General features: G+C 61.5%; 99 protein-coding genes, 3 tRNA genes and 2 pseudogenes (1 of these 104 running past the window's edge). 25 read left to right on the forward strand and 79 right to left on the reverse strand.

What is annotated here, in order from left to right; translation table 11 throughout:
* Window positions 1-341 precede the first annotated feature (341 nt).
* The 3 genes from DXD48_RS03865 to DXD48_RS03875 form a co-directional block, all read right to left on the reverse strand.
* Window positions 342-417, reverse strand: a tRNA-Ala gene (locus DXD48_RS03865).
* Window positions 418-487: 70 nt separating this feature from the next.
* Window positions 488-1,120: a thiamine diphosphokinase gene (locus DXD48_RS03870; RefSeq protein WP_117564075.1), complete on the reverse strand. Its 633-nt coding sequence runs from the start codon at window positions 1,118-1,120 to the stop codon at window positions 488-490.
* An 18-nt stretch (window positions 1,121-1,138) separates the two neighbouring features.
* Window positions 1,139-1,828: an HAD family phosphatase gene (locus DXD48_RS03875; RefSeq protein ID WP_117564076.1), complete on the reverse strand. Its 690-nt coding sequence runs from the start codon at window positions 1,826-1,828 to the stop codon at window positions 1,139-1,141.
* A gap of 331 nt (window positions 1,829-2,159) precedes the next feature.
* Here DXD48_RS03875 and glgB point away from each other — a divergent pair, with 331 nt between their 5' ends.
* The 7 genes from glgB to DXD48_RS03910 all read left to right on the forward strand — a co-directional run bounded on the left by glgB (window position 2,160) and on the right by DXD48_RS03910 (window position 15,530).
* Window positions 2,160-4,409: a 1,4-alpha-glucan branching protein GlgB gene (glgB, locus tag DXD48_RS03880; protein ID WP_117564077.1), complete on the forward strand. Its 2,250-nt coding sequence runs from the start codon at window positions 2,160-2,162 to the stop codon at window positions 4,407-4,409.
* Window positions 4,410-4,503: 94 nt separating this feature from the next.
* The gene (locus DXD48_RS03885) at window positions 4,504-6,930 is read left to right on the forward strand and encodes a glycogen/starch/alpha-glucan phosphorylase (protein WP_117564078.1); all 2,427 of its coding nucleotides are present in this window, start codon (window positions 4,504-4,506) and stop codon (window positions 6,928-6,930) included.
* 106 nt (window positions 6,931-7,036) lie between these two features.
* The gene (locus tag DXD48_RS03890) at window positions 7,037-8,185 is read left to right on the forward strand and encodes a glucose-1-phosphate adenylyltransferase (RefSeq protein WP_035138263.1); all 1,149 of its coding nucleotides are present in this window, start codon (window positions 7,037-7,039) and stop codon (window positions 8,183-8,185) included.
* Window positions 8,186-8,189: 4 nt separating this feature from the next.
* Window positions 8,190-9,317 carry a glucose-1-phosphate adenylyltransferase subunit GlgD gene (gene glgD / locus DXD48_RS03895; protein ID WP_117564079.1) on the forward strand — a complete coding sequence of 376 codons (1,128 nt, stop codon included), beginning with the start codon at window positions 8,190-8,192 and terminating at the stop codon, window positions 9,315-9,317.
* A 90-nt stretch (window positions 9,318-9,407) separates the two neighbouring features.
* The gene (gene glgA / locus DXD48_RS03900; protein ID WP_199407891.1) at window positions 9,408-11,693 is read left to right on the forward strand and encodes a glycogen synthase GlgA; all 2,286 of its coding nucleotides are present in this window, start codon (window positions 9,408-9,410) and stop codon (window positions 11,691-11,693) included.
* A 215-nt stretch (window positions 11,694-11,908) separates the two neighbouring features.
* Window positions 11,909-15,205, forward strand: coding sequence for a 4-alpha-glucanotransferase (locus DXD48_RS03905; RefSeq protein ID WP_117564080.1), 3,297 nt, complete (start codon window positions 11,909-11,911; stop codon window positions 15,203-15,205).
* Window positions 15,206-15,293: 88 nt separating this feature from the next.
* Window positions 15,294-15,530, forward strand: coding sequence for an FmdB family zinc ribbon protein (locus tag DXD48_RS03910; protein ID WP_117564081.1), 237 nt, complete (start codon window positions 15,294-15,296; stop codon window positions 15,528-15,530).
* 141 nt (window positions 15,531-15,671) lie between these two features.
* Here the strand turns inward: DXD48_RS03910 and DXD48_RS03915 are convergent, their stop codons facing one another.
* The 5 genes from DXD48_RS03915 to gltX form a co-directional block, all read right to left on the reverse strand.
* On the reverse strand, window positions 15,672-17,072 hold the full coding sequence (locus DXD48_RS03915) for an RsmB/NOP family class I SAM-dependent RNA methyltransferase (protein ID WP_117564082.1): 1,401 nt from the start codon (window positions 17,070-17,072) through the stop codon (window positions 15,672-15,674).
* Complete coding sequence (gene fmt, locus DXD48_RS03920; RefSeq protein WP_117564083.1) at window positions 17,069-17,989, reverse strand: methionyl-tRNA formyltransferase; 921 nt, start codon at window positions 17,987-17,989, stop codon at window positions 17,069-17,071. Before fmt ends, DXD48_RS03915 begins: the two co-directional genes overlap by 4 nt.
* 325 nt (window positions 17,990-18,314) lie before the next feature.
* Window positions 18,315-18,851, reverse strand: a complete 537-nt coding sequence (gene def, locus DXD48_RS03925) for a peptide deformylase (RefSeq protein ID WP_117564084.1) — start codon at window positions 18,849-18,851, stop codon at window positions 18,315-18,317.
* 18 nt (window positions 18,852-18,869) lie between these two features.
* Window positions 18,870-21,323, reverse strand: a complete 2,454-nt coding sequence (gene priA, locus DXD48_RS03930; protein WP_117564085.1) for a primosomal protein N' — start codon at window positions 21,321-21,323, stop codon at window positions 18,870-18,872.
* A 210-nt stretch (window positions 21,324-21,533) separates the two neighbouring features.
* Window positions 21,534-23,009, reverse strand: coding sequence for a glutamate--tRNA ligase (gene gltX / locus DXD48_RS03935; RefSeq protein ID WP_117564086.1), 1,476 nt, complete (start codon window positions 23,007-23,009; stop codon window positions 21,534-21,536).
* A gap of 402 nt (window positions 23,010-23,411) precedes the next feature.
* Between gltX and metK the strand changes: the two genes are divergently transcribed.
* From metK to DXD48_RS03965, 6 genes are all read left to right on the forward strand, one after another.
* Window positions 23,412-24,692, forward strand: coding sequence for a methionine adenosyltransferase (gene metK / locus DXD48_RS03940; protein WP_117564087.1), 1,281 nt, complete (start codon window positions 23,412-23,414; stop codon window positions 24,690-24,692).
* A gap of 311 nt (window positions 24,693-25,003) precedes the next feature.
* Window positions 25,004-26,611: an L-serine ammonia-lyase, iron-sulfur-dependent, subunit alpha gene (gene sdaAA, locus DXD48_RS03945; protein ID WP_117564088.1), complete on the forward strand. Its 1,608-nt coding sequence runs from the start codon at window positions 25,004-25,006 to the stop codon at window positions 26,609-26,611.
* 149 nt (window positions 26,612-26,760) lie between these two features.
* Window positions 26,761-28,485: a L,D-transpeptidase gene (locus DXD48_RS03950; protein WP_158548922.1), complete on the forward strand. Its 1,725-nt coding sequence runs from the start codon at window positions 26,761-26,763 to the stop codon at window positions 28,483-28,485.
* Between the two features lie 132 nt (window positions 28,486-28,617).
* The gene (locus tag DXD48_RS03955; protein WP_117564090.1) at window positions 28,618-30,030 is read left to right on the forward strand and encodes an efflux RND transporter periplasmic adaptor subunit; all 1,413 of its coding nucleotides are present in this window, start codon (window positions 28,618-28,620) and stop codon (window positions 30,028-30,030) included.
* Window positions 30,030-30,803: an ABC transporter ATP-binding protein gene (locus DXD48_RS03960; RefSeq protein WP_117564091.1), complete on the forward strand. Its 774-nt coding sequence runs from the start codon at window positions 30,030-30,032 to the stop codon at window positions 30,801-30,803. The genes DXD48_RS03955 and DXD48_RS03960 overlap by 1 nt, the downstream gene beginning before the upstream one ends.
* Window positions 30,800-32,014, forward strand: a complete 1,215-nt coding sequence (locus tag DXD48_RS03965) for an ABC transporter permease (RefSeq protein ID WP_117564092.1) — start codon at window positions 30,800-30,802, stop codon at window positions 32,012-32,014. Before DXD48_RS03960 ends, DXD48_RS03965 begins: the two co-directional genes overlap by 4 nt.
* Before the next feature lie 192 nt (window positions 32,015-32,206).
* Here the strand turns inward: DXD48_RS03965 and cobK are convergent, their stop codons facing one another.
* The 17 genes from cobK to cobM are packed head-to-tail and all read right to left on the reverse strand — an operon-like array spanning window position 32,207 to window position 48,634.
* Window positions 32,207-32,980: a precorrin-6A reductase gene (cobK, locus tag DXD48_RS03970; protein ID WP_117564093.1), complete on the reverse strand. Its 774-nt coding sequence runs from the start codon at window positions 32,978-32,980 to the stop codon at window positions 32,207-32,209.
* Window positions 32,977-33,618 carry a precorrin-8X methylmutase gene (locus tag DXD48_RS10160; RefSeq protein ID WP_117647861.1) on the reverse strand — a complete coding sequence of 214 codons (642 nt, stop codon included), beginning with the start codon at window positions 33,616-33,618 and terminating at the stop codon, window positions 32,977-32,979. Before DXD48_RS10160 ends, cobK begins: the two co-directional genes overlap by 4 nt.
* The gene (locus DXD48_RS10165) at window positions 33,619-34,134 is read right to left on the reverse strand and encodes a cob(I)yrinic acid a,c-diamide adenosyltransferase (protein ID WP_117647859.1); all 516 of its coding nucleotides are present in this window, start codon (window positions 34,132-34,134) and stop codon (window positions 33,619-33,621) included. It abuts the gene before it with no gap.
* Window positions 34,131-35,630: a cobyric acid synthase gene (locus DXD48_RS03980; protein ID WP_233514962.1), complete on the reverse strand. Its 1,500-nt coding sequence runs from the start codon at window positions 35,628-35,630 to the stop codon at window positions 34,131-34,133. Before DXD48_RS03980 ends, DXD48_RS10165 begins: the two co-directional genes overlap by 4 nt.
* Window positions 35,623-36,846, reverse strand: a complete 1,224-nt coding sequence (locus DXD48_RS03985; RefSeq protein WP_158548923.1) for a histidinol-phosphate transaminase — start codon at window positions 36,844-36,846, stop codon at window positions 35,623-35,625. The genes DXD48_RS03980 and DXD48_RS03985 overlap by 8 nt, the downstream gene beginning before the upstream one ends.
* Window positions 36,843-37,817, reverse strand: a complete 975-nt coding sequence (cbiB, locus tag DXD48_RS03990; protein ID WP_117564096.1) for an adenosylcobinamide-phosphate synthase CbiB — start codon at window positions 37,815-37,817, stop codon at window positions 36,843-36,845. Before cbiB ends, DXD48_RS03985 begins: the two co-directional genes overlap by 4 nt.
* Window positions 37,817-38,818 (reverse strand): histidine phosphatase family protein, encoded by a 1,002-nt coding sequence (locus tag DXD48_RS03995; protein ID WP_117564097.1) that lies wholly within the window; start codon window positions 38,816-38,818, stop codon window positions 37,817-37,819. The genes cbiB and DXD48_RS03995 overlap by 1 nt, the downstream gene beginning before the upstream one ends.
* Complete coding sequence (locus tag DXD48_RS04000) at window positions 38,815-39,582, reverse strand: adenosylcobinamide-GDP ribazoletransferase (RefSeq protein WP_158548924.1); 768 nt, start codon at window positions 39,580-39,582, stop codon at window positions 38,815-38,817. The genes DXD48_RS03995 and DXD48_RS04000 overlap by 4 nt, the downstream gene beginning before the upstream one ends.
* Window positions 39,579-40,121, reverse strand: a complete 543-nt coding sequence (locus tag DXD48_RS04005) for a bifunctional adenosylcobinamide kinase/adenosylcobinamide-phosphate guanylyltransferase (protein WP_199407892.1) — start codon at window positions 40,119-40,121, stop codon at window positions 39,579-39,581. Before DXD48_RS04005 ends, DXD48_RS04000 begins: the two co-directional genes overlap by 4 nt.
* Before the next feature lie 2 nt (window positions 40,122-40,123).
* Complete coding sequence (gene cobT, locus DXD48_RS04010; RefSeq protein WP_117564100.1) at window positions 40,124-41,266, reverse strand: nicotinate-nucleotide--dimethylbenzimidazole phosphoribosyltransferase; 1,143 nt, start codon at window positions 41,264-41,266, stop codon at window positions 40,124-40,126.
* A complete protein-coding gene (locus tag DXD48_RS04015) occupies window positions 41,259-42,641 on the reverse strand; it encodes a cobyrinate a,c-diamide synthase (protein ID WP_233506735.1) in 1,383 nt (460 codons plus the stop codon). The genes cobT and DXD48_RS04015 overlap by 8 nt, the downstream gene beginning before the upstream one ends.
* Window positions 42,638-44,110, reverse strand: coding sequence for a precorrin-6y C5,15-methyltransferase (decarboxylating) subunit CbiE (cbiE, locus tag DXD48_RS04020; RefSeq protein ID WP_117564101.1), 1,473 nt, complete (start codon window positions 44,108-44,110; stop codon window positions 42,638-42,640). Before cbiE ends, DXD48_RS04015 begins: the two co-directional genes overlap by 4 nt.
* Window positions 44,098-44,841 carry a precorrin-3B C(17)-methyltransferase gene (gene cobJ, locus DXD48_RS04025; protein ID WP_117564102.1) on the reverse strand — a complete coding sequence of 248 codons (744 nt, stop codon included), beginning with the start codon at window positions 44,839-44,841 and terminating at the stop codon, window positions 44,098-44,100. Before cobJ ends, cbiE begins: the two co-directional genes overlap by 13 nt.
* Window positions 44,841-45,974, reverse strand: a complete 1,134-nt coding sequence (locus tag DXD48_RS04030; protein ID WP_117564103.1) for a cobalt-precorrin 5A hydrolase — start codon at window positions 45,972-45,974, stop codon at window positions 44,841-44,843. The genes cobJ and DXD48_RS04030 overlap by 1 nt, the downstream gene beginning before the upstream one ends.
* The gene (gene cobI, locus DXD48_RS04035) at window positions 45,975-46,664 is read right to left on the reverse strand and encodes a precorrin-2 C(20)-methyltransferase (RefSeq protein ID WP_089571786.1); all 690 of its coding nucleotides are present in this window, start codon (window positions 46,662-46,664) and stop codon (window positions 45,975-45,977) included.
* Window positions 46,657-47,841, reverse strand: a complete 1,185-nt coding sequence (gene cbiD / locus DXD48_RS04040; protein WP_233514963.1) for a cobalt-precorrin-5B (C(1))-methyltransferase CbiD — start codon at window positions 47,839-47,841, stop codon at window positions 46,657-46,659. The genes cobI and cbiD overlap by 8 nt, the downstream gene beginning before the upstream one ends.
* Window position 47,842: 1 nt before the next feature.
* Window positions 47,843-48,634 (reverse strand): precorrin-4 C(11)-methyltransferase, encoded by a 792-nt coding sequence (cobM, locus tag DXD48_RS04045; RefSeq protein WP_089571784.1) that lies wholly within the window; start codon window positions 48,632-48,634, stop codon window positions 47,843-47,845.
* 511 nt (window positions 48,635-49,145) lie between these two features.
* Between cobM and DXD48_RS04050 the strand changes: the two genes are divergently transcribed.
* From DXD48_RS04050 to DXD48_RS10230, 6 genes and pseudogenes are all read left to right on the forward strand, one after another.
* A complete protein-coding gene (locus DXD48_RS04050) occupies window positions 49,146-50,072 on the forward strand; it encodes a sirohydrochlorin cobaltochelatase (protein WP_089571781.1) in 927 nt (308 codons plus the stop codon).
* A gap of 144 nt (window positions 50,073-50,216) precedes the next feature.
* Window positions 50,217-50,750 (forward strand): hypothetical protein, encoded by a 534-nt coding sequence (locus DXD48_RS04055; RefSeq protein ID WP_117564104.1) that lies wholly within the window; start codon window positions 50,217-50,219, stop codon window positions 50,748-50,750.
* A gap of 4 nt (window positions 50,751-50,754) precedes the next feature.
* Window positions 50,755-52,326: an ABC transporter substrate-binding protein gene (locus tag DXD48_RS04060; protein ID WP_147324141.1), complete on the forward strand. Its 1,572-nt coding sequence runs from the start codon at window positions 50,755-50,757 to the stop codon at window positions 52,324-52,326.
* Window positions 52,327-52,348: 22 nt separating this feature from the next.
* Complete coding sequence (locus tag DXD48_RS04065) at window positions 52,349-53,371, forward strand: iron ABC transporter permease (protein WP_117564106.1); 1,023 nt, start codon at window positions 52,349-52,351, stop codon at window positions 53,369-53,371.
* A complete protein-coding gene (locus DXD48_RS04070) occupies window positions 53,372-54,688 on the forward strand; it encodes an ABC transporter ATP-binding protein (protein ID WP_117564107.1) in 1,317 nt (438 codons plus the stop codon). It begins immediately after the preceding gene.
* Window positions 54,689-54,717: 29 nt separating this feature from the next.
* Window positions 54,718-54,894 (forward strand): annotated as a pseudogene (locus DXD48_RS10230) (IS3 family transposase); the annotation flags it as partial.
* Between the two features lie 51 nt (window positions 54,895-54,945).
* Here the strand turns inward: DXD48_RS10230 and DXD48_RS04080 are convergent.
* From DXD48_RS04080 to DXD48_RS04125, 10 genes are all read right to left on the reverse strand, one after another.
* Window positions 54,946-55,557, reverse strand: coding sequence for a TetR/AcrR family transcriptional regulator (locus tag DXD48_RS04080; protein WP_158548925.1), 612 nt, complete (start codon window positions 55,555-55,557; stop codon window positions 54,946-54,948).
* A gap of 118 nt (window positions 55,558-55,675) precedes the next feature.
* Complete coding sequence (locus tag DXD48_RS04085; protein WP_117564109.1) at window positions 55,676-56,980, reverse strand: lysylphosphatidylglycerol synthase transmembrane domain-containing protein; 1,305 nt, start codon at window positions 56,978-56,980, stop codon at window positions 55,676-55,678.
* A gap of 151 nt (window positions 56,981-57,131) precedes the next feature.
* Window positions 57,132-57,208, reverse strand: a tRNA-Glu gene (locus tag DXD48_RS04090).
* A gap of 22 nt (window positions 57,209-57,230) precedes the next feature.
* Window positions 57,231-57,307 (reverse strand) — tRNA-Glu (locus DXD48_RS04095).
* 128 nt (window positions 57,308-57,435) lie between these two features.
* Complete coding sequence (locus DXD48_RS04100) at window positions 57,436-58,830, reverse strand: CCA tRNA nucleotidyltransferase (RefSeq protein ID WP_117564110.1); 1,395 nt, start codon at window positions 58,828-58,830, stop codon at window positions 57,436-57,438.
* 164 nt (window positions 58,831-58,994) lie between these two features.
* The gene (locus tag DXD48_RS04105) at window positions 58,995-59,927 is read right to left on the reverse strand and encodes a 1-phosphofructokinase family hexose kinase (RefSeq protein ID WP_117564111.1); all 933 of its coding nucleotides are present in this window, start codon (window positions 59,925-59,927) and stop codon (window positions 58,995-58,997) included.
* A gap of 184 nt (window positions 59,928-60,111) precedes the next feature.
* Window positions 60,112-61,044, reverse strand: coding sequence for a 1-phosphofructokinase family hexose kinase (locus DXD48_RS04110; RefSeq protein WP_117564112.1), 933 nt, complete (start codon window positions 61,042-61,044; stop codon window positions 60,112-60,114).
* Between the two features lie 74 nt (window positions 61,045-61,118).
* A complete protein-coding gene (gene ptsP, locus DXD48_RS04115; protein WP_117564113.1) occupies window positions 61,119-62,822 on the reverse strand; it encodes a phosphoenolpyruvate--protein phosphotransferase in 1,704 nt (567 codons plus the stop codon).
* A gap of 133 nt (window positions 62,823-62,955) precedes the next feature.
* Complete coding sequence (locus DXD48_RS04120) at window positions 62,956-63,219, reverse strand: HPr family phosphocarrier protein (protein ID WP_022094575.1); 264 nt, start codon at window positions 63,217-63,219, stop codon at window positions 62,956-62,958.
* A 528-nt stretch (window positions 63,220-63,747) separates the two neighbouring features.
* On the reverse strand, window positions 63,748-65,751 hold the full coding sequence (locus DXD48_RS04125; protein WP_117564114.1) for a fructose-specific PTS transporter subunit EIIC: 2,004 nt from the start codon (window positions 65,749-65,751) through the stop codon (window positions 63,748-63,750).
* 272 nt (window positions 65,752-66,023) lie between these two features.
* Here DXD48_RS04125 and DXD48_RS04130 point away from each other — a divergent pair, with 272 nt between their 5' ends.
* Window positions 66,024-66,881 (forward strand): MurR/RpiR family transcriptional regulator, encoded by an 858-nt coding sequence (locus tag DXD48_RS04130; protein ID WP_117655428.1) that lies wholly within the window; start codon window positions 66,024-66,026, stop codon window positions 66,879-66,881.
* Window positions 66,882-67,142: 261 nt separating this feature from the next.
* Here the strand turns inward: DXD48_RS04130 and DXD48_RS04135 are convergent, their stop codons facing one another.
* The 14 genes from DXD48_RS04135 to alaS form a co-directional block, all read right to left on the reverse strand.
* Window positions 67,143-68,771 (reverse strand): DNA repair protein RecN, encoded by a 1,629-nt coding sequence (locus tag DXD48_RS04135; RefSeq protein WP_117564116.1) that lies wholly within the window; start codon window positions 68,769-68,771, stop codon window positions 67,143-67,145.
* On the reverse strand, window positions 68,761-69,621 hold the full coding sequence (locus DXD48_RS04140) for an NAD(+)/NADH kinase (protein ID WP_117564117.1): 861 nt from the start codon (window positions 69,619-69,621) through the stop codon (window positions 68,761-68,763). Before DXD48_RS04140 ends, DXD48_RS04135 begins: the two co-directional genes overlap by 11 nt.
* Window positions 69,618-70,421, reverse strand: a complete 804-nt coding sequence (locus tag DXD48_RS04145) for a TlyA family RNA methyltransferase (protein ID WP_117564158.1) — start codon at window positions 70,419-70,421, stop codon at window positions 69,618-69,620. Before DXD48_RS04145 ends, DXD48_RS04140 begins: the two co-directional genes overlap by 4 nt.
* Window positions 70,422-70,456: 35 nt before the next feature.
* Complete coding sequence (locus DXD48_RS04150) at window positions 70,457-70,696, reverse strand: exodeoxyribonuclease VII small subunit (RefSeq protein ID WP_006233978.1); 240 nt, start codon at window positions 70,694-70,696, stop codon at window positions 70,457-70,459.
* Window positions 70,697-70,698: 2 nt separating this feature from the next.
* Window positions 70,699-71,283 (reverse strand): transcription antitermination factor NusB, encoded by a 585-nt coding sequence (gene nusB / locus DXD48_RS04155; RefSeq protein ID WP_117564118.1) that lies wholly within the window; start codon window positions 71,281-71,283, stop codon window positions 70,699-70,701.
* Between the two features lie 3 nt (window positions 71,284-71,286).
* A complete protein-coding gene (locus DXD48_RS04160; RefSeq protein WP_006233982.1) occupies window positions 71,287-71,649 on the reverse strand; it encodes an Asp23/Gls24 family envelope stress response protein in 363 nt (120 codons plus the stop codon).
* A 24-nt stretch (window positions 71,650-71,673) separates the two neighbouring features.
* Window positions 71,674-72,237, reverse strand: coding sequence for an elongation factor P (gene efp, locus DXD48_RS04165; protein WP_006233983.1), 564 nt, complete (start codon window positions 72,235-72,237; stop codon window positions 71,674-71,676).
* Window positions 72,238-72,397: 160 nt separating this feature from the next.
* The gene (locus DXD48_RS04170) at window positions 72,398-73,528 is read right to left on the reverse strand and encodes a Xaa-Pro peptidase family protein (RefSeq protein WP_117564119.1); all 1,131 of its coding nucleotides are present in this window, start codon (window positions 73,526-73,528) and stop codon (window positions 72,398-72,400) included.
* A 132-nt stretch (window positions 73,529-73,660) separates the two neighbouring features.
* Window positions 73,661-74,770, reverse strand: a complete 1,110-nt coding sequence (locus tag DXD48_RS04175; protein ID WP_117564120.1) for a hypothetical protein — start codon at window positions 74,768-74,770, stop codon at window positions 73,661-73,663.
* Window positions 74,767-75,300 (reverse strand): shikimate kinase, encoded by a 534-nt coding sequence (locus tag DXD48_RS04180; RefSeq protein ID WP_117564121.1) that lies wholly within the window; start codon window positions 75,298-75,300, stop codon window positions 74,767-74,769. The genes DXD48_RS04175 and DXD48_RS04180 overlap by 4 nt, the downstream gene beginning before the upstream one ends.
* Before the next feature lie 8 nt (window positions 75,301-75,308).
* On the reverse strand, window positions 75,309-75,806 hold the full coding sequence (locus tag DXD48_RS04185) for a YqeG family HAD IIIA-type phosphatase (protein WP_117564122.1): 498 nt from the start codon (window positions 75,804-75,806) through the stop codon (window positions 75,309-75,311).
* A gap of 1 nt (window position 75,807) precedes the next feature.
* Complete coding sequence (gene mltG / locus DXD48_RS04190) at window positions 75,808-77,163, reverse strand: endolytic transglycosylase MltG (RefSeq protein ID WP_233502352.1); 1,356 nt, start codon at window positions 77,161-77,163, stop codon at window positions 75,808-75,810.
* Entirely contained in the window at window positions 77,156-77,584 is a 429-nt protein-coding gene (gene ruvX / locus DXD48_RS04195; RefSeq protein WP_089571740.1) for a Holliday junction resolvase RuvX, read from the reverse strand. Before ruvX ends, mltG begins: the two co-directional genes overlap by 8 nt.
* Window positions 77,585-77,601: 17 nt before the next feature.
* Window positions 77,602-80,259, reverse strand: coding sequence for an alanine--tRNA ligase (alaS, locus tag DXD48_RS04200; RefSeq protein WP_117564124.1), 2,658 nt, complete (start codon window positions 80,257-80,259; stop codon window positions 77,602-77,604).
* A gap of 196 nt (window positions 80,260-80,455) precedes the next feature.
* Here alaS and DXD48_RS04205 point away from each other — a divergent pair, with 196 nt between their 5' ends.
* Window positions 80,456-80,695, forward strand: a complete 240-nt coding sequence (locus DXD48_RS04205) for a hypothetical protein (RefSeq protein ID WP_117564125.1) — start codon at window positions 80,456-80,458, stop codon at window positions 80,693-80,695.
* A gap of 6 nt (window positions 80,696-80,701) precedes the next feature.
* On the opposite strand, the gene DXD48_RS04210 is transcribed toward DXD48_RS04205, so the two are convergent.
* The 11 genes from DXD48_RS04210 to ileS all read right to left on the reverse strand — a co-directional run bounded on the left by DXD48_RS04210 (window position 80,702) and on the right by ileS (window position 93,151).
* Entirely contained in the window at window positions 80,702-82,114 is a 1,413-nt protein-coding gene (locus DXD48_RS04210; RefSeq protein WP_117564126.1) for an AI-2E family transporter, read from the reverse strand.
* Window positions 82,111-82,902: an RNA polymerase sigma factor SigF gene (locus DXD48_RS04215; protein ID WP_117564127.1), complete on the reverse strand. Its 792-nt coding sequence runs from the start codon at window positions 82,900-82,902 to the stop codon at window positions 82,111-82,113. Before DXD48_RS04215 ends, DXD48_RS04210 begins: the two co-directional genes overlap by 4 nt.
* A 1-nt stretch (window position 82,903) precedes the next feature.
* Window positions 82,904-83,281 (reverse strand): ATP-binding protein, encoded by a 378-nt coding sequence (locus DXD48_RS04220; RefSeq protein WP_117564128.1) that lies wholly within the window; start codon window positions 83,279-83,281, stop codon window positions 82,904-82,906.
* The gene (locus DXD48_RS04225; protein ID WP_117564129.1) at window positions 83,274-83,867 is read right to left on the reverse strand and encodes a hypothetical protein; all 594 of its coding nucleotides are present in this window, start codon (window positions 83,865-83,867) and stop codon (window positions 83,274-83,276) included. The genes DXD48_RS04220 and DXD48_RS04225 overlap by 8 nt, the downstream gene beginning before the upstream one ends.
* Window positions 83,868-83,967: 100 nt before the next feature.
* Window positions 83,968-85,317 (reverse strand): replication-associated recombination protein A, encoded by a 1,350-nt coding sequence (locus DXD48_RS04230; protein ID WP_199407893.1) that lies wholly within the window; start codon window positions 85,315-85,317, stop codon window positions 83,968-83,970.
* A 60-nt stretch (window positions 85,318-85,377) separates the two neighbouring features.
* The gene (locus tag DXD48_RS04235) at window positions 85,378-86,625 is read right to left on the reverse strand and encodes a deoxyguanosinetriphosphate triphosphohydrolase family protein (RefSeq protein WP_117564131.1); all 1,248 of its coding nucleotides are present in this window, start codon (window positions 86,623-86,625) and stop codon (window positions 85,378-85,380) included.
* Between the two features lie 31 nt (window positions 86,626-86,656).
* Window positions 86,657-87,079, reverse strand: coding sequence for a prepilin peptidase (locus DXD48_RS04240; RefSeq protein WP_089571722.1), 423 nt, complete (start codon window positions 87,077-87,079; stop codon window positions 86,657-86,659).
* An 81-nt stretch (window positions 87,080-87,160) separates the two neighbouring features.
* The gene (locus DXD48_RS04245; protein WP_117564132.1) at window positions 87,161-88,456 is read right to left on the reverse strand and encodes a glycosyltransferase family 2 protein; all 1,296 of its coding nucleotides are present in this window, start codon (window positions 88,454-88,456) and stop codon (window positions 87,161-87,163) included.
* A gap of 82 nt (window positions 88,457-88,538) precedes the next feature.
* Complete coding sequence (locus DXD48_RS04250) at window positions 88,539-89,552, reverse strand: RluA family pseudouridine synthase (protein WP_117564133.1); 1,014 nt, start codon at window positions 89,550-89,552, stop codon at window positions 88,539-88,541.
* Complete coding sequence (gene lspA, locus DXD48_RS04255; RefSeq protein WP_233502351.1) at window positions 89,552-90,151, reverse strand: signal peptidase II; 600 nt, start codon at window positions 90,149-90,151, stop codon at window positions 89,552-89,554. The genes DXD48_RS04250 and lspA overlap by 1 nt, the downstream gene beginning before the upstream one ends.
* 222 nt (window positions 90,152-90,373) lie before the next feature.
* On the reverse strand, window positions 90,374-93,151 hold the full coding sequence (ileS, locus tag DXD48_RS04260) for an isoleucine--tRNA ligase (RefSeq protein ID WP_369831492.1): 2,778 nt from the start codon (window positions 93,149-93,151) through the stop codon (window positions 90,374-90,376).
* 511 nt (window positions 93,152-93,662) lie between these two features.
* Between ileS and DXD48_RS04265 the strand changes: the two genes are divergently transcribed.
* Window positions 93,663-94,751: an iron-containing alcohol dehydrogenase family protein gene (locus tag DXD48_RS04265; RefSeq protein WP_117564135.1), complete on the forward strand. Its 1,089-nt coding sequence runs from the start codon at window positions 93,663-93,665 to the stop codon at window positions 94,749-94,751.
* A gap of 66 nt (window positions 94,752-94,817) precedes the next feature.
* Here the strand turns inward: DXD48_RS04265 and DXD48_RS04270 are convergent, their stop codons facing one another.
* Both DXD48_RS04270 and DXD48_RS10370 read right to left on the reverse strand, forming a co-directional pair.
* Window positions 94,818-95,669 carry an IS3 family transposase gene (locus DXD48_RS04270; RefSeq protein WP_199407894.1) on the reverse strand — a complete coding sequence of 284 codons (852 nt, stop codon included), beginning with the start codon at window positions 95,667-95,669 and terminating at the stop codon, window positions 94,818-94,820.
* 205 nt (window positions 95,670-95,874) lie between these two features.
* A pseudogene (locus DXD48_RS10370) lies at window positions 95,875-96,186 on the reverse strand (helix-turn-helix domain-containing protein); the annotation flags it as partial.
* Window positions 96,187-96,646: 460 nt separating this feature from the next.
* Between DXD48_RS10370 and DXD48_RS04280 the strand changes: the two are divergent.
* Window positions 96,647-97,249, forward strand: coding sequence for a Type 1 glutamine amidotransferase-like domain-containing protein (locus tag DXD48_RS04280; RefSeq protein WP_117564137.1), 603 nt, complete (start codon window positions 96,647-96,649; stop codon window positions 97,247-97,249).
* 115 nt (window positions 97,250-97,364) lie between these two features.
* Here DXD48_RS04280 and DXD48_RS04285 read toward each other — a convergent pair whose 3' ends face one another.
* The 3 genes from DXD48_RS04285 to ftsH form a co-directional block, all read right to left on the reverse strand.
* Window positions 97,365-97,592 (reverse strand): integrase core domain-containing protein, encoded by a 228-nt coding sequence (locus DXD48_RS04285; RefSeq protein ID WP_255413152.1) that lies wholly within the window; start codon window positions 97,590-97,592, stop codon window positions 97,365-97,367.
* Between the two features lie 207 nt (window positions 97,593-97,799).
* Window positions 97,800-98,261, reverse strand: a complete 462-nt coding sequence (locus DXD48_RS04295; RefSeq protein WP_117564140.1) for a DUF523 domain-containing protein — start codon at window positions 98,259-98,261, stop codon at window positions 97,800-97,802.
* Between the two features lie 76 nt (window positions 98,262-98,337).
* On the reverse strand, window positions 98,338-100,230 hold the full coding sequence (gene ftsH / locus DXD48_RS04300) for an ATP-dependent zinc metalloprotease FtsH (protein ID WP_198019956.1): 1,893 nt from the start codon (window positions 100,228-100,230) through the stop codon (window positions 98,338-98,340).
* 92 nt (window positions 100,231-100,322) lie between these two features.
* Between ftsH and DXD48_RS04305 the strand changes: the two genes are divergently transcribed.
* A complete protein-coding gene (locus DXD48_RS04305; protein WP_117564141.1) occupies window positions 100,323-100,808 on the forward strand; it encodes a cob(I)yrinic acid a,c-diamide adenosyltransferase in 486 nt (161 codons plus the stop codon).
* Between the two features lie 85 nt (window positions 100,809-100,893).
* On the opposite strand, the gene DXD48_RS04310 is transcribed toward DXD48_RS04305, so the two are convergent.
* From DXD48_RS04310 to thyA, 4 genes are all read right to left on the reverse strand, one after another.
* Window positions 100,894-102,243, reverse strand: coding sequence for an MATE family efflux transporter (locus DXD48_RS04310; RefSeq protein ID WP_117564142.1), 1,350 nt, complete (start codon window positions 102,241-102,243; stop codon window positions 100,894-100,896).
* A 125-nt stretch (window positions 102,244-102,368) separates the two neighbouring features.
* On the reverse strand, window positions 102,369-103,283 hold the full coding sequence (locus DXD48_RS04315; protein ID WP_055286414.1) for an RNA methyltransferase: 915 nt from the start codon (window positions 103,281-103,283) through the stop codon (window positions 102,369-102,371).
* 109 nt (window positions 103,284-103,392) lie between these two features.
* On the reverse strand, window positions 103,393-103,911 hold the full coding sequence (locus tag DXD48_RS04320; RefSeq protein WP_117564143.1) for a dihydrofolate reductase: 519 nt from the start codon (window positions 103,909-103,911) through the stop codon (window positions 103,393-103,395).
* 9 nt (window positions 103,912-103,920) lie between these two features.
* Window positions 103,921-104,769: a thymidylate synthase gene (gene thyA, locus DXD48_RS04325; RefSeq protein WP_117564144.1), complete on the reverse strand. Its 849-nt coding sequence runs from the start codon at window positions 104,767-104,769 to the stop codon at window positions 103,921-103,923.
* A 166-nt stretch (window positions 104,770-104,935) separates the two neighbouring features.
* Here thyA and DXD48_RS04330 point away from each other — a divergent pair, with 166 nt between their 5' ends.
* Entirely contained in the window at window positions 104,936-105,700 is a 765-nt protein-coding gene (locus DXD48_RS04330; protein WP_117564145.1) for a DUF134 domain-containing protein, read from the forward strand.
* A gap of 120 nt (window positions 105,701-105,820) precedes the next feature.
* Here DXD48_RS04330 and ffh read toward each other — a convergent pair whose 3' ends face one another.
* From ffh to coaD, 10 genes are all read right to left on the reverse strand, one after another.
* The gene (ffh, locus tag DXD48_RS04335) at window positions 105,821-107,296 is read right to left on the reverse strand and encodes a signal recognition particle protein (protein WP_117564146.1); all 1,476 of its coding nucleotides are present in this window, start codon (window positions 107,294-107,296) and stop codon (window positions 105,821-105,823) included.
* Window positions 107,297-107,306: 10 nt separating this feature from the next.
* Complete coding sequence (gene ftsY / locus DXD48_RS04340; protein ID WP_117564147.1) at window positions 107,307-108,224, reverse strand: signal recognition particle-docking protein FtsY; 918 nt, start codon at window positions 108,222-108,224, stop codon at window positions 107,307-107,309.
* Window positions 108,224-111,760: a chromosome segregation protein SMC gene (gene smc / locus DXD48_RS04345; RefSeq protein WP_117564148.1), complete on the reverse strand. Its 3,537-nt coding sequence runs from the start codon at window positions 111,758-111,760 to the stop codon at window positions 108,224-108,226. The genes ftsY and smc overlap by 1 nt, the downstream gene beginning before the upstream one ends.
* A gap of 10 nt (window positions 111,761-111,770) precedes the next feature.
* Window positions 111,771-112,496 (reverse strand): ribonuclease III, encoded by a 726-nt coding sequence (rnc, locus tag DXD48_RS04350; protein WP_089571704.1) that lies wholly within the window; start codon window positions 112,494-112,496, stop codon window positions 111,771-111,773.
* Window positions 112,497-112,499: 3 nt separating this feature from the next.
* Window positions 112,500-112,742: an acyl carrier protein gene (locus DXD48_RS04355; protein WP_055309519.1), complete on the reverse strand. Its 243-nt coding sequence runs from the start codon at window positions 112,740-112,742 to the stop codon at window positions 112,500-112,502.
* A gap of 124 nt (window positions 112,743-112,866) precedes the next feature.
* The gene (plsX, locus tag DXD48_RS04360; protein ID WP_117564149.1) at window positions 112,867-113,886 is read right to left on the reverse strand and encodes a phosphate acyltransferase PlsX; all 1,020 of its coding nucleotides are present in this window, start codon (window positions 113,884-113,886) and stop codon (window positions 112,867-112,869) included.
* A gap of 87 nt (window positions 113,887-113,973) precedes the next feature.
* The gene (rpmF, locus tag DXD48_RS04365; RefSeq protein ID WP_022094017.1) at window positions 113,974-114,153 is read right to left on the reverse strand and encodes a 50S ribosomal protein L32; all 180 of its coding nucleotides are present in this window, start codon (window positions 114,151-114,153) and stop codon (window positions 113,974-113,976) included.
* A gap of 64 nt (window positions 114,154-114,217) precedes the next feature.
* Complete coding sequence (locus DXD48_RS04370; RefSeq protein ID WP_117564150.1) at window positions 114,218-114,772, reverse strand: DUF177 domain-containing protein; 555 nt, start codon at window positions 114,770-114,772, stop codon at window positions 114,218-114,220.
* Window positions 114,772-115,269 (reverse strand): ATPase, encoded by a 498-nt coding sequence (locus DXD48_RS04375; protein ID WP_040358176.1) that lies wholly within the window; start codon window positions 115,267-115,269, stop codon window positions 114,772-114,774. The genes DXD48_RS04370 and DXD48_RS04375 overlap by 1 nt, the downstream gene beginning before the upstream one ends.
* 68 nt (window positions 115,270-115,337) lie before the next feature.
* Window positions 115,338-115,343 carry the final stretch of a pantetheine-phosphate adenylyltransferase gene (gene coaD / locus DXD48_RS04380; RefSeq protein WP_117564151.1) on the reverse strand. 492 nt of this gene lie beyond the right edge of the window, so 6 of the gene's 498 nt are visible here — the last part of the coding sequence; its start codon lies off the right edge, out of view; the stop codon is at window positions 115,338-115,340.

A 115,343-nucleotide genomic window follows, 5' to 3' on the forward strand; every position in this document is an offset into this window, starting at 1 on the left:
GGCCGAGGCCGCCTCGATCAATTTGCGAAAGAATCTTGACGGTACCGAAACTGATTTGGGCTGCGTTGGACAACATATCGTTCATTTGACGTGCTCAAGGGGTTTGTTTTGGGATGTTGTTCACGTTGACGCAGGTTATTGGGGTGCTGGCAATAATTGGGAGCGTTCCTGAAGCCCAAATGGAGAAGCGAGCTGCACTGGTAATTGCGTTTGGATAACAAACTATGTACAGACATGTGAAATAAATTGTGCAACTTTTTGTTGGCGTCGGAGGGGTTTGTGACCCGAGATATTTCGACAAAAAAAGACCTTCGGTATACCGAAGGCCTTTGCATTCACGATGGTGGAGACGAGGGGGATCGAACCCCTGACCTCTTGACTGCCAGTCAAGCGCTCTCCCAGCTGAGCTACGCCCCCGTGACGAGGAGATACTATAGGGGAAGTTGGCGCGACGTGCAAGGACTTTTTTGGGCCAGACTTTAAATGCCTAATGATATAGGTAAGCGATGGCGGTGCCAGTGTGGACTTGGATCGTGGCTGTTGACCTGACGACGTTGCTGATGCCCGTGTCGGCTAACAAGCCTAGCGGAGCGCGATCTAGTTCCCATTCTAGGCCGTGTTCACTTACCTCGGTGTTGGGGGCAATAGCGATGATGGAGAACGTCTTGCCTTCGGCGCCTTCGATGGTCCACGATTCGCCTGCGCGAAGGATGCGGGCCGTGGTCTCGTCTTCGGCAATCCAGACTGGGCCGTCATCGTAGCCTGCAAGCAGCCCCAGCACGGAAAGCGCCATATCCGGACGGCCGCCGGTGGCGCAGGTCGCAACCACTTCGGCACCCGGCCAACGATGGCGGACGGAATCCAGCGCCAGCGCCAGATCGGTATAGTCTTTGTAGGGGTCATGACGCTCCACCTCAAATGCTTCGGTGGCATCGACCAGCGCGCGACCTGCATCGCTCACCGTGTCGGCATCCCCCACATACACGTCGCAGTCCAGTCCCGCGCCCAACAGCGCATCGAGACCGCGGTCCACGGCGATGACGTCATCGCACTCCCCTGCTAGCCTACGCAACAGATCCGCGCTCACCACCACGGGCGAGCCGCAGACCACTAATACCATGCAAGCCACAGCCCTCGCCTATCCCTCAAACGAAAGCAAACGGGCCAAATCCAGGTCCTCATAGCTGTCGATAAAGATATCGCAGTTGGCGCGTACGTCGTCGCGCTTCATGCGACCGTGCGGGTCATAGATGCCCACGCGCTTAAAGCCTGCGGTGCCAGAGCTCTTTAGGCCAAAAACGGCGTCCTCAAACACCCAGGCGCGTTCAAGTTTGTGCCCATGACGCTCCTCCAGACGGCGCAGCGCCAGCTCGTACACATCGGGGAACTGTTTGGAGCGTCCCGCCTCGCCGGTGGTGGTCACAAACTCTATGTAGGCATCGAGCCCGGCGCCCGCAAGCGCAGACTTAACCAGCTCGGCCGGCGTGGACGTAGCCACACACATGGAAATGCCCGCCGCCTTCGCCTGCTCCAAAAATGCCAAGAGCCCCTCGCGCGGCGGCACCTTGGAGTAGCCATCGATCAGGATGTCGCTCAGCTCGCGATACAGCTCCTCGCCATTAGTGCCAATGCCCCACGTGTCGTGGTATGCCTGGCACTCATCCTCGAGCGACAAATGCTCAAACTGGGCAAAATCGTCGACTGTTACGTCAACTCCGTGGCGGTGCAATAACTCGGGCTGGGCATAGGCCCAAACGGGGGTGCTATTAACCAGCGTGCCGTCGCAATCGAAAATAAAAGCAACACTTGGGGCAGCGATGTGGTTCATAAACGAGCCTTTCGATGTCAAAAGGTAAACAACCTGCTAAAAACGTTTTACCAAACGTCAACCTAACAATCTAGAAACGCTAATTGATAAAACTGTCAAGAGTTTTACCACAGCAATTCTGCAAGTGGTATAAACATGGCGCTTACCGATTAAACGCACCCGCAAATCCTCTTTCGTTCATAAAAGTAACGTACAGGTGTTATCGTAGTTTTTGCCGAAAGTTCCACCGAGCACGCGAGGTGGAACGAATCATAGAACTATCGCCGTCCCTTCGATTCGTGCAGCCTTGGACCTTTCGCATCTAGTCACCAAGGCAACACGCTGCCGCGTCATGATGGGATCAAACGTGAGCGATACAAAGCTAAAGCCGGCAACCAAAAAGTCCACTACCCGTAAAGCCGCTCCGCATGCACCGGAGCTCACCAAAGACGATGTCTACCTGTTTGGCATTGGTACGTGGGAGCGCAGCTGGGAAAAGATGGGCGCGCACCCCGACACGCAGAACCGTACGCGCGGCTGGCGTTTTTGCGTTTGGGCGCCCGACGTAAAGAGCGTCCACGTCATTGGCGAATTTAACGGCTGGGATGAACAAGCCAACCCGCTGGTGCCCATGCATACGAGCGCTATTTGGGAAGGCTTTATTCCTGGCGCCGAGCAGGGCCAGCTCTATAAGTACCTTATCGAGACCAACGAGGGCGAAAAGCTCTACAAGGCCGATCCGTACGCCTTTAAAGCCGAGTGCCCTCCGGGTACCGCCAGCGTGCTGTGGACCCTCGATGGCTACAAGTGGAACGACGCCGCGTGGCTTAAGCGCCGCGCCAGCCATAACCACATGTCGCAACCCCTTAACATCTACGAGGTGCATATTGGCTCGTGGAAGCGCCACGGCGACGCGCCGCAGGGCGAGCCGGACGAGTACGGCAACTACCCCGGCCCCATGGATCCCTTCCCCGCGCAGCGCGGCGAGTTCTACACCTACGACGACCTGTCGGTGGAGCTCGTGGACTACGTGCGCGACATGGGCTACACGCATATCGAGGTCATGCCGCTTATGGAGCATCCCTTCGATGGCTCCTGGGGCTACCAGACGACCGGCTACTACGCCGCCACGTCGCGCTGCGGCAACCCGCAGCAGCTCATGCACTTTATCGATGCATGCCACGAAGCTGGCATCGGCGTGATCATGGACTGGGTGCCCGGCGGTTTTTGCGCCGACGCCCACGGCCTTGCCACCTTTAACGGCCACATGCTGTTTGAGCACGAGATTCACCCCAACTGGGGCACGCACAAGTTTGACTTCGCCCGCGGCGAGGTGCGCTCCTTCCTGGTCTCCAACGTGCTGTACTGGCTCGAAAACTTCCACGTAGATGGCATTCGCATGGACGGCGTGTCAAGCATGCTGTACCTCAACTTTGGCATTGACGATCCCGGCCAAAAGAAGTTCAACAAGTACGGTACCGAAGAGGATCTGGACGCCAGCGCGTTTATCCGTCAGGTCAACTGCGCTGTAGAGGCGCACTACCCCGACGTGATGATGATGGCCGAGGAGTCCACCGCGTGGCCGCTCGTGACCTATCCACCGCAGGACGGCGGTCTGGGCTTCCACTACAAGTGGGACATGGGCTGGATGAACGACACCCTGCACTACATGCAGACCGATTTTCCGTGGCGCCCCGGCAACCACGGCCTGCTCACATTCTCCATCATGTACGCCTTTACCGAGAATTTCATTTGCCCACTGAGCCACGACGAGGTCGTGCACGGCAAGTGCTCGCTCATTGGCCGCATGCCGGGTGACTGGTGGCGCCAGTTTGCCGGCCTGCGCACGCTCGCCTTCTATCAGATAACGCACCCCGGTGCCAAGCTCAACTTTATGGGCAACGAGATCGGCCAGTTTATTGAGTGGCGCTACTACGAGTCCATCCAGTGGTTCCTGACCGAGCAGTACGAGACCCATGCTCACCATCAGGCATTTATCAAGGCGCTCAACCACCTGTACACTGCCGAGCCCGCCCTGTACGAGCGCGGCTACACCGACGACGGCTTTACCTGGATCGATGCGGACAACTCCAAGCAGTCCATCGTGAGCTTTGTGCGTCAGGGCGAGGACATCGACGACGACCTGTTGATCCTGATCAACTTTGACCCGGCGAGCTACGAGAGCTTCCGCGTGGGCGTGCCGCGCGAGGGCGACTGGGAGGTCATCTTTGACTCCGACCGTCCCGAGTTTGGCGGCAGCGGATACGCCGGTGAGGAGCCCTACACCTGCTCGAGCGAGCCCTATCCCTGGAACGGGCAGATGGACTCTATTGAGATTAAGATGCCCGGCCTGGCAGGCGTGGTGCTTAAGCGCCGCGGTCCCAGCAGCTATAAGCCGCCGGTGGTGGAGGCTCCCAAGGCTGCGCCCAAGAAGCGCACGTCCTCGGTGAAGCCCAAGCCTGCGGCTGCCAAGAAGGCTCCGGCCAAGAATAAGGCCGCTGCCAAGCCCGCCGCCAAGACCACGGCCAAGAAGTCAGCCGCCAAAAAGGCTGCCTCCAAGGCTAAAACAGGCACTGTTAAGGCGTCTGGCAAGGATGCGTAACAAAGTCGTTACACGTGTAATTGCCCGCCCCGCCGGGGCGTAGGATATGAGTCATAACCGTTCCGGGAGAAACATCCCCGGGGGAAAGGAACGTATGAATAAGATCTTCGACAACAAGCAGGAGTTTACCGAGCTCTATCGCGAAGCCGTCATGAGCATCAGCGGCAAGAGCGTCGAGGTCGCAAGCGACCTGGACCGCTTTAACGCCCTGGCAAAGCTCGTGGCCGAGAAGGCGCGCACCGTCGCCACCAAGAGCGACGCCCGTGTGGCCGCCGAGGGCAAGAAGCGCGTGTACTACTTCTCGATCGAGTTTTTGATCGGCCGCCTGCTCGACAACTACCTGCTCAACTTTGGCGTTCGCGACATGGTCGCCGAGGCGCTCGACGACATGGGCTTCGACCTGTCCGTCATCGAGAACCAGGAGCCCGATCCGGCTCTGGGCAACGGCGGCCTGGGCCGTCTGGCCGCATGCTTCCTGGATTCCATGGCAGCCGAGGGCATTGCCGGCTACGGCAACGGCATGCGCTACCGCTACGGCCTGTTTAAGCAGGAGATCGTCAACGGCAGCCAGGTCGAGGCCACCGACGAGTGGCTCACCCACGGCTATCCTTGGGAGGTCCGCCGTCAGGACAAGGCCGTGACCATTAAGTTTGGTGGCCATGTTGAGGGCTTTGAGGAGAACGGCCGCACGTTCTACCGCACGGTAGATACGCAGGACATCCTGGCCGTTCCTTATGACATCCCCGTGGTGGGCTATGCCGGCGAGACCGTCAACAAGCTGCGCGTCTGGGCCACCGAGCCGGTCGAGGAGCACTTTGACCTTGAGGCCTTCAACCGCGGCGACTACGCCCTGGCCGATGCCGAGCGTGCCGAAGCCGAGGCCATCAGCGCCATCCTCTACCCCAACGACGCCGGCGAGCACGGCCGTCTGCTGCGCCTGAAGCAGGAGTACCTGTTTGTCTCGGCCGGCATCTACAGCCTGCTCGACACCTTTGAGAAGGAGCACGGCGAGAACTGGGAGCTGCTGCCGCAGTTTGTGGCCATCCACACCAACGACACGCACCCTGCCATGTGCGGCCCCGAGCTCATGCGCATCCTCATCGACGAGAAGAAGCTCGAGTGGGACGACGCCTGGAACATCGTGACGCAGGTCGTGAGCTACACCAACCACACCATCCTGCCCGAGGCCTTGGAGAAGTGGCCTATCGGCACGTTCTCCAAGCTCCTCCCCCGCGTGTACCAGATCATCGACGAGATCAGCCGTCGTTGGCACGAGTCGTTCGACACCACGCAGGAGGGCTGGCAGGAGCGTCTGCGCCAGACCGCCATTCTGTGGGACGGCGAGATTCGCATGGCCAACCTGTCTGTGATCTGCAGCCATAGCGTCAACGGCGTGGCCAAGATCCACTCCGACATCATCAAGAACATCGTGCTCAAGGACTTCTATGCCCTGACGCCCGAGAAGTTCAACAACAAGACCAACGGCATATCGCACCGTCGCTTCTTTGCCGAGGCCAACCCCACCTACGCCAAGCTCGTGACCGAGGCCATTGGCGATGGCTGGCTTAAGGACGCCTTTGAGCTGGAGAAACTCAAGGAGTTTAAGGACGACACCGAGTTCTTGAAGGCCGTGGGTGCCTCTAAGCGGGTCAACAAGGAGCGCCTGGCCGCCTACATTAAGGCCGAGACCGGTCTGGTCATCGACCCCAACACCGTCTTCGATGTCCAGGTGAAGCGCTTCCACGCCTACAAGCGCCAGCTCATGAACATCATGAAGGTGATGGACATCTACAACCGTCGCATCGCCGATCCCAACTTCCACGTGACGCCGACGACCTTCATCTTTAGTGGCAAGGCTGCCTCGAGCTACACCTTCGCCAAGGAGACCATCCGCCTCATTAACTCCGTCGCCGAGGTCATCAACAACGACGCCCGCGTGAACGAGGTTATGAAGGTCTGCTTTATCCCCAACTTCCGTGTGAGCAACGCCCAACTCATCTACCCGGCCGCCGAGATCTCGGAGCAGATCTCCACGGCCGGCAAGGAGGCCTCGGGCACGTCCAACATGAAGCTCATGATGAACGGCGCCATTACGCTGGGCACCCTCGACGGCGCCAACATCGAGATCGCCGACCTGGCCGGTCGCGAGAACGAGGCCATCTTTGGCCTGACCGCCCCCGAGGTCGAGCAGCTCTGGGCATCCAACAGCTACTTTGCTTGGGATACGCTCAACGGCGACCGCGAGCGTCTGGGCCGCGTGATGGACGAGCTCAAGGACAACACGTTTGCGGGTCTTTCGGGCAACTTCGAGAGCATCTACAACGAGCTCATGAACAACAACGACCCCGACCTAGTCATGGCCGACTTCCGCAGCTACGTGGATGCATGGGAAAAGCTCACCGGCAGCTACGGCGACCAGGAAACCTGGAACCGCAAGGCCTTGCTCAACACCGCCTCCTCCGGCTGGTTCTCGAGCGACCGCACCATTCGCGAGTACCGCGACGAGATCTGGCACGCGTAAAGGCGCGCGAGCTCCCTTTGCCGCACGGCATTACTCGACGGGCGTGACAGAGCGCCGCGCCCGTCGCAAATGGGTTTAGGAACATCGATGACAGAAGGAGAAATCGATGAGTAAGAAAGAATGCATCGCGATGCTCCTCGCAGGAGGACAGGGCAGCCGATTGGGGGCACTCACCCAAAAGATCGCCAAGCCGGCGGTTAGCTTTGGTGGCAAGTTCCGCATTATCGACTTTTCGCTGTCCAACTGCTCCAACTCGGGCATCGACACGGTGGGCGTTCTGACGCAGTACCGTCCCTACCTGCTGCATGCCTACGTGGGCTCCGGCGAGGCGTGGGATCTGGACAGCCGCGACGGCGGCGTGTCGATCCTGCCGCCGTACGAGACGCAGACCGGCGGTGCCTGGTATGCGGGCACGGCCGACGCCATTACGCAGAACCTCGACTACATCAAGGCCAACGACCCCAAGTACGTCCTGATTCTTTCGGGCGATCACCTGTATCGCATGGACTACCGCAAGATGCTCAAGACGCACATTGAGAACAACGCCGACCTCACGGTGAGCGTTATGCCCGTGCCGTGGGAGGAGGCCAGCCGCTTTGGCATCCTGACCACCGACCCCGAAGACGGCCGCATCACCAAGTTCACCGAGAAGCCCGAGAAGCCCGATTCGAACCTCGCGTCCATGGGCATCTACATCTTCTCGGCCGACGTGCTGATCGAGGCGCTCGAGGAGGACGCTCTGGACCAGCGCTCGAGCCACGACTTTGGCAAGGACATCATCCCCAAGCTGCTCGGTGAGAACAAGCGCCTGTACAGCTACGAGTTCCACGGCTTCTGGAAGGACGTCGGCACCATCGCCAGCTTCCATGAGACCTCGATGGACCTGCTGGGTAACAACCCCGAGTTCGATCTGTTCGACAAGAACTTCCCCATCATGTCCAACATCACCACGCGTCCGCCGCACTACATTGGCCCGGACGGCCGCCTAGACGACTGCCTGGTCTCCAATGGCTGCAAGATCTACGGCACCGCTCGCCACTCGATCCTTTCGACCGATGTCATCATCGAGGAGCGCGCCGTGGTCGAGGACTCCGTGCTGCTGCCGGGTGCGCACGTTAAGAGCGGCGCGCACATCTGCCGCGCTATTTTGGGCGAGAACTCCACGGTCGAAGAGGGCGTGAAGCTCGGCTCTGTCGATACCACCAAGGATACGGCCGTCGTTGGAAATGACGTCGTTATCGGGAAGGGGGAATGATCCGATGATCAATCGCAAGGCCATCGGTTATATCACCGCTAACTACTCTTCGTCCTACGGCAGTGTCCTGCTCAAGGACCGCCCCATCGCGTCCGTTCCGTTTTTGGGCCGCTACCGCCTGATCGACTTTCCGCTGTCCAACATGATGAATGCCGGCATCAAGACCGTTGGAGTCGTCATGCCGGGCAACTACCGCTCGCTGATCGACCACGTGGGCTCTGGCAAGGACTGGGGCCTGGACCGCAAGAAGGGCGGCCTGTTCATGGTGCCCGGCAACGCGTATGGCACCACCAAGGGCGGTATGCGCTTCCTGCTGCGCGACATCATCTCCAACAAGACGCTGTTCCAGCGCTCGGAGAAGCCCTACGTTGTGATGATGGGCACCAACATCATCTTTAACATGGACCTCAACACCATCATCGAGGCGCACGAGAACTCCGGTGCCCAGATGACCGTGGTGTACTGCAAGGCCACGCGCAACGTCGATGACGAGACCAAGCTCGAGATTAACGAGAACGGCCGCCTGACGGGCGTGAGCGCCGGCGTCGTGTACGGCGACAACGCGTCTATGGACTGCTGCATCGTCAACCGCGAGACGCTGCTCGAGATCATCGACCACTACCAGGCCGCCGACTATCTGGACCTGCTCGAGGCACTCCAGGGCGACTTTGGCAACATCGACGTGTGCAGCTACGAGTACAAGGGCGAGGTCGTGGGCGTGTTTAGCGAAAAGTCGCTGTATCGCCGCAGCATGGACCTGCTCGACCAGACCGTGGCCGACCAGCTCTTTGACCCCGAGCGCCCGATCCTGACCAAGGCTCACGACGTGCCGCCTTCGCGCTATGCAACCGGCAGCCACGCGTGCAACTCGATCATCTCGGCCGGCTGCATCATCAAGGGCACCGTGCGTAACTCGATACTGTCGCGCGGCGTTGTGGTCGAGGAAGGTGCGTCGGTCACCAACTCGATCATCAACCAAAGCTGCATCATCAAGAGCGGCGCCCGCGTCGAGAATGCCATTCTGGACAAGAACAACGTGGTTCCCACCAACACCGAGCTTCGCGGCACGCCCGAGAACATCCTGGTGCTGGGCAAGGCTCCGTTAACTTCCGACACCACCATCGTACGTTAACGTTGGCACCGCAACATCGCTCGTAACATGTAGAATAGCCGTCCGGTTAGCGCCAGGCGGCTATTCTCGAATTGCAACATGGGAGACAATATGGCTGATTCCAGCAAAAAGATGCAGATCGTGTTTGCCTCGGCCGAGTGCGCACCGTTTGTGAAGACCGGTGGCCTGGGCGACGTAGCGGGCTCGCTGCCTGCGGCGCTCGTGCGCGCCGGCGCCGAAGTTATCGTTATGGTGCCCAAGTACGCCACCATCAAGGACGAGTACAAGGCGCAGATGGAGCACTTCTCCGATTTTTACGTGAGCCTGGGCTGGCGCAACGAGTACTGCGGTCTCGAGAAGCTCGAGCACGACGGCGTCACCTATATGTTCATCGACAACGAGCGCTACTTTGCGCGCGACTATCCGTACGGCTTCTTTGATGACGGCGAGCGCTTTGCGTTCTTCTCCAAGGCCATCACCGAGAGCCTGCAGCACCTGCCGGCCGGCTTTGAGTGCGACATCCTGCACTGCAACGACTGGCAGACGGCACTGGCGCCCGTGTTCTTGCGCGAGTTCTACCAGGGCCTGCCGATGTACGACCGCGTCAAGACCGTGTTCTCGATCCACAATGTGGCATTCCAGGGCCAGTTTAGCGACACCGTGATGGAGGATATCCTGGGCGTGGCGCATATTCCCGCTGCCGCCTCGCAGCTGCGTTGCGATGCCTGCAGCGTCAACTACATGCTGGGCGCGCTGCGCTATGCCGACGCCATCACCACGGTGAGCCCCACCTATGCCAACGAAATCCAGACGCCAGAGTTTGGCGAGGGCCTGGACGGCGTGCTGCGCGAGCGCTCGTACGCGCTGCAAGGCATCCTTAATGGCATTGATGTGGCGGGCTTTGACCCGGCGACCGACAAGCGCATTGCCGCCAACTACACCGTGGAGGACCGTTCCGGCAAGGCCGTGTGCAAGGCCAAGCTGCAGGAAGAGCTGGGGCTCGAGGTTCGCGACGACCGCCCGCTCATGGTGATGGTCACGCGCCTGACGCGCCAAAAGGGCATGGACCTGGTCATGTACGCGCTCGACCGCATTTTGGCCGGCGGCGTTCAGGTGGCCGTGCTGGGCACCGGCGACCGCGACTACGAGGACGGCCTGCGCTACTTCCAGGACAAGTACCCCGGCACCATGGCCGCACGCATCGAGTTCGATCCTGCGCTGTCGCAGCGCATGTATGCCGCCGCCGACATGTTCCTAATGCCTTCGAAGTTTGAGCCCTGCGGCCTGTCGCAGATCATCGCCATGCGCTACGGCACCCTGCCGATTGTTCGCGAGACTGGCGGTCTGAAGGACACGGTGATTCCGTATAACGAGTTTACCGGCGAAGGCACGGGCTTCTCGTTTACCAACTTTAACGGCGACGAGATGGGCGACGCCGTGTTCCGCGCGGCGCGTCTGTTCTGGGATAACCGCGACGCCTGGAACCAGCTGGTAACGCAGGCCATGAGCCAGGACTTTAGCTGGACGCGCTCGGCCGATAAGTATCTGGACCTGTACTTCTTTATGCACCCGGAGATCGAGCGCCCGGTGGCTGTTGTCGACGAGCCTGAGGCTGTTGCTGAGCCGGTGGCCGCTGAGGAGCCCAAGGCCGAGGAGAAGTCTGTTGAGGCTGAGCCCGCAAAGGCCGAGCCTGAGGTGAAGGCTGAGGTTGCTCCCAAGGCAGAGGTCGAGGTCAAGCCTGCTGTAAAGCCCGCAGCTAAGAAGACCGCGACTCGTAAGACGACGGCGAAGAAGGCCACGACCACGAAAGCCGCTGCGAGCAAGACCGCGACCGCGAGCAAGACCACCGCTGCCAAGACAACGACCGCGCGCAAGCGCACCACCGCCGCTGCCAAGAAAGCCGCCGAGGCCGAGGCTGCTCCCGAGGTAAAGGCCGAGGTCGCAGAGGCCAAGCCGGCCGCCAAGGCTCCGGCAAAGACCGCTGCCAAGAAGACGACCACGACCGCCAAGAAGGCAACGACCGCCAAGAAGACCACGGCAACGAAGTCGACGGCCGTCAAGGCTACTGCGACCAAGGCCGCTCCGAAGGCCGCCGCAAATGCTACTGCGACCAAGGCCGAGGAGGCAGCCGCCGAGCCCAAGGCCGAGGCAGCTGTCGAGGCCAAGCCGACCGCCAAGACCACCACGCGCAAGCGCACTGCAACGACGGCCAAAAAGACCACGACCAAGGCTGCTGCTCCTAAGGCGGAAGCTAAGGCCGAGGCCAAACCCGCAGTAAAGGCCAAGCCCGAGCCCACAATGGAGACCCCGGTCTCCCCCGCCGCCGCAACCGAGAAAAAGGCGCCGTCGAAGAAGACTTCCGTCCGCAAGGCAACGGCCACCCGCAAGCGCCGCTAATCCAGACGATCCAAAACCTCATCAAACCCTAAGCAAGGGGCGCTCCAACCGGGCGCCCCTTCTCTGTAGGTAGTGGTAAAACGATTTTCTAGGACAACCGTTCGCCGATGGTAAACGGATGTTGTTTATACACCCTGTGTACTACAGATATACTTACATCTTAGGCGTAAAACCCATGGCCCGCAGGCCATGATTCTATTGAACTGGACCGTACTATGAGATTGATACACAACAGCCGTCTACCGCAGTTTCGCACTCCGTTTGGCGCTGTGACCACTGGAACTTCCGTTGCACTCTCGGTGATTTTGGAGGATGCCGATCCCAACCAGGCAACGCTTACGCTGCGCACCTGGGTCGATGAAGTCGGCGAGACCCTGATCCCAATGGAGCACGAAGGCGATGGCATTTTTACCGGCGAGCTCAAATGCACTGAACCGTGTCTTGTGTGGTACAGCTTTATATGCAATATCGAGGGCCAGCCCGAGGTCCGCTTGGGCGCACCGCAGGGTCGCACCGGCGGAGAGGGCGTAACTTACGACTACGCCGAGGTTCCGTCCTTCCAGATTACCGTCTATAAGCACCGCGAAGTGCGTCCCGAGTGGTACGAGCGTGGCATGGTCTACCAGATCTTCCCCGATCGCTACGCCCGAGATGAAAACTGGCGCGAGCGCACGCTGGCCGAGGTCGAAAAACCACGCAACGGAATCCAGCGCCGCATGGTCGAGGACTGGAACGAGCCGCCCGTGTACGAGCGCGCCGAAGACGGCTCCATCAAAACCTGGGACTTCTACGGCGGGTCGCTCAAGGGCATCCAGGAAGACCTGCCTCGCATCGCCGAGCTGGGCTTTACGGCCATCTACCTCAACCCCATTTTTGAAGCCGCGAGCAACCACCGCTACGACACGGCCGACTACACCAAGATCGACCCGATCCTGGGCACCGAGCAGGACTTTACCGAGCTGTGCCAGGCGGCCGAGAAGCTGGGCATCTCCATCATTCTGGACGGCGTCTTCAACCACACAGGCGATGACTCGATCTATTTCAACCGCTACGGCAACTACCCCGGCGTGGGCGCGTGGCAGAGCGAGGATTCGCCATGGCGCGATGCGTTTTATTTCCACGAGGACGGCTCATACGACTGCTGGTGGGGCGTGGGCAATATGCCCGCCATCAATGAGAGCTCCGAGCTGGTACGCGAGCGGCTTCTGGGCAAGGACGGCGTGATCCGTAAATGGCTACGTGCCGGCGCTCATGGCTGGCGCCTGGACGTGGCCGACGAGCTTTCGGACGATTTCCTGACCGAGATCAAGAAGGCAGTACTTGCCGAAAAGCCTGATGCACTGTTGCTCGGCGAAGTCTGGGAAGACGCCTCCAACAAGATCAGCTACGGCCATCTGCGTCGCTATCTGCAAGGCTCAGAGCTCGACTCGGCTATGGATTATCCCTTCCGCGACATGGTCATCGGCTTTTTGATGGGCTACAAGAACGCCTACCAGGCAGCCGAGGATATCGAAACCCTGCGCGAGAACTATCCCCGTGAGGCCCTGTCCTGCTCACTTAATCTGCTTTCGAGCCACGACCGTCCGCGCATTATCTCGGTGCTCGGCGGCGGCCCCGACGAGTCGCAGCTGCCCGAGTGCGAGCGCAGCAAATGGCGTCTGGACGAGAACTCGATGGGCCTGGCCAAGAGCCGTTTTTGGCTCGCAACGCTCATGCAGATGACGTTCCCGGGCGTGCCTTCGATTTACTATGGCGATGAGTACGGCCTGGAGGGTCTAACCGATCCGGGCAACCGCCGCACCCTGCCGACCAAGGACCAACTGCACGACTTCGACACGCTGGCTATTGTCAAAAACGCCTCCGCCGTACGCCGCGCACTACCGTTTATGATCGACGGCGAGATCAAGGCCTTCGCGCTCAACGACGAGGTGCTGGCATACAACCGCACGGGCAAGGATGGCGAGTCCGCGACGGTTATCATTAATCGTAGTCTGCGCAATTCGCACCGCGTGACGATTCCGGCGCTCGACGAGTGCGCGAGTGATGTGATCAGCGGTCACGAGTGCGAGATCCACAACGGCACGGTCACGCTCGATTTGTATCCGCTGGGCTCGTCGATCATCTATCACCATGCCGAGCAGCGCTTGCAGGAGCCGCTCGATCACGGCGCGGGCGTTGTGTGCCATATCACCTCGGTACCGACCGATGACGGCAAGCCCGGCACGATCGGCGCACCCACGCGTCGCTTTATCGACCATCTGTTCGCTATGGGCATGCGCTACTGGCAGGTCCTGCCTGTCAACCCAACGGACTTCTTCCGCTCCCCTTACGCCGGGCCTTCGGCCTTTGCGGGCAATATTGACCTGCTGCCCGAGAGCCAAGAGGAGCTGGCGGCCGACTTTGAGACTTGGAAGGCCCGTGGCGGCGAAGATGCCGATCCGCTCTACACCGCGTTTAAACATCGCAACGCCGATTGGCTCGAGAAATACTGCGTCTACATGGCCGTTAAGAAGTACTTTAAGGGCGAGTCGCGCCACGATTGGCCGACGGATGTCGCGCGCTACAACGAGCACCTGATTGACGACAAGCGTTTCCACGACGAGGCAGAGCTGCAGGCGTACATGCAGTACCGCTTTGACCTAGCCTGGTGCGAGCTCATGAACTACGCGCACAAGAAGGGCATCGAGGTCATCGGCGATATCCCGATGTATGTCTCGGACGATTCGGCCGATGCATGGAGCGAGCCCGAGAACTTCTGGTTGTCCGATACCGGCAAAGCGATTGAGATTTCCGGTGCGCCGCCCGACAACTTTGCGCCCGAGGGCCAGGTGTGGGGCAACCCGACGTTCCGCTGGGACCACATGAAGCAGAACGGCTACCGCTGGTGGATGGACCGCCTGCGTCGCGCGTTCTCGCTCTACGACCGTGTGCGCCTGGACCACTTCCTGGGCTTCCATAGCTACTTTAGTATCCCCGCGGGCAAGGCTTGCGCCGACGGTCGCTGGCTAGCGGGCCCGGGCAAGGACCTGTTTCAGACCGCCTACGACGAGCTAGGTCCGCTCAACTTTATCGCCGAGGACCTGGGCTATTTGACGCCCGGTGTTCGCGCCATGGCTTCGACCTGCGGTTTCCCCGGCATGGACGTGCTGGAGTTTAGCGACTACGACGTTCGTTGCGGTGTGCATCCCACGCCCGGCAAGATTCTGTACACCTCGACGCACGATACGTCGACGCTGGCCGGTTGGTGCACGCGTTCCTTTGCGGGTGGCGACGTGCCGAGCGGTGTTGAGGTGGCGTCCAAGCTGATGAGCGACGCGCTGGCAAGCGACGCTCCCCTGGTGATGATGCCGCTGCAAGATGTCTTGGGACTGGGCGACGACGCGCGCATGAACGTTCCGGGCGTGGCCACGGGCAACTGGACCTGGCAGGCTGACGAAACCGATGTTGCGGCCGCCGAGGGCAAAACTTCGCAGCTCCTGCGCAACACCCATAGATTCTGGGGCGAAGCGTGATAAAACCCCCGATATAGGGTACAGTTACAGCTGTTTGAATTTTTGCGGGCAGAGCGATCTGCCCGCTTTGTGCTGAAAAGGAAGTATTATGGCGCGCTACGATTACAAGTGCTCGAGCTGCGGCAACGTGTTCGAGGTTGAGCATCCCATGTCCGAGACCCCCGAGGTCGTGTGCCCCAACTGCGGCGCTCCGGCCGCCAAGACGTTCTCGGCCAGCGGCATCAAGTTTGAGGGCAGCGGCTTCTACAACACCGACCAGCGCAGCGGTGGCTCAAGCACCAGCGCCACCAGCGGCTGCTGCGCCAACTGCCCGCATAACCACTAGAAACCAATCAGCCCCGCGACCGACACCAATCGCGGGGCTGTTTCTTTAGCTGCCCAGGCTTCCTTATGAGTTGCGGTGAAATAAGGACTGTTTGGCGGGCAGAAGCCGCTATTCAATCCCTATTTCACCGCAACTTAGTCGTTACTTGTGGACCAGGCGGGCGCAGAAGTGGCCGTCGTAGGAGTCGGCATTTACCGGCACGCTTTGGAAGAGGCCTCGATCATTCTGGCGTACGGATACGAGCTTCTTGGCCCTATCGAACTCGGGGAGTTGCAGAATCTGCGCCTCGGAGAGCGGCTCCAGGCTAAAACCGGTGCCCTCGGGAGAGTTCAGGAAAGCGTCCACCACCTGCATGTTCTCCTCGTCGAAGACCGAGCACGTCGCATAGATGAGCTCGCCGCCGGCAGCCACGCGGACAGCAGCCTCTTTGAGCATCGTCAGCTGCAGCTTGGGCAGCTCAACCGTCACATCCTTTTCGGTCAGGCGCCACGGGATCTCGGGATGACGACGCATGGTTCCGGTGCCAGAGCACGGCGCATCGATAAAGACCGTATCGAACTTAACCGGCTCGCCAAGCATGGCATCAAACGACGTCAGTACTTCATCAAGCTCGCAAGCATCACCCGAAACCGTACGAACGCCCTGAATACCTGCCTTATGCAGGCGAGCGAGATTCTGGTCGCACTTGCGATCATGCAAATCGAGCGCCGTATGCTGACGCTCATAGCCCGCACGCTTGGCCTGGCACATCATCACATAGGTCTTGGTGCCACGGCCGGCACCAATCTCAAGGCAGCAACCAGGGCGCGTGGCAGCTGTGGCGATAAGTTGCGCGTTGAGATCAGAGGCCACCGCGGCAGCACGCTCAAACACACCCGAAGCAACGGTAACCTGGGCATCAACCGGGGCATGGCAGCCCGGGAAGACAGGCGCGACGAGCTGCGAGATATACGGATCGGGCTTGGAAGCAAAAGCGTTCTCATGCAGGGCCAGCGGCGCGGGGGCCAGATTGCCGGCAAAGTTAAGCGCACCCTCTGGCGTGTCAAACGATGCCATAATGCGAGCGCACAGCCATCGCGGCAAGCCCATCAGGCGAGACAGGCGAACCAAGCGTCGCTCAGACTCATCGGCATCCACCGCGGCGGCAAAATCATCGACGTTGTCCGCAACCTTATGCAGAACGGCGTTCGCCAGACCGGCGGCGGACTTAGCACCGCAGCGAACCAGCTCAACTCCCTGACTTACGGCAACGCGGCCAGGCGTATGCAGGTAGAGCATCTCGAAGGCAGAAATACGAAGCGCCATGCGAACGCGCGGCGCAACCTTTTTGGGCTTATCGAGAAACTGATCGAGCAGCTCGTCCAAAATACCCTGCGTGGCGGCAACACCCAGCGCCAAGCGGGCGGCAAAAGCGGAATCGCGCTGGTCAATAGCCTTGGCCGATGCGCGAGAGGACAGCACGTCGCGTGCATACATGCCGCGGCGATCGGCCTCCATCAGCACATAGAGCGCAAGCTTGCGCGCGGGAGACAGCCTGCTCATGACAAAACACCCCAGATAAGATCGGCACCCTGCAGGCCAGCAGACCAAGCAGAAGCAGTCATAGCACGCTTGCCATCGGGCTTAACCTCGAGCAGTTCAACCGAGCCATCAGAAAGGCCCAGGTAAACACGCTTGGCCTTAACGAGAACCTGACCCTCGCCGAGCGACACATCAGCCGCCGCAGCATCGAGCACACGCACGGTCTTGCCGGCAATCACGCAACGAGCAGGCGCGGTATCGGACGAAGCGAGCACATGACGCACGCAATCGAGCGCCGCCATTTGCGGATCCAAGCGCATCTCCTGCTTAGAAATCTTGGCAGCATGGGTAACGAGCGCCTCATCCTGTTCAGTCCACACGGCAGTGCCATCGGCAAGAGAGGGAAGCGTATCGGTAAGCAGTTTGCCGCCGAGCTCAGCGAGCTCCATGGTCAGCGCCTCAGCATGCTTACCGGCAACCGAGGTCGAGGCCTGCGCACAATAGGCGCCGGTATCCACGCCATGCCCAATGCGCATAATAGAAACGCCAGCAATCTCATCACCAGCAAGAATGGCACGCTGAATAGGAGCAGCCCCACGCCAACGAGGCAGCAAGGACGCATGAACATTCACAATACCAAGCGGCGCCATATGCAGCACCTCATCAGGCAAAATACAGCCATAAGCAGCCACACAGAAAATATCAGCCTGGGCAGCCTGGAGCACCTCAACAACCTCAGGCGTCATACGATTAGCCTCAACAACCGGCAACCCCAGCTCAAGCGCCTTAGCCTTAACAGGAGACGGCTCTAGCTTCTTACCTCGCCCACGAACAGCATCGGGACGAGTAATAACGAGCGCAACCTCATTACCAGCCGCAACAAGCGAAGTCAGCGAAGGCACAGCAAAATCAGGCGTACCCATAAACACAATACGCATAAAAGTTAGTCTCCTCTCAACCAAAGCCGAGACGGCTACAAAGAACAGCGGAAAGCCAAGTCACCAGCCCATCCGCAATAACATTTCAACAAGAACAAATATACCCAAAACCAAAGAAAGAGCCGCAATAAAAGCAGCTCTTTCAGCAAAGCACCTATCAGCGAAGACGCCCATCCCTGGCCCGACGGCACCTGGGCGAGACAAGCAGCGTCAACGTAGTCCCCGGGGCGCCTGCCTATATCGTCCCGCGCGCAGTTTCGCAGCGCAGCGAGAATGTTTGAGCACGGGATGATATGTGGGCGCTCAGCACCGGGGACGGACAAACCTACTCCGTCTCGCCCGGTCGAGCGCCGCGGGCCAGGGCGTCCTGGTACTCCTTGACTGCCTTGATCCTCTGCATCGGCTTCAGTCGCTCGAACATGGTGTTGCCGTGCAGGTGATCGATCTCATGCTGCAGGCACACGCAGAACAGATCGCCCGAGGCCTCATAGCGAATCAGGTTGGCGTCCAGGTCATACGCCTCGACGACGACATGGTCGGGACGCTCGATCTCACAGCTAATGCCAGGAATGGATAGGCAGCCCTCGCTATACGGAACGAGATGGTCGCTTTGCTCGACAATCACGGGATTGATGAGCACGTACGGGTCGTAGTCGTTCTTGTCGCTGTAGTCGCAGTCGATGGTAACGAGCTGAATGAGCTCGCCGATCTGCGGAGCAGCCAGGCCGCAACCGCCGTTATCGAACATCATTTTCTTCATCTTCTCGGCAAGCGCCTCGATCGCCGGGGTGATCTCCTCGATGGCGGCGCACTCCTGGCGCAGACGAGGGTCGGGCGACAGTACGATTCCGTTGGCTTCCATGGCCATCCTTTCGGTTTGTTACATCAAATCATAGGCGTCGACGTCAACGCTCACGCTCACGCCGCGCACAGAGCCCACCTCTTTGAGGCAGGCGTCGATATCATCAGAGACATGGTACCCCACGGGCGACTTCACAAGCAGATGGAAGCGGTAACGGTCCTTGGCTCTCTCGATTACACACGAAGCCGGGCCTAGCACCTGCGGCACGGCACTCCCCGCCCGCAAAAAATCGGGCGCGGCGGCATGCCAGCGGCGCTTAAGAAGCTTTGCGATGCGCCCAATGTAGTCCTGCGCGTCGTCTCGGTTTGCCGACCACACCAAGATGTTGACCAGGCGAACAAACGGCGGGTACAGCGCGTCGCGGCGCTGGTCCAAATCGTAGTCGGTAAAGATCGAACGGTCGTGCTCAGCGACGGCACGAATGACCGGATCCTCGGGCAGGTAGGTCTGGACGATCACCTCGCCGGGACGATCACCACGACCGGCACGGCCGGCGACCTGCTCCAGTAAATCGTAGGCGCGCTCCCCTGCGCGAAAATCGGGCAGCTTAAGGGCGAAGTCGGCATTGACCACGCCCACGAGCGTGACCTCGGGAAAATCGAGACCCTTTGCGATCATTTGGGTGCCCAGCAACACGGCGCAATCGGCCGCATCGAACTGCTCGAGCAGCTTTTTGTGCGAATCCTTGCCGCGCGTGGAATCGGCATCCATGCGGATGATGGCGACGTCCTCGGGCAGCATCTGGTGCAGTGCGTCCTCGATCTGCTGCGTGCCCAGCCCCATTTTTGCCAGGTAGCGGCTGCCGCACTTGGGGCAACGACTCGTGGGCGCGGGATACGGCTGCACGCGCCAGGAGGATCCGCATGTGTGACATTGCAGCGTGTGCGTGCGCTCGTGATACGTAAGCGCTGTGGAGCAGTGGTTGCAGGTGGGAACGCAGCCGCACTCGCGACACATCAGGAACGGCGCAAAGCCACGGCGGTTATGCAGCAGCACGGCCTTCTCGCGACGCTCGACCACACGCTCCAAGCCCTCCATCAAGGGTTTTGAGAACATGGAGCGGCTGCCGTGTGAAAACTCACGGCGCAGGTCGGCAATGCGGACCGTAGGCAGCACGGCGAGTCCCGGGCGCTCGGGCATCTCGACACGCGTCCAGGTAGCACCGTTGTATGTACCGCGGCGGCAGCGGTCGAGGGCCTCGGCAGAAGGCGTGGCCGAGCCCAGCACAAGTGGGCAGCGATAGCGGCGCGCCATCTCGGCCGCAACCTCGCGCGCATGGTAGCGCGGGCTGGAGCCCTGCTTGTAACTGGTCTCGTGTTCCTCGTCGATGATGATGAGACCCAGGTCGCTGAGCGGGCAAAAGAGCGCCGAACGCGCGCCGACGACAACGCGGGCAGTACCGCTGGCAACCATGTCCCACTGGTCCAGGCGCTCGCCGGCCGAAAGCCGCGAATGGAACACGGCGACCGTCTCGCCAAAGCGCGAACGAAAGCGGCCGACGGTCTGGGCCGTCAGCGAGATCTCGGGCACCAGCACGCAGGCCGAGCGACCTGCTGCGAGCACGCGCTCGATGGCGGAGAGGTAAACCTCGGTTTTGCCGGAGCCGGTGACGCCGTCGACCAGCACCACGTCGCCATGAGCGTCCAGACGGGCGCGCTCAATCTGCGCGAGTGCCTGTTGCTGGCCGTTGGTAAGGGAGACCGGCGCCTTGCCGCTTGCCGAGGACAGCGTGGTCTGCTCGCTGCAGCCACGCCATGCACGGCGCTCCTCAACCACCACGACGCCGCGCTTTTCGAGCGCCTTGATGGTCGCCGACATACTGTTATAGAGAAGGTTGAGGTCGCGCGTCGTGACAGGACCACACTGGAGCGCCTCGATGAGTTGGCGCTGGCGGACCGCGGTCTTGGGCGGCGTGTAGTCAAAGCCTTCGGGCGTAAGCATCACCCAGCGGTTTTGGATGGGTTTGACGGCTGGACGTTCAACCGTCCACACACCGTCGTCGCCCTTGACCACACGCGGGCTGCCACCCGGAGGCAAGAACAGGCGCAGACACTCGGAAAGCGTCGCGACATACTCGCGGCTCATCCAACGTGCGATGCGGGCGGCTTCGGCGGTAAAGAGCGGTTTGCTGAGGATGGCCTCGATGGGCTTGATGCGCACCGGGTCGAGGGAGTTGTTGCCCGGCAGATCGCCCAGATCAGGCGCAATGTCGACGACATAGCCCGCGGCGGCACGGTTACCAAAGTGGACCAGGACCGTGGATCCGATCTGGACCTCGTTGGCAAGGGACTCGGGGATGCCGTAAGCAAACGGTTCCGACAGCGCACGGGTGGGGATGTCGAGGACCACGCTCGCGTAGGCGGCAGGGGGCTCGGGCGAAGGCTTAGACTGAGCCGAGGCAGCGGCAGGCTTGGGCTTCACCGGAGCTTCCTCCGGTTCCGGCAAACCAAACAGCGACAGTTGTTGAGCCATACACCACCTCTAACGAACGGACCTGAAAGGGGTGGGACAAAACAATCAGTAGAGTTTGTCCCATGGCCGATACGAGTGTCGAGCTCGTTGCGACACTCGAACATGGGACAAACACTACTGATTATTTTGTCCCAGCAACCCACTCATCGGTACAGAAACAAGAGCCCCGCTCGGGTGAACGGGGCTCGGATACATGCATTTGCGCGTCTACTACAGCGCCATCGTGCGAGCGCGGTCGATACGCGCCAGGCAGTCGTCGCGGCCGACGAGCGCCATGGTCTCGCCCAGCGGAGGGCTCACCATGTTGCCGCAGACGGCGACGCGCACGGCCTGGAACACCACGCGCTTCTTGAGGTCCATCTGCTCGGGCAGCGGCTCAAGCGCGGCGTCGATGGCCTCGGCAGTCCACTTGTCCACGCCCTCGAGCGCGGCCTTGGCGGCATCCAGAATGGCGCCCATGCCTTCCTTAGCCAGGCCCTTGTTAACGGATTTCTCGTCATACTCGAGCGTCTCGGCCGTAGCAAAGATGGGAGCGGCGACGGTCACGGCGTCGGCCGGCATCTTGGTGCGCGGCTTGACGATGGCGGCAAGCGCATCAATCCAGTCCTCGCCGTACTCGACGTTGCCCTCGATGAGACCTGCCTCGTGCAGTTCGGGGACCATGATTTCATCGGCAAACTGCGCGTCGGACATGCCGTTGATGTACTCGGCATTGACCCAATCGAGCTTCTTGGGATCGAAGGTCGCCGGGTTCTTGGAGATGCGGTCGAGCGAGAACTTGCTGGCTAGGACATCGCGCGGGATGATCGTGGTCTCGCCGTCGAGCGACCAGCCGAGCAGCGCCAGGTAGTTGACGAAGGCGTCGGAAAGGTAACCGGCGTCGCGGTACTCCTCCACCGAAGTTGCGCCGTGGCGCTTGGAGAGTTTCTTACCGTCGGCGCCCAGGATCATGGAGATGTGGGCGAACGTGGGCACGGGCGCGCCGAGGGCCTCGTAGACCATGACCTGGCGCGGGGTGTTGGACAGGTGGTCGTCGCCGCGGATGACATGGGTGATCTTCATCATAGCGTCGTCGACGACGGTCGCGAAGTTGTACGTGGGCGTGCCATCGGAGCGGAAGATGACAAAGTCGTCGAGCTCCTTGGCGTCGAAGGTCACCTCACCGTGAACGGCGTCGTGGATGACGACGTCGCCGCGGTCCTCGGGCACCTTGATGCGCAGGACGTAGGACTCGCCGGCCTCGATGCGGCGGCGGGCCTCCTCGGGATCAAGATCGCGGCAACGACGCTGATAGCCCTGGAAGGGGTCCTTGCGCTCCTGCGCGGCCTTGCGGTCGGCGTCGAGCTGCTCCTTGGTGCAGAAGCAGGGATAGGCCTTGCCCTCGTCCCAAAGCTTCTGGGCGGCCTGCTTGTACAGGTCCAGGCGCTCGGTCTGGGCATAGGGGCCATAGTCGCCGCCCACCTCGGGACCCTCGTCCCAATCCAGGCCCAGCCAACGCATGGCGCGCAGGATGATCTGCGTGTTCTCGTCGGTGGAGCGGGTGGGGTCGGTGTCGTCGATGCGCAGGATGAACGTGCCGCCGTTTGCGCGGGCGAAAGCCCAGTTATAGATAGCGGTGCGGGCGCCGCCGATGTGCAGCTTGCCCGTCGGTGAGGGTGCAAAGCGGACGCGAACGTCTGATGCCATGGAAATCTCCTCGATTGCAGGATGGATGTCTAACCGCATCAGTATAAAGCATCAAAGCAACCTCCGCACAAAGGGCACCGACACACTCATTGGGGACAGACTTAAATGACCATTCGTTGGGGACATTCTTCGAAGCTAACTGAACAGGAGTGTCCCAAACTGCCGTCACTTGGGGACGTTCCTAGACTGCCGGCAGAAAAGGACCGTCCCCAAGTGACGGCACATAAGGAACGTCCCCAGGTGCCGTAAGAGTGTTCCTATTGGCTGGTCATTTAAGTCTGTCCCCAATGAGTAGGTGCGGAAAGGGTGTGAATGTTTGATTTACGCGCTATGATGTGCCCTTGCATAGAGAGCCCGGCGGAATGGTAACGGTCGCTGGGACACGTTTTTGAAAGGACAATCATGTCAGAAGAACTTCGTTCCATCCCACCCCAACACGGGTCCTTTGTTTTTACGTCGGAGTCGGTGACCGAAGGTCATCCCGATAAGATCGCTGATCAGATCAGTGACGCCGTCCTCGACGCAATCCTCGCCAAAGAAATAGAGCTGCAGGAGCAGGGCTATATTGCGCCCAACGGTGTGCCCGCCAACGTGGAGAACGTCCGCTGCGCCTGCGAGACCCTCGTGACCACCGGCACGGTCATCGTCGCCGGCGAGATTCGCACCCAGGCCTACGTCGACGTACAGGAAATCGCCCGCGGCGTCATCCGCCGCATTGGCTACAACCGCGCCAAGTTCGGTTTTGACTGCGACACCTGCGGCGTTATGAGCCTCATCCACGAGCAGTCGCCCGATATCGCCCAGGGCGTTGACGAGTCCTTCGAGACCCAGACCGGCGCTACCACCGACCCGATCGACCTGATCGGCGCCGGCGACCAGGGCATGATGTTCGGTTATGCCTCCAACGAGACCAAGACCCTCATGCCCATGCCGCACTACCTGGCAAGCCGCCTGGCCGAGCGCCTGGCTGCCGTGCGCCATGACGGAACCCTGCCCTACCTGCGCCCCGACGGCAAGACCCAGGTCACGGTGCGCTACGAGGAAGGCAAGCCCGTGGAGGTCACGACCATCGTCATCTCCACGCAGCACGCCGCCGAGATTGAGGGCATGGGCAAGATCAAGGCCGACCTCATCGAACACGTCATCACCCCGGTCATGGCCGCCGAGAACATGCCGTGGGACAACGCGGACATCTACGTGAACCCCACCGGTCGCTTTGTCGTGGGCGGCCCCATGGGCGACACGGGCCTCACCGGCCGCAAGATCATCGTCGACACCTACGGCGGCTACGGCCGTCACGGCGGCGGCGCCTTTAGCGGCAAGGACTGCACCAAGGTTGACCGCTCCGCCGCGTATGCCGCGCGCTGGGTCGCCAAGAACGTGGTCGCCGCCGGCCTGGCCGACCGCTGCGAAGTCGAGCTTGCCTACGCCATCGGCGTTTCCAAGCCCCTCTCAATCATGGTCGATACCTTCGGTACCGCGCATGTTGCCGAGGACAAGATCGTCGAGGCCGTAGAGAAGACCTTCGACCTGCGCCCGGGCGCAATCATCCGCGACCTAGACCTGCGTCGCCCCATCTACGAAAAGACGGCAGCCTACGGTCACTTCGGCCGAGAAGACGCCGACTTCACCTGGGAGAATACCGACCGAGTCGAAGAACTCAAAGCAGCCTGCGGCCTGTAAGCTAGCGGCAAAAGCTACAGCCAAATCGAAACGCACCAAAAGAGGTACCGGACCAACCGGTACCTCTTTTTTATTAACCGGTGGTGAAGATGAGCCGACCTGGGACGCAGAATAGGTCACCAGCTCATGAATTTTGCAGCACGAGCGCCTCTACCATGTATCCTTAGTCCCGAGGGGCGGGGCATAAGGTCGATCGCGAGTTCCGCACGAGCCGGAGAGCACTTAATGTGCTCTCCGTGCGAGTCAGGACTGTCCGAGCAGGCGACCTTATGCCCCGCCCCTCGGGACGACGGGATAGAACAGGAGCGCATATGGCAGGCAAGCCACAAACACTAGCTACGACCTCGGCATTCGAGATCTTGGGCCCCGTCATGGTCGGCCCCAGCTCATCGCACACCGCCGGCGCCCTGCGCTGCGCCCAAGTTGCCGCCAGCCTGCTGGAAGGCCGCATCACCAAAGTCACCTTTGGCCTGTGGAATTCCTTCGCCCACACCTACCGCGGCCACGGCACCGACCGCGCTCTCGTCGCGGGCATTCTGGGCCTCGACACCGATGACGAGAACATCAAGCAGGCCTTTGACCTCGCACGTGGGCAGGGCCTCGAATATCACTTTGACATCAAGGGCGACGACGCCTCCATCCACCCCAACACCGTCGACATCGATATGGTCGACGCCACGGGCGCCACGGCGCAGGTCCGCGGCGAGAGCTTAGGCGGCGGCAAGATGCGCATCAGCCGCATTAACGGCGTCGGCGTCGACATCTCGGGCATGTATTCCACGCTCTTCGTGGCGCACCAGGACGTCCCCGGCGTGCTCGCAGCGCTCACCAACCTGCTCGCCTACGCCCATGTGAACATCGCCTTCTGCCGCACCTACCGCACCGAAGTGGGCGGCCAGGCCTACTCCGTCTTTGAGACCGACGGCGCCCCCGACGACACCGTCGTCCCCATGCTCCGCAAGCTCGACAATGTCGATTACGCGACCTTTATCGAACTCCCCGGTTCTGCCTCGTCGCTCTCCCCCGGCGTCTCGGCAAAGGAAATCTTCGACGACGGCGAGCAGCTGCTCGATGCGTGCGAGGAACTGGGGCTCAACATCGGCGCCGTCATGGCCGTGCGCGAGGCACGTCTGACCGGCGAGGCACACGCTATCGCCGCCATGCGCCGCGTACTCGACGTCATGCGCGAAGAGACCACAGCCCCCATTTCCAATCCACAGCGCTCGCTCGGCGGCCTCATCGGCGGCGAGGCAAAGCTTGTCGATGCCACCAGCCGAAACGATCTGAGCATAAGCCTGATGGGCGCCGTCCAGACCGACGCCGTGGCCCGCGCCATGGCCGTGCTCGAGCGCTCCGCCACCATGGGCGTGATCGTCGCAGCTCCGACGGCAGGATCCGCGGGTGTTGTGCCCGGCTGCGTGCTGGCGCTCGCAGACCATTTGCAGCTGGACGACGAGCAGGTCATGGATGCCCTTTATTGCGCCGCCGCCATCGGCCTCAACCTCACCACGAGCGCCTGCGTTGCCGGCGCCGAGGGCGGCTGTCAGGCCGAGGTCGGAAGTGCGGCCGCCATGGCCGCCGCCGCGCTGGTGCAGATGCTCGGCGGCACACCCGAGCAGGCGCTCGACGCCAGTTCCATCGCGCTGAGTAATCTGCTGGGCCTCGTTTGTGACCCCGTCGGTGGCCTCGTGGAGGTGCCCTGCCAAAACCGCAACGCCATCGGCGTGGCAGCCGCCTTTAGCTCCGCACAACTCGCCCTCGCCGGCATTAAGAGCCTGGTGCCGTTTGACCAGATGGCACACGTCATGCTCTCGGTGGGCCACGCGTTGCCGGCCACGCTGCGCGAGACGGCAAAGGGCGGCATCGCGCAGGCTCCGGCCGCACTTTCGGCCTGTGCAAAATGCGGTGTGTGCGGATAGCGACAAAGAACGACTCGAAGGTGGGACAAATGTCCCACCTCTTTTGAATGCCACCGTTTCCATACCACAATCAACTAGGTAATCGCTATAATGCAAGCCCAGTAAAAACACGATGAGCCGCAAGGCGAAATTCGAAGGATATGCACACGATGTCGCAAAACGATCGAACTCAACTGATTCCCGATCCGCAGCAGCCGAGCAGGCACACCGGTGGCGTTCAGTCGCCGCGTCCTATCGCGCCGAGCCACGGTCAGGAGCGTGGTGCGGCAAACGCTTCCCAACGCCCGAACCAGCAGCGTCAGCCACGTCAGCAGCGCCAGGCAAACAGCAATACGCCCAAGCAGCCCCCCAAGCACGGTCGAGGCGATCGCGACCCCGCGCGCAAACCCGCCGAGAACAATAAGTCGGGCAAAAAGACGACGCTCTTTGTCGTCCTGGGTCTTATCGTCATTGTCTATATCGTAGGCGTCGTAGCGTTTTCCCAGCTAGCCTACCCCAACACCACCATCGCCGGCGTCGACGTCTCGTTCTCCAACGCTTCGTCTGCCGCCACCAAGGTCAACTCGGCATGGAAGCACTATAAGCTCACCGTGACAGGCGATGACTTTAGCTGGACGTATCAGCCCGAGTCCGATGAGCCCATCGTCGACGGCGAAGCTGCCGCAAAAGAGATCATCAGCCACAACGAAGCCTTTGTATGGCCGGTCCGCCTTGTGGAATCCTTAAGCGGAAAGACCAAAACAACCGCTACCTCCAACGAAGTCGATCTTGATCAAGACGTCGACCTGTCCATGCTCTCCGACACTTTTGACCAAAAGAAGTTTGAGAAGGATCTGGGCGCCGCCATCGACGAGTTTAACGAGGGGCGCTCGGGCACGTTCGAGGCCAATAGCTCCTATGACGAGCAGGCCGGCAAGTTTACCGTCGAGAAGGCGCGCTCCAACGAAAAACTCAACCGCGAGCATGTCATTAAGTATGCCGAGCTCGAGCTTGCCTCGCTGGCCGAGACCGTAGATCTTTCCAAGCTCGGCAACGATGCCTATGAGCCGCTCAATGGAACGCTGACCGATGATCAGATTCAGGCCGCATGCGATGCCGCCAACAACTTCTTGGGCGTCAACGTGACCCTCAAGCTCAACGGCGAGGATGCCGGAAAGGTTGATGGCAGCTCCGTGTTGCAGTGGATCAGCTTTGCCGATCCTGCCAACCCCACGCTCGATACGTCGCAAATCAGCAGCTGGGCAGCCGAGCTCGCGAACGGCTTTAATACCGTGGGCTCCACTCGCTGGTGGACACGCGCCGATGGCAAGCAGTGTGCCGTTGAAGGCGGTGACTTTGGTTGGTCCATCGACAGCAGCTCGCTCGCCAAGCAGGTCGAGGACGCCATTAACAACAAGCAGACCGGCGAAATCGAGATCAAGTACTCCCAGAAGGCCGACACCTTTACCGCAAAGGGAGAGCCCGACTGGAAGGCGTATATCGACGTCGATCTGTCCGAGCAGCACGCGCGCTACTATGACGAGAACGGTAATATCGTTTGGGAGGCCAACTTTATTTCTGGCAAGCCGGGAGAGGACGCCACCCCCGAGGGCGTATGGCAGATCAACAGCAACAATGGCGCCAGCAAGCTTATCGGTGCCAAGGACCCCGAGACCGGCAAGCCCAAATACGAGAGCCCGGTCAGCTATTGGATGCCGTTCGAGGGCAATATGGTCGGATTCCACGACGCCACCTGGCAAAACGACAAGAGCTTCGATAATGCCGAGTCGTACAAGTGGTGCGGCAGCCACGGTTGCATCAACCTGCGCCTGGCCGATGCAAAGGCACTTCACGACTGCATCAAAGTCGGCCTGTGCGTGGTTGTCCACTCGTAGTGCAACGCGCGCATTCCCACAACGTGGAGCCGCTGCGACCAATCTAACAGTTCCGAAAGAATCCGCCATATGCGCCCGCCTTACGCGACGGGCGCATATACTTATTGAGGAACTTTCTATAAAGGAGACGCTATGCCGAATGTCCCCACCATCACCCCAGGCCCGGATGATGCCGAGTACACGCCCGAAGGTGCCACCGAAACGATTCCTTTGATTACAAACGTACATGCCGAAAAGCAGAGCGGACGCACGAACGATACCGCCGAGATTTCCGATGAAGAAGCCTATGCAAAGCTCAAGGCAAAGCGTGCCGAGCGTCGGCGCAAAAAGCTCATCCGACGCGGTATCGCCGTCGGTGTCGTTGTTGCCATCGCGCTCATTGCCATCATCGCAACGCTGGTCATCAACGCGCAACCCGCAGGCACCAACGGACCGGTGACCGACATGGTCACCGAAGGCACGTTTACCACCACAGTCGAAGCCAAGGGACAGCTCAAGCCTATTTCAACCTCGGTCGTCTCCCCTTCCGTCGATGGTACGGTGGCGCAGATCAACGTGCAGGCCGGACAGAGCGTCAACGAGGGCGACGTGCTCATGACCATTAAGAACGACGCGCTCGATAGCGCTGTTTCCGAGGCGCAGCGCGCGGTCGCGGCCGCCCAGGAAGACCTGAACAATGCAAAGGCGACGCTCGCGGCCGCACAGGCCGCACCGACAACGGACAGTGACGGATCGACCGGCCCATCGGACGCAAACGCCAACGCAAATGCCGTCTCGACCGCCCAGCGCAACCTCGCCTCGGCCCAGGCAACGCTGGAGCAGGCAACTGCAAAGGCGGCCGAGCGCACCGTAAAGGCCCCCAGCTCGGGCAACATCGTCGAGCTCAACGCCAAAGTCGGTGCCACGGTGACCGGAGGCACGATCATGGGCGAAGGCGACACGAGCGGCGGCAAGCAGTGCATGCAAATCGCCGACCTGTCCAAGATGAAGGTGACGGTTCAGGTGGGCGAAAAGGATATCGCCAAAATTGCCGTGGGCCAAAGCGCCAACGTGACCTATCCCGCGTTTCCCGATATCGTGAGTCAGGGCACCGTCACGGCTATCGCCTCGGTGGCAAACTCTGACTCCGGCTCCGGTAGCGGCGGCAGCGTGACCTTTAACGTCGACATCCTCATCGAAGCACCCGACAGTCGCCTTAAGCCGGGTATGACTGCCGAGGTCTCGGTAGTGACCGAGAAGCTCGACGACGTGGTTATGGTGCCGACCATGGCGCTGATGACCGAAGATGGCGAGCACTATTACGTCAATCTGGCCACCGATTCGGAAGGCAAGAAGACGCGCCGCGTGAAGGTGACCGTCGTGACGCAAAACGACAACGAGGCTGTAGTCGGTAAGACGCAGGTCAAGCGCGACGACCAGGGCAACGAGATCAACCCAGACGTCCCGGTTACCAAGTTACGCGACGGCGACACCATCGTGACGGATACCGGCACAGGCATGACGGCAGACGGCGGCGACAACATGCCTGCCGACGAGGGCAAGTAATGCGTCCCGTCATCGACATCCGCAACGTGCACCGCATCTTTGAGAGCGAGGCCGGTTGCGCCCACATCCTGCACAACGTGAGCCTGGCGGTGAACCCCGGTGAGTTCGTCGCCATCACCGGCCCCTCGGGCTCGGGCAAGTCGACACTCATGAACATCCTGGGCTGCCTGGACAAGCCGACGGCGGGTGATTATTTCCTGCAAGGGCTCAACGTCGCCGAGCTCGACGATGATGAGCTCACCGAGGTGCGCGCGCTGAGCATCGGCTTTGTCTTTCAGAGTTTTAACTTGCTGCCGCGTCTGACGGTGATCGAAAACGTCATGCTGCCGCTGTCCTACACCAATGTGCCGCGTAGCCAGCGCGAGATGCGCGCCGTGCACGCGCTGCAAGCCGTCACACTGCCGGTCGACCATTGGGACCACCGAATATCGGAACTCTCGGGCGGACAGATGCAGCGCGTCGCCATCGCGCGCGCCCTCGTCAACGACCCGCCCATCATTTTGGCCGACGAGCCAACGGGAAATCTAGACTCGACAACCGGGGCGCTCGTCATGGAAACCTTCCACAAGCTCCAGAAACGCGGCAAGACCATCGTGCTTATCACACACGACCCCGGCATCGCCGCCGAGGCCGACCGTGCCGTGACCATCCGCGACGGTCGCATTCACGACGGCGCGTATATTCCGCATGCACCGCGGACCCTACGCAGCGCCGTAGATAGCCTGCCCATGATTTCCGCCTCCGCCAACCCGCCGAAAGGAGTGATGGCATGAGCGCCCGCGATCTTATCCAGGAAGCCCTTCACTCGCTCGAGGCCAACAAGGGGCGCAGCCTGCTCACCATCCTTGGCATCGTCATTGGCATCGCCTCGGTCATTGCCATGACTTCGCTCATCGGCGGCATCCAAAACAGCTTGGTCAACAGCCTGGGCCTCAACGCAGCTCGCATGGTTCAGATCTATTCGTCCCAAGAACTCTCTGATTCTGACGTCCAGAAGCTTAAAAAACTGGTGCCGCAGATAGAACAGATCGGAATTGTCAAAAGCGCGTATACCGAGTACAAGACCGGCGATAAAAGCTATACCGTCATGGCACAGGGTGTCGATAGCGACATGCTCGACGCCGTGGGTGCCAGTAAGCTCGTTGCGGGGCGCACCTACACCGATGTCGAGTCAAAGGCAGGCTCGCGCGTGGCGCTCATCAGCCGCGGCGGCGCCGATCAGCTTTACGGCAACGAACAGGATGCGCTGGGAAAAACCATCAAAGTGTCCAACGGCGAGGTGCAGATTGTAGGCGTGATTGATGGCGGCAGCGACTCCATGGGCTCGCTCACTTTGTATATGCCACGCGAAACCATCTCCGGCCTATTTGGCGACGAGAATCCTTCATTCCCCAGCGTGACGGCACTTGCCGCCGAGGGCACGGACATGGATGAGCTCTGCAAGACCATCGAGTCCAAGGTGCGCGCGATGAAGGGTATCGCGGAGGATGATGAGTACGACAGTGTATCGGCGACCTCCATGAAAAGCGCTATCGACTCCCTCAATTCCTTTATGGGCGCCTTCTCGCTCATCATGGGTGCTGTCGCCAGTATCTCGCTGCTTGTCGGCGGTATCGGCATTATGAACATGATGCTCACCAACGTGACTGAGCGCATCCGCGAGATCGGCATCCGTCGCGCTCTGGGCGCCAGTCGTCGCGATATCACCGCGCAGTTTTTGGCCGAGTCCTCGGCGCTGTGCGTCACCGGTGGCCTGCTGGGTGTCCTGATAGGCTATCTGCTGGCCTGGGGCCTCGCGATGTTTGCCTCCGGACCCGGGATTCTTGGCGAGCTCGGTGCCAGCGGGCAAATCACACCGAGTTTTTCAATCGCCACGGTGCTGCTGGCCTTCGCCGTCTCCGTCGGCATCGGCGTAATCTTTGGCTTCTACCCCGCTCGACGCGCGGCAAAGCTCGACCCGGTGGAGTGCCTACGCTACCAGTAAGCCACCACCGACAAGTTACGGTGATTTAGGGACTGAGTATGCTATCTAGCAGCAAAAACAGACACTATTTCACCGCAACTTATTGAAGGGCTGTTTGCGCCAGTTCCGGGCGTCCTCGAGCTATTGGTGGATGACGGGCTTGTACGGGTCGAGCTTGCTCGAGGCGATCCTCCTCGCAGGCGCGGCGAGCGCCTAGCGCGCGAACTCCCGAAAGAGCGCATCTTCCACTTCCCGAAGCGAAAGGGCCCCGCCTCCCTCGGCGGGACGGGTGACCACGATACAGCGCGCTCCCACGGCGCGCGCTGCGGCGAGCTTCTCGGCCGTGCCGCCTACGGTTCCCGAGTCCTTGGTCACAAGCCACTGGGCGCCCACCTGCCGAAGCATCGCCTCGTTGAGCTCGCGGGTGAAGGGCCCCTGCATGCCGATGACGTGCGACGGCGAAAACCCCGCGTCGATGCACTTCGTTATAGCACCGGGCAGCGGGAGCACGCGCACGAAGAAGCGCTCCGCGAAATCGGCGACGCGCGTGTAGGGAGCAAGCTCCTTGCTCCCCGTCGTGAGAAGAGCGCGACCCGGGTTCTCGGAGAGAAAGCGCGCCGCGCAGGCGATCGACGCGACCGACACGACGCCTTTGGGCAGCGCCTCGACCGGGCGCGCAAGGCGCAGGCATCGTGCACCCACGGCGAGCGAAGCGGCCCGGATGTTGCCGCTTGCGAGCGTAGCGAAGGGGTGCGTGGCGTCGACGACGATGCGCGCGCCGGAAAGCTCGCGCTCCATGTCGGCCTCGTCGAGCCTGCCCGCATGCACCTCGATGCCCGGAAGCTCGCCCAAAAGTTCGCCTCCGTACTCTGTTGCCGCGTAGGCACGGGCGGGGATGCCCGCCCCGCTCGCCCATTCGCACAGAAGGCGGCCCTCGGTGGTGCCGGCGAAGATGCGCAGCGCCGGCGCGGATGCGGGAGCCGTCACTTCGGGCCGCCTGTGCGCGTGATCTGGTAGAGCAGCGCGTTCATAATGGCAGCCGCCACGGTCGAGCCGCCCTTGCGACCCCTCGCGACGATGGCCGGCACGCGTCGTGCGAGTAGCTCCTCTTTCGCCTCGACCACGTTCACAAACCCGACCGGCACCCCAACGACGAGCGCGGGCGCGATCTTCCCCGCGTCCATGAGCTCGGCGAGGCGCAGAAGTGCTGTGGGAGCGTTGCCGACGGCCACGATGAGCGGACCCTCGATGCCGCAAGCTTTGTCCATGCTCGCAACGGCGCGAGTCGTGCCCGCGGCGCGCGCAGCCGCGGCGACATCGGGGTCGGCCATGAAGCACACGGCCTTGCAGCCGAGCTTCGCGAGCGCGGGCTTGCTTATGCCTGCGAGCGCCATGTTCGTGTCGGTGAGCACCGTGGCCCCTGCGCGCAGTGCGTCGAGCGCACAGTGCGCGGCGTCATGGGTGAACACGAGGGAATCGGCGTACGAGAAGTCGGCAGTGGTGTGGATGACGCGCTTCACGACGGGCTCTTCGAGCGGCGGGAACGTGCGGCCGCCGAGCTCTTCGGTGATGATCTCGAAGCTGCGCCGCTCGATGTCGCCGGGCGCCATCTCCTTGGAATCCATCTAGTACTCCACTCCTTCCCTTGCACATATCCCCTGCTCGTAGGGGTGTTTCTTGCACCGCATCTCGGTTATGTAGTCGGCCTTCTCCACGATCTTGCGGGAAGGCGCGCGCCCGGTGAGCACTACTTCGACGCCGAGCGCGGACATATCGAGTGCGCGGTCCACGAGTGCCTCGTCGACAAGCCCCTTCGAAAGCGCGTCGAGCGCCTCGTCGAGCACGAGCAGTCCCTCTTGCGCGCCCTCGAGCTCGGCGAGCGCGGAAGCGAGGTTCCCATCGTGCAGCTCGCACGTCGCGGCAAGTTCTTCCGACGTCATCGACCAGGTAAACTTGTCCGACGCCTTCCCCGCGAACACGGGCACGCCAAAATGCTCGGCGAGCAGGCGCACCTCCCCGCTTTCGCCGTCTTTCAGGAACTGGACGACGACGACGCGGCGGCCTGCGGCGAGCATGCGAAGGGCGAGGCCCATCGCCGCCGTGGTCTTGCCTTTGCCGTCGCCATGATACACGTGGATCATACGCCCTCCTCGATAATGCGGTAGACATACTCCATGTCAAGCGCCCCGCGCACGACGTCGGCCAGGCGGTCGAACTCGCGCGCACGGTGATCGGCTGCGGACGCTGCGCCCGCAGCACCCACGACGCTCTCGGGCAGGCCGCGCATGCGCGCGAGCGAGCGCGCGAGGGCGAGCGCCACCCCCGGTTCGTCGAACAGGCCGTGGAGATAGGTTCCGAACACGTTTCCGCAGGCCGCGCCTTCTGGTTTGCCGCCAATCGTGCCCGCAGGGGCGCAGGAGACGGTCGTTTCGCCGTCGTGAATCTCGTACCCGCGCGCCGTCATGCCGTTCCACACCGAGAACGCGCCTTGGGCGCCCGTGATGCGCAGCTCCGACTGGGCGAGGCGCTTTTCCTCCTTGAACACCGTACTTGCAGGGATGAGCCCGAGCCCGCGCGCGGTGCCAGCGCCTTCCCTGCCGTGCGGGTCGGAAAGCTCGTCTCCCAAAAGCTGGTAGCCTCCGCATATGCCGAGCACCGGTGTGCCCGCGCCCGAAAGCGCGCGTACACAGGCTCCGATGCCGCTAGCCGCAAGCCAGCGCGCGTCGTCGAGCGTGGTCTTCGAGCCGGGAAGAACCACCAGGTCGGGTCGGCCCAGATCGCTCGTCGAGGAAACGTAGCGCACGCCCACGCCGGGCACGCGCGAAAGCGGGTCGAAGTCGGTGAAGTTCGACAGATGCGGAAGACGCACGACGGCGACGTCGATGACGCCGCGCGCCTCGCGGGCAGATAGGCGCGGCGCGAGCGAGTCCTCGTCGTCCAGGTCAAGCGTAAGATACGGCACGACCCCCACGACGGGAACCCCGCACATCTTCTCGAGCGGGGCCAAACCCGGGCGCAGGATTTCCACATCGCCGCGGAACTTGTTCACCACAAGCCCCCGCAAAAGCGCGCGGTCCTCGGGCGCAAGGAGCGCGACCGTGCCGTAGAGCTGGGCAAATACCCCGCCCGGGTCGATGTCGCCCGCAAGCAGCACGGGGGAGGACACGGCGCGCGCGAGCCCCATGTTGACGATGTCGTTTTCGGCAAGGTTGATTTCGGCGGGGCTGCCGGCGCCCTCGATGACGATGACGTCGTTATCCTCCGCGAGCGAATCGAACGCCTCCAAAATCTGCGGCATGAGCGCCTTCTTTCGCGCGAAGTAGTCCCTCGCAGCGAAGGCTCCCTGCGCCTTGCCGGCCACGATGAGCTGGCTTCGGTGGCCGCTTTCGGGCTTGAGCAGGATGGGGTTCATGCGCACGTCGGGCGCGATGCCGCACGCCTCGGCCTGCATGATCTGGGCGCGCCCCATCTCGAGCCCGTCGGCCGTGACGCCGCTGTTGAGTGCCATGTTCTGGCTCTTGAAGGGAGTCACGCGCAGGCCGTCCTGCGAAAGCACGCGGCACAGCCCCGCCGCGAGCAGGCTCTTCCCCGCGTTCGACATGGTGCCCTGGATCATGATGGGCTTGGCCCTACCCACGGGTATCGACCTCCTTCGCCAAGCCTCGGCCATCCGCGCCCGCCATAGCGCCGCTGAAAGAAGCGCCGCCCCGTTCGTCGGGTTCGCCTTCGCCCGATGCGTCTTCCGCCCGAAGCGCACGGCCGAACGCCATCGCAAGCCGGGCGTTCTCCTTGCGCGTGCGCACCGCGACGCGGCACCAGAAACGGGACAGTGCCGAAAACGAGTCGCACGTGCGGACCAAAACCCCCTGATCATACAGGCGCTCGGGGATGTCTTTCGCCGGCGTGCGGACTAAAAGGAAGTTCGCATCCGACGGCACGACGGAAAGCCCGAGCGAGGAGAGCTCGTGGGAAAGCCACGCTCGCTCGCCCTCCAATACATCGCGCGTGCGCGAGACGTATTCGACGTCTTCCAGGGCGGCGATACCCGCGGCCTCGGCGACCGAAGAGACGGGCCACGCCTGCCCCGCCCGGCGAATCCCCTCGATGAGTTGGGCGTTTCCGCTGATCAGATATCCCAACCGCAACCCCGCCATTCCGTAGAGCTTGGTGAACGCGGAGAGCACGGCCACATGGCGCGAACACGCGGCGCGTGCGGCCACGCTCCTTTCGCGGGCGTCGGGCGCAAATCCGAGGAAGCACTCGTCCACGACGAGCAGCGCGCCCACCTGCTCGCAGCGGCAAGCCGCGGCATCGATCACACGGGGGTCGACGAGGCGCCCCGTCGGGTTGTTCGGATTGCAGAGGTACGCCACGTCTCCCGGCCCCTCGATCGCGCGGGCGAAGGAGGCGGGCACGTCGAAGTCGTCCGCTTCGGAGAGCGGGAACTCCTGCACGCATGCGCCGTAGTACGATGCCGCCTCCGCATATTCAGAGAACGTCGGCGCGCACACGACGATGCGTTTCGGGCGCACCGCCGCGGCGAGCCGCCAGATGATGTCGGACGCGCCCGCGCCGCAGACGATAGTATCTTCGGGAATGCCCTGGTCGCGCGCTAGGGCGCGAACGAGGGCGAGGCTTTCCCTATCGGGGTAGGCGTCGATTCGAGAAAGCGCCTTGCAAGCTGCGGCGACGGCGCGCGGCGAGGGGCCTGCCGGATTCACGTTCACCGAGAAGTCAATGAGGTCGGAGGCACCCCCTTCGCAAGCGATGCCGAGCGATTGCGCGCTGCCCCCATGCGTGCGGGCGCGCAGGATTCCCCCGGCAGCCCGGGGCGCGGCGTGGTCTTTCCTCATGCCATCGCCCCCACGGCGAGCACGACCGCCGCGCGCGCGGCGCCGAAGACGACGAGCGCGCATACGGACGCGGCGAGCATGAGCCTTGTCGCCCGGGCGATGTCGCCCCACTCGATTTCGCGGGACGCGTCGCCTATCGTCGGTTTCTCAACAAGCTTGCCGAAATACACCGCGGGTCCTGCCAGGCGCAGCCCGAGCGCGCCCGCGCACGCTGACTCGGTCTGCGCCGCGTTCGGGCTCGCATGGCGACGCCTGTCGCGGCGCCAGATGCGCGCCGCCCCGCGCGCGTCGAGCCCGACGATCGGGCACACGGCGATCATGAGCAGGGCCGATAAGCGCGAGGGGATCCAATTCACCGCATCGTCGAGGCGCGCCGAGGCGCAGCCGAAGTCGATGTAGCGCTCGTTTTTGTAGCCCACCATGCTGTCGAGCGTGTTCACCGCCTTGTACGCCATGCCCAAGGGCGCACCCCCGATCATAAGGTAGAAAAGCGGCGCAATGACACCGTCGCTCGCGTTCTCCGCCACCGTTTCCACGGCGGCGCGCGCGACGCCCTGCTCGTCGAGAACAGACGCGTCACGTCCCACGATGAGCCCGACGGCTTCGCGCGCCGCGACAAGGCCGCCCTTCGAGAACGCGCGGGCAACGGCCAGGCTCTGGCGGCGCAGCTCGCATGCCGCGAGAATCTGATAGCTCGCCCATGCCTCGGCCACGAAGCGCAAGCCGGAGTGAACCATGCCGCAAAGATGCAGGATTCCCCAGGTCAAAAGCCCACACGCAAGCGGAAGCGCCACGGCGAGCACAAGCCCTGCGGCGCGCGTGCCCGCGGACGTTTGCGGGAATGCGCCCCGCAGGCGGCCTTCGGCCCACGTGATCGCGCGCCCCATGGCGACGACGGGATGGGGAAGCCAGCGCGGGTCGCCGAAGGCAAGGTCGGCCGCGAACCCGGCGGCGACGGCAAGAATCGTCATCACCGGGCATCGCCCCCCCAAGCGGGGCGAACGTCGCGAAGGCAGCGCCCATCCCAAGTGGCGGCCCATGCGCCGCCCGGCTCGGTATGCACGTCGAAGTATCCCATTTTCGGGACAGCTAGCTCGGAGAGCAGCGCTTTCACGGTACCCGCGTGAACGACGAAGACGGCGCGCCCACTCCCCTGGGAGCGCTCCGATTTGCACGCCTCCCGAAACGCCGCGATGACGCGGCGGGTGAAATCGCTCTTGCCCTCGCCATGCGGGCAGCGCGTCTCGCACCAGGAGTCTACCCAGGCGCGATAGCGCGCATCCTCTTTAAGCTCGGCGGCGCTTCGCCCCTCGAAGTCGCCGAAATCCATCTCGCGCAGACCGGGGCACGCCATAAGCTCCGCGTTCGGGAAGAGGATGCGCGCCGTCTGGTCGGTGCGGGCCATGCCGCTCGTGATAACACGGAACACGTCACGATCGCACGCGAGGTCGCGCAAAGCGCGCTCGCCCGCACTCGACAGGGGCTCGTCGGTGCCCGCCCCGCTGTAGCGATGGTCTTCCGTGCCCGCCGTGGCACCATGGCGCACGAAGACGACTTCCAAAAGCGCACCCGCGCCCTGCGTCCCTCGAGGTGCATCGGCAAGGTTTCCTTTGATGACCTGGGGAATCCCGCACGTCATGCGCACGACGACGTCGGCGCGCGCAGCGAGCGCGCATCCCAGGCGCCCCGCGCGCTCGCGCCATTGGGCGTCTTCCGCACTCATGGGGACGACCCCCGAGCCGACCAAGGGCAGAATCACTGCGTCGAAGCCGATCAGCCGCTCGAGCGCCCGGTCAGCGTCGAGCGCGCGTACGAGTTCCTCAGCACGGTATGCGACGCGGCCGGCAAAAGCCGCGGGCACGCCGCCCTCCGCAAGCTGCGCCGCGTCGACGAAATCGTCCGCCGCGAACCCGAGTTTTTCGCGTACGAAGGTCCTCTTCCCCGAATGCGCGCCACCTACCACGAGCATCATAGGAGCATGCCCCCCACCACCAGCATGGCAAGCATCGCGAGCTCGGCCCATTGCAGAAACCATCCGGCCAAATCCCCCGTCACCCCGCCGAAGCGGGACAGGGCAACATGGCGGTACCACGCGAGCACCAAAAGCCCCGCCACCGCCATAAAGGCGCCGACGGCCTGAGCGCACGCGACCATCCCTGCAGCCGAAGCCGCAGCGAAAGCGCAAAGCGGCACGACGATCGCCGCGCGCTTCTTCGCAGGCGAGAGCCCCGCGGCCATGCCGTCCGCCCGCGCGGCAGGCCAGCATTCAACGGCGAGTCCCGAAAGCGCGCGGGAGAACACGAGCGAGCACAGAAGCGCGAGGAACGCCCCCGCCGTAAGCGGCAGCACGGTGAACAGGGAAAACTGCAGAATAAGGTACACAACAACACCGATGACCCCGAAGGCGCCCGCCCGCGGATCGTGCATGATCTCGAGCTTTCGCTCGCGCGGGGCCCAACTTGCAAGCGCATCGGAGGTGTCGCAGAGCCCGTCTAGGTGGATGCCTCCCGTCACCGCCACAGGCAGCGCCGCGAGCACGGCCGCGACGATGGTCGCGGGCACGCCGAGCAGGTTCGCCACGTGCCCCCACGCCGTCATGAGGAAGCCTTCCGCAAGGCCCACCAGGGGAAACGCGGCAAGTGCATGGGTTGACCCGAAATCGGTCCAGGCCGATTTCGGGACGGGGATGCGCGAGAACGTTCCGAACGCCGCGCCGATTGCCTCTGCTATCTTCACCTTGTAGGTCCTTCGCCTTTCATCCACACGGGAATCCCGCATACCACTTCGACTGCATGGTCGGCCAGCGCCGCGACGCCCGCGTTCACGCGCGCGAGCGCGCGCCTCCATGCCTCGGTCCCTTCATCGTAGCGCATCCCATCGGCGAACACGTCGACGGTGACCACCACCGTATACGCAGCGGCCTGAGCGAGCCGTTCGATGCCTCCGAGTACCTCGCGCGCCGCAGCGTCGGGGTCACGCGGGGACAAGCCGCCTTCCGCGAAGAGCTCGTTCGCAACCAGGTTGCCCACGTCCTCCAAAAGAAGTGTGCAGCCGCGCGGAAGCCCGGGCGCTGCGGCGCCCACGTCACGCGAGCACTCGAGGGTGGAAAACCCTTTGCCTTCGCGCAGCGCCCGATGGCGCGCGATGCGGCGGGCGCCATCTTCCCCGAAGGGCTCCATCGTTGCCAGGTACACGCGAGGGCCGTCGTGCCCGAGGCACAGGGACTCGGCGTAGGCGCTCTTGCCGCTCGCGGCGGCGCCGATGACGAGCGTCACTGTCATTTCCCGGCCTCGAAATGCTCGTAAGCAGCCATGCCAGTCGCCGTGAACGTCTTCCCATCCCGGTACACGCGCAGCGCCGAATCCAGAAGGGGGAGATACGCCATGGCGCCCGCGCCCTCGCCCAAGTGCATGCCTGCGTCGAGGGGCGCCTTTATGCCGAGCTCGCGAAGGAGCTCCCGGCTTGCGGGTTCGCTTGATGCGTGGGTGCCCACGAGGTAGCCCAAGGCGTTGGGGCACAGGCGCGCCGCGCACAGGGCCGCCGTGCAGGATATGACCCCGTCGAGGAGCGCCGGCGCCTTCGAGACCGCGGCCCCCAGGTAGAAGCCGCACATCGCAGCGATGTCGAAGCCGCCCACCTTCGAGAGCACGTCGATCGGGTCGGCGGGATCGGGCGAGTTCGCGTCGATAGCGCGCTCGACCACGTCGCGCTTGCGCGCGAGCGAGGCGTCCGAGAGCCCCGCGCCGCGCCCGACAAGGCTCCGCGCGTCCGCCCGGATGAGCACTGCGGCCACCGCCGCCGAGGTGGTCGTGTTGCCGATGCCCATCTCGCCCGCGGCGAGAAGGCGCACGCCGGCGCGGGCAAGCCCGCACGCGACGGCGATTCCGACCTCGATCGCGCGCACGGCCCCATCGCGAGACATAGCGGAGCCGTGAGCGATGTTGCCGCTCCCCCGCCGCACGTTCGCGCGCACCATGCGCGCGTCTTCTATGCCCCGGGCCATACCCACGTCGACGGGCACGACCTCGGCACCCGCGAACGCCGCCATGCGGCAGGCGCTCGCGGCCCCCTCGCACATGTTGCGCGCGACGGCTCGCGTCACATCTTGCCCGCTTTGCGACACGCCTTCGGCAACGACCCCGTTGTCGGAGAAGAATACCGCGAGCGCACGGGGAAACTCGGCCACCTCGGCGCTCCCCTGAGCTGCGGCGATACACGCGACGGCGTCTTCAAAGTCGCCCAATCCCCCCAAGGGGTGCGCGATGGAGTCCCACGCGGCGTACGCGGCGGCACGGGCGCACTCGTCTGCGGGCGCGATCCGGGAAAGCGCGGCTTCGAGCACGGCGCCCGGCGCCGACGAGAACGCGCGCTCGACTTCCTCGCGGATGCAGGCAAGCGCGGTTTCGGTTGCTTCAGCCATGCCGTCTCCTCTCTGCGAACGACGCTGCGGCAGACGCGAACGCGCGCGCAACGTCGGGGTTCGCAGGATAGTACACATGCGGGAAGCCCGCCACCAGGGACGGGGTGGTCGTCATGCACGGCCAGCCCTTGTCGCGCCGGGGCTTCTGCGCCCAGAAGTCGCCGCCCGGGCAGGTGGACTGCCAGTAGTGGAACTCGTGCGCGCGGATGCGTGTGCCGCGTGGCCCGTAGAGCCCGTCGCGTTGGGAAGTGAGCTCCACGTACCCGAAATGGGACAGCCTTCCCCCGTTCTCGCTTGCGCCCTCAAGGGCGCCCGCAACAGGCCAGCGCCGCCCCTCGCTATCGGCGATTTCGCGCTGCAGGTACAGAAACCCACCGCATTCGGCGACCGTCGGCATGCCGGATTCCACCGCGCGCCGCACCGCCTCGCGCATCGACACGTTCTCGGAGAGCTGCCGCGCATGGAGCTCCGGGTAGCCGCCCCCCAGATAGAGGGCGCTTGTCCCCCGGGGCAACTCGCTATCACACAGGGGGCTGAAAAAGGCCAGCTCGCAACCCAGGTCCTCGAGCGCGCGCAGATTCTCCTCGTAATAGAACGAGAACGCCTCGTCACGCGCGACGGCGACGATGGGCCGCGCTCCCGCGATCGGCTCCAACCGGTAAGGTTCCTCGCGGATATCGGGTGCCGTCGCCGCTATTTCGAGCAAGCGGTCGACGTCGATGCTCTTTTCCACCAGCTCGGCCATCTTGCCGATGCGCGCGGAGAGCTGCTCGACCTCGTCGGCGGTCACAAGCCCCAGATGCCGGCTTTCGAGCGAGAACGCCTCGTCGGCGGGGATATTCCCCAAAACCGCGACGCCCGTGTGCTTCTCGATCGCAGGCGCCGCGTAGGCGCAGGCAGCGGCGCTCGTCTTGTTCAGCACGACGCCGCGCACGTTCGCACAAGGCAGGAACTCGGCGATGCCGCGGATTACGGCGGCGAGCGATAAAGACGCCCCGCGCCCGTTCACCACTAAAACGACCGGCGTTTCCGTGTCGCGCGCAACCTGATAGCTGCTCGCGTCGGCCACGCCGGGCGCCATGCCGTCGTAGAAGCCCATGACCCCCTCGAGCACCGCGACATCCGCGCCCGCGGCGCCGCGTGCGAGCAGGGCGCGCAGCGTCGGGGCGTCAGTGAAGAAGCCGTCTAAGTTGCCCGAGCACGCACCCACGACGCGGCGATGAAAGAGCGGGTCAATGTAGTCGGGGCCGCATTTGAAGGCTGCGCATGCAAGGCCGCGGCGCGCGAGCGCGCGCAGGAGCGCGCACGTGACGACCGTCTTGCCGCTCCCGCTCGAGGGCGCAGCGACCATGAAGCGCGGGATGGACGTGCTCACCGGGCACCGCCTTCCCCACCTGCGGCGTTGCAGTTAGCAAGCGAGACCACCTCAACGGATGGGTTCCCCTCGACAGAGGGGTCCTCCCCGAAAGGCGACTCAGCAAGCGCGCCGACTTCGGCAAGCTCCTCGGCATCCGCGCTCGCACCGCGCGCACTGACGAGGAACACGGGGTTTTGCGCCTTCATAAGATGGTGCGAGCCTACAGCCTCAGCGCGGGCGGCCGACACCTGGCACGCCTCGAACCCCTTAAAGCGCGAACCCGAGAGGAGCGCGCACGCCTCGGTGAGCGTCTCAACGGTGACGCATGGCACGCACAGGCGAACCTGCGAGTTCTTCTCGAGCGCCGCCTCCACGATGGAGGGAAGCTCGCCCGCGCTCCCGCCGACGAACACGGCGTCGGGGACAGGCAGTTTCGCGAGCGCTTCGGGGGCGACACCGGGGACCGCATGCACGTTGCCGCACCCGAATGCATCCGCGTTCTCTCGGATGAGCCGCACGCCGGCCGCGTTGCGCTCGACCGCCCATACCGACCCCGCTCGCGCGACGAGCGCCGCCTCGATCGACACGCTCCCCGTGCCGGCGCCGACATCCCACACGGTGTCGGTCGCGGTAAGGCGCAGCTTCGCGAGCGCGACGGCGCGCACCTCCTGCTTGGTCATGGGAACGTCGCCGCGGATGAAGAGCTCGTCGGGAATGCCCGAGGAAGCGTACGGCCAGCGGGAGCTCGCGGCGCGGGATGCGCCCGCAGAGTCCGCCGCGAAAGAAGCAGCCGCGGGCGCAGACGCGCCGGCCGGCGCCTCGGAGGCTGCGCTAGAGCCCGCAGGCGACCCGGCGCAGCCTGCGAACTCGATAAGCATCACGTTCAAGTCGTCGAACGTCTGACCTGCGATTTCACTTGCGGTCGCGCAGGTGATGCGCTCGTCGGGGTACGACAGGCGCTCGGCCACCGTCACGCGCGCGTCCCCGAAGCCCGCCTGCACAAGCTCGCCCGAAAGCCGCGAGGGGTCTTCCCCGCCCGACGTGGCGAGGAAGAGCTCACCTGCGCGCTCGGCCTCGGCCACGATGTCGCACGCCACGCCGTGAGCGCTCGCGAAGCGCCAATCCTGCCATGGACGCGCGAGGCGCGCGGCGAGATACGACGCTGAGCTTATGCCGGGAATGACGCGCACGTCCACCCGCGCGTCGCCGGAGAGCGCCTCCACCAGGCGGCGCGCGCCGCTGAACAGCCCCACATCGCCCGTCATCACGACCACGGCGCGCTGCCACGACGCCGCATCGGTGAGAGCGGCGACGATATCCGCCGTCTTCACGAGCTCGCATCTCACCACGTCGGGCGGCACGTCGATGCTGACAAGCGCGCGATGAGCGCCGATGACCACGTCGGCGATGTCGATCGCGTCGAGCGCCGCGCGCGAGAGCAAGTCGGGGTTTCCGGGCCCCGCCCCGATGATCGTTACCTTTCGCATGGAATCTCCCGATACCCGCGCGGCGTGACCATACGGCCGCCTACGCGCTTCGTGTCCGCGTTGCCGACGAACACGGTGGTGAACATGTCGGCGTCGAACTCCCCCAGCTCGGAGAGCTTGCACATGCCCGACTGCTGCCCCTCGCGCCCGATGTTGCGTACCCAGCCGCAGAGCGTGTCGGGGGCCTTCCATTCGAGCATAATCTTCGCCGCGCGCGAGAGCCTGTCGGCGCGCTTTCTGCTGCGCGGGTTGTACAAACAGATGCAGAAGTCGGCGCTCGCCACGGCGGCGAGCCTGCGCTCGATGACCTCCCACGGCGTAAGCAGGTCGGAGAGCGACACGACCGCGAAGTCGTGGGCAAGCGGGGCGCCGAGCACCGCCGACCCGCTCTGAGCCGCGGTGGCCCCGGCGATAACTTCCACGTCTACATCGGGGTAGTCCTCCGCAAGCTCCAGCACGGGGCTCGCCATGCCGTACACGCCCGCGTCACCGCTGCACACGAGCGCCACGGCTTCTCCGCTCTGCGCGCGCGAAAGCGCCAGGCGGCACCGTTCGACCTCGTGCATCATCGGCGTCGCGAGATGCGCCGCGTCGGGCACGGCGGCGAGCGCGAGCTCCACGTATTTCGTGTACCCCACAACGATGTCGGCCGCCTCGAGCGCGCGCCGAGCCGCAATCGTCATGCCGTCGGGGCCGCCCGGACCGATCCCCACCACGAAGAGCTTTCCCATCACCGCTCCTTAAACGAAAGTTCGATAGTTACCTTGGAAAACGCGACGGTCACGCCGCCGTGAGCGAGCTTCGGGAAGATAAGTTTGCCCCCGTCCGCGAGCGCCGCGCGCTCGCACACGTTGTCGACCCCCACCGTCGCGCGCACGAAATCAGATGGCGAAACGCTGCCTTCGACCTGCGACAACTCCTCTGCGGAATACGTCACAAGCGGGATATTGCGCGCGCGACAGAAGGCGAGCAGACCCTCCTCGTGCGCCTTCACGTCGATCGTCGCCGCTTCGCGCACGGCCGAAGGCGAGATACCCGCCTGCCCGCACGCGAGAAGAAACGTCTCCCCGATCGCTTCGGCGCACGCACCGCGACGGCACCCTATGCCCGCAACGATGCAGGGCACGACAAGGCGAAGCGGCTCGGGCGCAGACGTCTGCGCCCGCACGCCCGCCGGCTTCCCCGTCTCACCGGCGGGCACGACCTCGCCCGTTGTCTCCGCCGCGCGAACGGACGCACCTGCATTCGCGCCAGCGAACGGCGACACGACAATATCGGCCCGAGCGCGGTCGGACGCAATGTCAACCCCCTCAGGCAGCTGTCCCGAAATCGGCATGTCGGAATAGAGCGCCACGCGCCCGCCCGAAAGCAGCCGCGCCGACACTCGCTTGATGGCTTCGGGATTCGAAACGGCGAGCCCCGCACAGCGAGCCCACGTATCCACCGCCCACACGCCGCGGACGTCGGTCGCCGTGGTGATGACGGGGATGGCCCCTGCCGCGCGTGCCACAGTTTGCGCAAGCTCGTTCGCACCGCCCAAATGCCCCGACAAAAGCGGGACGGCAAAGCGCCCCGCCTCGTCGATCGCCACAACCGCGGAATCGCTTGCCTTCGAGGCGACATGCGGCGCGATCGCCCGCACGGCGATGCCCGCCGCGCCCACGAACAGAAGCGCGTCCGACGCTTCCCACGCGAGCGCCGTCCATGCGCGCAGGTCGGCCTTCCACTCGCCGAACCCGCGCGAAACGGAAACGTCCCAGCCAGGGTCATCTTCACCTGTCTGCGCGCAATCGGAAAGCGCGTGTGCGATGCGCTCCGCCAACGCATACCCCCTCTCAGTGAACGCTATGCAGGAAACCCTCATCTAGCGCACCACCATCGTCGAGAAGTAGCTGCCCCGATCGGGCACATCGTCGAGCGAGCGGTACACGCGCTCGCCCGGAAGCCCACAGTCCTCTACGAGCTCGGCACCGTCGAAGGCGCCCTCCTCGCGAAGGATGCGCTTCGTGTCCGCAAGCGAGCGGCGCGCCTTCATGACCACCTTCGTCCCCGGCCAGCCGATTGCGCGGCGCACGTCGTCGTAGCCGCCGGGCACGATGTGCAGAGGCGACGACATCTCGGGCGTGAGGTCGCGCTCGAGCGCTGCGGCGACCGCGCAGAAGCTCGGCACGCCGGGAATGGCGCGCGCCTCGAACCCGCAGGCGCGAACGTCGGGCGCTATGCGCTGGAAGGTGGCGTAGATGCTCGGGTCCCCCAGGTTCAGCAGCGCGACGTCGCGGACCGCATCCAGGTGCGCGACAAGCTCGCGAACAAGCGAGGCATGCTCGGCCGTGCGGCGCTCGGCGTCGCGCGTCATCGAGAATCGCACGGGGATCACCGTCTTGCCTGTAAGGTCGACGGCGCCGCGCACGATGTCGAGCGCGACCATGGCCCCGTCCGCCGTCTGCGGTGCGGCGATGACCGGACACGATTCGATTGTGCGGACGGCCTTGATCGTGAGCAGCTCGGGGTCGCCAGGCCCCGTGCCCACCCCGTACAGCACGCCTTTACTCATACGTAGCCCCCAATTCCCCGATAACTGCATCGGCGCCCGACGTGCGGAAAAGCTCTCGGCGCTCGGCGTCGAACACGACCGCGGCGATGTCGCATGCGCCCGCCGCGCGGCGGCGCAACCTGTCATCGATTGCCGCAGCGAGCGAGGCGCGCGCAGCGTCCCCCACGCCGGCGGCCTCGATTACCTCGAGCGCCGCCGTGGTCGTGACCGACGACATGATCTCGCGCACGGTCTTCGTGCCCGCGCCGGCCAAGGCCGCGTGGGCGGCCAGAATCTCCGCGCGGCAGTCGGCGGTACGCGAATGGGTGTCCATGATGCCACCCGCGACCTTCACCAGCTTGCCGATGTGTCCCACAAGAAGGACATTGGTAAATCCCTCGCGAACGCAGCAATCAATCGCATCGCCCACGAAGTTGGAGATGAAGACCACCGGCGCACCGTTTAGGTGGAAATGCCCCGAGATGAACTGTGCGCCGTAGTTGCCGGGCGTGAGCACGACTCCGCGCCGCCCCATAGCCGCATGCTGCCGGATCTCGAGCTCGATGCTGTCGCGCAAGGCAGCGAGGCTGCGCGGCTCGACGATGCCCGTCGTGCCCAGGATGGAGATGCCGTCCTCTATCCCCAGGTGCGGGTTGAAGGTCTTTTCGGCAAGGGCAACACCCTCGGGTACCGAAATCGTCACAGCGATATTTCCAGAAAAGCCGTGCGCGGCGCACACCTCGCGCACCGCCGAAGTGATCATCGCGCGCGGCGTCGCGTTGATGGCGGCCGCCCCCACCGGCTGCTCGAGCCCGGGCAACGTCACGCGCCCCACGCCCACGCCGCCATCGACGGAAACTTCCGATTCGCGCGCGGGCACGCCCTTGCTGCCCGCAGCACCCGTGCCCGACCCCGCATGTTCCACGCGCGCGTACACGAGCACGCCGTCGGTCACATCGGCATCGTCGCCTGCGTCCTTTCGCACGGCGCACTGGGCGCACCCCTCGCCGATACATGCGTCGACCACGTTCGCCTCGACGGGCAGCCCGCCGGGGGCGACGATCGACACGCGGCCGACGGGCTTTCGTGACAAGAGCATCTCGCAGGCCGCCTTCGCCGCGAGCGCGGCGCAGCTCCCCGTGGTGTAGCCGCAGCGCAGGCGGGTCGTCCCGGTATATATGTAGTGCTCGAAGGCCACGCTAGCTGCTCGCCTTCCGATACCCTGTGGCAAACGAAGGGTCGTAAAGCTTGCTGCGCTCGTACGACTCCGCTTGCGCGCCGTTGTGCGCAAGCCCGCCGCGAGCTCCGAGCACGCGGCCCACCACCACGAGCGCCGTGCGGTCGATGCCCTCTCGCGCGCCCGCATCGGCGAGCGTGCCCACTGTGCATCGCACCACGCGCTCCTCAGGCCAGGTCGCCTTGTACACGAGCGCCGCCGGCTCGTCGGAGCTGCGGCCCGCGGCCAAAAGCTCGGCGGAAAGCTCGGCGAGCATACCCGAGCTCAGGAAGATGACCATAGTCGAGCCGCTTTCCGCCATGGTGCGCATGCCCTCGCCCGCGGGCATGGGGGTGCGCCCGGAAAGCCGCGTGATCACGACCGACTGGCTGATTCCCGGCAGCGTGTATTCCTGGCGAAGCGCCGCCGCGGCACCGCAAAAGCTCGACACGCCGGGCACCACCTCGTAGTCCACGCCGCGCGCGTCGAGCGCGTCCATCTGCTCCTGGATGGCGCCGTACAGGCACGGGTCGCCCGTGTGCAGGCGCACCACTTCCTCGCCCCGCGCATCCGCCGCGCACATCACGTCGAGCACTTCCTCCAAGGTCATGTGCGCGCTGTCGTAGACGACGCAGGATTCCTTGCACTCGGCGAGCAGCTCGGGGTTCACAAGGCTCCCCGCCCAAACGACCACGTCGGCCGCGCGCAGAAGACGCGCCCCGCGCAGCGTGATAAGGTCGGCGGCGCCCGAACCTGCGCCAACAATATGAATCATCCGAGCCTTCCCTTCCCGTTTCTCATCGCAACCGTTTACGCCGCCCTTCGCGCAGCAGGCAAGACACGGCGCCCGCAGCGGCAATCGGCGCAAATACGTAGGCAGGAGGCGCAATGCCGCCCGCCCTGGCTTTGACACGCCCACAAACGCCCACTATCATAGTGGTAGTTTCGGCAACGAGCATATGACAATCGAATAAAAGGAAATGACCGGCGCGGCGCCCACACAGCCCGCGCTGGCTTGCGGAGGGAACCAGGTGGGAATCCTGGGCAAGGGACATTGCTGTGTAGGACGCGCGGGCGAACCGCCTCGCGCCCCAAGCCAGACTGCTTCGCCTTTTCCTCACGGCATCGCCGTGGCGTTATCTCCTTGTGAACCCCGAGGAGTGCGCTTCCCTTTCGAATGCAAGAAACAGGCGCGCTATCCCTTTGCGGACGAGCGCGCTTTTCTTTCGCTTGTGCCGATAAGCAACTGTCGCCGGGGGACCGGCAAACCGAGGAAAGGGAAAACCATGTCCGACCAGATGTCACGCCGCGGCTTCATGGGCGCCGCAGCAACCGGAGCCGTCGCGCTCGCCGGATTCGCGCTCGCGGGCTGCTCCAGCACCTCCGCGAGTCCCGAGAAATCGAGCGAAAAGGAGAAGGCCGTGAAGCCGGTCATTCTCGTCACGAGCTTCGGCACGAGCTACAACGACTCGCGCCACATCACCATCGGCGCCATCGAAGACGCTATCCGCGAGAAGTACTGGCAGGACTACGACATCCGCCGCGCCTTCACCGCGCAGATCATCATCGACAAACTGAAGAAGCGCGACGGCATCACGATCGACAACATGACCGAGGCGCTCGACCGCTGCGTGGAAGACGGCGTGAAGGAAATCGTCGTGCAGCCGACGCATCTCATGGCTGGCCTGGAATACGCCGACGTGAAAGACGAGCTCGACAAGTACGCCGACAAGTTCGACAAGATCTCGCTCGGCGACCCGCTGCTCACCTCCGACGACGACTACAAGAAGGTGGCCGCAGCCATTAAGGAGAACATGGCGTCCTTCGACGACGGCAAGACGGCGCTGTGCCTCATGGGCCACGGCACCGAAGCCGATTCCAACGCCGACTATGCCAAGATGCAGGAAGTGTTCAAGAACGAGGGCTTGACGCAGTTCTTCGTCGGCACCGTCGAGGCTGAACCGACCTGCGAGGATGTTATCGCCGCTGCGAGCGCCGCAGGGTACAAGAAGGCCGTGCTCGCGCCGTTCATGGTGGTCGCGGGCGACCACGCGAACAACGACATGGCAGACGAGACCGACCCCGACAGCTGGGCTGCGAAGTTCGTGGCCGCCGGCTTCGAAGTGACGTGCCTGCTCCAGGGTCTGGGACAGAACGCCGCGGTCGACGACATCTACGTCTCGCACGTGGACGACGCCATCGCCAAGCTGTAAACTCGCCGCGCACGGGGGCGCCGGTCGCGTCCCCGTGCAACGGGCATGCGCCTTCCCCGACCGACGGCGCATGCCCGTTGCATTCGCATCCCGCCCGCCCACCGCACGGCGCGGGCGGTAGAAGCGATTGAAAGGAACCCCTCCATGTTGAAGAAAACCCTCGTCTTCGCCCTGTCGGCGGCGCTTCTCGCGTTCTCGATCGCCGGCTGCGCCGGAAATTCAAGCGACAGCGCAAAGGCAAGCAATACCGATTCCCAGGAAAAGACCGAGCAGGCGGCCGATGCGACCGAGGGCGCAAGCGCTGCCCCCATCACCGCCGACAAGGTAGCCGACGGCACCTATCCGATCACCGTAGATTCCAGCTCGAACATGTTCAGGATTGTGGACGCCCAGCTCATCGTGGAAAACGGCTCCATGCACTGCGTGATGACGCTTTCCGGCACGGGCTACGGCAAGCTCTTCATGGGCACGGGCGACGAGGCTGCCGCCGCGAGCGAGGCAGACTTCATCCCCTATGTGGAAAACGGGGAAGGCAAGTACACCTACGACGTGCCCGTTGATGCGCTCGACGAGGACACCGCCTGTGCCGCGTGGAGTATTAGAAAAGAGCAGTGGTACGACCGCACGCTCGTGTTCGAATCCGCCGGCGTCGATCTGCGCGCCGACGCACTGAAGTAACGCCATGCGGTCGATTCTTCCCAAGGGGGAAAACAGGAAGCGCCGCAGCATCGCGGCGCGCGCGATCGCCTGCGTTCTCGTCGCCCTGCTCGCGCTTCCCTTCGCGGGGTGCAGTGCGAGCCCGAACGCGACCGGTGGCACGGCGGGCTCTCAGGAATACACTGTGAATGTCTCGCTTTCCGGCGGGTCAGGGCGCGCAAGCATCGCCTCACCCACCACAATTGTGAAAGATGGCGACACCTACACCGCGACCATCACCTGGTCGAGTTCGAACTACGACAAGATGACCGTCGACGGCGTGGACTACGCGCCCGTAAACGACGGCGGCAACTCCACGTTCGAGATACCCGTCACGCTCGACGAGGACATCGCCGTGTCGGCCGAGACCGTCGCCATGTCGACGCCGCACACCATCGACTACACGATCCACTTCGACTCATCCACCATGAAGGAGAAATCGGGCGACGATGCAAGCGGCGGCTCCCCTGCAGGAACGGCTTCAAGCGCCGCGGCCGACTTCCACAACGCCGATTTGGGCTGCGGCTGGGAGCCGACGGGGGCGCTTCAGCTTGAATACGCCGAGCACTTCACTGTCGACGAGTTCGAAGGCGGTCTGCGGCTTATCTGCGTTTCGAATGGAGAACGTTTCCTCGTGGTGCCGCAAGATGCGAAGGTACCTGATGGGTTGAGCTCCGACATCGCGGTCATAAGGCGCCCCGCCGACAAGGTGTACCTCGTGTCGTCGGCGACGATGTGCCTAGTCGACGCGCTCGATGCGAACGACAATATCATCATGTCGGGCACGAAGGCCGACGACTGCTCGGTCGTGGGCTTCAAAAGCGCACTCGAAAGTGGGGCGATCGCCTACGGCGGCAAGTACAGCGCGCCCGACTACGAGCGAATATCGGCCTCGGGCTGCACGCTCGCCATCGAGAACACCATGATCAACCACACGCCCGATGTGAAGGAAAAGCTGCAGAAGCTCGGGCTCGTCGTGCTCACCGAACAGTCGTCGAGCGAGCCCGAAGCACTCGGGCGCGTTGAGTGGATTAAGCTTTTCGGCGTCCTATTCGACAAGGAAGACGAGGCCGCGCACCTGTTCAACGAGCAGAAGGCCCGCGTCGAGCAAACGTCGGGGCTCGCGTCGTCAGGTAAAACCGTGGCGTATTTCTACATTAACTCGAACGGGGCCGCCGTCACGCGGCGGGCGGGCGACTACGTGGCGCAGATGATCGAGCTTGCAGGCGGCAGCTATGCGCTCGATGACGCGCAGGCGTCGTCGACGTCAGGTTCGTCAGTAACGCTCGAAATGGAGCGCTTCTACGCGACGGCGAAGGATGCCGACATCATCGTCTACAACGGCACCATCGACGAGTCAGTTACCACCTTGAACGACTTCGTAGGCAAAAACGCGCTATTGTCGCAGTTCAAAGCCGTGAAGAACGGCAACGTCTGGGTCACAAGCGCCGACATGTACCAGCAGATGACTTCTACCGCCGACATTATCGACGAGCTGCACGGGGCGTTCACCGGCGATAACGCGAGCGACTTCCATTATCTGAGGAAGCTCGGTTAGCGCCATGAGAAGCCGGCTTTCCATGGCATACGACGAATCGGGGCGCGCCGCGCGGTGTCGCGTCGTGACGGCGCTGCTCGCTGTTGCCCTCATCGTGCTCGTCGGGGCCAACCTGTGCATCGGGAGCGTGCTCGTGCCCGCAGACCACATCCCCGGCATCCTTTCGGGCGGCGCGGCCAATTCCATGGAAAGCCAGGTCATCCGGGAGATTCGCCTGCCGCGCGTGCTTTCAGCCGTGCTTCTCGGCGGGGCACTTTCGCTTTCCGGGTTCCTGCTGCAGACGTTTTTCAACAACCCCATCGCCGACCCGTTCATCTTGGGCGTCTCCTCGGGCGCAAAGTTCGTCGTCGCGCTTACGATGATCGTACTTCTAGGCGCGAACATGGCCATGTCTTCGCCGGCCATGGTGGCCGCAGCGTTTCTGGGCTCGCTTATCACCATCGGCTTCGTGCTCCTCATCGCACGGCGCATAAGTTCCATGGCCATGCTCATCGTGGCGGGCGTCATGGTGGGATACATCTGCTCGGCGGCGACGAACTTCCTCATCGCCTTCGCCGACGACCAGTCCATCGTGAACCTGCACAACTGGTCTTTGGGTAGCTTCTCGGGTTCGAGCTGGGACGACATCGCGGTCATCGCGGTCGTGGTGATCACCGTGAGCGCATGCGTATTCGCGATATCGAAGCCCCTTTCCGCCTTCCAGCTGGGAGAAGCCTACGCGAAAAGCGTCGGCGTGAACGTCGAACGCTTCCGCGTGGTGCTCGTCCTTCTAGCGAGCATGCTCTCCGCCTGCGTGACCGCGTTCGCTGGTCCGGTGTCGTTCGTAGGCATCGCGGTTCCGCATCTCGTGAAGTCGGCGCTAAAGTCGTCGAAGCCCATCCGCGTGATTCCTGCGTGCTTCTTGGGAGGCGCCATCTTCTGCGCGGGCTGCGATTTGATCGCGCGCACGCTGTTCTCTCCCGTCGAGCTTTCCATCAGCGCCGTCACCGCCATCTTCGGCGCTCCGGTGGTTATCGCGCTCATGTTGAAGAAGCGGGTGAGGTAGATGGGGGAATTCGTGCCGCGGCCCAAAACGCTCGGAGGGGACATTCCATGCTTAGACAGTCCTGAGCTCGCACGAAAGCGCCAGAAGGCACTTTCGGCTCGTGCGGAACTGCGCGCGGAACGCCTCCTCCGAGCGGAGCCGAACCTCGAAACTACGGTCGAAACGCAGGCTGACGGAGCGCCGCTTTTCCACATAAGCGACCTGTCGGCGGGCTACGACAAGAAGGTCGTAGTCGAAGGCGTCGATCTGGAGGTTCGCGCGGGCGACGTCGTGGCGCTCATCGGGCCGAACGGCTCGGGCAAGTCGACCATCTTGAAAACCATCACACGCCATCTGGCACCGCTTGCCGGCGCAGTCGAGCTCGACGGGCGGGAGATTTCCCGATGGAAGACGGCGGAGTTTGCAAGGAACCTTGCCGTTATGCTGACAGATCGCCCCCGGACCGAGCTCCTCACCTGCCGCGATGTCGTAGAGGCGGGAAGGCACCCCTACACCGGGCGAATGGGCACACTCTCGCCCGACGACCATAGTCGGGTCGACGAGGCCATGAAAACCGCACATGTGGAAGAGCTCGCCGAGCGCGACTTCATGCAGATAAGCGACGGGCAACGCCAGCGCGTCATGCTCGCACGCGCCATCGCGCAGGATCCGCGCGTGCTCGTGCTCGACGAGCCCACGTCATATCTCGATATCCGCTACCAGATCGACCTGCTGCGAATACTTCGCCACCTTGCGAAATCGCGGAATGTGGCTGTCATCATGTCCATCCACGAACTCGAGCTCGCGCAGAAAAGCGCCGACAAGGTGATTTGCGTGAAGGACGGCCGGGTCTTCCGCGCCGGCGCACCCGAGGACATATTCACGCGCGAGACGATTGGCGAGCTCTACGGCCTTCAACATGGCACCTTCAACGAGCGCTTCGGCAGCGTGGAAATTGGACGCCCGCACGGCGATGCGCACACGTTCGTCATCGCCGGCGCAGGTACGGGGTCGGCTGTGTTTCGCCAGCTCATCCGGCAGGGCAAGGCGTTCTACACGGGCGTTCTGCACGAAGGGGACATCGACTGCGAGCTCGCGCGCGACCTGGCGGCGGAATGCGTGGCCGAGCGCGCCTTCGAGCCGATCGGGGATAGAACCATAGCCCGCGCCAAAGAGCTCCTCGTCCACTGCGCGCGCCTTATCGTGTGTCCCGCCGCCTTCGGCACCATAAACGCCCGCAACGCAGAGCTCGTCGAGTTCGCACGCTCGCACGGTATCGAGGTCATGCGAGCGTGCGAAGGCGCATCGGAGGATTCCCAATTGGGGTGGAAAGGATAAACTGGACTTTCTTTTAAGGATCCTCAGGCTACAGCTCCTACGCCGGCGAGGTCTACAAGGCGCCGGAGAACCTCGTAAACAGGAATTTCCACGCCGACGAGCCCAACCTGCTGTGGCTCACCGACATCACCGAGTTCAGGCTCCCGGGCGGCGAGAAGGTCTACCTGAGCCCGGTCATCGACTGCTTCGGCGGGATGCTCGTCGCCTGATCGATCGGGCTGCACCCCGACAAGCGCCTCACGAACTCGAGCCTGCGCCTAATCCAAGCGAGATTCCAGACTCGACAGGCCATTGAGAGTCAGGTCGTTGGCGACCTCCGAGACGCGCTCGATAGGAACCGAGCCGTCAGACAGCGCCCATGTGCGATAGATTCCGATAATACCCGACAGCAAAAACGCCAGATAGTAGTCGAACATCTCGTCCTTGAGACCTTGGGGCAGCAGATCGCGCTCGGCAATCTCATGCTCGAGCGGCACGCGCAAACGCGTCATAAAATCGTCGAGCGGGATGTTTTCAATCAGCTGGCGATTGAGCACGAGGTTATTGCAAAGTGCCTCGTTGATGGTCTTAAAGAAGGTAGCCGCCGCTCCAAGGGCGCGCTCGTTGGGGTCACTGCCCATAGTGGAAAGCGTCTTTTCGACCGAGTCGACGATCATCTCGACCACATCGGCGGCGATGGCATCGAGCAGGCCGTCGACCGTGCCAAAGTGCACGTAGAAGGTCTTGCGATCGACATTTGCCTCACGCGCGATGGCACTCACGGTAATATCGGCAAGCGGTTTATCCATCAGCAGGCGCTCAAACGCAGAAAGGATGGCATTGCGGCTGCGAACGATGCGGCGGTCGAGGCGCGGTTTGCTGGTGTCCATGGACGTGTCCCTTCGGAATGTGAGCATTCATCAACAGATGAGAGTTAATCTACGTAAGAGGATTATCCCCCATCCGGCACAAAAAAGCCCGGCAACATGAAGAACGCACGACCAACTGTTACGCCTTAGGGAGCTTCTTTTTGTTCAAAGCAGCCGGGGACACACGAATGCCGTCACCTGTCTGGCGCACATAGGCCTTATGCGAGGGTTTGGCGGCCCCAGAAGCCTTCTGAGCATGCTGATTGGGATCCACGGTAACCGCATTCACAGGATGGGGCTTTGCAGGCTTAGAGGACGTCTGAGGCGATCGTCCGAGCTTGCGCATCGCGCGATCCCAGCGTGAGTGGATACTCTCGTTGTGAGCGCTCTTAAGACCCAGCAGGGGCGCGGCCAAAATCGTCGGCGCGATAAACGTAATGAGGCGCCACAGCAGATAACCGGCGGTCGACGCCGACCCAAAGAAATGACCCAGGAACAGCGCGAAGCCACCCTCGGCACCGCCGGTGCCACCGGGCAGGGGAACAGCAGAGCTCAGGAGCTGAACAAAGGCGCTCGCGGCCATGACCGAGAAAAAGTCGACTTCGTGGTGGCCAAAGGCAAGCATCAGGAAATACGGCACGAGGTAGAAAAACGCGAGCTGCAACATGGTGATGACCACCGTGAGCAGCATGGACGAAAAGTGGCCGGCTGAAAGCTTGAACTTCTCGGAGAAAGAGTAGATTTCGCCGTCGACAAACGTACGCCAGCCCTCAATCTTGGTGGCCGAGACGCCCATTCGCTCGAGCCAATTGATGATGCAGTGCGCGACGCGCGTGACGGTCTTGGGCATGAGCGCGACGGCAAAGATGCCAAGCAGAATGCAACAGTGACCGCCAAAGCTAAAGACGCACAGCAGCGTCATGTCGCCATAGCGCTCGGCGAAAAACGGCATTCGGGCAAGCAGCAGAATGGCGCCCCAGGCAACGAGGCCAAACTGATACACGATAAAGCGCGTGAACTGCGTGGCACCGGCCTCGCCGACATTTTGGCCTGCCTTGGTCAGGCGGTAGATCTGGGCGGGCGTAGAGCCCATCATCATGGGCGTCAGGTTGCCAAAGAAGATACCGCTCGCCTCGACCGAGATCAGGTCGCGAATGCCGACGGGCGAATTGGGATCGAGCCAGACGGCGATCGCATAGGCGACGATGCCAAAGAACAGGTACAGGAACATGCAAAAGCATGCAGCAACGAGCCACGGCGCCTGAACGCTCGACATAGCGGCCCAGAACTGTCCCATCTGACCGGTCACAATCAGATAAACGATATAGCCAACCAGCACGACGCCGATAAAAATGGCACCGCGGCGTGCACCCTTGTTGTCATCGCCGCCCGAGGCCTCAACCTCGACCTGGGGCTTAGATGTATGCTGAGAGGACTCCGTCATGAGGCTCCTTCTGACCGTCCAAATATCTTGCATATTGTACCCGCAAGGGCCACAAGCAGAACGTAAAGCTATGGGCCAAATGGGAATTGCAGATGGTTTGCTCGGAAATAAAAAACCCGGGCTTCCGTGGGAAGTCCGGGTCTCAGATTCATGGTAGCCCGTACCAGATTCGAACTGGTGATCTCCGCCTTGAGAGGGCGGCGTCCTAAACCGCTAGACGAACGGGCCATAAGCCTCAGCAGAAAAGAAGTGGTAGCCCGTACCAGATTCGAACTGGTGATCTCCGCCTTGAGAGGGCGGCGTCCTAAACCGCTAGACGAACGGGCCACATGACATCTGCACTGCCGTGCTGCGAGGAAATATATTACGGGACAAAAAACATCAGCGCAAGAAGAAATTCCAAATTGCCGAAAAAATTGTCGGCAGGTTATGGAACGCGCAGGTCAACTGGTTAGCTAGTTCAAGTTGAGATGAGCCAGGAGGGCTTCGCGGTTGTTGGGGATGTTGTCCTCGATCACGGCGTCGAGGGCAGCGTTGAGAAGCTGCCCCAGCTCCGGCCCCGGCTTGACGCCGGCGCGGATCAGATCGCCACCATTGATGGCAAGCATCTTGAGCGTATAGGGCTCCCCCGCCTGCAGCAGATCGTGGGCGAGCGTACGCATCTCCTCGATCGTCTCGACGTAATAGAAGCACGAGGGCGCCTTGCCGAGCGTGTCGGCACGCTTAAGGTCCATGAGCTCGTCCATCAGACGCGGCGTATCGACACCCTCGCCCGAAAGCGCGCGCATCATATTGAGCAGGCAGGAGCGCTCGGGGCGCAGCGGCTTGTCATGGTATTTGATCAGCAGGCACACATCGCGCACCAAATCGTGCGAGAGCGCTAGGCGATCCATGATGACACGCGCCTTCTTGGCGCCGAGCTCGGGATGACCATAGAAGTGTCCGCTGCCGTCGTGATCGACCGTAAAGCACTCGGGTTTGGAAACGTCGTGCAAAAACGCCGCCCACATAAGGCTCGACGAGGGCGCGACGCCGTCGCACAGCGCCAGCTCCCCTGCCACCGTCAGCACGCGGGCGATATGCTCGTAGACGTTAAACGCATGATAGACACTGCGCTGATCAAACCCGCGAGCGGACGCGAGCTCGGGCACGGCGGCGCAAACAAGCTCGGGGTAGCGCAGCATCGCGTCTCCCCCGTGGCCCGTCGAAAGGATGCCCTCGAGCTCAATGCCCACGCGCTCGCGCGCCACAGCATCGAGCAGCGGCGCGCACTCGGCAAGTGCCTGTTTGGTCCTAGGCTCGATCATAAAATCCAGACGGCAGGCAAAACGCACCGCGCGCAGCATGCGAAGCGCGTCCTCGTTAAAACGACGCTTGGGATCTCCAACAGCGCGGATGAGCTTACGCTTCAGGTCGCCCTGGCCATCGTAGCGGTCGACAAGACCGCGCTCGGGATGCCAGGCCATAGCGTTAACGGTAAAGTCACGACGCGCCAGATCGTCCTCAAGCGACGCCGCACGCTCCACGCTCTGGGGATGACGACCGTCGGTATAAAAACCATCCAGGCGGTACGTGGTGACCTCAATACGCTCGCCATCGCAAATAGCCGTGATGCCGCCAAATTTGATGCCCGACTCAACCACGGCAATATCAGCCGCCTCGAGCGCCGCTTTGGACTCCTGCCACAGGCCGCTGCAGCACATGTCAACATCGTGGCTGGGGCGCCCCATCAGGGCATCACGGACCCAACCGCCCACGTACCAAGCCTCAAGACCGGCTGCCTCAAGCGCACGCAGGACACGGATGGAGGCATCGGTCGGCTTCGTACCGTTAAGCGAAACATTGCACATGCCTATGACCTCCTGCGACTATCAATTTGGTTATCGATTGCATCTGCAAGAAGTCTAGCAAGAAACGGCCTCTACTGCACAAGCAAGTCCGATAAACAAAAATGCATCCGTCCTGGTCTAAGACGGATGCGAATTAATCGAATTATTCAGGCAAGGTGCCGGAACTAGCAGACCTGACGAATGGCGATACCCTTCTGATACTCATCGACCTTGGCAAAGTCGCCCAGACCAGGGCACTCGACCACGTTGGCGCCGGTGGCCATCGAGAGGCGCAGGGCGTCCTCGACGCGCTCGGGGGCGTCGTGCCACACGGACAGGAAGGCGGCCAGCGAAGAGTCACCGGCGCAGACGGTCGACAGCAGCTTGACCTCAAAGGTACGGTTGGCAAACCAGATGTGCTCGCCGTTAGAGAAGTACGCTCCAGCGCCACCCAGGGTCAGCAGCACGTTCTTGGCGCCCTTGGCATGAAGCTCGGCCATAGCGCCCTTGACGGACTCGTCGTCGCCACCGCTCACCTTAATGCCAAAGATGTCGAGCAGCTCGTCGTCGTTGGGCTTAATGAGCAACGGCTCCATAGCAATGAGGTCGGCCAGCTGATGGCTCGAGATATCGAGCACGAACTCGGCGCCTTTCGCCTTCACTCGACGCAGGACCTCGGCAAGGAAGCCCTCGGAGGTGTTGGGGGGCAGCGAGCCGCTAATGACCAGGCAGGTCATGTCGTCAAGCGAATCGATGAGCTCAAACATCTCTTGCTCGTTGGCTTCGTTAATGGCGGCACCGGCATTAACCATGTTGTACTCGGTGTCGGGACCGGCGTTGAGGAACACGTTGACACGCGTGATACCGTCAGTCCACACGGGCTTGACGGGCACGCCCAGGGCCTCGGCGCCCTTAACGATGAACTCGCCCGAGAAGCCGGCGAAGAAGCCCAGGATCGTGGTGTCGACGCCGTAGTGGTCGAGCGTAAACGAGACGTTGAGACCCTTGCCGTTGGGGGTGTAGACCGCGTTACGGGTGCGCGTAACGGTATTGGCGGACAGGCCATCGCAGGAGATGTTGTAGTCAATGGCGGGATTTGCAGTGAGCGTGTAAATCATGAATGTTCCTTTCACGAAGCAACGTGTTAATGAAAGTATATTCCACGCTTCGGCAAAAGGCTACAACAACTCGGCGAACGGTGTGGAAGCGGTGAAGGGCGGTTTCATCTCACTTTTCCAACGAAAAAACGGCGCCCCGATCAAAACCGGGACGCCGCATGCGCACGAATATGTCGCGTTTCGCTTACTTGCGATCGAGCTTACGGACGGCAACGCGCTTGCTGTACTCGTCAACGTGACCGAAGTCGCCGATGCCGACGGACTCAGCGACGTTGGCGCCGGTGGCCATAGCGAGCTTCATGGCCTCCTCGACGTTGTCGCGATCCCTGTACCACTTGTGCAGGAACGCAGCGAGGGTGCAGTCGCCGGCGCAGACGGAAGAAACCAGCTTGATGTTGAACTCACGCTTGGCGTACCAGATGTCCTCGCCGTTGGAGAAGTAAGCGTCGCCACGGCTACCACGGGTGAGCAGCACGTTCTGGACGCCGGCCTCGTGAGCCAGCTTCATGGCAACTCGGACCTCGTCGTCGGTGTCGACCGGCACGCCGAAGATGGCCTTCATCTCATGATGGTTCGGCTTGATGAGCAGCGGCTTCTTGTGAGCGAGCTCCTTGAGCTTGTCGGAAGAAAGGTCCAGGACGACGTCGGCGCCACGGGCCTGAGCGTGCTCCATGACCTGAGCCAGGAAGTCGGGCGTAGCTTTGGGAGGCACGGAGCCAGAGACGATCAGGCACTCAAGATCGCCCGCGGTGTCCAGGATGTTGTAGAGCTCCTCCTGGTGCTGCGGCGTAATAGGAGCACCGGGGTTGAGGATGCCGTACTCGTGATGGCCATCGTTGACGTAGGTGTTGATACGCGTGATGCCGTCGGTCCAGACCGGGCGGCACAGGCAACCCAGGTTCATGACTTCCTCGACGATGAACTTGCCCGTGAAGCCGGCGAAGAAGCCGAGCGCGACAGTGTCGACGCCCATCTTCTTAAAGGCGAAGGACACGTCGAGGCCCTTGCCGTTGGCGGTGTAGCTGGCCGAGCCGGTGCGGACGTTCTCGTCGGGCTCGAGCGGAGAGCTCGAAACCGTCATGTCGACAGCCGGGTTAGCGGTTAGCGTGTAGAACATTTACAGTACCCCCTGTATATGTGAGGGCCGCGTGGCCGGCCCATTCCAACCACGCGGTTACCTCTGATACCAAATTAGCGAGCTGCGGACTCGAGCAGTGCCTTGACCTCGGCGGCGGTGTTGCAGGCGAGCGCCTTCTCGGCGAGCTCGTCGCACTCGGCCTTGGTCCACTGGCTGATGGTCTTGCGGGCGCGCAGGATGGACGGAGCGCTCATCGAGAACTCCTCCAGGCCCCAGCTGATCAGCAGCGGCTCAAGCAGCGGATCGGCAGCGGCCTCGCCGCACATACCGACCATGATGCCGGCCTTCACGCCGCTCTCGATGATGTTCTTGAGCGAGCGGAGCACGGCGGGATAGTACACCTGGTACAGGTTGGAAATGGTGTCGTTGCCACGGTCGGCGCACATGGTGTAGCCGATCAGGTCGTTGGTGCCGATGGAGAAGAAGTCGGCCACCTCGGCCAGGCGGTCAGCGAGCAGCGAAGCGGCAGGCGTCTCGACCATGATGCCGACCTCGATGTTCTCGTTGAACTTGCGGCCCTCTTCGGTCAGCTCAGCCTTGCACTGCTCGACGAGCTCCTTGACGGCCACGACCTCCTCGACGCAGGTGACGAGCGGGATCATGATCTTGACGTCACCAAAGGCGCTGGCGCGCAGAAGGGCGCGGAGCTGGACCTTGTACTGATCGGGGTTGGCCAGGCAGTAACGCACGGCGCGGAAGCCCATGAAGGGGTTGTCTTCCTTGACCATGTGCAGGTACGGAATCTCCTTGTCGCCGCCCACGTCGAGCGTACGGATGATGACCGGAGCGCCCTTGAGCGCGCTGGCGACCTTGCGGTAGGCGTTGAACTGCTCCTCCTCGGAAGGAAGCTCAGCGGAGTCCATGAACAGGAACTCGGAGCGGAACAGACCGATGGCCTCGGCATCGTGATCGAGCGCGTTGGGCACGTCATCGGGGTTACCGATGTTGCAGGCGATGATCTTCTTGATGCCGTCGGCAGTCACAGAAGGCTTGCCGCGGAAGGCCTCGAGGGCTGCCTTCTCGGCAGCGAAGGCCTCGGCCTTGGCGGTGTAGGCAGCGAGCGTCTCCTCGTCGGGATCGGCCTCGACAACACCCTTGCCACCGTCGACAACGACGGTCATGCCGTTGCGAAGGGCGGTGCAGCTGTTAGAGACCGAAAGGACGGCCGGAATCTCGAGGGCGCGCGCGATGATCGCGGAGTGCGACGTGCGGCCACCGGTCTCGGTGACGATACCGGCAACGTGGGCCTTATCGATCGTGGCGGTCATGGACGGCGTAAGGTCGTGCACGACAACGACGGTGTTCTCGGGCAGGACGGAGAGGTCGACGACCTCCTTGCCCAGCAGCTCGGCCAGAATACCGGTGCGGATGTCGGCGATGTCGGCCGCGCGCAGACGGAACATCTCGTCGTCCATGGACAGGAACATGTTCTCGAACATGGTCGAGGTGTCCATGAGCGCCTGCTCGGCGCAGGTGCCGCCGTCGATGGCGGCGTTGATGGCGTCGGTCATGCCCGGGTCCTGAGCCAGGACAATGTGTCCGCTCATGATCTCGGCCTCGGCCTCGCCCACCGTCTCCTTCATGTGGTCGGCCTGAGCCTGGGTCTTCTCGCAGAAGACCGAAAGAGCGGTCTGATAGCGCTCCTTCTCTGCTGCCGAATCAGCGACCTCGTGCGGTTCAAACGTCAAGTCGGGATCGACGGCGACCATGACGGTGCCGATTCCGATGCCCTCGGATGCGTTGACTCCCTGATACATTCCCATTCCTCTCTCCGTGCCATGTGATAAAGCGTTTTGCCATATCCATGACAAAAGAGCGCAGCTACCTTGATGCAGGTCACTGCGCCCCCAAGTATGAACTTAATTGTTCAACATGCGACCCGTTTGAGTTCTACTCGCCAAGACCGCTCTTGATGAGCTCGATGGCAGCAGCCAGAGCCTCGGCCTCGTCGGCGCCGTCGCACTTGACCTCGACCTCGGTACCGCAGGGGATACCAGCAGCCATGAGGGCCATCGGGGACTTGCCGTTGACCTCCTTCTCGGGGGTGACGACCGTCACGTCGCAGGCGTACTTGCCCATGGTGGAGGCGAAGAGGCCAGCCGGACGCATGTGAAGACCCTGCGGATTGACGAGGGTAGCCTTCTCAGAAACCATAATTGACTCCTTTTTGTGTTTAACCCCTGTCGTGTATGCGGCAGGAGTCAGATTCACGACGTTGTTTATATTAACTCACATCAAACGGTTTTTCATTGTGTTTCGCACGAATTGTTGGACAGATGTGTTTGTCGTCCGCTTGCTCGCCCACAGGGGGCCGGGCGCGGGCTGTGAGATTTCCTGCTCTACAGTCCTGCTCGCACGAAGAGCACATTAAGTGCTCTTCGGCTCGTGCGGAACTCGCGATAAATCTCACAGCCCGCGCCCGGCCCCCTGTGGGCGAGCAAGCTGCGGAAACTCGGTCGGTCCAGAGCAATATCGTGCGAACGGAATTCTGGCTAATTTTTTGTTCGCCTGGTTGATCTAGTTGATGGAGCCTATCTATACCCTCTTGTGGACTGAGGAGTGTCCCAAACTGCCGGCAGAAAAGGAACGTCCCTAAGTGCCAAGTTGAGATGAAAAAGGCGGAGGCCCTGGTGAGGGTCTCCGCCTTTTTACAGGGGGCGATATTAATCGCTGACTGCTGGATTAGACCAGGCGGGCGTTGATCGTCTTGGCGATCTCGGCGGCGTCGGTGGAACCCTTGACAGTGGCACGGAAGTCCTCGTCCATGAGTGCCTCGGCGACCTTGGACAGGATCTTGAGGTGTGTGGTGCCAGCCTGAGCACCCGGGATGAGCAGGGCGATGGCCACGTTGACGGGAGCGCCGTCCATGGTGTCCCAACCGGTCACGCCGGACTCGTCCTTGACGACGATGACGGCAGCCTCGGTAATAGCGTCGGACTTGGCATGCGGGATGGCGAAGCCCTCCATCATGCCCGTGGTGCCCTCGGCCTCGCGGGCCAGGAAGGCGTTCATCACGGCGTCGGCGTCGCCGGCGATACCGGCCTTGACAGCCTGGTTGGAGACAAAGCTCAGGGCCTCGTCACGAGAAGCGAAGTCCTCGGCGACAAAGACGTTCTCGACCTTCACGAAGTCGGCAGCCTCGGCCTTGGGAGCCTCGACAGCAGCGGCCTTGGGGGCCTCAACCGGCTTGGCTGCAGGGGCAGCCTTCTGGTTCTTCTCGAAGTCGAACTTCTTGAAGGCCACGAACAAGATTCCACCGACCACAGCACCGATGAGGATCGCGAGGACCCACAGCGGACCGTTCTCGACAACGGGCAGGACCAGGAAGCCGCCGTGAGGCGCCGGATCATGAACGTTGAACATAATGGTCAGGATCGAGGCGATGGAAGAACCGAGCATCATGATGGGCATGACGGGCCAGATGTTCTTGGTCATGAACGGAATGGCGCCCTCGGTGATGTGGGTGCAACCAAGGATGAGGTTGACGACACCGGCGTCGTGATCCTCCTGGCTGAAGTACTTCTTGCCGACGACGACGGCGAAGGTGGTGATCAGCGGCGGAACGATGCAGGCGGCGGAAACGGCAGCCATGAAGTTGGTGCCGAAGTTGTAGGTCTCGGTGCCAACACCGGCGGCCAGGGCCTCGGTGAGCATAGCCGTACCGGTGACGTAAGCAGCCTTGTTAACCGGGCCACCCATGTCAAAGGCGCACATGCAGCCGATAGCAAGACCCAGGACAACGGCGCCAGAGGCAGACAGACCCTTGAGGAAGTCCATCATGGCGGTGTTGATGGCAGCCATGGGGCCGGAGATGCCGAGCATGACCAGACCGACGATGGCAGTCGAGAACAGCGGGTACAGGAAGATAGCCTTGAGGCCGTCCAGGTTCTTGGGCAGACCGGCAAAGACCTTCTCGAGCAGCAGGATGACATAGCCAGCGAGGAAGCCGCCGACGATGCCGCCCAGGAAGCCGAAGCCCACACCGGCGCCACCGGCGTCGATCATGCCGGTATCGGCGTTAACGGGCAGACCCTGGATGGCGATCATGCCGGCAACAAAGCCGGGGACGAGCGCCGGGCGCTTGCCGATGGACTCGGCGATGTAGGCGGAAAGCACCGGAACCATGAGGTTCATGGCGATACCGCCGATAATCTTGAGCATAGCGGCGAAGCTGTTGTAGTCGGCAGCCGTCGAATCGAAGGACGTGATGCCCCACAGGAACGAAACGGCGGTCAGAACACCACCGGCGACGACGAAGACCAGCATGTGGCTGACGCCATTCATGAGGTGCTTGTAGATGACATGGCCGATGGACTCCTTCTCCTCGACCTCGTCCTCGACATCGGCGGCAGCGGCAACCGTATCGTCGCCCTTGGCGGCGAGCGCGCGGTCAATCAGCTTTCCGGCGGCCTCGACGGACAGGGCCTTGGAAACACCGACGGAAACCATGGGCTTACCGGCGAAACGCTCAGCCTGGACATCCTTATCGGCTGCGACGACAACGGCCTTGGCACCAGCGATCTCGCTCTTGGTGAGCTCGTTCTCGACACCGACCTGGCCATGGGTCTCGACCTTAATGGTCAGACCGCGCTCGGCAGCTGCCTTCTCCAGCGCCTCCTTCGCCATGAAGGTGTGCGCGATACCGGTCGGGCAACCGGTGGCGGCGATGATGTCAAACTTAGCCATGTGTCCCTCCTTCTTGAGTACTGCGCCCGCAGGCGCTCCCCTACACGCGCGTCCTTGCGCGCTTTTCCACAACTGAAAGATACCAACCCAGCGCTTTCGCGGAAAGGAAAATGTCCCAATTCTCCGGTGAAAGGTTCTTTCATAACCGTAAACGGTAGGTGAAAGTTTACCATCAACACTTGAAACGGCAAGGTGTATCTTGTAATTGAAAATGCCCGTATACTATGGCATTGAAAAACGAGTCCAATTTTCATGCCAACCAGGAGCCATCCATGACCGATAGCAGCAAGAGCGCGCTCTCCCTTATTAGCACTCATCAGGGATATAGTGGATCCGAGCAGCGCATTGTCGACTATATATTGGAGCACCAGTCCGAGGCGCCGCGCCTGACGGCCGCACAGCTCTCACGAGCCGCCGCCACGTCCGAGGCGACGGTTTCGCGCTTTTGCCGCAAGCTGGGCTTTGGCAGCTTCCGCAGCTTTCAGTTTTCGCTGGCACGCGACTTGGAGAGTCAGCGCAACGAGGGCCTGACCGACGAGGTCTCGCTCGACAACATGGAGCAGAGCCTTAAAAATATCTTGGCTGCCAAGGTCAGCGAGCTTAACGCGACCATCGACGGGATTGACCACGATACGCTAACGGCCGTTGTACACGCGTTAAAGAATGCGGGCGTTATTGAGTTTGCGGCCGTAGGCAACACCAACGCCGTTGCGCTCGACGCGACGTTTAAGTTTTCGCAGCTGGGCCTTCGCTGCATGGCAAGCACCATCAGCGAGACCTCGATTGGTTTCGCGCTCACGTTGCGCCCCGGCGACGTTATCGTGCTGATCTCGAACTCCGGCAAGTCGCGCCGTCTGAATCGCATGGCAAAAGCGGCTCGCGACTGCGGTGCCACCGTGGTCGTCATCAGCAGTGACAGCAAGTCTCCACTTGCGCGCCTAGCCGACTACACCTTTAATACCGTCAATCACGAGGCGCTGCTGACAACGGGCGACTTCGCGTTCTCCAAGATGAGCGCCACGATGATCATCGAGGTCATCTACAACTTCCTGCTGCCCGAAATCGAGGACGCCCGAGAGCACATCAGCTACTACGAGGAGCTCATTCAACCGGATAAGGTCGTAGAGTAGGTTTTAGCGGGGGACGTTATGTGCCGTTCCCACAAAACTATGCCGGTTTACTACGATGAAATCGGAACATGCAATCACATCGCATTGTTAAAGAAAACCGCAGGCTTTCTACCTGCGGTTTTCTTTTTGCAATTTTAGCCGTGCTCGAGCTATGCCGATTCATCGTAGTAAACCGACATAGTTTTTTGACGGTCGGGCCAGACGGACAAGTAGCGAGGCAAGAATTACTGATATTTTGCCCCCCAACACCACCGGGTCGTTCTAACCTCGAGCATCTTCCAGCATCTGTCTGGCGTGCGCCAGGCTTGCCTCCGATTGATCGCCGCTCAGCATTCGAGCGATCTCTGCGGTACGGGCGTCCCCAGTCACCTCGTCCAGATGCGTCTGAGGAACGTCGCCTGGCTCCTTGCTGACCACGTAATGCTTGTCGGCCATGACCGCAACCTGCGCCAGGTGGGTTACGACGATGACCTGATGCGTGGCGGCAAGATCGGCCAGCACGCCAGCAAGAGCACGAGCCGTGGAACCACCGACACCGGCATCGACCTCGTCAAATACCAGCGTGTCGACGCCGTCCGCATTACCGAGGACAACCTTGCTCGCCAACATAACGCGGCTCAGTTCGCCGCCCGACGCAATGCGGCGCAAGGGACGCGGCGTCAATCCGGCGCCGCTGCGATACAAAAGCTCGTAGCTCGAAGGCCCCGCCGGCGTCCACTCGGCACGCGGAAGATCACGCGACTCCCAAACCAGCTCAGCGCCGCCCATCTCGAGGCGTGCCATCTGACGACCCACCTCGTGGCAAAAACGCGGGGCTGCCGTATTGCGCGCGCGCTTAAGCGCCTTGGCGGCGGCGAACAGTTCGTGCTCCGCCGCGCCGAGTGCCTCGCGTGCCTTCCTAATCTGCTCGTCACCATCGTCCACCAGCGATAACAACTCCCGCGAGCGGTCACGCATGGCAAATACATCGTCCATGGTGGGACCCCACTGACGCAGCAGGCCCTTGAGGTCGGAATACCGCTCGCGCATGCGAGCGAGCTCGCGAGGATCGAACGCAACGCCATCGCGATAAGCACGCAGCTCGTTGGCCCAATCCTCGAGTGAGATGCAGGCATCCGAAAGTGCGTCGGCGATGACACCCAGTTTGCGATCGACGGTAGCCATGCGCGACAGTTCTGCCACGGCGCCGTTCACGGCATCGAGCGCTCCCCCTTCGGCAGCAAGCGATGCATGGGCATCGTTAGCTGTGGCAACCAGTACCTCGGCATGTTCGGAGCGCGGCAGCAGCTCCTCGAGCTCCTCATACTCACCCGGCTTGGGGTCGACCTCGGCGATACGCTCCAGGGCGAAGCGCGCCTCCTCGACGCGACTCCCCTGCGCACGCGACGCCTCCTCTACGCGACGGACCTCCTTGACAGCCGCACGCGACGCCTTAAGGCAGGCACGGTACTTTTCCAGCGCCTCGAGCGCAGAGCGACCAGCGCAGGCATCGACCATAGCAACATGATGCGCCGGATCGAGCAAGCGCTGATGCTCGTGCTGGCCGCAAAGATCCATCATCACGCCGACGCGCTCGGAAAGCTCGCGCACGCTGGCGATGCGGCCGTCAATCTTGACGCGGCTGCGGCCCTCGGCAGAAAGGCTGCGCTGCACGGTGAAGCCCTCCGCGTCGTGCGGGCCATCGAACAGGCGAGCCTCGACGCTCGCAAGCGCCTCGCCCTCGCGCACGGTCGACGAATCGGCACGCTCGCCCAAAATAAGCTTAAGCGCCGAGAGCAGCGCGGTCTTGCCGGCGCCAGTCTCGCCAGTCAAAACCGTTAGGCCTGTGCTGGGCACCAGCGTCGCCTCGCGAATGAGTGCAATGTTTGAAACCTGCAGCTCATCGATCATGACGAACTCCGTAGAATACGCGACTCACCGAGTTATAGAAGCTTTCGGGGCCATAGTCGAGCAACAGCACATCGCCGGGACCGCGACGCACGGCCACGCTCTCGACCGTGCCGTCGCAGGTAATAAACTGTCCGTCGATAGCGATGGCAGGCACACTCGGCCGGTCGTCAGACATAAAGATCTCGACGACATCGCTTGGCGAGGTCAAAAAGGCGCGAGCTTGAATGGTGTGCGGCGCGATGGGCACGCAAACCATACCCGTGTAATCGGGGCTTACGATGGGACCACCGGCTGAAAGCGCATAGCCGGTGGAGCCGGTCGCCGTCGATACGACCACACCGTCGCCACGCAAGCGGTCGATATGGTGGCCCGACACGGTGATGTCGAACTCGACCATATCGGACAGGGGCCCACGCGTGAGCGCCATGTCGTTAAGGGCGAACGAACGCACGACGTCCTTCGTGCCGTCCTCGCGCACGGAAACGATATCTGCGGCGATGGTGGCGCGACGGCTCACGTGGAGCTCACCGGACAGGGCATCGCTCACAACCTGCAAAACGTCGCGTTCCTCGGGACTGGCCGCCGTCAAAAAGCCCAGGTGACCATAGGAAAGACCCAAAATGGGAATCTCACGGTAGTTGAGAATGCGGGCGGCGCGCAGCAGCGTGCCGTCGCCGCCGAGCGTAATGACCAGGTCGGCATCGTCAACATCGGGCGTGCTCTGAATCTTGGAGCGCTGGTCGGCCGCCCATGCGACCTCGTAGCCCTGGCGCGTCAGCCAGAGCTCGAGCATCAGGCCGCTCTCGACCGCCTCTTGCTTGTAGTAATTGGGAACCAGAAAGACCTTCATAGCGTTGCCGCTTTCTCGCTCAAAGCCGATACCTGGGCTTGCAGCTCGTCATTCGAGCGCTCGCCGGGGGCAAACCTCGTGCCGTACAGGAAAAACTCAACGTTGCCCTTGGCGCCATGGATGGGCGACACGCACACATCGACCGGGAACAATCCCTTCGCGGCAAACAGCTCGATGACCGCAACGAGCGTGTCGACACGCACGGCGGGGTCGGTCACGATACCGCCCTCGCCCACCAGCGCCGCCGGAGCCTCAAACTGCGGCTTTACCAGCGTACAAAACGAACCCATAGGCGTCAGGCAAGCCAGCACCGCATCGATGATGTTCGCGATGCTGGTAAACGACACGTCGCACACAGCCAAGTCGATAGCGCTCTCATAGCCGAGCTCGGGCAGCTGCGTCACGTTGGTGCGCTCATGGAGCGTCACGCGATCGTCTTGGCGCAGCGACCAATCAAACTGGGCACGGCCCACGTCGACCGAAACGACCGTGGCGGCACCGCGCTTGAGCAGGCAATCGGTAAAGCCGCCAGTAGAGCAGCCTACGTCCAGGCAGGTAAGGCCCGTGGGATCGATACAAAACGCATCGAGCGCACCCTCAAGCTTAAGGCCGCCGCGCCCAACGTACGGAATGCGCCCCTTAACGTGCAGCGGCAGGCCCGGCGTCACCTTGAGCCCCGGAGAGGTCAAACGCTCACCGCCGCTCGAAACCAACCCGGCCATAAGAGTGCGAAGGGCATCCGCGCGATCGGCGCAGATGCCCTGTGAAATCAGTTCGTCATCGAGACGCACGCGTTTCATGAATGCCATCAACCATTCGTATCCGGAGATGCGGCCTAGCTATCCTGGGATTCGTTTGCCGCATCCTCATCGTATTCCTGCTCGAGCTTGTCGGCCTCACGCGGCGTCAGCTCAAACTTGTCGACCATATCGACCGCGCGGGAACCCAGTTCAATCGCTTCGTCAAACAGATCGAGCGAACGCTCCAGGGACGTATCCTTGGAGCGAACGGTAGCGATGATCTGATCCAGACGGTCCGAGATCTCGTCAAAGTTGCGGACAGAACCCTCTGGCATGACTACTCCTCGAAGGAGTCGACGACAGCCTCGGCGGCGTCCGCATCCTCGGCCAGCACGCCAGCCTCAGCCTGAGCAACCGCAACCTTAGCGGCAGCCTCGGCAGCCTGGGCCTCCTCGCGAGCGCGATCCTCGGCCAGCAGTTCCTGGTACAGGTCCTCGCCCGGCAACTCCTCGCTGCGCGCGATCTTGCCCAGCACGCCGTTGACGAACGACGCGGACTGGTCGGTGCCATAGGCCTTGGCAAGTTCGACGGCCTCGTTGATCACGATAGCGTCCGAGACCTCTTCGTCGGTAAGGAAGCGCATCTCGTAGACGGCGATACGCAGCAAATTGCGGTCGGCGCCGGGCATGCGCATAAGATCCCAGTTCTTGGCGACGGCGCGCAGGGCACAGTCGATGCGATCGATATGCTCGTAGGCACCGCGGCACAGCTCCAGCGCATAGGGGTCGAGGGGGCCCTTCGAGATCAGGAAATCGCCCTCGAGGACGCGCTCGAGCGGGCTGTCCGTGGCCTCGGCCTGAAACAGCAGCTGCAGCGCCTGGCTGCGGGCAAGCGTACGCCCGCGATAAACCTTAAGGCTCAAAGGTTACTCCTTGGGGAAAACGAGGCCGTCGATGCAAACGTCAACGCGCTCGACCTCAACGCCCACCTGGGCATCGATGGCAGCGACCACGGCAGCGCGAACGGCCTCGGCGAGTTTCTTGAACGGATAGCCAAAGAACACCACGACGCGCACGGTGAGCGCGAGCTTGTCGCCGACGACCTCGGCCTCGACCGCCGGCTCGGAAGCCGGGGCCTTGGACGAGAGCATCATGGAGACAAGGTTGGTGGCAAGGTCCTTGACGCCAACGGAGGCGATGCCCTCGACATCGGACACGGCGCGCGAGACGATGGCGGTCAGAACATCGGGCGAAATGCCGATGCCGTCAATCTTGATTTCCTGGGGCATGAGTCCTCCTAGAAGAGTTGGTTGCTAGACGCGGGAGACGAACTTGCCGTCGCGGGTGTCAACCTTAATGACCTCGCCCTCGTTGAGGTACATGGGGACCTGGATGACAGCGCCGGTGTCGATCGTGGCCGGCTTGGTGGAACCCTGGACGGTGTCGCCCTTAAAGCCCGGGTCGGTCTGGACGATGGTGGTCTCGATGAACATCGGCGGAGTCACGCCCATGAGCTCATCGTCGGCGAAGAGCAGCTGGCAGATGTCGTTCTCGCGCAGCCACTTGGAGTTCTCGCCCACCATGTCCTCGGGAACGGGAACCTGCTCATAGGATTCGTTGTCCATGAAGATGTAGTCGGTGCCATCGTTGTAGAGGTACTGGAACTCACGGGTGGTGAGCATGACGCTCTCGAACTTGGTGCCGGCGTTGCAGGTGTTCTCGACGACGCGGCCGCTCTTGATGTCGCGGGTCTTGTAGCGCACAAACGCGCCGCCCTTGCCCGGCTTGACATGCTGGAACTCGACGATGGTGTAGACCTTGTCCTTAATGCGGAGACCGAGGCCGTTCTTGAAGTCGGCGGTAGAAATGGTAGGCATAGCGACCTTTCTTGTTATGGGCAGAACGCACAAGCGTCCAAATTACATACGAGCGAAATTATACACTTGCAGACGGCGCCTGCAGCGAGCGCATAAAAAGAGAACGCGGGGCGTCCGAATTGCTCCGGAGGCCCCGCCCCAAACTATCTACCGAAGTAGACTAGCAATCGATGACGTGAAGGTCATGCGGCGTCTTGGTGAAGGGCTCGTAGCCGTTCTCGGTGACCACGCCGTAGTCCTCCAGGCGCACGCCGCCCACGCCGGGCAGGTAGACGCCGGGCTCCATGGTGATAACCGAGCCGACCTCGATGATATTCTTGCTGCGGTTGAAGTTGGGCAGCTCGTGGATGTCAATGCCCACGCCGTGGCCCAGACCATGGTTGTAGTAATCGCCATAGCCGGCATCGCCAATGATCTTCTTGGAAAGCTTGAAAATGTCGTTGCCCTCGACGCCCGGATGGATGGCGGCGACGCACTCCTCGTGCGCACGGCGCACGAGCGCGTACAAGTCGAGCTGCTCCTGCGTGGGCTCGCCCATCACGACGGTACGAGTCATGTCGGAGCGGTAGTCGCAATAACCCGCGCCATAATCCATGAGAACGAAGTCGCCCTTCTCGATCACGCGGTCGCTCGGGACGGCATGCGGGTTGGCGGTGTTGGGGCCGCTCGCCACGATGGAGCCGAAGGCCAGGCTGTCGGCGCCGTTGGCGAACATAAAGTTCTCGAGCTCGTTGCGAACCTGCTTCTCGGTCATACCGGGCTTAATATAGCCGAGCATGTGCTGGAAGGCGGTGTCGGTGATCGACTGCGCATGGCGCATGAGCTCGATCTCCTCGGCGTCCTTGATGGCGCGCATCTTGCGAATGTCGTCATGCATCAGCGGCAACATGCAGGCGACGGAACGATCCTCCAAGCCACGCTGGATACCCTGGTAGAAGTTGATCTGCATGTCGTCCTCGACAGCGCAGACGCGGCACTTGTTGGCCGCGATCTTGCCGGCGACCCAACCGGAGATGGTGCCCTCGTCCATGTCGTAAACCCAGGGGCTGCCGGCGGGCGTGTTCTCCTCAAAGCTGTTGAGATAGCGCGAGTCGGTATGGAACAGGCACTGGTCGGCCGTAATAAACGCAGCATGCGGGAACTCGAAGGTGTAATCGAAGACGCCCTTGACGCCCGTAAGCCAACGAAGGTTGGCCTCGTCGCGCACCACGATAGCGTCGTAGCCACGCTCAACCATCAGGGCACGGACACGCTCGATACGACCGGCGGGACCGGCAGCAAACTCTGACATGCAGATTCCTTTCTTGTTGTCTCTATAAAGACGGAACGGGTCTCAACCGAACGACGGAATCGCGCGCGATTCGCAACCGATTGGAAACCCGCCCCTCAACATGATACGAAAGACGATGTATGTCAATAAATCCTAGAGAAGTTCTTTGCGAGAAGCCAAGTATGCGCGAGCATGGCGGTCGAGAACCTCGTCCTCAACGCTCGTTAGACGAATGGCGCCGAGCGCCGCGGGCAGCGGCAACATGCTGCGGTTCGAGCGGACAAACTGCTGCCTGCGGAACTCCTCGATATATGAGGCAGGCTCCAGATCGAAGGCAAGCTCCTCGATACCAAAGTCCTCCAGGCAGTCATCGACCTCAAAGACGTAATCGATATCGAAGTCACAGGCATCATGTGCTAGGCGCGCCTCAAAGCGCATACCCTCGGACAGCAGCTGGTAGACAGGGACCTGCGACGCGGCATCGACCAAGCAGGCGCGCAGGGTACGCTCCCCCGTCTTGCCAAAATCGAGCGCATGACGGGCGCTCGGGTTCGTGGCCATCAGTACGTCCTTACGTGCAGTCTGAGACCACTGAACGGCATTGACGAGCGCGACCTCCTCGCCCGCGAGAATCTCGGGGACGGTCTCGGTAAACTGATTCCAGCGGGACTTGCTGCTCGAAAGCATGGTGCCAACAAGTACCGCATAACCGAGCTTAAGGTCCTCGGGGTCCGCCGCGCGAACAAGGTCGAGGTCACACACGACCAAGCCCGGCTCGGGACGAAACGCGATAGCGGGAAGCGCATTCTCCGACGAGGCGACGAGCGGCTTCATGGTCGTCGCGACCGTGAGCATGGCGTCGAACGTCGTCGGCAGCAAGGCGCACTCGGTGCGACCGCACCACTGATTGGCACACCAGCAAACGACTGAGCAGGTCGCCGTGTCGCCGACAGCGACAACGAGATCGTCACAGGTAATGCCATTAGCCGACAGGGCGCCAAAGACGGTATCGGCATCGACCAGCGTAGCACCGGCAGGCGAAACCTCGAGGACGAGCAGCGACACGGCAAAGCCGGCGTCGACCAGCGCATGCTCGACGACCTCGCCAAAACGCTCGGATGTGGCGTCGTTCCAAACCACCATCGCGCGCTTAGGCTTGCCCACAACCGAGGCAAACATGCGCGGCAGCTCATCGAACGCGCCCAATCCGACACGGACATCGACGCTGCGGTTTTGGAAATTGATCAGTTGACGGCGAATCATAGCAGTCCACGCTCCAAAAGCATCTCGGCACAAAGGTAGGAAACGTCCTCGAAGGACTTGTTGCGAATATCAAGGGTAATATCGGCGGCCTGGCGATACAGCGGACGGCGATGCCCAAACAGGCGCGCAGCATGCTCGGGCGAGCGGAAATCGGGCCGGGTATCAGAACGGCGAATCTGGCGCAACGAGTCCTCAAAGTCGCCTTCGAGGTACACGCATGTACCCATCTCGTGCATCAGTTCAATGTTCACCGGCGTCTCGACGATGCCACCCCCGCACGACACCAGCAGGCTGCGCTCGCTTTGAAGCGAACGGAGTGCCGAGGTCTCAAGCTCGCGAAAACGATCCTCGCCCTCGGTCTCAAATATCTCGGTCACCGACTTGCCACATCGACGCACAACCAAACGATCGGTATCGATAAAACGCCGCTTGAACATAGTGCCGACGTTGCGCGCGAGCGTCGATTTGCCCGCGCCCAAAAAGCCGATAAAGAAAATATGGTCGCAGCCGTGTTTGATGTGCTGAGACATGGCGAAACCTATTCCTCGCAGGGAAGGTCGCGCAGGGCCCGGCGCTCAAAGATACGGAAGATCTGCGTGTACCACAGGTCCTGGGTTGCCTGCGGCTTGACCAGAATAGTGTCAACGCAGGCAAAATTACCGCTCCACACGTCCGTGTACAGCTGATCGCCGATCAGCACCGCCTCGTCTGCCGTGGCGCCGAGGCGCTTAAGACCCGCCTTCAAGGCAAACGGCGCCGGCTTCATGGCGTGGCTGATGGCCTCGAGTCCCAGCTCGCGTGCAGAGCTCATGACCTGATCGCGATGCCAGTTGTTGGACACCATGCACAGCTTAAAGCCTTTGGCGCGGGCGGCGTCGAGCCAAGCGGAAACCGCAGCGGGAACCTGCTCGGTGTCGCGCGGCACCAGAGTGTTATCGCGATCGAGCAGAATGGCGCGTTTGCCGTCGGCCCACAGGGTATCAAGGTCGATGCGATCGACCGAGGCAACGTATCGTTTGGGGCTAAAAATCCTCATGCTAATTCCAAGACTGTTGATGCTCTTCGTAGGTTTGCGAGAAGTACTCCTCGTCCTGCGTAATGTAGAAATACAGGTCATCGGAGTCGGTCGGCTCAAGGGTGGCCTTGAGCGCCTCGAGCGACGGAGAGCAGATGGGCGTGGGCGGCAGGCCCTCGTGCTTATAGGTGTTATACGGACTATCGCTCTGCAGGTCGTCGGCGGTAACCTCTCCGCCGGTGACATACATCATGGTCGCATCGCTATTGAGGTAACGCAGGCCATCGAGCTTGCCCGCCAGACGGTTATAGAAAACCGATGCCACATGCGCGCGCTGATCGGCGTTGAGGCCCTCGCGCTCGACGATCGAGGCAAGGTTAACGATGTCGTAATCGGACATCTCCACGCCATAGCGCTCCTTGATCATGGCCTCACAGCTCGCAAAGTCAAGCGACTTGTACTCGGTGTTGAACTGGTCAAGCATGGCGCGAATCACATCATCGGCAGAAGGGTCCTTACCCAACGAATAGGTCTTGGGGAATAGGAAGCCCTCGAGTGAATCGTTTGCAGCGTCTTTAAGGAAAGCGTAATCATTCACATAATTGCTCGCCTTGGCCTGGTTAAGGAAATCTTCCTTAGAAATGCTGTCGTATGCCGCGGCCACACGATCGGCGACCTGGTCGACCGTCAGGCCCTCAGGGATAGTCAGTGCATCGGAGCCCGCATTGGGGCCTTCCATGAGCTGCTGAACAACCTTGGTCGCGTCCATGAGCGTGGTAAACGAGTAGGTGCCAGGCTTAAGCGACATATCGGCATTGAGCTTTTTGACCGCCGCGTAATAATCCTTGGGGTCTTCGACGATATGGTTCTCGGAGAGAATCGAAGCGATGGCATCACCCGAGGCGCCATCGGGAATCGTAATAGTAACTTGCTGGCCAGCAGCGACTTTCGCATCCTCGCCGGCAAAGAAGCCCTTGACGGCCGGCACAACAAAGAAAACGATCGCGACAAGCGCAAGCACGGCGATGACGCCACCGATAATCATAGGCACCGGAGAGCTTTTCTTTTGGACGCCACGGCGGGCATGCGTGTTATAGCTCGAGCGCGTGGCCGGAGCAACGCCGTGCGAGCCATGAGCATGATGTGCGTGGGGGCGTGATTGCCGGGCCTGCCCCTGCGTGCGCTGGGCAGGAGCCTGCTGCTTAAAACGAGCGCCGCCAGCGGGCTGCGCGGGACGAGCTGCGGGCTGTTGAGCGGCACGCTGAGCAGGTTGAGCCGAACGCTGCGTCGGCTGCGCCGGGCGCTGGCCAGGCTGAGCAGGGCGCGGCGCAGGCTGCCGTGTACGATTCTGCTGGCGCGGATCGGAAGCGCTAGGCATGCGAAACCTCCTCGTTTTTACGATCGAGCCATGTCTGCAAGAACAGGCTGGCGGCGATCATGTCAATCTTGCCCCTCATCTGCTTTTCGTTGAGTCCCTGCTCTCGCAGGATTCGCTTGGCCTCCTGCGAGGACAGACGCTCGTCCTCAAACTCCAGCGGAAGTTCGAGCTCGTCGGCAATCTTTTGGGCCACTGCGGCGACGCGCTCGGCCTGGGGGCCGGGCTCACCTGCCATGGTCAAGGGACGTCCACTTACCAGGATATCGGGCTCATAGTCCTCGACCAGGTAGCGAAACGTCTTTGCCATACCAGTGACCTCGGCAGCCGGAAGCACCTTGACAGGCATCGCCATCTTGCCATCACGGCTCGAGACGGCAATGCCAATCCTGGTCTCCCCTATGTCCAGTGCGAGCGCGACCACAGCGACTACTTAGGTTCTTAGGCGCCGAGCGCGGTCTTGGCGGCCGCGAGGGCATCGGCGATACCGGCAGCATTCTTGCCACCGGCCTGGGCCATGTTGGGACGACCGCCACCGCGACCATCGACCAGGCCCGCGATCTGCTTGATCACGTTGCCGGCGTGGAAACCGGCCTTCACGGCGTCATCGGAGCCGGCGGCGAGCAGGGCCGGGGTGCCCTTCTCGGTAACGCTGGCAACGACGCAGGCGACGGGGCCGGCAACCTTCTGGTGCACGGTATCCCACACATTGCGCAGGTCAGCAGCCTCAAGACCCTGAAGCTCAGCGACGACGAGCTTGTAGCCGTCGAGCTCGACAGCGCCCTCGATGGCGCCAGAGATAGCGTCGGAGGAGCCACCGGTGAGTGCCTTCTTGAGCTTGTTGGACGTCTCGCGCAGCTCGGCCTGCAGGTTCTCCACGCGGGCGGGAACCTCGTCAACACGGCACTTGAGCGCAGCGGCAGCGGCGTCAACGAGCGCCAGGCGGTCGGCCATGTAGTCGAGAGCGCCCTTGGAGGTCACGGCCTCGATACGGCGGACGTTGGAGCCCGTAGAGGACTCGGAAATGATCTTGAACAGGCCGATCTCGGCAGTATTGGCGGCATGCGTACCGCCGCAGAGCTCACGGGAGAACGGCTGATCCTCGGCGCCCACGGAGACGACGCGGACGACGTCGCCGTACTTCTCGCCAAAGAGGGCGACAGCACCGGCGGCCTTGGCCTCGTCGATGCCCATGACGCGGGTCACGACCGGTTTGGAAGCGAAGATCTGCTGGTTGACCAGGTCCTCGACAGCCTTGAGCTGCTCGGAGGACAGGGCCTCGAAGTGCGTGAAGTCAAAGCGCAGGTGCTCGGGCGTCACCAACGAGCCAGCCTGGGAGACATGCTCGCCCAGGACCTGCTTAAGCGCGGCGTCGAGCAGGTGCGTGGCAGTGTGGTTGCGGCGCAGGAAGCCACGGCGCTCGGCGTCGAGCGCGGCTGTCACGGTAGCACCGACGGTCAGTGTGCCCTCGGCAACGTGCGCGACGTGAGCATACAGGCCATTGTGGTTCTTGGTGTCGGCAACAGTCAGCGCAACGCCCTCGGCGGAAAGCTCACCGGCATCGCCCTGCTGGCCACCCATCTCGGCGTAGAACGGGGTGCGGTCGAGCACGACCTCGACGTCCTCACCGACGGAAGCAGACTCGACGGACTCGCCGTTGCGAACGATGGCGACAACCTTGGCACCCTCGATCACATCGTTGTCATAGCCGTCGAACTCGGTCGCGGCAACCTTGTCGGAAAGCTCGACCCACACGTCGTTGAAGCTGCCCCAAGCATCGCCCTTGACGTTGGCGCGAGCGCGGGCCTTCTGGTCCTCCATGCAAGCGGTGAAGCCGTCCATATCGACGTCGTGGCCAGCGACGCCGGCAATCTCGACGGTCAGGTCAATGGGGAAACCAAAGGTGTCATGCAGCTTAAAGGCGACGTCGCCCGGAAGGACAGCACCCTCGGCAAGCGCGGCCAGAGCCTCATCCAGGTAGACGCGGCCGTTGTCGAGCGTCGTGGAGAAACGCTCCTCCTCGGAAGCGACGATACCCTTAACGAGCGCGACGTTCTTGAGCAGCTCGGGATAGGCCTCGCCCATCTGGGCGTTGACCTCGTCAATGAACTTGGTCAGGAAGGCGCCCTCGATGCCCAGCAGGCGACCGTGGAACACGGCGCGGCGGAGCAGGCGGCGAAGGACGTACTCGCGACCCTCGTTACCGGGGAGAATGCCGTCCGAGATCATAAAGTCGACGGCACGAGAGTGATCTGCGATGATGCGCAGGGAGCGGCTAGCACCGGAGTAATCGTCGGCGTCATAGGTCTTGCCGCTGATCTTCTCGCCCAGCTTGATGAGGTGCTGCATCAGATCGCCGTCGTAGTTAGCGGTCTTGTGCTGCATGATGGCGGCCATGCGCTCCAGACCCATGCCCGTATCGAGGTTGCGGTGCGGCAGCTCCGGCATGGAGCCATCCTCCTGGCGGTCGTACTGGGTAAAGACGAGATTCCAGAACTCCAGGAAGCGGTCGCAGTCGCAGCCGGGCTTGCAGTCGGGGCTGCCGCAGCCGACCTCCTCGCCCATGTCAAAGTAGATCTCGGAGCACGGACCGCAGGGGCCGGTGGGGCCAGCGGCCCAGAAGTTGTCGTCCTCGCCCAGGCGGGAGATGTGATCCTCGGCAACGCCCAGGGAGCGCCACACGTCATGGGTCTCGTCGTCCTCGGTAAAGACGGTGAAGTACAGGCGATCGAGCGGCAGCTTGAACTCCTTGGTAATGAGCTCAAAGGCCCAAGCGCAGGCCTGCTGCTTGGAGACGCCGCCAAAGGAGAAGTCGCCGAGCATCTCGAAGAAGGACAGGTGACGGCCGTCCTCACCGATGCAGTCGATGTCGTTGGTGCGGACACACTTCTGGCAGGAGATCGCGCCGATCTCTTTCATGGTCTTCTTGCCCTGGTAGTACTCCTTAAACTGGTTCATGCCGGCGTTGGCAAGCAGCAGCGAAGGATCGTCGGGGACGAGGGACGAAGAAGGATAGAGCTTAAGACCGCGCTCCTCAAAGAAGTTGAGGAACTTGGAGCGAATCTCGGCCGTAGTCATTGACGGGTAGTCAGCACTCATAGAGGGAATCTCCTCGGTTTCACATCGAAACAGTTCAAACGTAACGATATTACCATCCCACCGCGCCTGTGCAAAAAAGAGGGCCGCCAAACAGCGACCCTTCAGCGAAAGTGCACGTTATTATGGTCTGTCAAATACTTTGAAAAAAATGATTTTGGTAAAATTTCATATAGGAATCGTCCGGAAGGAGCGATCAATGAATAGCAAACGGTTTGTCGTGAATGCACTAACCTCAGTAGCCCTTTTAGCAATCTTCGCTTACTCGAGCTGGTATGTGAACCAGCCGAGATTTGGCTACGCATTGTACGCAGTAACATCTGGCGATAAAGCGTATTACACCCTAAGCGCAATTGACACCATCTTTTTCTATGTGGCTGGCCCCTTATCAATCGCTTTGATCGCGTTTATTGTTATTTACAACATCAAGAAACGCTAACAGGGCCTATTTGGAATCCGAATCGTCCATGGAGCCGTCGATGCCGGTTTTGGTGTCGTCGTCAGAGCTTGTGTCGTCGTCCTTGGCAAAGGGGTTCTTAAAGAAACCCGTCGCGTCGGGCTGTAGGCCTGAGAGCTTAATCCAGGGATTATCGAGCTCGGGCTTGGGCATTGCCTGGGCCTCGGGAGCGGTCTCGTTGCCGATGAGTTCGGACTCGTAGATGAACGTATCGTCGCCAAGCGCGTCGTAGGCGGCAACTGGGTTACCCTCGGTATCGCGATACGGAGTGCCCTTAAACACGGCGCCGTCGTATGCCACGAGCTGACGGCCGGTCTCGTTCTCAAAGTAGTAGACGAAGATGCCCTTGAGGGCCGCGCACAGCGGAATGGCGATAACCATGCCGATGGGACCCATGAGTGCCGAACCGATAACGAGAGCCGTCAGGCTCATAACGGGATGCACCTGCACCGAGCTCTGCATGACCTTAGGCGAAATGACATTATCGGTGACGTTTTGAGCCACCATGGTCACGACAAGCGTCCACAACGCCAGCATGGGGCTGAACATAAAGCCGAGCACCGTGGCGATCGCCGCACTCACCCAGGGACCGACAACCGGAACCAGGTGCATAATGCCGGTAAAGATAGCCATGAGTGCTGCATACGGATGGCCGATGATCGTAAAACCAATAAAGGCAAGAAAACCGCCACAGATCGATGTGATGACCATGCCACGCATGTAGCCGCCGACCGAACGCGAAAGGATGGCCACCATAAAGCGGTACGAGGTCTCCTTTTCCTGCCCGATGATGGTGCAGACCTCGTGGTGCATGCGGGGATAATCGCAGGCAAGCCAGTAGGCAAGCACCAGACCCAGGAAGATGACGAACAGCTGCGAGGCCGTGTTGGTAATGAGCGGAAACACACCGCGGCCGAGCTCAGCAGCGATTTGCGAGACGTACTTGGACGCTACGGTAACCAACGAAGAAAGATTGTCGTCCAGATACTCCTTGAGCGGCGTGTTGTTGAGCGTCTTAGCGTGCGAGAGCATCTCGTTGAGATCGCCACCCGCAACACGAAGCTGCTCGGGCAGGCGGCTCAGGACTTCCATGATTTGACCGAGCAAAATAGGCGATAGGATGCAGACGACGCCGACGAGCACGGCAACAACCACAATGAGTGCGATGAGCGAACCGAGGCCACGTCCGACGCCGTGATGCTCGAGCCAGTTGGTGATCGGAGACATCACAAAAGCGATGATGGAACCGACAGCGAGAAACTCGATGACCGGTGCCAGGATGCCCATAAGGTTGAAGATAACGGCAGCGATGACAATGCAGCCGACGACGCCCCAAATGCGCAGCGTCAGAATGCGGGTATCGCGAAGCGTGCGGTCGATTTGTTGGGGGTGCTCACTCATGAACGAACCATCACTCCGTCGGGGTCGATCTTATCCTGAATCTTCTTGAGGGTGCGGCGCAGCAGGCGCGAGACCTGCACCTGCGAGATGCCCAGCTTCTTGGCGATCTCGATCTGGGTCATGCCCTTCACAAAGCGCAGCTCGATAACCTCACGCTCGCGCGGCGAGAAATCGCGGATGGCTTCCTCGATCACCAGGCGGTCATCGGTAAAGTCGAGCTCGTTGTCGTCGTCGGCGTAACGGTCAAGAATCGAGGGCGCATCGTCGGAATCGGACGCTCCGGGAGCCTCGATGGGCACCGACGTATAGGCCGACGACGATTCCATGGCCTCCAGGACCTCGTCGACGGTCACGTCCAGGTACTCAGCGATTTCTTCGACCTTGGGCGAGCGCTGCAACTCGTTGGTAAGCTTGTCGGTAGCCTGGTTAACCTTGGCAGAAAGCTCCTGCAGGCGACGAGGCACGCGCACGCTCCAGCCCTTGTCACGGAAGTGACGCTTGATCTCGCCCAAGATGGTGGGCGTGGCAAACGTGGTGAACTCGAGTCCGCGCTCAGGGTCAAAGCGGTCGATTGCCTTGAGCAGGCCCAAATAGCCAACCTGCATCAGGTCGTCGAGCGGCTCGCCGCGATTCTTAAATTTGTTGGCAAGGAACCTTACCAGGTTCATATGGGACATGACGAGCTGCTCGCGGGCGTCCGGATCACCGGTCTCCTTGTAGCGACGAAACAGCTCGCGGGTTTTCTCCTTGTCCCAAGCGGTCTTGCCGCTCCGGGAACGTTCGGTCATATTAGATATCCGCCTTGAGATCGAGGGAAAGCGTCAGGGGCGCCGCAGTCTTTTCGTAGGAATCGCACACGCTCGCGAGGATGAGCTCGGCATACACCGCAGCCTGGTCGTCTTCATCAACCGTAGCCTGGTCTCCAAAGGTAATAGTCATGCCAACGTGAGTCTCATCGACATCGAATTTGATGGTGATGTCGTCGCAGTCGACCGCGGTGCACCCAAAGATGAAAGCCTCCTCGGCAGCCATGCGGATGTCCTCGATGCGATCGACAGACATGGAGCACAGGGCACCAACGTTGGCTGCCGTCATGCGCACAAGGCGAGCGAGACGCGGGTCGCCGGCAACGGTCAGCGTGATGGGGAAGGTTGCTTCGCTACTCATCGCAGGACTCCTCAGAGGACTCGGCGGGCGTATAGGTGTAATACTGAGCCGGCTTGGCTGCGGGCTTCTGAGCCGCATCCGCACCATCGGCGGCCTCGTCCTCAGCCTCACCGATCAGAACGCGCTCGGTAGGCTGCTCGGCCTCGGCGGCGGCAGCGGCTAGCTTACGATCGGCGTCGGCTGCAGGAGCCTTCACCTTATTGAAGAGCTTCTGCACGGCGCCGGCCGCAGAATCTGTCACGCTCGATACGGCATTGCTGGCCTCGGCCATACTGCCCGTGACCTCGGAGATGTCGCGAACTACCGCCTCAACCTCAACGAGGTTGGACGTCAGGGCGTCAATGGCAGTCTTGCTCGACTTGAGGAGCGGCTCCATCTGGGCAAGTGCCGGCGTAAGCTCGTCAACGGCACCATCAAGCTTTGCCACCACGGGCTGCGCCTCGGCAATCGTATTATTGAGGTCGGTTACCGTCTTGTCGAGCGAGTCGACAACGGTGCGGGTTTTACGCAGGGTGAGCGCAAGCTCAACGATAGCCCACACGCCGGCAACGGCGAGCAGCAGCAAGGCGATTTGAATGGGACTCATACAAGCCTCCCAAAGGAATCGAAATACAAACGCTTTCCATGGTACCCCAAAGGGGACCGAACATGCCAAGAGCAGCAACGTGGGACAAAATTATCAGCAGCTACTTCGGTGCATTCCCGCTGCGGTCGCGTTCGCTTTGCTCTACGCGCCATTCTTCCCAACCGCGGCCGGCAGGCTGCCAAAATGCACCGCGTTCTAAGCCTTCGGGCAAATAGCGCTGGTCGACCCAGCCTTCGGGATAATCGTGCGGATACTTATACACACCGTATTCATCGCTGCCCGGGCGATGGCGATCGCGTAGATAACTCGGCACCTCGCGAAGCCCACTAGAATGGATATCGGCCAGCGCCGCATCGATTGAAGCCTCACACGCGTTGGATTTAGGCGCCAAGCACACATAGAGTGCAGCCTGAGCCAGGTTAATGCGACACTCGGGATAGCCAATGACCTCGGCAGACTTAAACGCGGCATGCGCCACCAAAAGCGCCTGCGGATCGGCGTTGCCAACATCCTCAGAAGCCTGAATCATAATACGGCGTGCAATAAACTTAGGATCCTCCCCTGCATCGATCATGCGCGCGAGCCAATAAATGGTGGCATCGGGGTCGCTGCCGCGCATGGACTTAATGAACGCACTGATAATGTCGTAGTGCATGTCACCGTTTTTGTCATACGAAAACCCACGGCGCGGATTGGCGATCTTCACATCGTCGACCGTGATGGGATACCGCTCCCCCGCCGCCGGAGCCGGCGTCCCCTCGGTATCGGGACGCGTGACGGCAATCTCGCTCGCCAACTCAAGCGTCGTCAGGGCCGAGCGTGCATCACCCGCTGCCAGCGTGCAAATGGTCTTGACCGTATCATCATCGGCCGAGAATTTGCCGTTCAGGCCCTGAGGTGCCTCGAGCGCACGCTCGATAAGCATGGCGATATCCTCATCCTTTAAATGCTCAAACTCCACGACTCGACCACGTGAGAGCAGCGCCGAGTTGACCTCGAAGTACGGATTCTCCGTCGTAGCGCCAATCATAATGACGGTACGGTTCTCAACTGCATGCAGCAGGGCATCCTGCTGCGACTTAGAGAAGCGGTGAATCTCATCGATGAATAGAATGGTGCGGCGGTCGTACGTATTCAGGCGCGTCTTGGCCTCGTCAATCACGCGGCGCAAGTCCTTTACGGTGCCCGTCACGGCGCTGACCTCGACAAACTCGCTCTTGGTATGGTTGGCGATAATGTGGGCCAGCGTCGTCTTACCCGTACCGGCCGGCCCGTACAGAATCACGCTCGAAAGCACGTCGTGCTCGATCGCGGCACGCAACCATGAGCCCTTACCGACGGCCTTTTGCTGGCCCACATACTCGTCGAGCGAATTGGGGCGCATGCGCACCGCAAGCGGCGCATTCTGAAAGGAACGCTCGCGCGTCGAAGCAGAAAAAAGGTCGTCCATAGCCATCCCGTGCATCAATCAAAAACGTTTTCCACAAACAGTATACCGAATAAATACGAACTACCGTTCGTTAATATAGGTACGATGCGGAAACTTTAGACCCGGGAACAGCTTGCTCGTCAGCTCGCAGAAATAACCGTCCGTCATGCTCGCGATGTAATCCACCACGGCTTGATCCTTGTCGTCCTGCCAGGCATAGGTACGATCGTAGTAGGAAAGCTGCTGCTCAATGCGCGAAATATGGTGCTTAAAGATATAAGAGGACTCGTCGCCACTGTTTAGATCCCGCAGGCAACGGTCGTAGAGCTTTTCGAACGCCTCACGCAGCTCCTCCTCGGAATCGCCTTCGATACCGCCCTTGCTATAGATCTTCTCGTAGTTCTCGCGCTTGGCTCGGCGAATTTCCTCAAACAGGTCCTCGCTCATCTCGATGCGCGGCTTACCATAGCTATGCTCAACGATATCGATGGAAGCGTGCGTGAGGATCCAGCTGTTATAGGCGCCGCCCCGACCATCGTCAAAAGCGTCGGGCGAAAGCAGACCCGCCGCGATCGCATCCTGACGGTCACGACCGACGTAGGCAAGAATATCCGAGATGCGAACGACGCAGCCCTCGAGCGTCATGGGACGCAGGTGCCCAATGGCGCCATAGCCCGTGGCGATGCAGTCCTCGACCGCCTGATCGAACTGGTCAAAGGAGCCCATATCCGACAATTCAAACACGCGCTGCTCGTACTCGCCGTTATGGCATAGCACGCCGTCGAGCGTCTGGAGTGACACGTTACGGCCGTACAGCGCGTCGAGCACGCGGACCGACTGCACGTTATGGAAAAAATAACGCCCCGTACGCTCGTGGTAGATATCGTTGAGGAATCGCTCACCGGCATGGCCGAAAGGCGTGTGTCCCAAGTCGTGGCCCAGGCCAATCGCCTCGATCAGATCGCAATTGAGCCCCAGGGCGCGACCGATATCGCGCGCAATGCGGGAGACAAGCTGCACGTGCAAACCGCGGCGTGACAGATCGTCATTGCTACGGAAGCTAAAGACCTGCGTTTTGCCTGCATAACGGGTGTACGCCGGAAGATGAAGTATCTTTTCGGTATCGCGCATAAACGCCGGACGCATAAGCGTGCCTTTGTCGGCGGCGCGATCAATACGACGAATGACCTGATCGTCGTTGCAACGATACGGGTTAACATAGCCCGAAGCACGATCGGTGGCAATGCGCTCGAAAAGTTCGGGCGACAACGCCGAGGGAATACGGTCCATGCGCGCCTTAATGACGGCCGTTTCTTGATTAGTTGCCATGGCATGCTCCTTAAAAAGGATGCGCAATCGGTTACAATGTCCAGCCCACGACCTCGATTATGGCAAATATCGGCACCAAAAACGGGAGCAATGGCAGGGAGCGCGATTTTGTGAAGAGGCAGGAGAGGGCCAGGACCAGGAGCGCAACGGCAAATGCCACGATGCCGCCCAGAGGGTCGAGCGTGCAAAGCGCGAAAAGCGCCTTGGCATCCCCCATGCCGATGCCGGGAGCCTGGCGGAAACGCCGCCAAAGCGACTCGGTCAGCACAAGGGAAAGGTACACGATAACGGCAGGACCGGCGTGGTCAAGCGCCGTGTTCAAGCCCCTGTCCAGCCAAACGCCTGCAAACGCCGCCACGGCGCATGCGGCGGCAAGCGCGTTGGGAAACCGCCGTTCACGGACATCAATCACCGCACCGGCAAAGGCGCAGATCCAAAAGGGAATATAGACCATTGAACACCTCCCGGGGCAATCACTCAAAAGCAGAAACCACCACAAAGGTGCCTGTCCCCTTCGTGGTGGTTCTGGTCGTGGTTACTTGGCGCCCTGCATGACCTCGTCGAGGGTAACGTTAACGGCGTGCTGCGTGGGCACCCAGTCGACCTTCAGGAACAGCGCGGCAACCGTGATGGGGATATAGCTGAACATAAAGATCGGGAAGGTAAACAGGTTGGTCACCAGGCGCCACTTTTGCGCGCAATGGATGTGCTTGTACTCGAAGATAGTCGTGAGCAGCGCCAGGATAAAGAAGGTCTGATACATCATGACGAAGGTCATGATGAGCGAAGCGGCACACGCCTGCATCTCGACCTCGGTAGCCAAAAAGCCATGCGAAAGACCACCGACGATTAGGAACGTGGCGTTGGCGAGCATCGAAATCAGCGATAACAGCATACCAGGGGCAATCGTCATAAACATGTCGTAGGCGGCAAAACGATGATAGCGGAAGGTCGACTTGACCAGATGCTTACCGTAGGTAAAGAACACCTGGTAGAAACCCTTAGTCCAACGCATACGTTGCTTCCAGGACGCCTTAAACGTCACGGGCTGCTCGTCAAAGAACTCCGCCGGCGCATAGCCAATACGAATGCCGTGAATAGCGCAGAACGTGGTGAACTGAATATCCTCGGTCAGCGTATGGAACTGCCAGCCGTGCATGCCCTCAATAACGCTAGCCGAGATAAGGTAGCCCGAACCCGATACGGCGCAGGACGTCTTGCAGATGTTGCGCGCGTTGTTGAGAAAACGCGCCTCGCGCAGATACCAAGTGGCATTCGCTGCCGAGATCCACGAGCTTCCGAAGTTCTTGGAGTTACGATAGCTCGTGACCACATGGAAGCCCTGGTCAAAGGCATCATTCATCTTGGACACGTAATCGCGGGCGATAACATTATCGGCATCGAAGATAAAGTAACCTTCAAAGGTGTCGGGATACTCGTTAAGGATACGGTCGAAACCAAAGTCCATGACCCAGCTCTTGCCTTTACGGGCCAGGTCGTTTCGCTCGTACACGACAGCGCCCGCCTCGCGCGCGAGCTGCGCGGTGTTATCGGTGCAGGCATCGGCGACGACAAAGACCTCGATGAGCTCGGACGGATAATCCTGGTCCTTGATGGAGCGAACGAGGTTGGCGATAACGGCCTCCTCGTTGTGTGCTGCAATAAAGAAGGCATACCGGTGGAGCTTTTTGGCCTTGGGAGGCGCGACCTCGCCGCGGAGAGCACCGATGACAAAGAAGACCACCTGGTACAAGAAGCAGACCGTGAGCAGCGTGACGACAATCTGGTTGAAGATCACGATGGGTGTGTTGGTTTGTAAAAAGGCGAGCATGCAGGCTCCCAGGAACGCATTACGTAAACAACCGTATATCTTACCGCAGGCTAGGGGCGTTCAAGAAACCACCTAATACCGACTAGGCTTCGAGAAGACCGAGCTGAGGAACGATCTCGTCGCCGGCAGCGGTGCGACCAAGCGAGCGCGGGGCCAGGTCGTCAAGAACCGCAGCGAGATCCCACGGCAGCTCGTCGCGGCACTCAATGCGCTCCCCCGTCACGGGATGGTCGAATGCGACGCGCCAGGAATGAAGGAATTGCCTGGTCAGCCCCTGATCGGCGCGTGCATCGCACTTGCCGTAGAGTGGATCGCCCACGCAGGCGTGGTTGATATGGCGCATATGCACGCGTATCTGATGCGTGCGGCCCGTAAACAGGTGGCACTCGACGAGCGTATAGCCGTCGTCAAAACGCGTGGAATCGAAGCGCTCGAGGACCTTAAAGGTCGTAATGGCCTGGCGCGCGAAAGGATCGTCCGAAACCGCCATCTTGACACGGTCACGCGTAGAACGGGCAATGCCGGTGTTAATGGTGCCCTCATCCATAGCGATATGTCCGTGAACGAGCGTAATATAGCGGCGGTCGAGCGTGCGCGTACGGATAAGATTTTGGAGCGCGCGCTGGGTGTCGTCGTCCTTCGCCGCAAGCATAAGGCCCGAAGTGTCGCGATCCAGACGATGCACGATGCCGGGGCGATCCTCGCCCTGCACGGTGCCCAGATGGTCAATACCGCAGTGATAGACCAGGGCATTCGCGAGCGTACCGCTCTCATGACCATGCGCAGGATGGCACACCAGGCCGCGCTGCTTGGAGAGCACGATAAGGTAGTCGTCCTCGTAGCGAATATCGAGGGGAATGGCCTCGGGAATCACGTCGGTCGGGTCGTGCGGCTCGGGCAAATCGACCGAAATACGGTCGCCGGCTCGCACGGCGTACTTTTTGGACAGGCAGGTCTCGCCGTTGACGGCAACGGCGCCGCCCTCAATCAGATGCGCGCAGGCAGAGCGTGTGGGACAGCCGTCGTTGGCACCTAGATAGGCGTCAAGACGCTGAGCAGCGGCATCATCGGCAACAAGGATATGGATGTCGGCCATTAGCGCTCATTCCTTTCGCGAATCTTGCGGGCACGCTCCCCACGCTGCTTGGCTTTGCGCTTGGCGCGGGCCTCGTCACGGGCGTTAAGCTCGGCGGTCGCATCGACCTCACGGGCCGCGGGGCTCAAGAACATGTAGCCAAAGAGGGCGAGCACGACGCCCACGGTAATGCCGATATCGGCAACATTGAAGACGGGGAAGTCGATGAAGGTGGTGGCAATAAAATCGGTCACAAAGCCAAAAGCCAGACGGTCGATCGCATTGCCAATGGCGCCGCCCACGACCATAGCCATGCCCACAACCTCAAAGCGAGCAAGCTGGGGCGCGCGAAGCAAGTACACCGCGATCGCAACGATAACGACAAACGCCAGCACGGCAAACGCGAGGCCATGTCCCTCGCCCATGCTAAAGGCAGCACCGATGTTACGCACGAAAAGGAAGTCGATCACACCGGGGATAATAGTCACATGCAGAGCATCGCCGACGGCACGAACCGCAAGCTTGGTCAGCTGGTCAACAAGCAGCACGGCCAACGCCACGCTACCAGCAACACCCAACCGCCAACGCAAAGGCGGCGTCATATCCGCAGAACGACCCAAATCAATCCCCTACCCTCAAAAACATCGAATTACGTTTAACGCAATTAACCATCTTATATTGCCACACGCAGAACGCACGACATATCCACCAACGCAAGCGAAATAACCAGCTAAAAACGAAAGCGGCATTCCGAAAAACGGAATGCCGCTTTTATTCAGCGGAGCAAATGGGCCGAAGGCGCCCAAATTCTCCCTATAACTAAAATGCCGAGTTACCGTGCCTTAAAGGGCATTCGCACACCTCTCGCAGATGTGAGCGTGGCCGTTGTACTCGCCGACGGTGGTGCGGTAGTTCCAGCAACGGTCGCAGCACTCGCCCTCGGCAGCCTCGATAGCAACGGAGAGCTCCTCGCCCTGGGTCAGCTCAACATCGGAGACGATGTAGAACTCGGCCAGGTCGACGGCCTTGTCGCCGGTCAGCAGCGCATACATCTCGGCGGGAACGACCGCCTCGACGCGGACCTGCTGGCTCTTGGTGAAGGTGCCGGCAGAACGGGCATCCTCAAGGGCCTTGGTCACGGCGCTACGGAGCTCGAGAGAAGCCTCGAGCACGCCCTCAAACTCGTTGGCCTCATCAACCGTGATGGGCGACTTGTACCAATCGAGCAGCGCGGCGTACTTCTGGTGGTCGACGCAGCCGGCGGGCGCATATGCCATGGCCTCGTCGACGGTGTAGGACAGGATCGGCTGCAGGTCGCGCATGAGCATCGAGAAGAGCTCGGCCAGCACGGTCTGAGCGCTGCGGCGCTCGAGCGAGCCGGGCTTGTCGCAGTACAGACGGTCCTTCAGAGCGTCGAGGTACACGTTGGAGAGCTCGGTAACCACGAAGTCGTAGAGCGCACGGTAGGCGCGCGGGAACTCGTAGCTCGCGTAGGCGTCGTCGACCTCGGCCTGGACCTGGGTCAGGCGGGCAACCATGAGCTTGTCGAGCGGCAGCAGGTCGGCAAAGGCGACGCCGTCGGTCTCGGGCTCAAACTGACCCTCGAGCTCGGAGAGCAGGAAGCGCAGCGTGTTGCGGAAACGACGGTAGGCGTCGGACGTACGAGCGAGAATCTCGTGGTCGATGGAAACGTCGGAGCTGGTGTCGACGGAGGCAACCCACAGGCGGATGATGTCGGCGCCCATCTCGTCGCAGACCTTGTTGGGGTCGATGACGTTGCCGAGCGACTTGGACATCTTGCGGCCCTGACCATCGAGGGTGAAGCCCTGCGAGACGACCGCCTTGTAGGGAGCGTGGCCGTTGGCGCCCACCGAGGTGAGCAGCGAGCTCTGGAACCAACCACGGTGCTGGTCGGAGCCCTCGAGATACACGTCCGCCGGGTACTCCAGCTCGGGACGGTACTCGCAGACGGCCTTCCAGGACACGCCGGAGTCCCACCACACGTCGAGGATGTCCTTATCGGACTTGAGGTGATGACCGCCGCACTTGGGGCAGACACAGGCCTCGCCCAGGTAGCTCTCGGGAGCGTCGGTGAACCAGGCATCGGAGCCCTTCTCGTGGAAGAGCTTGATGACGGCGTCGAGCGTGGCGTCGTTCATGACCTTCTCGCCGCAGTCGGCGCAGGTGTAGCTGGGGATAGGCACGCCCCAGTTGCGCTGACGGCTGATGCACCAGTCGGGACGCTGCTCGACCATGGCACCGATGCGGTTGGCCGCGTGGGCCGGATACCACTTGACGTTCTCGCGGACCTCCTTGCCAGCCTGCTCGCGCAAACCGGTCTTGTCCATCGAGACAAACCACTGGTCGGTAGCACGGAAGAGCACCGGGTGCTTGCAGCGCCAGCAGTGCGGATAGCTGTGCGTGATCTTCTTCTCGAGGACCAGGGTGCCACGCTCGCGCAGGAACTCAATGATGTGCGGGTTGGCCTCATCGGTATCCATACCGCTGAAGGGGCCACCGGTGCCAAACTCCTCACCGGTGTAGAACTTGCCGTCGTCATCGACCGGCATGCAGATGTCGGTGATGCCCTCCTTGAGGCAGGCGAAGTAGTCGTCGACGCCGTGGCCGGGCGAGTTGTGGACGATACCGGTACCGTCATCCACACCGACGTAATCGGCCAGCAGTGCCACGCCCTCGACACCGTCAAAGATCGGCTGCTTGTAGTGAATGTGGTGGAAGGTCTCGGCGGGAACCACGTAGGGCTTGCCGTCGACCATAACCGGGGTGTACTCCCAGCCAAACTCCTCGCAGCACTTGGGAGCCAGGTCCTTGAGCATGACCTCGGCACGACCTTCGTGCTCAACGGCGACATAGGCGGCGCCGGGCTTGAGGGAAACTGCCTGGTCGGAGGGGATGGTCCACGGCGTGGTCGTCCAGATGATGAAGTCGACCGGGCCGTCGAAGTTCTCGAGGCCGGCGGGCTTAGAGGTCATCTCAAAGCGAACGAAGATGGAGGGGCTCGTCTCGTCAGAGTACTCGATCTCGGCCTCGGCCAGCGCGGTGTGGCAGTGCTTGCACCAGTGAACCGGCTTGTGGCCACGATAGATCATGCCCTTATCGAACATGGCCTTGAAGACCTCGATGTCGGCGGCGTCATGCTGGTGATAGAGCGTCAGGTAGGGGTTGTCCCAGTCGCCGAGCACGCCCAGACGACGGAAACCGGCCTTCTGCAGCTCGATGTTCTCGACGGCGAACTCGTTGCAGAGCTCACGGATCTTAGCCGTAGAGGTCTGGTTGAACTTCTCGGTGCCGAGCTTCTCCTCGACCTTGTGCTCGATCGGCTGGCCGTGGCAGTCCCAACCAGGGACATAGGGGACCTCATAGCCCTGCATCATCCAGTAGCGGTTGATCATGTCCTTGGAAATCTTGTTCATGGCGTGGCCGATGTGGATCGGACCGTTGGCGTACGGAGGGCCGTCGTGCAGCACGAACTTCTTGTGACCCTCGTTCTTCTTCAGAACTTGCTCGTAGACCTTGTTGTCCTGCCAGTCCTTGAGTCGCTTGGGCTCGGACTTGGAAAGACCGGCACGCATGGGAAAACCGGTTTTGGGCAGATTCATCGTCTGCTTGTACTCGTTTGCCACGGTACCCCTTTCATGTCGTGGGCGCGCACGCCCGTTGGGCACCAAAAAAAGCGCCCGTCCCTGCAAGCTGGGACGAAGCGCCACAAAACGGGCCGTCTGCCCGCAAAAGCTCTTCGCTTAACCACCCAGCTTAGATGCCCTCACCCGCATTACAGCGCGCTCGCATCCGTTACTCGGCTGGCCTGTATCGACGACCATCTCGGCGATGTCTACTAAGACGTGCCTGTACGGCGCGTCCGTTGGGACCGCAGCTCCGGGGTGATTTTCATCGGTCGCATGCACGGGTTCTCAGCGCTCCCCGTTCTCTGTAGCACACGGACGGCCGACTACTCGTCCCCATCAACGCTTATGCGCTGTATGGTAGCACGGTCAACGCCGGCGAAAAACCCTCAACATCGGTTTCATACTTTAGTAATTTCTCGCGGTCGCAAGCACTCACTTGGAGCAAAATACCTGAAAGCACTTTATCTAACGAAAGAAGGCTGCTATGCGCACGATTGGAATGAGCGACTACACCGTCGGCGAGGACTGCTTTGACGAGCTGCCCGGCGCGCTGGACGAGTACGGAGCGGCCAAGGTCGCGATTATCGGTGGTAAACGAGCACTGGCCGCGGCGCTTCCCAGTATCGAAGCGGCACTGGAGGGCACCGACATCGAGATTCTGGAGACACGCGTCTACGGCACCAACAGCACGCGTGCCAATATCGCCAAGCTTGTTAACTCCCCCGCCTGCCGAGAGGCCGATGTGCTCATCGCATGCGGTGGCGGCAAAGCGCTCGACACCGTCAAGACGGCGGCCATCGAGCTCAAGAAGATCGTCTTTACGGTACCGACGATCTGCTCCAACTGCTCGGCCGCGACCGCCATTGCCGTTGTCTACAACGACGACGGCTCGCTCGAGGGCTATTCGTACCCCAACCGCCCCGCGCACATCTTCATCAACCCCAAGATCATCGCCGAGGCTCCGGCGGAGTACTTCTGGGCGGGCGTGGGCGATGCCCTGTCCAAGCAGCCCGAGGTCGAGTACGCCACGAGCGCCGGCAACCTGGAGCACACCGCAGGTCTTGGCCTGGCGCTCGCACACACCTGCTCCGAGCCGCTGTTTACCTATGGCGTGCAGGGTCTTGAGGACGTTCGCCAGAACCTGTCGACCGAAGCCGTCAAGCAGATCGCGCTCGATATCGTGGTCAACACGGGCTACGTCTCCAACCTGACCAACCAAAACGATTACTACTACAACTCGAGCGTGGCGCATGCGTTCTACAACGCCACCTGCAGCATTCCGCGCGAGGGCACCTACCTGCATGGCGAGGTCGTGAGCCTGGGCGTGCTGGTGCTGTTTGCCTACACGGGCGATACCGAGAACCTTGAGCGCTACTCAGCCTTTAACAAGCAGATGGGACTGCCCGTGACGCTTGAGCAGGTCGGGCTTTCCGAGTCCGATATCCCCGCCCTGTGCGAGTACGCGCACACCACCAACGAGTGGAAGCAGGGAAACCCCGGGCCCTTCACCGACGAAAAGTTCGCCGCCGCCATCAAGGCTGCCAACACCTACGGCCACACGCTCCTCGCCTAACCTACCAAAACCACCACAAAGGGGACAGTGAACTGCGCCCCGAAACTTGGACTGAATAAATAGCGACTACGCCGCAAGGGCCCGGTTCCGGAACTCCTCCGGCGTCAGGCCCTTCAATCTTACCTGCCTGCGCCGCGTGTTCCAATGGGCTATGTACCCCTCTAGGTCGCGCTTGAAGTCCCCGAAGCTGCCCCACTCCCTGCCGCGGTAGAACTCGTCCTTCACGTGGCCGAAGAGCTGCTCGGTGGTGGCGTTGTCGATGCAGTTCCCCTTGCTCGACATGCTCTGGGTGATGCCCGCCCCCTCCAGCCTGGAGGTGTAGGACTCGTGCTGGTACTGCCAGCCCATGTCCGAATGCATGGTCGGCGCCGCCCCGTCGGGCAGGGCCTCGAGGAGCCGGTCGAGCATCCTGTGCTGCTGGGCGAGGTCCGGCGAGGTCGATATGTCGCTCGCCACGATCTCCTTCGTGCAGAAGTCGAGCACCGGGGCCCAGTAGGCCTTGGCGCCGGCCACCTTGAACTCGGTGACGTCGGTGCCGAGCTTCTGCCACGGCCCCTCGGCGCCGAAGTCCCTCGCGATGACGTTCTCGAACGTGCTCCCCACGAGCCCCCTGTAGGAGCTGTACCGGCGGCGGGAGCCCCGGCGGCGTATCCCGCACCGGATGCCCATCTCGCGCATCATCTTGAGCACGGTCTTGTCGGCCACGACCGCGCCCAGCTCGGCGCGCAGGCACATGGCTATCTGCCGGTGCCCGCAGCCGTTGGCGGTGCGCGAGAATATCTCGGCCGCGGCGTCGCGCAGCTCGGGCCGGGTCGGCCTCCGCGGGTGCGCCAGCGCGTAGTAGTAGGTCGACCTCCTGAGCCCCGAGCACTCCAGCAGGTGGCGCAGGGAGTGCCCCTCCGCGCGCAGCGCCCTCACCGCCTCGGCCGCCGCCCTGGTCAGAGCCCGTCCCGCTCGACCAGGGCGCGCAATTTTTTAGGTAGGCGACCTCGGCCTCGAGCCTGCGGCAGCGCTCCTCGAGCTCCTGCTCGCGGGTGCGGGCCCGGGGTTTCGACCTCGACCCCCTCGGTCTGCCCTTCGGGCGGGGCCGCAGCGCCTCGGCGCCGCCCTCGCGGTAGAGCCTGCACCAGCGCTCCAGCGGGGATTTCGACCTGATCCCGAACTCGGCCATGGCGTCGGCCTTCGCCATCCCGTCGTCGACCACGGCCGACGCCGCGGCGACCCTCTGCTCGAATGTGTAACTGGATTGCTTCCCGTCCATGGACAGCAGCGCCTCGCTTCCGAACGCCCGGTATACCCACTGCCATTCTCTCACGGTCTCGCGGGGGACGGACAGGGCCTCGGCCGCCGGCTTGCAGCCGACGCCGGCGTCGAAGAGCTCGACGGCCCGCCTCCTGGACTCCAGGTCGTGCTTCGACCTGAGATCTATACTCATGGAAAACCTCCCATTTCCCGATGTCCAAGAAATGGGAGGCAGTTCACAGGCACCTTTGTGGTGGTTTTATATTGCTCCAGCATTCAGTTCGTACTCGGAACGGTAAACAGAAACGAACAGAGGCAGGGTATCATCGTGGTGATGGTATCCTGCCTTTTGTTTTGCGGGATCAAGGTCGCTTTATGCGAACTTGATCGCCACTTATATGGCGCATTGATGGCAATTGCTTCGTACGTGCATACCGGGAGCCTGTACACCTCTGGCAAGGCGTAACACACTAGACTTTGTTCCAAAGTCCGTGTGCTAAGGGGGCAGGCCCCTTAGAATTCCTGTGGAGTGTGTACGCACGTACGCAGGAAAACGGCAAAATTTCGCTATATCAGGGCGTTCTTTCATTGGAGAGTATGGTATACACGGCTTAGTTCAACAAATAAGAATTTATATATAAAGGAGAATATTGATGAAACTGTTTTTATGTTCTCACTTTTCAAGTGTAGGAAGTCTGATAAAGGAAGAAATTGAAAATAAAAAAGTCGCATTTATTCCAACAGCTTCGCTGCGTGAAGGCTACACCGGTTATGTCGGCTCGGCTCGAAAATTATTCAAAAAGTTGGGAGCAATCGTAACTGAAATTGATATTTCAACGGAGGCTTATTCAACGATACAGTCTCTTTTTGAAGATGCGGATGTGATCTATTTTACCGGCGGAAATTCTTTTTTCCTTATAGACCAGCTCCGTAAAACGGGAACGGATGAGCTGTTGAAGAAAGAATTGGCAAAGGGAAAACTGATGATTGGTGAATCGGCAGGTGCGATTGTATGCGCTCCAAGCATCCAATATATCGAGCAAATGGATGAAAAGCCGGAGGACTACTCACAAGAAGATGATGCAGGGCTTAATTTGATTGATTTCTATGTTCTTCCGCATTATCTTACAGCACCATTTAAGAAAGTTACCGAGAAGATAATGACTGAGTTTTCGGATTTGAATCTATGCCCAATTAACAACCGTCAGGGAATTGTAATTGATGGTGAATGTTCAAAGGTAATTTGCAAAGACTAATTTGAATATTTCAGTTTGCTGTACTCATTCCTAGCAGGGTTTGGGGCGGGCACGCCCCAACAAGAAGCTGTCCCAAAGGGGCAAGAATGGGGACTGCGGACGATTTCTTGGACCGCTACGCGGCCCTTCCCAGCGCGGCGCGGAACTCGGCCGGCGTGCGGCCGCCGAGCGCATCGCTGCGCCTCTCCGTATTGTAGCGGCCGATCCAGGCCCCGAGCTCCTCGATGAAGCGGGCGGGGGCCCAGCCCGACCAGTCCCTGCCGTGCCAGAACTCCCTCTTGAGCAGGCCGAAGAAGCCCTCCATCGCGGCGTTGTCCGGGCTGCAGCCCTTGGCGGACTGGATTGGCTACACTGATGTGGACAGTTCCGGGAGGGGCGCAAGAGACGGGAAGGCCGTGTGCGCGTTCCTGCGTGAGGGCCGCGGGGAGGGGCTGCCTGGGTACGGCGCCTGTCAACTCGGTCTACGTCTTTGATGACCGGGTCGTACTCAATATCAACTTCACGGATGATGCCAAAACGGTCACCCGTGAGGAAGTGTTGGGTTCGAGTGCTATGGACAATGTTCCAGCATGCTGGGATCGAATTCGCTTGCCGGGATCACGCGGTAGCCGTGGCGCAGGAGCAGGTCAACGAAGACACCGTTACCCGTTGTGAGCGTGCCGCTGAAGGAACCGTCGTAGATATGGCCCACGCCGCACGACGGACTGCGATCCTGCAAAATGCACGCAACAATCTCGGACGGGCCGCCCGCCTGCTCGCACATATCGAGCGCACGTTGAGCACCCTGGCGAAACTCGCGATCAACCGACACGCCCTCGCAGGTACGAACCTCTCCGTTCACAATCTCGGACGGCTTGCGCGGTGTAGGCAAGCCACCAAAAACCTCAGGGCATACCAACAGGACCTCGGTCCCCGTACGCTCGCAAGCCTCGACCAGCTCGCGATGGTAGTTGTCGAGCCCGTTATACTTGCAGCTCTCGCCCATCAAACAGGCACTTACCACGATCTTCATATACAACTCTCCCCACGCAAAACGCCCCATTTGAGATGGACACTCAAATGGGGCGATTGACACTGTGCAACTAGTATTACTGCTGCTTTGGCATCAGCGGGTTCTCGCGCGTGAGGAGATTCATAAACTCCTCACCCGTGATCGTCTCCTTCTTGTACAGATAACGAGCCAGCTCGTGGAGCTTAAACTTGTTCTCCTTGAGAATCTGCAGGGCGCGGTCATGCGCATCCTCGATCAGCTTGGCGACAATCGCGTCCACGCGCTCGGCCGTACCGGGGGCGCAGGTGAGAGACGTGTCCTGGTTGAGGTACGCATTCTGAACGGTACCGAGTGCCATCATGCCAAACTCATCGGACATACCAAAGCGCGTCACCATGTTACGGGCGAGCTTGGTGGCCTGCTCGATATCGTTGGCTGCGCCGGTCGTCATCTCACCAAAGATGAGCTCCTCGGCTGCACGGCCACCGCAATAGACGGCGAGCTTGTCCAGGACCTCCTGGCGTGTGGTCAGGAAGCGCTCATCCTCCTCGACCTGCATGGTGTAGCCCAGAGCACCGCTCGTGCGCGGTACGATGGTAATCTTCGTGACCGGCGCAGAGCCCTTCTGGCGAGCGGCAACGATGGCATGGCCGATTTCGTGGTAAGAAACGACCTGCTTCTCGTGATCGGACAGCACCGTGGACTTGCGCTGCTGACCGGCGATGACGACCTCCACCGACTCCTCGAAGTCGTCCTGGGTTGCACGCTTGCGACCCTCGCGAACGGCGCGCAGGGCGCCCTCGTTGATGATATTGGCCAGGTCGGCACCCGAGGCGCCGGGCGTGGCACGGGCGATCGCAGTCAGGTCGATCGGGGGCTGCGTCTTCACGCTCTTGGCATGGAGCTCAAGGATGTTCTTGCGGCCGGTCAGGTCGGGCAGCTCAACGGGGATGCGACGATCAAAACGGCCGGGGCGCAACAGGGCCGGGTCAAGGCTGTCGGGTCGGTTGGTAGCAGCGAGAACGACAATACCCTTGTGGTTATCGAAGCCGTCCATCTCGGTCAGCAGCTGGTTGAGCGTCTGCTCGCGCTCGTCGTTGCCGCTAAAGCCGCCGCCGTCACGCTTTTTGCCGATGGTATCGATCTCATCGATAAAAACGATGCACGGGGCCTTTTCCTTGGCCTGCTTAAACAGGTCACGCACCTTAGCAGCGCCGCGACCGACAAACATCTCAACAAACTCCGAGCCCGAAATGCTAAAGAACGGAACACCGGCCTCGCCGGCCACAGCCTTGGCAAGCAGGGTCTTACCGGTACCCGGAGGGCCGACAAGAAGAGCACCGCGCGGCAGCTTGGCGCCGATCTCCTCGTAGCGCTGCGGCTTCTCCAGAAAGTCGACGACCTCCTTAAGGGATTCCTTGGCCTCTTCCTGGCCAGCAACGTCCTTAAAGGTCACGCCCACATCCTTGGAAGCGATAACGCGAGCACCGGACTTGCCCAGTCCGCCGCCGCCAAAACCACCGCCGCCAAAGTTCATCGACGGGCCGTCATCGCCCATGGCCTTCTTCATGCGACGATTGAGCCACCAACCGATGAGGAAGAAGATAGCCATGGGAAGAATGAGCGTAAGCAGGTAGTAAGTCATCAGACCCGAGTTCTTATCGGGGACAACAGATTCCAGCGAGGCGCCGGATTCAAGCACGCGATCGGTAAAGCCCGCATCGTTTGGCACACCGGTCGTCTTGTAGGCGATGTTCTCGTCCTCGCCCTTCTTGGTGTAATAAATCGTGTAATCGTCCGTATTGTATTCGACCTTGTCGACACTCTTCTTATCGAGCGCTTTGACAAAGGTCGAGTAATCGGTCTTCGTAATCTGCTGCGTGTGACCGATGTTGGGGAACAGAACGGTCGAGAGCACGAGGTAGACGACGAAGGCGATGAGCACGTAGAGGATCATATTCCGTCTACGTTTGTTGTCATCCATCTCCATCTGCTTGAACTCCATCTACTGGGGTTGATAATGCTTTCTAGAATACCCAACCCGAGCGACGATAAACCGACGCCGGGCACGAAAGGACAGAGATGGCATCACTGGAAGTCGGCAAGGTTCAGATCTACACGGGCGACGGCAAGGGCAAGACGACGGCTGCGCTGGGGCTTGCACTGCGCGCCACGGGCTATGGACTTAACGTGCTTATGCTGCAGTTTGCCAAGAAGCTGCACTGCGCCGAGCATGATGCGGCGCCCCGTTTAGGTCTGCGCATCGTACAAGCCGACCGCGACACGCCCGAAGCCTGTGCCGCACAGATCATGGAGCTGGCGCGCGAGCAGATTAGCCAAGTCGACGTTCTGATTCTAGACGAACTTGGCGAGGCCATGCGCCGTGGATTTGTGACGCGCGTGGATGTCGAAGCGCTGATCGCGACAAAGCCCGCCACCACGGAGCTCGTGCTCACCGGCCGCGGTCTGCTGCCCCTCGCCGATCTGGCAGACCTGGTCACCGAAATGCGCCCCGTCAAACATTACTTCGACGAAGGCCTCCTAGCCCGCCAAGGCATCGAATACTAAATGATCCGAAGGGGACGGAGGAAAACGGATCATTTTGCCTTATTGCCAGGTCAATGATCCGTTTTCCTCCGTCCCCTACGGATCATTAGGCGGTGGCGCGGCCGAGCCAGTTGCCGCTGTGGTGGTAGATGGTAAACATCGTGGCCGTGATGAGCCAGGTTACGGGGTAAACCAGCAGCAGGTGCTCAAGCGACGGATCGAACGGCATAATCGCAAACACCCAGATCACCCTGAGCACGACGGTGCCAAAAATCGTGAGCATCATAGGCTGGAAGCTCACGCCAGCGCCGCGGATGGAGCCGGACGCGTTTTCGATAATCGAGAAGATCGCGTAGAACGGCGCGATGAAATGAAGAATCGTCGTGGTGTAGGCCGAAATCGAAGCATCGTCGACAAACAGACGCGACAACGGACCCGAGAACACCAGTAGCACGGCAGACAGGCCACCAATGAGCATAAACGACAGCACAAGCGACGTATGGTAGCCCTTGCGCATGCGCTCGTAGTTGCGCGCGCCAAAGTTCTGTGCCGAGAACGTGGTGATCGAAACGCCAAGCGCCTCGGTAACCATCCAGACAATGCCATCCAAACGGCCCGAAAGACCCCACGCCGTGGTGACATCGGCACCAAACGAGTTGACCGACACCTGAATCAAAACGTTGGAAATCGAATACGCAGCAGACTGAAAGCCAAGCGGCAGACCACACGAGATCATGCTCTTACAAATGCCAGGATCAATGCAGAGTTTGGACAGTGAAAGCCGCCACGCACCCGGAGCGTGCATCATACGAATCACGATCATCGTGGCGTTGGAGCAAATGGTCAGCGCCACCGCGATGCCGCAGCCCAGAGCCTCCATATGAAGCACGGCAACGAAGATGACATCCAGCACCGCATTAACAAGGCAGCCGGAAGCAATGATCACAGCAGGACCGCGTGTGTCGCCCACGGCGCGCAGCAGCGCCGTTCCCATATTGAGCAGCAGCGCCGCAACCATGGCGGCAAAATAGCAACGAGCATAGGCCACGCCCTCGGCCAATAGTTCATGCGGCGTGTTCATAAGTACCAGCATGGGCTCAACGAACACTATGCCAAGAATCGAGAAAACGATACCGCCCACCAGCGCGAGCGTCATGGCCGTATGGACCGAACGACTCAATCGCTCATCATCGTGCTGACCAAAATACTGACCGGTAATGACCGCGCAGCCAGCGCCAACGCCAACGCAAAAGCCGATGCAGAGCTCGGTGAGCACCATCGTGGCCTGAATGCCACCCAGCGCGAGCTTGCCGCCAAACTGACCGACGATATAGGTACCGATAAGCGTGTAAGCCTGCTGAAAAAACGAGCTAAAGAAGATAGGGACGCACAGCGAAAGCAGTTGCTGCCAAATGACACCCTGCGTCACATCGATAGCCGTAGATTTCTTAGCCACACGCCCTCCCCAACAGCGTACATCAAACAACAAAACGGCAATTTAAGACCAAAGCCAATACCAGCTTAGCACCGACCGGTATCGGCCGAAACGCCCCGAACCAGAGCCCAGTGCGAAATAATTGCCTAGTGATACAGCCCCGGCTGGTAGTGGTACTCGTTGCTCACATGCGGGCACAGCTGCCAAAAGGCGACAGCACTTGCCGCGGCCACGTTAAGCGAATCGACCCCGTGCGCCATCGGAATACGCACGGCGCGGTCGCAGCCCGCAATGGTCTTGGCGCCCAAGCCAGCACCCTCGGTGCCCATAAAGATTGCCAGGCGGTCAATCTCCTGCAGCGCGGGATCGTCCAGCGACACCGAATCATCCGTCAACGCCATAGCGGCACACGAAAAGCCGGCATCGTGTAGCGCCGCCAGCCCATCATGCGGCCATACGCGCGCTTCGCTGCCAATGCGTGTCCAGGGCACCTGGAACACCGTGCCCATGCTCACGCGGGCAGAACGACGATACAGCGGATCACAACACGTAGGACTGACCAAAATGCCGTCGACGTTGAGCGCGGCCGCCGAGCGGAATATTGCGCCCACATTGGTATGGTCGACAATGCCCTCGAGCACGCACACGCGCACCGGGCGCTCCCCCGCCGCCTCGACGACGCCGCCCAAGAACTCATCAACCGGAATCTGTCGCGGGCGACGAAATGCCGCGAGCGCACCGCGCGTCACGTTAAAACCCGTCAGCCGCTCCATAAGCTCCATCGAGGCAACGAACACGGGAACCGGACCCGCGCCCTCGCGTACCGCCAGGCGCTCAAACAGCGGCATCATCTGGTCGAGCCAGCGCTCGCCCAAAAGAAAGCTCACCGGCTCGTATCCGGCGCGAACCGCACGTTCGATGACCTTGGCACTCTCGGCGATAAAAATGCCCTTCTGCGGCTCCAGCACGCAGCGCAGCTCACGCTCGGTCAGTCGCACGTAGGCATCAAGCCGCTCGTCCTCGAGCGAATCGATTCGCAGCACCTCAACGGCATCAGTCATAGCAGCCAGCCCGCACCTTTCTTTACAGCGCATCTATACCAAACGAGGCGACGCTAAGCGCCGCCCCATGCATTCAAACAATCCGATGATACCGTTCACGCCGGACGATTTACGCCTCAACGCGACGATACGTTACGAACTCATAATCGACACCCTCGTCGCCCTCGCCCGAGGCAATCGTGGCAACACCGCCACGCCGCGCAATCTCCCACGCGGGATCGGCATCCAGATCGGGAAAATACGTATCCACGTCATGCACGCAATGGTTATGCGTAACCTCGGCCTCGGCGCAATACGGCAAAAACTGCCGATACACCTCGCCGCCACCGATCACCCACGCAACGGGCTCATCGGCTACCGCGGCGAGCGCTTCGTCGATGCTATGCACCACGTCGACGCCCATGGGAGCAAAGTCCCCATCGCGCGTGAGCACGATATTGCGTCGATTCTTAAGCGGGCGCCCGCCGGGAAAACTCAGCAGCGTCTTGCGTCCCATAATGACCGGACAGCCTTTGGTGCACGCCACAAAATGGCGCATATCGGAGCGATTGGACACCACCATGTCGCCCTCGCAACCAATGCCCCAGTCGTCACACACGGCGACAATGGCAGAAAGCTTACACGTCATGCGCGTCACCTACACCGCAATGGGGATGTTCTTGACCTGAGGGCCGTGCTCATAGCCCTCGACAATCAGATCATCGGTCGTAAACGCATAGAAATCATGCACATCGGGGTTGAGCGTTACCTTGGGAGCCGCAAACTGCGGACGCTCGATAAGCTCGCGGACGATATCGACATGACGGTCGTAAATGTGGGCATCGGCGATCACATGCAGCAGCTCGCCAGCGATCATATCGACCGACTGCGCGACCATCATCAGCAAAATGGCGTACTGGCACACATTCCAGTTGTTCGCAGCCAAAATATCCTGGCTGCGCTGGTTGAGAATCATGTTGAGCGTCGGTTTATCATCCTGCGGACGCTGCGTCACGTTATACGTCACGCTGTAGGCACACGGATACAGGTGCATCTCGGACAGGTCGCTAAACACATAGGTGTTCGTCATAATGCGGCGGCTGTACGGCGTGTTCTTAAGGTCGTACAGCACGCGATCCATCTGGTCAAAGTCGCCCTCGGCATAATGGCTCTTCTGCCCAATCTGATACCCGTAGGCCTTGCCGATGGAGCCAGTCTCGTCGGCCCACTCGTCCCAAATATGGCTGTTGAGGTCATGCACGTTATTGGACTTCTTTTGATAGATCCATAGGATCTCATCCATGGCAGATTTGAGGGCCGTACGACGCAAGGTAAGCGCCGGAAACTCCTCACGCAGGTCATAGCGTGCCGTGACACCAAAGTTTTTAATGGTATAGGCAGGGGTGCCATCCTCCCACACCGGGCGGACCTTTTGGCCCTCGGTGGTGGTGCCATGGTCCAGAATATCGCGGCACATGGTTACAAACTGTTGATCAGCCTTGCTCATTGACCCTCCTGTCAGTCGCCTAAAAGCGAGATTCATTGTATCCCAGGCACATGCGGCCCCACAGCCCAAACATATGCCTTCATTTTCTGGCATATGCCAGAAATTCCTTGCGTTAATCTGCGCGTTCGCTATTCTATTGTTGACATATGTCAGATAAGGAGCACGTATGGCAGGAAGACGCGAGAAACTGCGCCGCGTCGGGATCATCCCCGAATACCGCGGCTTTACCCCTGACGGCCTAGCCAGCGGAGACGCCATCGACATGACGGTCGACGAACTCGAGGCGCTGCGCCTGTGCGACCTGGAAGGCCTTAACCAAGAGGCAGTCGCAAAGCAGATGGGTATCGCGCGCGCCACGGTGGCGGCTATTTGCAGCCGCGCACATCGCAAGGTGGCAAACGCGCTGGTCAACGGGCGGGCGCTCGTCATCGAGGGCGGCAATATCGCGTACTCCCCCATCACCGCAACGACGGCCGCATGGCCAGCAAAGGAGGTCGACACCATGAGGGTGGCAACCACGTACGACAACGGCAACATCTTTATGCACTTTGGCCGCAGCGAGCAGTTCAAGATCTACGACATTCAGGATGGCAAGGTACTCAACGAGCAGGTCGTGGGCACCGACGGCACCGGCCACGGTGCCCTTGCGGGCCTGCTCGCCAACGGTGGCGTGGACACGCTCATCTGCGGCGGCATCGGCGGTGGCGCCATCAACGCGCTTGCCCAAGCCGGCATCACGGTGTACGCAGGAGCTCAGGGCAGCTGCGACGCTTGTGTCGAGGCCCTTATCGCCGGAACGCTCGCACAGAACGGCGAGGCCACGTGCGGCTGCCACGGCCATGACCACGACCACGCCCACGAACATGGCGAGTCCTGCAGCTGCCACGGCCATCACGAGCACGAGGGCCACGAGGACTGCGGCTGCCACTAACGGCACGGCACCGCGAGCTCGGGGCGCGACGCTGAACGCAGCCCAACTATCAAAGCCAACAACAAAGGCCACCCGGTAGCTTCCGAGTGGCCTTTGCCATATCAAGCTGGAATTACAGCCCTATTTCTTATTGCGCATCTGTGCTTCCATCTGGCGCAGCAGCTCCATATCGGACTTGGGACCGCCCGTACCCAGGCCGCCCATGCCGCCCAGACCCATAGCGTCCAGCCCAGGGATATTGGGCATGCGCATCTTCTTGCCCTTCTTGCCCTTTTTGCCCTTCTTGCCGCCGGCCTGTGCCTGATTGGCCATCGTGCGCATGCGGCCCATCATCTTGTTCATCTCGCCCCACTGCTTCATAAGGCTGTTGACCTCGGTGGGGGTCACACCGGCGCCCTTGGCGATACGCGCGCGACGCTGGCCGTTGATGATGGAGGGACGCAGACGCTCCTCCTTGGTCATCGACATGATGATGGCCTCGTTCTTGTCGAAGATGCCCTCGTCCAGGTTACCGCCCATCTGGTTGAGCGCGCGCTGGCCACCGGGGAGCATGCCCAGGATACCCTTCATGCCGCCCATCTTTTTGACGGCTTTCATCTGGTCGAGCATGTCGTTCATGGTGAAGCCCTCGCGCAGCATACGCTCGGCAGCCTCAAGCTGCTCTGCATCGGCTGCCTCCTGGGCCTTCTCGATAATACCTACGACATCACCCATGCCCAAGATGCGCTTGGCCATGCGGTCCGGGTAAAACGGCTCCAGCGAGTCGGGCTTCTCGCCCATGCTCACGAACTTGATGGGCTTGCCGGTCACCTGACGCACCGAAAGTGCGCCACCGCCACGGGCGTCACCGTCGAGCTTGGAGATGATAACACCGTCAAAGTCAGTGCGCTCGGCGAAGGTCGAGACGACGTTGACGATATCCTGGCCGGTCATGGCATCGACGACCATCAGCACCTGATCGGGCTTGACGGCCTTCTTGATGTCCACGGCCTCCTGCATCATTTGCTCGTCGATCTGCAGACGACCGGCGGTATCGACGATGACCACGTCACGCAGATGGTCGACGGCCTCCTGGATGGCGCCCTTGGCGATATCGACCGGGTGCTCGCCGTCACCGCGGAAGACCGGCACGCCGATCTCGCCACCGAGCGTGGAAAGCTGGTCGGCAGCAGCGGGACGGTAGACGTCGCACGCGGCGAGCAGCGGCGAGCGGCCCTGCTTCTTGAGCAGGTAGGCAAGCTTTACGGCAGCCGTGGTCTTACCGGAGCCCTGCAGGCCCACGAGCATGATGACATTAGGAATGCGGTTACTAAAAACGAGCTTGCTCTCGGTGGAGCCGAGCATCTCGGTGAGCTCGTCGAGCACGATCTTGACGACGTTTTGCGCCGGCGACAGCGACTCCATGACCTCGGCGGTCATGCAGCGCTCCTTGGTCTTAGCAACGAACTCCTTGACGACCTTAAAGTTAACGTCGGCCTCGAGCAGCGCCATGCGAATGTCGCGCATGGCCGAGGTGATATCGGCCTCGGTCAGCTTACCCTTGCCGCGCAGGCGGTCAAATGTGTCGTTGAGGCGATCGCTCAGGGAATCAAACACTGGTTACTCCTTAGTTGGACTCGCCCACCAGGGCGCGGCAGAAATCTTTGGCGTTAAACTCCTGCAGGTCATCGACCTGCTCGCCCACGCCGATGCGCAGGATCGGGAGCTTGAGCTTCTCGGCCACGGCCATGGCGATACCGCCCTTAGCAGTGCCGTCGAGCTTAGTCATGATAATACCGTCCAGGCCCAGCGCCTCGTTAAACTCGAGCGCCTGGTTCAGACCGTTTTGGCCCGTCGCGGCATCGATTACGAGGACGACCGAGACAGGCATGGGGCCGGCAGCCATATTGGCGGCGCGCTTACGCGTCACGTTGACCACTTTGGCAAGCTCGCGCATGAGCTCGGGGCTTGTGTGCAGACGGCCGGCGGTATCGATGAGCACCAGGTCGCTGCCGCGCTTATCGGCCTCGTCGAGCACGTCATAGCACACGCTCGCCGGATCGGAGCCGCGGTCACGCTTAATAACCGGTACGCCGGCACGCTGGCCCCACACATCGAGCTGCTCGATGGCGGCGGCGCGGAAGGTGTCGGCCGAACCGATCACCACGTTCTTGCCGCGGGCAGCCATGGCGCTCGCAATCTTGCCGACCGTTGTGGTCTTGCCGGCGCCGTTGATGCCCACAAACAGCACGCAGCTCGGCGTATCGGAAAACGGATCACGCTCAACAGGCACAAAATGGCCCTCGAGCTGCTCGGCCAGAGCGCGGCGAAGCTGCGGGGCGGTCTTAAGGTTCTTCTTGGCAGCAGCATCGCGCAGGTCATCGGAGACCTGAATAGCGACCTCGGCACCCATGTCACCCATGACGAGGGTGTCCTCAAGGTCCTCCCAAAAGTCCTCGTCGACCTCGCCACCAAAGTAGAAGACCTCGTTGAGGGCCTCGCGGCTGCGCTCAAGTCCGCGCGAGAGAGCGTCAAAGAATCCCATTATGCATTCACGACCTTTCCGGTTTCGCGATCGAGTTTTTGCGAGACGACGCGGCTGACGCCGTCGGCTTGCATCGAGACGCCATAGAGAACGTCAGCGTCCTCCATAGTACGGCGCTGATGCGAAATGACCAAGAGCTGTGTATCGGAACGCAGCACATCGAGGGCTCCGATGAGCTTGGACAGGTTGGCGTCATCAAGCGCCGCCTCGACCTCGTCAAGCACATAGAACGGCACCGTGCGCGTGCGGTACACGGCAAAGAGCAGGGCGAGCGCCGTCAGACTCTTCTCGCCACCCGACATGAGCATCATCTTAGTAATGCGCTTGCCGCGCGGCTGCGCCACAACCTCAATGCCCGTCTCGGCAGGATGCTCGGGATCGGTCATCTCAAGATGAGCCTGGCCACCCGGGAACAGCATGGCGAAGATCTCGCGGAAGTTCGCGTCGACCTTCTCAAACGTCACCAGAAACGCCTTGCGCATCTTGCGATCAATGGCCACTGTGATCTTGGTGAGCGCCTTGCGCGCGCTCTCCAGATCGGCCAGCTGGTCCTCGATGTAGTCGGCGCGGCGCTTGAGCTGCTCGTACTCCTCCATGGCAACCTGGTTCACGGGGCCCAGATTGTTGATATGACGCACGAGCTGGTTGAGCTCCCGCTCGGCGGCGTCGCGGTCGGTGGGAGCAGGAAGCATGAGCGCTTCCTCGAGCACCGTGGTGCCATCGGCGGTAATGGCCTTAATGGCGGCCTCTACCTGCACCTCAAGCTTGCCGCGGGAAACCTTGAACTCGTTTTGCGTGGCAGTGGCGGTATCGACCCGCTCCTTAGCGCGGGCAACCTCGGCCTTGGCATCCTCGATGGTCTTCTTGAGCGAAGCGGAGTCCGCCTCTTCCAGAGAGGCCTGGTCACGCAGGCGCGCTGCCCAATCCGATGCGCGTTCCAACAGGGCAGAATAGCGTTCGTGCATGGGGTCGACGCGCAGGCGCAGCAGCTCGAGCGAGCGCGAAGCCTGGCGTGTTCCGCGGATACGACGGTCGATGCCCTCAAGACGATGCTCAAGGTCGGGCACGCGGCCCTTCAGCGAACGCAGGCGCTCGCTCGTCTGGGCCAGGCGCACCTTGGCATCGGCGAGCTTACCGGCGGCCTCGGAATCGTCACGGCGAACGCGATCGAGCTCATCGTTGGCCTCGGCAATCTGGAGACCCAGGTCGCTTGCCTGTGCACGCGCCTCGTCACGCGAACGGGTGAGTTCGTCAACGCGCGGGCGCGCAGCGCGAACGGCCTCGGCGGCCTGCTCGCGGCGCTTGGAGATGCGCACGTGCTCGACCTCGGCGTTGTTGGCGCTTTGCTCCAGGCGGCCAATCTCGGAGAGCAGCGAGCGGCGCTCGCCCTCAAGACGGGCGATCTCGCCGGCGGCATCGCCCTCGGCGGCACGCGCCTCCTCAACGGCCGCATTGGCCTCGACGACCTGATCCGACACATGCTCAAACACAGCAGCCAGATCGGGTTCCAGGCCCTCGAGCTCACGGATGCGGCGCTTGCGCTCCAAAGCACCCGAAGCCTCGCCGGCGTCGAGCCCCACACGCACCAGGCCGCCGCAGGCGACGCGGGCGCCATCGGGGGTCACGTAAGTCACGCCGTCAACGACAGGCGCGGCCAGCGCAGCCGCCAAGTCGTCGACAACGTAATAGCCGCCGAGCAGCGCCTCGACAACCGGGCCATAGCCGGCGCGTACGGACAGGCGATCGACCAGGCGGGAACCGGCAGCGCCCTTAGCGGCAGCAGAGGCGCTCACACCGCGCGCGACCAGCAGCGCCTCGCCCGAGGCCTTCTTCTGGTCCAGAGCGGCACGACCGGCACGCTCAAGCGCGGACGCATCGTCGAACAGCAGCGCATCGATATCGCCGGCGAGCAATTGCTCAACCAGGCCCTCAAGCTCACGCGGGGCCTCGAGCACGTCGCCCAGACGACCCGAGACATCGTCGCCCAGCGCACCCATCAGACGGCTCACCAGCGGCGAGCTGTCAGCCATGCGGGCATCGAGCTTCTTTTGGCTGGCAAGCTCCGAGCGCACCTCGGACAGTTTGTTGCGCGCCTCGCTCTCGCGGACACGCAGGTCCTTAAGGGCTGCACGGGCGACCTCGGTAGCCTCGCGAGCATCAATCTGGGCTTGACGGGCCTGATCAAGTGCACTGTCGAGCTCCTCGGCGCGGTCGCGACGGCTCTCGAGTGAGGCCGTGACTTCCTCGAGCTGCTCGTCGATCTGCTCCAGGCGTGAGGCGTACATGTTGTCCTCGACCTCGGCGTTGCTCAGCGAGTCCTTCACCTTGGCGAGTTCGAGCGCCGCGTTATCGGCCACACGCTGCACATCGCGTTGCTCACGCGTAAGCTGCGAAATCTGATTGTCGAGCGCCACGCGCCGCTCGTGGAGCTGAGCGGCGGCAGGACCAGCGGCGTCAACGTCCTCCTGGGCCTGCATGTGCGCGCCGGTCACTTCCTCAAGCTGCGCACGCGCGTCCTCGAGCTCCTCTACCACGCGACGACGCTGATGCTCGGAGCTCGAGATCTGGCCGCGCATGTCGGACAGGCGCGACACCATGTTGTGGCCCTTTTCCTCGAGCAGGCGCATATCAGAGTTAATGCGGCCGACCACGTCTTGCATATGGCGGCGCTGCTCGCCCAGATCGCCCACAAACAGGCCCTTTTCCTCGAGCATGACCTGGAGCTTCTCGAGCTCGCGTTCCTTTTCGCCCAAGCGGTACTGCGCAAGCTCCAGCTCGGCGGCACCTTCCTTGGAGCGGCTCTCCAAGTCGTTCCACTGCGACTGCAGCGAACGCAGCTCGTCGACGGCTAGCATCTGCGTAAGCTCGTTCGCGCGCGAGGACAGCTCTTTGTACTTGCGCGCACGATCGACCTGACGCTCCAGAGGTCGCAGCTGACGGGCGATTTCCTTATTGATGTCGCGGGCACGCGTCAGGTGCTCGTCCATCGACTTAATCTTTTTGAGCGCACGCTCCTTGCGGCGTTTGTGCTTGGAAATGCCGGCGGCCTCCTCGATGAGGGCGCGGCGCTCCTCGGGGCGGCTCTGCAAAATGGCGTCGAGCTTGCCCTGGCTGATGATGGAATGCGTATCCTTGCCCAAGCCCGAATCGTGCAGGATGTCCTGAATGTCCATCAGGCGGCACGGACTCGAGTTGATGAGGTACTCGCTTTCGCCCGAGCGATACATACGACGGGCGATGGCGACCTCGTCAAAGTCGACGGGCAGCATATGGTCCGAGTTATCGAGCACCAGCGTGACCTCGGCGACACCCACCGGCTTGCGCGCTGACGAGCCCGAGAAGATGACATCCTCCATGGCCTGGCCGCGCAGCTGCTTGGCGCTCTGCTCGCCCAGGACCCACAGAATCGAGTCAGAGATGTTCGATTTTCCCGAGCCGTTGGGACCGACGATGACGGTCAGGCCCGGCTCAAACGTCATATGGGCGCGGTCGGCAAACGACTTGAACCCTTTGAGCGTGAGGGACTTGAGATACACGGTTCCTCGCTTAAACAGGCTTCTTGTTGAGAATCACGCCGTTGGTGGTGTAGCCCATGCGGTCAAGTGCCTCGAGTGCAGCGGCTCCCTCGGCTTCCTTCTTTGAGGAGCCGGAGCCGCGACCCTGGCGAATACCATCGATCAACACCACGGCGGTAAAGGTGGGCGCATGCGCAGGGCCCTCGGAGCCGACCAGCTTGTACGCGGGAGGCTCGTGGCCGTCGGCCTGCACGCACTCCTGCAAATACGACTTGGGGTTCGCAGGGTGCTCGGCACGCTCGGATGCCAAATGTGGCTTAAGCGTACGGTGGATAAACTCCGCCGCGGCATCCCAGCCGGCGTCCAGATACAGCGCGCCCACGAGCGACTCGTAGACGTTCTCGAGCGCCGAGTGCAGGCCGCGCGCGCCGGTACCGGTCTCGGAGGCACCAAAGATGATGATGTCATCGATACCCAGCTCGTGCGACACCTCGGACAGCGTGGCGCCCGAGACAAGGGACACCTTCAGGCGCGTGAGCTTGCCCTCGTCAAACTCCGGATAGGACACAAACAGGGAGCGTGCGACAACGGCGCCCAAAATGGAATCACCCAAGAACTCAAGGCGCTCGTAGCTTGCCGAGACTGGCTGGCCTTCGACGGCCGAAGGATGCGTAAGGGCCGCGCGCAGCAGCACCTTGTCATTGAACTCGTGGCCCAGAATCTCCTGGGCGCGCGTAAGTCGTTCGGATAAAGCCAAGACCTAAGCCTCCCTGGCGTTTTCGATCGCGTCGACGGCGTCGGCGACAGAGTTGAGCGAGAGCAGGGTCTCGTCATCGATCTCGAGATTGAACTCGTCCTCGATAGCCGTAACCAGTTGCAGGCGCTCGAGCGAGTTGGCATCGAGGTCGTCAAAGGTGGTCTCATCGCTAATTTCGGCAACATCGACGCCCAGAACGTCAGCAGCGACCTCGGCGATCTTGTCGAAGATTTCGGAGCGGTCCATAGCGCTTCCTCTCATAGTGCATGAATACCAAAAGAATGGTACCGCCCGGGCGGTACCAAGACACGGTTCTGATTCTACCCCACGAAGCAGGCCGCGAGGCACATAACAGCGCTCTAACTCGCTCTTACAAAACGATGCCGTCCATGGAGTTGGCGACGTTCTCGACCAGCCCCGCGCGCACGGCTTCGGCCGCCGCAAGCGTACCGTTTTTAACAGCCTCGACCGAGGTGGCGCCATGGCCGATCAGGACCACGCCACGCAGGCCCAAAAGAATCGCGCCGCCCTTGGCATCACCAGAGAGCTTGGCCTTAATCTCGCGCACCTGCTTTTTGATGAGCAGCGCGGCGATCTTGGTGCCGAGCGAGGCCATAAAGGCGCCCTTGAGCTCCTGCAGCAAAAACTTGGCAGCGCCCTCGGTAGCCTTGAGAGCGATATTGCCCGACATGCCGTCGGCAACAACGACATCGAAATTGCCCGAGGTGAGGTCGGTGCCTTCGCAGTTGCCCACAAAGCCCGGAACTGCGGCCTTCATAGCAGGGAAGCAGGCCTTGGTAAAGTTAGAACCCTTCTCGTCCTCGGTGCCGTTACCAAGCAGGCCCACGCGAGGATGTTCGATGCCCAGGACGACGCGGGCATAGGCGCTACCCATCTGGGCAAAACGCACCATGTCATCGACCTCGACATCGGGGTTGGCGCCCATATCGCACAGCACCGTCAGACCGCCGGCGCGATTGGGCAACGCATTGGTCAGACAGGGGCGCACCGGCTGCTTCTTGCCTTCGGCCTGATACCTAAACGGCGTCACGTATGCGGTAGCAGCGGCGGTCATGGCGCCGGTGGAGCCGGCGGAGAAGAACGCGTCCGCGTTGCCCTTTTTGATGGCGCGGCAGGCAAGCACGATCGAGGACTTGCGCTTGGTCATCACGGCGCGAATAGGATCGTCATCCATGGCGATAACGTCGGGTGCCTCAAGGGCCTCAACACGTGCATGGGAAGCAGCAAAGGGATTGACGATTTCAGAGGGGCCAGCTGCCAAGACCTCGATATCGGGATCGGCGGCAAGCGCAGCCTCGATACCATCGAGAACAACCTGAGGTTTCTCGTCTCCGCCCACAACGTCTACACAAACGCGAACGTTACTCATATACATGCTCCTTATACAAAAATGGCCGACTCATTGAGCCGGCCATTGTGGTTCCATTTGGAACGGCATCGCATCCAGAGTATACCGTTACTCGGTAACGATAACCTCGCGGTCCTTGTAGAAACCGCAGCTGGGGCACACGTGGTGCGGAAGCTTGACAGCGCCGCAACGGGGGCACGTGGACTGAGCCGCAGCCGAGATCTTCATGTTGGCGGAACGACGGGTGTGAGTGCGGATACGACCCTGCTTTTGTTTAGGTACGGGCATAGTGACCTTCCTTATGAACTATCCAGTGTGGCGATTACGCGCAAGTAGCGATACTACCACAGTTTTACTCATCGAGCTTGAGATTCTTCAATGCTGCAAATGGATTTTCCGTGGCAGCAGCCCATTCTGCCTCTGCCTGGGCGGCGCAATCGCATTGCTCGACGTTGAGATTGCAACCGCAAGTGGGACACAGACCGCGGCAATCGGGCTTGCAGAGCACCACAAACGGCGTGTCCATAACGACCGCGTCATTGATGGGCTCACCCAGATCGACGATGCGGTCCTCACCCAGGAGCTCGTAGCCGTCCTCGTAGGCCTCGGGATCCTCGGGCTCCTCAAAGAGGTAGAACTCCTCGATCTCGCCGGCGATATCAAACGAGGCGGGCTCCAGGCAACGGTCGCACTCGCCGGTGGCGTGCGCGCGGACCATGCCCGTGAGCAAGACACCGGTACCGGCATTGGTAAAGACAACGTCGTAGTCGATGCCGTCCTGTAGCTGGTACTCCTTCTCGCCCACCATGTAGGTGGCGACATCGACCTTACCGGTCAGCGGATACGAATCACCAGGAAACTCGAGCTGCTCGGAAAGATCGACGGTAACGCTCGGGAACTCAGCCATTACCACTGACCATTCTGTTGGGCGGCACCCTCGTTGAGCTGCTGACGGCAACGGGTAACGGTGCCGGTCAGGCTCTTGAGGTTCTCCTCCAGGTGCGTAAAGACCTGCTCCGCGTAGTCCTCGGCAGCATAACGCGTCTCGCGCTCGTACTGCTGGGCACGATCGCGGATGTCGTCGGCCTGCTGCTGTGCTAAGCGGACGATCTCCTGCTCACCAGCAATGGTGAGGGCCTGCTGCTGAGCGTCGGCGATGATGGAATCGGCCTGAGCGGCGGCGGAAGCCATAAGCTCCTCGCGCTCCTTAAGGATACGGCGGGACTTCTGCCACTCCTCGGGATAGCTCATGCGGATCTCGTCGAGGATGTTGAAGAACACGTCGGCGTCGATGACCTTGAACTGAGCGTTCTTGCCGAAAGGCGGCTTGGCTTCCTCGATCAGCCCTTCGAGCTCATCGACCAAGCTGACGATCCTATCGCCAGGAAAATTCTCGCCCGGCATCCGGTCTCCTTTCATAGGTAACATATCATCGTGCTAGTTTACCACATGCCACCAGGCAATAAAAAACGTCACGA

It is taken from the genome of Collinsella sp. TM05-37, assembly GCF_003436455.1.
Classification (GTDB): Bacteria; Actinomycetota; Coriobacteriia; order Coriobacteriales; family Coriobacteriaceae; genus Collinsella.

What these genes read in the sequence shown, in the direction of transcription:
- DXD48_RS03870 (WP_117564075.1), bottom strand. Translation starts at nt 1,120, where the DNA reads ATGGTATTAGTGGTCTGCGGCTCGCCCGTGGTGGTGAGCGCGGATCTG.
- DXD48_RS03875 (WP_117564076.1), bottom strand. Translation starts at nt 1,828, where the DNA reads ATGAACCACATCGCTGCCCCAAGTGTTGCTTTTATTTTCGATTGCGAC.
- glgB (WP_117564077.1), top strand. Translation starts at nt 2,160, where the DNA reads ATGATGGGATCAAACGTGAGCGATACAAAGCTAAAGCCGGCAACCAAA.
- DXD48_RS03885 (WP_117564078.1), top strand. Translation starts at nt 4,504, where the DNA reads ATGAATAAGATCTTCGACAACAAGCAGGAGTTTACCGAGCTCTATCGC.
- DXD48_RS03890 (WP_035138263.1), top strand. Translation starts at nt 7,037, where the DNA reads ATGAGTAAGAAAGAATGCATCGCGATGCTCCTCGCAGGAGGACAGGGC.
- glgD (WP_117564079.1), top strand. Translation starts at nt 8,190, where the DNA reads ATGATCAATCGCAAGGCCATCGGTTATATCACCGCTAACTACTCTTCG.
- glgA (WP_199407891.1), top strand. Translation starts at nt 9,408, where the DNA reads ATGGCTGATTCCAGCAAAAAGATGCAGATCGTGTTTGCCTCGGCCGAG.
- DXD48_RS03905 (WP_117564080.1), top strand. Translation starts at nt 11,909, where the DNA reads ATGAGATTGATACACAACAGCCGTCTACCGCAGTTTCGCACTCCGTTT.
- DXD48_RS03910 (WP_117564081.1), top strand. Translation starts at nt 15,294, where the DNA reads ATGGCGCGCTACGATTACAAGTGCTCGAGCTGCGGCAACGTGTTCGAG.
- DXD48_RS03915 (WP_117564082.1), bottom strand. Translation starts at nt 17,072, where the DNA reads ATGAGCAGGCTGTCTCCCGCGCGCAAGCTTGCGCTCTATGTGCTGATG.
- fmt (WP_117564083.1), bottom strand. Translation starts at nt 17,989, where the DNA reads ATGCGTATTGTGTTTATGGGTACGCCTGATTTTGCTGTGCCTTCGCTG.
- def (WP_117564084.1), bottom strand. Translation starts at nt 18,851, where the DNA reads ATGGAAGCCAACGGAATCGTACTGTCGCCCGACCCTCGTCTGCGCCAG.
- priA (WP_117564085.1), bottom strand. Translation starts at nt 21,323, where the DNA reads ATGGCTCAACAACTGTCGCTGTTTGGTTTGCCGGAACCGGAGGAAGCT.
- gltX (WP_117564086.1), bottom strand. Translation starts at nt 23,009, where the DNA reads ATGGCATCAGACGTTCGCGTCCGCTTTGCACCCTCACCGACGGGCAAG.
- metK (WP_117564087.1), top strand. Translation starts at nt 23,412, where the DNA reads ATGTCAGAAGAACTTCGTTCCATCCCACCCCAACACGGGTCCTTTGTT.
- sdaAA (WP_117564088.1), top strand. Translation starts at nt 25,004, where the DNA reads ATGGCAGGCAAGCCACAAACACTAGCTACGACCTCGGCATTCGAGATC.
- DXD48_RS03950 (WP_158548922.1), top strand. Translation starts at nt 26,761, where the DNA reads ATGTCGCAAAACGATCGAACTCAACTGATTCCCGATCCGCAGCAGCCG.
- DXD48_RS03955 (WP_117564090.1), top strand. Translation starts at nt 28,618, where the DNA reads ATGCCGAATGTCCCCACCATCACCCCAGGCCCGGATGATGCCGAGTAC.
- DXD48_RS03960 (WP_117564091.1), top strand. Translation starts at nt 30,030, where the DNA reads ATGCGTCCCGTCATCGACATCCGCAACGTGCACCGCATCTTTGAGAGC.
- DXD48_RS03965 (WP_117564092.1), top strand. Translation starts at nt 30,800, where the DNA reads ATGAGCGCCCGCGATCTTATCCAGGAAGCCCTTCACTCGCTCGAGGCC.
- DXD48_RS10160 (WP_117647861.1), bottom strand. Translation starts at nt 33,618, where the DNA reads ATGGATTCCAAGGAGATGGCGCCCGGCGACATCGAGCGGCGCAGCTTC.
- DXD48_RS10165 (WP_117647859.1), bottom strand. Translation starts at nt 34,134, where the DNA reads ATGATCCACGTGTATCATGGCGACGGCAAAGGCAAGACCACGGCGGCG.
- DXD48_RS03985 (WP_158548923.1), bottom strand. Translation starts at nt 36,846, where the DNA reads ATGAGGAAAGACCACGCCGCGCCCCGGGCTGCCGGGGGAATCCTGCGC.
- cbiB (WP_117564096.1), bottom strand. Translation starts at nt 37,817, where the DNA reads ATGACGATTCTTGCCGTCGCCGCCGGGTTCGCGGCCGACCTTGCCTTC.
- DXD48_RS03995 (WP_117564097.1), bottom strand. Translation starts at nt 38,818, where the DNA reads ATGATGCTCGTGGTAGGTGGCGCGCATTCGGGGAAGAGGACCTTCGTA.
- cobT (WP_117564100.1), bottom strand. Translation starts at nt 41,266, where the DNA reads ATGGCTGAAGCAACCGAAACCGCGCTTGCCTGCATCCGCGAGGAAGTC.
- cbiE (WP_117564101.1), bottom strand. Translation starts at nt 44,110, where the DNA reads ATGCGAAAGGTAACGATCATCGGGGCGGGGCCCGGAAACCCCGACTTG.
- cobJ (WP_117564102.1), bottom strand. Translation starts at nt 44,841, where the DNA reads ATGGGAAAGCTCTTCGTGGTGGGGATCGGTCCGGGCGGCCCCGACGGC.
- DXD48_RS04030 (WP_117564103.1), bottom strand. Translation starts at nt 45,974, where the DNA reads ATGAGGGTTTCCTGCATAGCGTTCACTGAGAGGGGGTATGCGTTGGCG.
- cobI (WP_089571786.1), bottom strand. Translation starts at nt 46,664, where the DNA reads ATGAGTAAAGGCGTGCTGTACGGGGTGGGCACGGGGCCTGGCGACCCC.
- cobM (WP_089571784.1), bottom strand. Translation starts at nt 48,634, where the DNA reads ATGATTCATATTGTTGGCGCAGGTTCGGGCGCCGCCGACCTTATCACG.
- DXD48_RS04050 (WP_089571781.1), top strand. Translation starts at nt 49,146, where the DNA reads ATGTCCGACCAGATGTCACGCCGCGGCTTCATGGGCGCCGCAGCAACC.
- DXD48_RS04055 (WP_117564104.1), top strand. Translation starts at nt 50,217, where the DNA reads ATGTTGAAGAAAACCCTCGTCTTCGCCCTGTCGGCGGCGCTTCTCGCG.
- DXD48_RS04060 (WP_147324141.1), top strand. Translation starts at nt 50,755, where the DNA reads ATGCGGTCGATTCTTCCCAAGGGGGAAAACAGGAAGCGCCGCAGCATC.
- DXD48_RS04065 (WP_117564106.1), top strand. Translation starts at nt 52,349, where the DNA reads ATGGCATACGACGAATCGGGGCGCGCCGCGCGGTGTCGCGTCGTGACG.
- DXD48_RS04070 (WP_117564107.1), top strand. Translation starts at nt 53,372, where the DNA reads ATGGGGGAATTCGTGCCGCGGCCCAAAACGCTCGGAGGGGACATTCCA.
- DXD48_RS04080 (WP_158548925.1), bottom strand. Translation starts at nt 55,557, where the DNA reads ATGGACACCAGCAAACCGCGCCTCGACCGCCGCATCGTTCGCAGCCGC.
- DXD48_RS04085 (WP_117564109.1), bottom strand. Translation starts at nt 56,980, where the DNA reads ATGACGGAGTCCTCTCAGCATACATCTAAGCCCCAGGTCGAGGTTGAG.
- DXD48_RS04100 (WP_117564110.1), bottom strand. Translation starts at nt 58,830, where the DNA reads ATGTGCAATGTTTCGCTTAACGGTACGAAGCCGACCGATGCCTCCATC.
- DXD48_RS04105 (WP_117564111.1), bottom strand. Translation starts at nt 59,927, where the DNA reads ATGATTTACACGCTCACTGCAAATCCCGCCATTGACTACAACATCTCC.
- DXD48_RS04110 (WP_117564112.1), bottom strand. Translation starts at nt 61,044, where the DNA reads ATGTTCTACACGCTAACCGCTAACCCGGCTGTCGACATGACGGTTTCG.
- ptsP (WP_117564113.1), bottom strand. Translation starts at nt 62,822, where the DNA reads ATGTATCAGGGAGTCAACGCATCCGAGGGCATCGGAATCGGCACCGTC.
- DXD48_RS04120 (WP_022094575.1), bottom strand. Translation starts at nt 63,219, where the DNA reads ATGGTTTCTGAGAAGGCTACCCTCGTCAATCCGCAGGGTCTTCACATG.
- DXD48_RS04125 (WP_117564114.1), bottom strand. Translation starts at nt 65,751, where the DNA reads ATGGCTAAGTTTGACATCATCGCCGCCACCGGTTGCCCGACCGGTATC.
- DXD48_RS04130 (WP_117655428.1), top strand. Translation starts at nt 66,024, where the DNA reads ATGACCGATAGCAGCAAGAGCGCGCTCTCCCTTATTAGCACTCATCAG.
- DXD48_RS04135 (WP_117564116.1), bottom strand. Translation starts at nt 68,771, where the DNA reads ATGATCGATGAGCTGCAGGTTTCAAACATTGCACTCATTCGCGAGGCG.
- DXD48_RS04140 (WP_117564117.1), bottom strand. Translation starts at nt 69,621, where the DNA reads ATGAAGGTCTTTCTGGTTCCCAATTACTACAAGCAAGAGGCGGTCGAG.
- DXD48_RS04145 (WP_117564158.1), bottom strand. Translation starts at nt 70,421, where the DNA reads ATGAAACGCGTGCGTCTCGATGACGAACTGATTTCACAGGGCATCTGC.
- DXD48_RS04150 (WP_006233978.1), bottom strand. Translation starts at nt 70,696, where the DNA reads ATGCCAGAGGGTTCTGTCCGCAACTTTGACGAGATCTCGGACCGTCTG.
- DXD48_RS04160 (WP_006233982.1), bottom strand. Translation starts at nt 71,649, where the DNA reads ATGCCCCAGGAAATCAAGATTGACGGCATCGGCATTTCGCCCGATGTT.
- efp (WP_006233983.1), bottom strand. Translation starts at nt 72,237, where the DNA reads ATGCCTACCATTTCTACCGCCGACTTCAAGAACGGCCTCGGTCTCCGC.
- DXD48_RS04170 (WP_117564119.1), bottom strand. Translation starts at nt 73,528, where the DNA reads ATGTCAGAGTTTGCTGCCGGTCCCGCCGGTCGTATCGAGCGTGTCCGT.
- DXD48_RS04175 (WP_117564120.1), bottom strand. Translation starts at nt 74,770, where the DNA reads ATGATTCGCCGTCAACTGATCAATTTCCAAAACCGCAGCGTCGATGTC.
- DXD48_RS04180 (WP_117564121.1), bottom strand. Translation starts at nt 75,300, where the DNA reads ATGTCTCAGCACATCAAACACGGCTGCGACCATATTTTCTTTATCGGC.
- DXD48_RS04185 (WP_117564122.1), bottom strand. Translation starts at nt 75,806, where the DNA reads ATGAGGATTTTTAGCCCCAAACGATACGTTGCCTCGGTCGATCGCATC.
- mltG (WP_233502352.1), bottom strand. Translation starts at nt 77,163, where the DNA reads ATGCCTAGCGCTTCCGATCCGCGCCAGCAGAATCGTACACGGCAGCCT.
- alaS (WP_117564124.1), bottom strand. Translation starts at nt 80,259, where the DNA reads ATGAGTGCTGACTACCCGTCAATGACTACGGCCGAGATTCGCTCCAAG.
- DXD48_RS04205 (WP_117564125.1), top strand. Translation starts at nt 80,456, where the DNA reads ATGAATAGCAAACGGTTTGTCGTGAATGCACTAACCTCAGTAGCCCTT.
- DXD48_RS04210 (WP_117564126.1), bottom strand. Translation starts at nt 82,114, where the DNA reads ATGAGTGAGCACCCCCAACAAATCGACCGCACGCTTCGCGATACCCGC.
- DXD48_RS04215 (WP_117564127.1), bottom strand. Translation starts at nt 82,902, where the DNA reads ATGACCGAACGTTCCCGGAGCGGCAAGACCGCTTGGGACAAGGAGAAA.
- DXD48_RS04220 (WP_117564128.1), bottom strand. Translation starts at nt 83,281, where the DNA reads ATGAGTAGCGAAGCAACCTTCCCCATCACGCTGACCGTTGCCGGCGAC.
- DXD48_RS04225 (WP_117564129.1), bottom strand. Translation starts at nt 83,867, where the DNA reads ATGAGTCCCATTCAAATCGCCTTGCTGCTGCTCGCCGTTGCCGGCGTG.
- DXD48_RS04230 (WP_199407893.1), bottom strand. Translation starts at nt 85,317, where the DNA reads ATGGACGACCTTTTTTCTGCTTCGACGCGCGAGCGTTCCTTTCAGAAT.
- DXD48_RS04235 (WP_117564131.1), bottom strand. Translation starts at nt 86,625, where the DNA reads ATGGCAACTAATCAAGAAACGGCCGTCATTAAGGCGCGCATGGACCGT.
- DXD48_RS04240 (WP_089571722.1), bottom strand. Translation starts at nt 87,079, where the DNA reads ATGGTCTATATTCCCTTTTGGATCTGCGCCTTTGCCGGTGCGGTGATT.
- DXD48_RS04245 (WP_117564132.1), bottom strand. Translation starts at nt 88,456, where the DNA reads ATGCTCGCCTTTTTACAAACCAACACACCCATCGTGATCTTCAACCAG.
- DXD48_RS04250 (WP_117564133.1), bottom strand. Translation starts at nt 89,552, where the DNA reads ATGGCCGACATCCATATCCTTGTTGCCGATGATGCCGCTGCTCAGCGT.
- ileS (WP_369831492.1), bottom strand. Translation starts at nt 93,151, where the DNA reads ATGAATCTGCCCAAAACCGGTTTTCCCATGCGTGCCGGTCTTTCCAAG.
- DXD48_RS04265 (WP_117564135.1), top strand. Translation starts at nt 93,663, where the DNA reads ATGCGCACGATTGGAATGAGCGACTACACCGTCGGCGAGGACTGCTTT.
- DXD48_RS04280 (WP_117564137.1), top strand. Translation starts at nt 96,647, where the DNA reads ATGAAACTGTTTTTATGTTCTCACTTTTCAAGTGTAGGAAGTCTGATA.
- DXD48_RS04295 (WP_117564140.1), bottom strand. Translation starts at nt 98,261, where the DNA reads ATGAAGATCGTGGTAAGTGCCTGTTTGATGGGCGAGAGCTGCAAGTAT.
- ftsH (WP_198019956.1), bottom strand. Translation starts at nt 100,230, where the DNA reads ATGGAGATGGATGACAACAAACGTAGACGGAATATGATCCTCTACGTG.
- DXD48_RS04305 (WP_117564141.1), top strand. Translation starts at nt 100,323, where the DNA reads ATGGCATCACTGGAAGTCGGCAAGGTTCAGATCTACACGGGCGACGGC.
- DXD48_RS04315 (WP_055286414.1), bottom strand. Translation starts at nt 103,283, where the DNA reads ATGACTGATGCCGTTGAGGTGCTGCGAATCGATTCGCTCGAGGACGAG.
- DXD48_RS04320 (WP_117564143.1), bottom strand. Translation starts at nt 103,911, where the DNA reads ATGACGTGTAAGCTTTCTGCCATTGTCGCCGTGTGTGACGACTGGGGC.
- thyA (WP_117564144.1), bottom strand. Translation starts at nt 104,769, where the DNA reads ATGAGCAAGGCTGATCAACAGTTTGTAACCATGTGCCGCGATATTCTG.
- DXD48_RS04330 (WP_117564145.1), top strand. Translation starts at nt 104,936, where the DNA reads ATGGCAGGAAGACGCGAGAAACTGCGCCGCGTCGGGATCATCCCCGAA.
- ftsY (WP_117564147.1), bottom strand. Translation starts at nt 108,224, where the DNA reads ATGGGATTCTTTGACGCTCTCTCGCGCGGACTTGAGCGCAGCCGCGAG.
- DXD48_RS04355 (WP_055309519.1), bottom strand. Translation starts at nt 112,742, where the DNA reads ATGGACCGCTCCGAAATCTTCGACAAGATCGCCGAGGTCGCTGCTGAC.
- plsX (WP_117564149.1), bottom strand. Translation starts at nt 113,886, where the DNA reads ATGAGTAACGTTCGCGTTTGTGTAGACGTTGTGGGCGGAGACGAGAAA.
- rpmF (WP_022094017.1), bottom strand. Translation starts at nt 114,153, where the DNA reads ATGCCCGTACCTAAACAAAAGCAGGGTCGTATCCGCACTCACACCCGT.
- DXD48_RS04370 (WP_117564150.1), bottom strand. Translation starts at nt 114,772, where the DNA reads ATGGCTGAGTTCCCGAGCGTTACCGTCGATCTTTCCGAGCAGCTCGAG.
- DXD48_RS04375 (WP_040358176.1), bottom strand. Translation starts at nt 115,269, where the DNA reads ATGCCGGGCGAGAATTTTCCTGGCGATAGGATCGTCAGCTTGGTCGAT.